Genomic DNA, 86,802 nt, shown 5'->3' on the forward strand with positions numbered 1-86,802 from the left:
TGCGCCGCAAGCTGGGCGCCGAGCACCGCCGGGTGATCCAGACGGTGCGGCGGGTGGGCTACAAGTACGTGCCGCCGGGGGCCCGCTGACCGTGCCGGCCGCGGGCCCGGTGGCGCGCCGCGGGCGGCCGGGCCGGGGGTGGTGCCGGATACACCCCGGGCGGGGGGCCGGAACCCAGTGACCGCCGCGTGGGCCTCGGCAACACTGGGGCCATGGACACACCAAGCAGCCCGGGCCCGGGCCGGGGCGCCGGGCGGAGCGGTCCGGGCGCCGGTACCACGGCAGCCGCCGCCTTCGCGGCCCGGCGGAACACCCCGCGCGGCGCGGGCCGCGACGGGCGGCGGGCGGGGCTCGCGGTACGGGCCGGGGACGCCGGCCTCGCCGCGGTACGCGGACTCGTGCTGGCGCTGTCCTCGCTCGCCGGCTCGCTCATGTTGTCCGTGCTCGTGGTCCTCTCCCTCGTGATGATCCCGGTCGGCGGCGTGGGCCTGCTCACCACACCGGCCGTGCTGCGCCTGGTGCGGCTGCACGCCGATCGGCGGCGGCGGCTGGCGGCCGCCTGGGCCGGGATACGCGTCGAGGCGCCGTACGAGCCCCTTCCCGACGGGGTGCCGCCCGGTGTCGCGGGCCGGGTGCGGCGCTGCCTGCTGCTGCTGCGCTCCCCCGCGACCTGGCGCGACCTGGCGTGGCTGCTGGCCGACATGACGGGCGGGGCGCTGCTCGCGGTCCTCGCCCCCGGCCTGGTGGCGGAGGGCGGCTTCGGGATCCTGCTGGCGCTCGGGCTCTGGCAGCCAGTCGTGTCCGCCGCCGGGGGCTGGTGGTACGCGTTCGTCCCGGTCACCGGCTGGTTCACGGCCTTCCTCGCCGGACTGCTCGGCTGCGTGTGGCTGCTGGTCGCGCTGTTCGCCGGCCCGCTGCTGGTGGACGGGCACTTCCGGCTCGGCCGGGTGCTGCTGGACCGCGGCCGGGCGGCCGCGCTCGCCCGGCGCGTCGACCGGCTCACCGCCACCCGCCACGACGCCGTCGACACCTCCGCCGCGGAACTGCGCCGCATCGAACGCGACCTGCACGACGGCGCGCAGGCCCGGCTGGTCGCCATGGGCATGGACCTGGGCGTGGCCGAGGCGATGATCGACGAGGACCCGGTGAAGGCCCGGGAGTTGCTGGGACAGGCCCGCAGGTCGTCCGCGCAGGCGCTGACCGAACTGCGCGACCTGGTGCGCGGCATCCATCCGCCGGTGCTCGCCGAGCGCGGCCTCGGGGACGCGGTGCGCGCGCTGGCCCTGCGGCTGCCGCTCCCGGTCGACGTGGACGTGGAACTGCCCGGCCGCCTCGCGGAACCGGTGGAGGCAGCGGCGTACTTCGCCGTCAGCGAGGTGCTCACCAACGCCGTCAAGCACGCTCGGGCGGAGCGGATACGGGTGGACGTGCACCACGCGGGCGGCGCCCTGCGGATCGCGGTCGCCGACGACGGCACCGGCGGCGCGGTCGTCGGCGCCGGCTCAGGGCTGGCCGGGGTGGAGCGCAGGCTCGGTACATTCGACGGCGTCCTCGCCGTCAGCAGCCCTGCGGGCGGCCCCACCGTGGTCACCATGGAGATCCCTTGCGCGTCGTCATAGCCGAAGACCTCTTCCTGCTGCGCGACGGCCTGGTGCGCATGCTCCGCGCGTACGGCTTCGAGGTGGCCGCGGCGGTCGAGAGCGGCCCCGAACTCGGCCGGGCCCTGGCCGAGCTGCGGCCGGACGTGGCCGTGGTCGACGTCCGGCTGCCGCCGTCGCACACCGACGAGGGCCTGCAGTGCGCCCTCGCCGCCCGCCGGGACCGCCCGGGCATGCCGGTGCTCGTCCTCTCGCAGCACGTGGAGCAGTTGTACGCGCGCGAGCTGCTGGCGGACGGCGACGGCGGTGTCGGCTATCTGCTGAAGGACCGGGTCCTCGACGCCGAGCAGTTCGTCGACGCCGTCCACCGGGTGGCCGCGGGCGGCACGGCGATGGACCCCCAGGTGATCTCGCAGCTACTGGCCCGGCGCTCCGTGGAGCGGCCGCTCGCCGCGCTGACACCGCGCGAGCTGGAGGTGCTGGAGCTGATGGCCGAGGGCCGGTCCAAAACGGCGATCGCCGCGCAGCTCGTCGTCACGGAGCGGGCGATCGCGAAGCACACCTCGAACATCTTCGCCAAGCTGGGCCTCGAGGTGTCGGACGACGACAACCGGCGCGTGCTCGCGGTGCTCGCCTATCTGGACCGGGAGCGCTGACCGGACCCGGGAACGCCCGAGGGACACGGACGGCATGGCCCCTGCGGGGGACACGGGAGGGACGGCCCCCTGACGGGGACTCGGGCGGCACGGGCGCCGCGGTGCACCGGCCTGCCCGGGCGGCGGGGGCTGCCGGGGCCCGCCGGGGGCTGTCGGGGTGACAGTCACGGCGCGTCGGGCTCCGGCGCGGCGCCCGCGTGTCGCACCGCACATCCCTTGTGGCGAAAGGGGACCCCCGCCCCCCAAGGCCCCGTTGCCACCGCCCGGCCCGGTCATTACGGTGCGCTCAGCATCACATGCTGTCACCGGATCATCACAGTGGGGGCTCACTCATGGCCGCTTGCTCGGGTTCGCCGCTGCCGCCGGACGCACGGGCCGCCTCGGTCCCTCCGGTGCCGCCCGGCGCACCGCCGGCGCCGGACGCGCCGCTGCCGTCGCGGCGTGCGCTGCTGTCGGCCGCCGGCGCGCTCGGCACCGGCGCCGCGCTCGTCCCCCTGCCGAGTGCGGCGGCCACCGGGGCGCCCGCCGCCCCCGGCGGCACCCCGGCCCCCTTCGCCACCGCGCCCGCCTCCGACGCCCTGCACCGCCTGCTGCCCGCGCACGCCGACCAGTTCCAGTTGCGCGCCGTCCCGGCGGCACACGGCACCGAGCGCTTCCGCGTCACCGGCACCCGGGGCCGCGTCAGGGTCGAGGGCACCAGCGCGGCCGTCCAGCTCACCGGCGTGCACTGGTACCTGAAGTACGTCTGCGGGGCGCACCTGACCTGGAACGGCAGCCAACTCGACCTGCCCGCCCTGCTGCCCGCGCCCGCCCGGCCGCTGGAGCGCACCACCTCCCTGCCGCACCGCTTCGTGCTCAACGACACCAACGACGGCTACACCGCCCCGGGCGCCGACTGGCCGTACTGGGAGCGCATGATCGACGTCCTGGCGCTGCACGGCTGCAACGAGGTCATGGTCGTCGCGGGCACCGAGGCCGTCTACCACCGCACCCTGCTGGACTTCGGCTACCGCGACGCGGAGGCCCGCGCCTGGCTGCCCGCGCCGTCGCACCAGCCGTGGTGGCTGCTGCAGAACCTGTCCGGATACGGCGGCCCGCTGTCCGCCGAACTGCTCGCGGCGCGGGCCCTGCTGGGGCGCCGGATCGCGGACCGGCTGCGGGAGCTGGGCATGGCCCCGGTACTGCCCGGCTACTACGGGCACGTGCCCGGCGGCTTCGTCGAGCGCAACGGCGGCGACGCGCACGTCGTCCCGCAGGGCACCTGGCACGGCTTCGACCGGCCCGACTGGCTCGACCCGCGCACCGACGCCTTCGCCCGGGTCGCCGCCGCCTTCTACCGGCACCAGCAGGACGTGTTCGGCCCGGCCCGGCACTTCAAGATGGACCTGCTGCACGAGGGCGGCACCGCAGGGGACGTGCCCGTGCCCGACGCGGCGCGCGGGGTCGAGCGCGCGCTGCGGGCCGCGCACCCGGACGCGACCTGGGTGATCCTCGGCTGGGAGGCGAATCCGCTGCCCGCGCTGCTCGACGCCGTCGACAGGGAGCGGATGCTGATCGTGGACGGCGTCTCGGACCGCTACACCGGCGTCACCGACCGCGAGAAGGACTGGGGCGGCACGCCGTACGCGTTCGGCACCATCCCCAACTTCGGCGGGCGCACCACCCTCGGCGCCCGGACGCACATCTGGGCGCGGAAGTACTTCGCCTGGCGCGACAAGCCGGACAGCGCGCTCGCCGGTACGGCCTACCTCCCGGAGGCCACCGACCGCGACCCTGCGGCCTTCGAACTCTTCTCCGAGCTGGCCTGGACGGACACCGGACCGGACGAGGAGGCGCGCGCCGCCTGGTTCGCCGGGTACGCCGACTTCCGTTACGGGGCGCGCGACGAGGGCGCACGCGCCGCCTGGCGGGCGCTGTACGACACCGCCTACCAGCAGCGGGCCGTGCAGCGCAGCGACCCGCACGACTCGCTGTTCGCCGCCCGCCCCGACCTCGCGGCCACGCGGGCCTCCGTGTACGCGCCGAGCGCCCTCACCTACGACCCGGGCAGGTTCGACGCGGCGCTCAGCGGTCTGCTGGCGGTCGGCGAGCCGCTGCGCCACAGCGCCGCCTACGGCCACGACCTGGCCGACGTGGCCCGCCAGGCGCTCGAACACCGCGGCCGCCAGTACCTGCCGCTGCTGAAGGCCGCCTACGACCGCGGTGACCGGACCGCCTTCCGGACGCTCGGCTCGCTCTGGCTGACGCTGATGCGGCTCGTGGACGACGTGGCGGGCAGCCACCGGGCGTTCCTGCTCGGCCCGTGGCTGCGCGACGCACGGCGGCTCGGGACGAACGACGCGGAGCGCGCCGAGTTCGAACGCACCGCGAGGGTGCTGCTCACCGTCTGGGGCGGCCGTGCCACCTCCGACCCGGGCGTGCTGCACGACTACGCCAACCGCACCTGGCACGGCCTGGTCGCCGACTTCTACCTGCCGCGCTGGCGCAGGTGGCTGGACGAGCTGGAGGACGCGCTCGCACAGGACCGCGCCCCCGCGGCCGTGGACTGGTTCGCGTTCGAGGAGCCCTGGACCCGGGAGCGCAAGGACTACCCGCTGCGGCCGGTCGCCGACCCGTACCGCACGGCCCGCCGGGTCCACGACGTCCTCGCCGCCGCCCCCCACCAGGGCACCCTCACGCTGACCGCCGAGCCGCCGGCGCTGCCGCCGGGCGGGCGCGGGCGCCTGACGGCCCTGTTCACCAACGTCAACGGGCTGCGGGCCACCGGGCAGGTCGACTTCGCGCTGGACGGCGTCGACGCCGTGCCGGAGTCCGGCACCTCGCTGCACGGCGTGCCGCCCGCGGGCAGCGGCACGCTCTCCTGGCGCGCCGCCGCACCCGCCGCGCCGCTCGACCGCCCGCTGCGGCCGCTGCCGTACACGCTCGCGGTCACCTACGGGCCCGAGGGCGCGGACCGGGTGACCGACACCCACCGGGGCACGCTCCACGAGGCGGGGCCGCTCGGCACCGGGTGGCGCACGGTGAGCACCAACGCCGCGGTGTTCGGGCAGCTCGGCGAACGGTACGCGATCGAGGGAGCGGGCGCCGACCTGTGGAAGGGCACCGGCGAGTTCGGCGCGCTCTACCGCGAAGGCGTCCTGGCGGACGGCGTCTCGCTGGTGCTCGCGGTGGACTCCCAGGCGGCCACGGGCCCCTGGGCACGGGCCGGCATCATCGTCCGCAACTCCCTGGCGACCGCCGGCTCGGCCGGCTTCCTCAACCTCGCCGTCACCCCCGCAGGCGGCGTCGTCCTCTCCTACGACTCCACCGGCGACGGCACCCTGGACGCCTACCGCCGCCTCACCGGCGTCGTGGCCCCGGTCGTGCTGCGCCTCACCCGCACCGGCGCCTCCTGCACCGGCGCCTGCTCCGCGGACGGGGGCGCCACCTGGCGCACCCTCGCCACCGTCACACCGCCGGGCGCTGGAGCGGCCCAGGACGCGGGCATCTTCATGACCGCGGCGAACGGCGGGAACGGGGCGCGGGGACTGGTGGAGTTCAGCGGCTGGCGCACCGCGTAGGACGGCCGCGCCCCGGTCTCGGCCGCGGCCCGGGTGACCAACGGGGGCCCCGGCTCGTTCTGCTGGACGTGCACCCACCGGACGCCGCCCCCCGCCCCGACGCGGAGCAGGCCGACCACGCGCTCATGGAGCACTACCCGCGGCTGGCCCGGCTGGCCTACCTGCTGCTGCCTCCGGCGCTCGGGGACGTCCGCAGAACCCGCGCCGCCCATGCGCTCGTCCAGCAGGCCCTGCCCCGCACCCCCGCCCCGGACGACCTGCCGCCGCTGCCTGCCCAGCGCCCGGCTGCCGGGCAGGAGGTCTGCGGCCCGGCTGCCGGGCAGGAGCCCTGCGGCGGCGCCGCGGACCACGCGGGCTACGCCGGCGTCCGGCTCCGGCTGGTGCGCGCCGCGCTGCGCACCGGTCCCGGGCGCGGGTTCGCGCCGCGTCCGGCCTGGGTACCGCTGCTGCCGCTGCTCTGGGGGCTGCGCCTGGCCCCGCGCCGTGGCGAGGGTGCCGAACTCGCCCTCGACGAACGGCTCTCCCGAGCCCCGGCAGCGGCCCGCGCCGTCTGTGTCCTGCGCGCCCTGGAACGCCTGACGGAGCAGGAGGCGGGCGCCGTCCTGGCCGCCGCCGGGGTCGGGGACCCGCAGGGCGCCCTCGCCGCGGCGGCCGAGCTGCCCGGCCCCGACGAGCCGGCCGCCGCACTGCTGCGCTCCCCCGCCTTCGACCCCTGCACCCTGCGCGCGCGGCCCACGGACCTGCCCCGGCGCAGGCAGCACCTCAAGGCGGTGCTGGTCGCGACCGCCGCCGCACTGGTCTGCTGCGCCCTGCTCGGGCCCCCGGGGCGGGGCCCGGGCCCGGACGGCGCGGCCGCTCCCCCGTACGCGGCGAACCCCGCCGCCCGGGCCGCCCTGGACCCCGCTCTGCTGACCCGGGCGGCCCCGGGGGCCTGGCGGGCGTCCCTGCGGACCGACTACTCGGCGTGGCCCGCGCGCGGGGCCCTCACCGGCGACCGGAGGCTGCTGCGCCGGGCGCTCGCGGTGTGGGCGCGGCCCGGGCCCCGGGTGCGGGTGTCGGCCACGCCCGGCACCCCCGCCGGTGCCCCGCCCGGCCCGGCCCAACTGCTCTACGCGGGCGTGGTGAACGCCTCCCGTGTGGTGCTGCTGCACGACGGGCTGCGGATCGCCCGGTACGCCGAGCCCGCCGGGGGTGGGGACGGCGCCGTGCTGGAGTTGGCCCGGGTGGACGGGGCGCGCGGCGCGGAGGCGGCGGCGCTGGTGGTCGACCGGGTGGACGGCAACGTCCGCTATCTGACGGCGCCGTGGGTGCGCGGGGCCGCCGTGCGCGACCTGCTGCGGCCGGCCCTCGAAGCGGCCGCGCTGCGCCGCTCGGGCGACGGTGTCACGGAACCGGTGCCCGGGCCCGACGGCAGTGTCGCCTGCCGGTCCTGGGGGGCCCTTCAGGTGCGCACGGCCGGTGCCACCCGGCTGCTCGCCGACCTCGGCGAGCTCGCCCCCGCACACCTGACCGCGGGACGCCCCGGCGCACCGCACGAGGCGACGGGTCCCGCCGCGCTGGCGGACTGGGCGCACGCGGGCTGCTCGCTCAGCGCACTGCGCGCGCGGGGCGTACGGTCCGTGAACTCCTGGCGGTACGCCGGGCAGCCGCTGCCGGAGGCGGCAGGCACCGCCGCCTGGCTGTGCACCAGGGCGGAGACCTGGCGGGGGGCGGGCAGCCGCGTGCAGGCGCGGTTCTGGGCACCGGGCCGGGCGGCGGGCACCCCGGTGGCGCAGGCGCAGGACTCGCCGGCCTGCGGGGCCGCACGACCGCGGCTGCTCGCCGGGGTGCTGTGGCGCTCGCCGTCGGGCGGCTGGTACGTACTGGCCGCGGGCAGCCGCGAGCTGGCCTCCGTCACCGCCTCGGGCCCGGTGCGCGGCAGCGGCAGCGGGCCCCTGCTCGCGCTGCCCGCCGCCAGGGGCGCGCGCCCGGAGTTGAGGGGGCGGCTGGCGGACGGGACGCCGGTCGCGCCGCTGGGTTGAGTACCGGTACGCCATCGGACCCGATGGCCGGGACCGATCGGCCGAATATGCTCGGTAAGGTGTTCGTATGACGACCGGGGTGCGACGCAGGATGGGAGTCGAGGAACGCCGGCGGCAGTTGATCGGGGTGGCCCTCGACCTGTTCTGCCGCCGTTCGCCCGAGGACGTCTCCATCGACGAGATAGCGGCCGCCGCGGGCATCTCGCGCCCGCTGGTGTACCACTACTTCCCGGGCAAACTGAGCCTGTACGAGGCGGCGTTGCAGCGTGCCGCGGACGATCTCGCCGAGCGGTTCGCGGAGCCCTGCCAAGGACCGCTGGGTGCGCGGCTGCTACGGATGACGGGGCGCTTCTTCGACTTCGTCGACGAGCACGGCCCCGGCTTCACCGCACTGATGCGGGGTGGTCCCGCCGGCTCCCCGGCGACCGGCGCACTGGCCGAATCTGTGCGGCAGGCGGCGTACGAGCAGATCCTGGCGCACCTGGGCACCGCCCAGCCGTCCGCGCGGCTGGAGCTCGTGGTGCGGTCCTGGGTCTCGCTGGCCGAGTCGACGGCCCTGCTGTGGCTGGACGGACGGCGCATCCCGCGGGGTGATCTGGAGCGGCAGCTCGTGCACGGCTTCGGGGCGCTGGTGGCGGTGGGCGCCGCCTACGACAAGGGGGACGAGGGGATGGCGGAGCTGTTCCACCGGCTGCTCACGGACGAGCCGGCGGACGGGCCGTTCGGCCAGGTGGCGGGCCGGCTGACGGCGCTGGTGCCGTCGGTGCCGTGAGTACGCCCGCACCCGCCCGCGGCGGCCCCGGGCGGGTGCGGGGAACGCGGGCTCAGCAGGACCGGGCCCCGGTGTGCACTGCGAGGGCCGTGTTGGCGGACAGCGTCGCCGTGAGGCGGCCCGAGGAGTCGACCGTCACCGGGCTGCCGTTCTGGACGTTGCAGTAGCCGCCGGCGGGCAGGGACGTCTGGAACGTACGGGTCAGCGGCGCCGACTCGTGGTTGATCGCCACGAAGCCCCTGCCGCCCCGGCCGAACGCGATCGCGTTGTTGCCGTTGTCCCACCAGTTGGTGACCGGCTCGTCCCCCACGGTGTTGCGGAAGGCGACCATGCTCTGGACCTCCGGCCAGTGGTGCTGGCACTTCCAGCCGTCCGCGTAGCAGGCGCGCACCGTGCCGCCGTTCGGCGGTCCCGCGTCGTTGTCACTGAACTCGTAGCCGGAGTGCACGTCGGGTGCCCCGTAGGGCCAGGCGAGCATGAAGACGTTCGCCAGGGTGTAGTTCGCGCCGTCCTTGTAGGTGAGCGTGGAGCCGTTCCGCTCGGTGTCCCAGTTGTCGACGAAGACGCCGGCCCGGCCACTGGGCAGATAGCCCCAGCCCTCCCCGAAGTTGTTCAGGTACGCCAGTTTCTCGCCGGTGAAGACGCGCTTGAGGTCGCGGCCGTAGCGGAACTCCTGGACGTCCCCGTTGGGCAGGTACTCGCCCGGCTGGACCGCCTCCCCGTCGCCGTAGATCACTTCCTGCTTGATGTAGACGTTCGGGTTGCTCAGCCGGGACTTGATGGCCCCGATGTCCTCGGTGGGGATGTGCTTGGCCCCGTCGATGCGGAAGCCGTCGACACCGAGCGAGAGGAGGTCGTCGAGGTACTGCGCCAGCCGGTCGCGCACATAGGGCTCGCCGGTGTCCAGGTCGGCCAGGCCCACCAGTTCGCAGTGCTGGACGTTGAAGCGGTCGGCGTAGTCGTCGACCGGGGACGTGCAGTCGTCCATGTCCTGGGGCTGGTAGATCCCCGGGTAGGTGTACTTGGTGTACGAGGAGCCGCCGGTGCCGGTGCCGGAGCCCGCGGACATGTGGTTCACCACGGCGTCCGCGACGACCTTCACACCCGCCGCGTGGCAGGTGTCGATCATGTTCTTGAAGGCGGTCCTGTCGCCCAGCCGCCCCGCGATCCGGTAGCTGACCGGCTGGTACGAGGTCCACCACTGGTTGCCCTGGATGTGCTCGGTGGCCGGGGACACCTCCACGTATCCGTAGCCGGCCGGGCCGAGGGTGCGGGTGCACTCCCCGGCGACCGAGGCGTACGTCCATTCGAAGAGCTCGGCGGTGACGTCCTTGGCCCCCGGCGGGGCCGCGTCGGCGGCGCCGGGCGGGACGAGGACCGCGGCCGCCGCGCCCGCCACGACGGCGAGCGCGGCTGCCAGGGATCTGCGGGCCATGGTTCCTCCTGCACGTGGGTGCGCGGACCGCACGGGATGCGTGCGGGTGAGGTGCGGGTGTGGGTGGGGCCAGACCGCAGGGACAACGCGCCATGCCCGTAAGGCCACTGAAGATTCTTGCAGCAAGCCGTCAACCGGCTGCCGCACCCGAGACCGTACGATCGTCGTACGGGCCGGTCAACCCTTGCGGCAAAGGGAGTTGAGGGGAAGTCGACTCGCTGCAAGGTCTTTCGCAACTGCTTTCAGCAGTGCTAACTTCTCCGCACTCCGATCCGGTCGGCCGGTGGTCCTGACTGCCCCACGGCAGGGCCTCACGCGCCCGGCCGGCCGGACCGGTGACGGGCCCGCGGACACGGCGCACGGACGCCCCGCGTCCGCGCGCCGCCGCCCTCAGGCGCCGGGCGCCGCCCCCGGTGCCGCTCGGCGGTGCCGCTCGTCAGTCGGTGGTCCACCAGGCCGTGGTGTCGCCGGGCAGCAGCGCCGTGCCGTCCTCGTACACGGTGATCCGGTCCGTCGAGCTGGACAGCATCAGGCGTCCGTGGGCGGGCACGCGGACCGGCGTAGCGGTGGTGTTCGCGGTGCACACGAAGCCCTGCCCGCCGCTTCGCCCGGGGGGTGTCCTGCGGTAGACGAGCGTGCCCCGCGGCCCTTGCAGCCACTCGACCGCGTCACCGGCGCCCAGCGCCGGATGCGCACGGCGGGCGGCGAGCGCGGCACGGTACAGCTCCAGCGTGGAGCCGGGCACCCCGGTCTGGGCCTGCACGCTGAGCTCACCCCAGCCGGACGGCTGCGGCAGCCAGGAACCGCCCTCGCCGAAGCCGTGCGAGGGCCCGTCCACGGCCCACGGGATCGGCACCCGGCAGCCGTCGCGGAAGCCGTCCTGGCCCGCCGCGCGGAAGAACGACGGGTCCTGCCGCACCTCGTCGGGCAGGTCCACGACGTCCGGAAGGCCCAGTTCCTCGCCCTGGTAGAGGTAGGCGGAGCCGGGCAGGGCGAGCATCAGCAGCGTCGCGGCGCGCGCCCTGCGCAGCCCGAGCGCCGGATCACCGGGGGTGCGAAGCTGGGTGCCGAGGCCGGGCGGGTTGGCGTAGCGGGTGGTGTGCCGGGTGACGTCGTGGTTGGAGAGCACCCAGGTCGCCGGTGCGCCGACGGGGCGCATGGCGTCCAGCGAGCGGTCGATGATCTCGCGCAGGTCCGCCGCGTCCCAGTAGGCGCTCAGGTACTGGAAGTTGAAGGCCTGGTGGAGTTCGTCGGGGCGTACGTAGTTGGCGGTGCGCTCGACGGTCGGCGTCCATGCCTCGGCGACGAAGACCTTCGCGCCCGTGCTCAGCCGCCGCCCCCGCGGGGAGGCCCCTTCCGGGCTCCGCTCCGCGTACTCGTCCAGGATGCGCCGCCAGGCGCGGTAGATCTCGTGGACGCCGTCCTGGTCGAAGAACGGCACGGTGTCGTTGCCGAGCAGCCTGAGCTGGTCGTGGGCGCCGAGGTCGGGCAGCCCGTCGGCCTTCACCAGGCCGTGGGCCACGTCGACGCGGAAGCCGTCCACGCCCATGTCCAGCCAGAACCGCAGGATGGAGCGGAACTCGTCGTGCACCGCCGGGTGGTCCCAGTTGAGGTCGGGCTGCTCGGGCGCGAAGAGGTGGAGGTACCACTCGCCGGGCGCCCCGTCCGGCTCGGTGACCCGGGTCCAGGCGGGACCGCCGAAGATGGACTCCCAGTCGTTCGGCGGCTGCTCGCCGTCCGCGCCCTTGCCCGGCCGGAAGTGGTAGCGCTCGCGCAGCGGCGATCCGGGGCCCTGGGCGAGGGCGCGCCTGAACCACTCGTGCCGGTCGGAGGAGTGGTTGGGCACGAGGTCGACGATGATGCGCAGGCCGAGGTCGTGGGCGTCGCGGATCACCGCGTCGGCGTCGAGCAGGGTGCCGAACATGGGGTCCACCGCGCGGTAGTCGGCGACGTCGTAGCCGGCGTCGGCCTGCGGCGAGGCGTAGAAGGGACTGAGCCACACCGCGTCGACGCCCAGCTCGCGCAGGTACGGGAGCCGGGAGCGTACCCCTTCGAGGTCGCCCATTCCGTCGGCGTTGCTGTCGGCGAAGCTGCGGGGGTAGACCTGGTAGATCACCGCGTCGCGCCACCAGTCGCGGTGCGTCGCGGCGGCGGGTGCGGTGGCGGCGGTGTGCGGCTGGTCGGCAGTGTGCTGCGGGTCGGCGGTGTGCTGACTCATGGCTTCCTTGGCGTCCGGTGGTGCTGCGTCGGATGGTCGGGTACGTACGTGCGGGACGGACGGTGGCGCACGGGCGCTGGGGGGCGTCAAAGGGGGCGGCGGGCCGGTGCTCAGCCCTTGGTGCCGCCCGCGGTGAGGCCGGTCACCAGGTTCTTCTGCACCAGGTAGAAGACGACGGAGACCGGGACGGCGATCAGGACCGCGGTGGCCGCCATGTAGTTCCACTGGGCGTCGTGCTCGCTGATGAAGCTCTGCAGGCCCACGGCGAGCGTGTACTTCTGGTCGTCCAGCATGAACGTCGACGCGAAGGCCACCTCGCCCCAGGCGGTGATGCAGGTGTAGAAGGCGGCGACGGCGAGGCCGGGCCTGGCCAGCGGCAGGATCAGCCGCCAGAAGGTGCCGAAGGGCGTCAGACCGTCGACGCGTCCCGCCTCGTCGATCTCGACGGGGATGGTGTCGAAGTAGCCCTTCAGCAGCCAGGCGCTGTAGGGCACGGCGGTGGAGCAGTAGACGAGGATCAGGGCACCGTAGGTGTCGATGAGCCCCAGGTCGGCGAGGATCACGTACATCGGCACCATCAGGACGGCGACCGGGAACATCTGGGTGACCAGCAGGACCCACATCAGCTTGCGGTGGCCCGGGAAGCGCATGCGCGAGACCGCGTAGCCGGTGGTGGCCGCGCAGAGCACGCCGACGACCGTGGTGCCGAGCGACACGACGAGGGTGCTCCGGAGCCAGTGGAAGAAGTCGGTGTGCGCCAGTACGAACGTGTAGTTGGAGAGCGCCGCCTTGCCGGGGATGCCGCCGGGGTGCAGGTAGTCGTTCTTGTCGGGGCCCAGGGACAGGAAGACCAGCCAGCCGATCGGGAACACCGCGATCACGCTGCCCACGGCCAGCACCCCGTGCGAGAGCACGGACGCACCGCGGCCGCGCTCGCCGCGCCGCCGGTTGCGCACCCGGCCGGCCCGCGCCGGGGCGGACGGGGCGGGCGCCCCGGGCGCGGGAGCGGGCGCGTGCCGGGCGCGGGTCGTCGGGGCGGGGGCCGGTGGCGTGCCTGGCGTACTCATCGGTCGGGCTCCTGCGTCAGACGGCGGGTTGTGCATTGCGGGCCAGCCAGCGGCGGTAGACGGAGGTGAAGACGATCAGGATCGACAGCAGCAGCACCCCGTACGCGGCGGACTGCGCGTAGTCGCGCGGCTGCTGGCCGAAGCCGAGCTGGTAGGCCCAGGTGACGAGGATCTGGGCGTCCGGCGCGCCGTGCACGCCGAACAGCAGGTAGATGATGGTGAACTGGTTGAAGGTCCAGATGACGCCGAGCAGCACCACGGTGGAGCCGACCGAGCTGAGCCCGGGCAGCGTCACGTGCCTGAAGCGCTGCCAGGCGCTCGCGCCGTCCATCTCGGCCGCCTCGTACAGCATCGGGTCGATCGCCTGGAGGCCGCCGAGCAGCGAGACCATCATGAACGGCACACCGCACCAGGTGTTGACGAGCACCGCGGCGGCGCGCTGGAAGAAGGTGCTCTCCAGCCACTGCGGCTGCGGCAGGTGCAGCGAACCGAGCACCGTGTTGACGAGCCCGGAGTCGGCGAGCAGGATCCGCCAGGAGAAGACGGTGACGAAGGTCGGCACGGCCCACGGCAGGATCAGCAGCATCCGGTAGACGGTGCGGCCGCGGAGCTTCTGGTTGAGCAGCAGCGCGAGCCCGAGCCCGATCAGGTAGTGCAGGGCCACGCAGAGCGCCGTCCACACGACGGTCCACACGAAGTGGGACCAGAAGCGGTCCCAGGCGGTCGGCCCCCACAGGATGTCGGCGTAGTTGTCTAGGCCGACGAAGCGGTAGGTGGCGTCGATGTGGTTGACGCCGATGGTGCGGGCCGAGTTGAGGCTGTTGGCGTCGGTGAGGGTCAGATAGAGGCCGCGCGCCAGCGGGTAGCCCACCAGCACGCCGAGCACGACGACGACCGGCGCGACCATCGCGTACGCGTACCAGTGGGTGCGGTACCCGTGTTTCAGGCGCGTCAGGAGGCCGGGGCGCGGCGGGCGGCCGGCGCCGCGGCCGGTGTCCGCTGCCGCGCGCTGGACGGCGACTGTCATGGCGTTGCACCTTCTGGGAGTCGGCCCCGGGTCCCGGCCCGGGCGGGGAAGCCGGGACCGCCGGGCCCGCCCGCCCCCGTGCGGCGGGCGGACCCGGCGGTCCGGCTGGTCACTTGCTGAAGCCGGGCAGCAGCTTGGCCATCGCGAGCTCGGCGTTGCCGAGGCCCGCCTTCAGGGACTCCTTGCCGCCCGCGACCTTCGGCAGCTCGCTGTCGAGCGGGGTCCACAGGGAGCTGTACTCGGGCAGCGCGGGGCGCGGGCGCGCGACGGGCAGGACTTTCTGGAACCCTGCGATGCCCGGGTCGGTCCTGACCCGGCCGGTGTAGGCGTCCCCGCGGGTCGGCAGGGTGGAGTTCCTCAGCGCGATCTGCTCCTGCGACGCCTTCGAGGTCATGAACCTCACGAACGTCAGCGCGGCCTTCTGGTGCGCCGCGTCGGACCCGGCGTAGACGGAGAGGTTGTGGCCGCCGGTCGGCGCGCCGGGCTTGCCGGCCGAGCCGGCGGGAACGGGGGCGATGCCGAGGTCGGCCCTGTCCTTGAACGCCGTGCCCTTGTAGAAGTTGGTGATCTCCCACGGGCCCTGGACGATCGCGGCGACCTTGCCGCTCTCGAAGGCGTCCTGCTGGTGGGCGTAGGCGTCGGCGGTGGTGTCGGCCGCGTGCAGGCCCTTGCCGTCGAAGAGGCCCTGCCAGGTCGTGAAGGCCCTGACCGCGGGGGCGCTCCCGACGGTGATCTTCTTGGCGCCGGCGTCGACGGTGTCGGTGCCCTCGCCGTAGAGGAAGGGCTGGGCGTAGTAGCCGGCGGTGGAGCCCCAGTAGCCGTCGGCGCCGGTCCTGTCCTTGATCCTGGCGGCGTCCGCCTTGAGGTGGGTCCAGTCGGCGGGCGGCCGGTCGATGCCCGCCTTGCGGAAGAGGTCCTTGTTGTAGACGAGCGCGAGCGTGTCGGTGACGAGGGGAACCCCGTACGTCTTCCCCTGGAACCGCGCCTGCTTGATCAGGTTCGGCTCGAAGTCGCCCTGTTCGGCGAGGGCGTCGGTGCCGTCCAGCGGCAGCAGGTAGCCCTGCTTGGCGAAGGCGGGGGTCCAGCCGACCTCGGCACGCAGCACGTCCGGGGCGCCCTTGCTGCCCGCCGCCGTGTCGAACTTGTTCTGCGCCTGGTCGAAGGGGACGTTGACGTACTTGACCTTGATGTCCGGGTGGGCCTTCTCGAACTTCTCGACCAGGGCCTGGTAGGTGGGTGCCTCGTTGGTGGCGTTGGACGTGTCCCACCAGGTGATGGTGGTCGGTCCCGAACTGCCGCTGCCGCCGTCGCTTCCGCCGCACGCCGTCGCCGCGAGGGCGAGGGACGCCACCAGTGCGGTGGCCGCTGTGCCACGCCGCATGAGATCTCCTTGAAGGGTCAGAAGCCCGTGGGCCCGGGGACCGCCCGTCCGCTCCCCTGCCGCCGGCTGCCGTGCCTGTGGTGCGTGTCGTACGTGCCGGGGTGCCCCGGCACGCACTGCCGGCGCCGGGCGACGTGAACGTAACAGCGCCGCATTCGTTGCGAAAGACCTTGCAGCAAAAAAATGAAAGGAGGCCCGATGGTTACCGCCCCGTGATCCGGCCTCGGGCCCGAACTGGCGTCGTGTGCCTGGCGGGAGGCGCCGAGGAGGGGCGCAGACGGAGCCTGATCGGCTTCTGCAAGAGTCTGCAAGCTCTTGCCACAATGCCGTCACACAGGGATCATCGACCCCTTGACCCTTGCAAGAGCGGCCTCCGCACCCGGCACCCCCGAAGAGGCAGCGGCCGCCGCACGGGAACGACCGCACACCACTCCCGCACGACCACCCACCGCACCACCGCACCACCGCACCACCGCACCACCCAGTGAGCAACCACCCAGTGAGCAACCACGACGGCGCCCGGCCAGGCAGGCGAAGGCGGCGCCGGCTCAGGCGCAAAGGCAGGCGCGATGACGCAGCAGCCCACCGCGGGGCGCACAACGACCCGCACTCGACGACCGGTTGGTGGGCAGACCGGACCCCGCCCGGTAAGGTCCACCCCTGTGACCGTACGGCTCGCCGACATCGCAGCCCAGGCGGGGGTCAGCGAGGCGACCGTCAGCCGGGTGCTGAACGGCAGGCCCGGGGTCGCCGCGACCACCCGCCAGTCCGTGCTGGCCGCCCTGGACGTGCTCGGATACGAGCGCCCGGTACGGCTGCGCCGGCGCAGCGAGGGCCTGGTCGGCCTGATCACGCCCGAGCTGGAGAACCCGATCTTCCCGGCGCTCGCGCAGGTCATCGGCCAGGCGCTGACCCGGCAGGGCTACACGCCCGTGCTGGCCACCCAGACGCCGGGCGGCTCCACCGAGGACGAGCTGACCGAGATGCTGGTGGACCGCGGCGTGGCCGGGATCATCTTCGTCTCCGGCCTGCACGCGGACACCACCGCGGACACCCAGCGCTACGACCAGCTACGTGCCCAGGGCGTGCCGTTCGTACTGGTCGACGGCTTCTCGCCGAAGGTGCAGGCGCCGTTCATCTCTCCGGACGACCGGGCCGCGACGCATCTCGCGGTGACCCATCTGGTCTCACTCGGGCACACCGGGATCGGGCTGGCCCTCGGGCCGAAGCGGTTCGTCCCGGTGCAGCGGAAGATCGAGGGCTTCGTGCGGGCCGTGCAGGACCAGCTCGGCCTGACCGCCGAGGACATCCACGCCCGTCTGGTCCAGCACTCCCTCTACACGCTGGAGGGCGGTCAGGCGGCGGCCGCCGCGCTGATGGACCGGGGCTGCACGGCGATCGTGTGCGCCAGCGACATGATGGCGCTGGGCGCGATCCGGGCGGCACGGCAGCGCGGCCTGGAGGTGCCCGGCGACGTCTCGGTGGTCGGCTTCGACGACTCCCCGCTGATCGCCTTCACCGACCCGCCGCTGACCACGGTCCGTAAGCCGGTGCCCGCGATGGGTCAGGCCGCGGTGCGCACCCTGCTGGAGGAGATCGGCGGGACTCCCGCACCGCACAGCGAGTTCGTCTTCATGCCCGAGCTGGTGGTGCGCGGATCCACGGCGTCCGTCCCGCCGACCGGTTCGAGCGGTCCCACCGGTACCAGAACACCTGGACCAGGTGACCGAAAAAACCGTAAAGCCTAGATGATGCATTCCTGGCCCAGTGCGGGGGATCCTCGGTAGGAGAACCGCTTTCTGGCAGAATCTCCGCCTATGGGTGACTCAACCGTGACCGCTGTGGAAGATCCACACAAGAACTTCGTCTCACCCATGCTGGACCGTCCACGGGGCGTCCGGGGCGCGCGTCGGGCACTCGGGAGCTGGCGCGCGGACCCGGCGGGCACCACCCGGACGGTCCTGCTGCGGGCGCGCACGCCCCGCAGGCCGCACCTGTGGTTCGAGGTGCTGCTGATCGCCGCGAGTTACTGGGTCTACTCGATGATCCGCAGCGTCGTGCCGGAGCAGCGCGGCCAGGCGATGCGGAACGCCGACTGGCTGTGGGAGCTGGAGCGCCGCCTCGGGATCGCCGTGGAGAGCGCCGTCAACAAGGGCGTGGACTCGGTCAACTGGCTGATCGTGGGGATGAACTACTACTACGCCACGCTGCACTTCGTGGTCACCATCGGCGTGCTGGCCTGGCTGTACCGACGGCATCCCGGCCGTTACTCCGCGACGCGCCTGGTCCTGCTGGTGACCACCGGATCGGCCCTGGTCGGCTACTACCTGTATCCGCTCGCACCGCCGCGGTTGATAAGCCGCAGCATGTTCGTGGACACGGTGGTGACCCACCGGACGTGGGGCTCGCTCGGCTCGGACAGCCTGAAGGACGTCTCGAACCAGTACGCGGCGATGCCGTCCATGCACGTGGGGTGGGCGCTGTGGTGCGGTCTCACCGTCTTCGCGCTGTCGAAGGTGCCCTGGGTGCGGGTGCTCGCGCTGGTCTACCCGGCGATCACGGTCGTCGTGATCGTGGCCACCGCCAACCACTTCTGGCTGGACGCGGTGGGCGGGATCATCTGCCTGGCCTGCGGATACCTGGTGGCGCGCTGGTGGTACGGCGCCTGGCCCTACGCCCTGCCCCGCCGCGTCCCGCGGCCCGGCCCGTCCAGAAGGGCCGCCGCCTCCGTCCCGGTCACCGCGGGTTCGCCGCGCGTGCGCCCCACCGGCTGTACCAACCTGGAGACGGTCGAACTCGTCCGGCGCGCCGCACGCCGGACCAGAGGCTGAGCCGCGGCCGCCGGGGCGCCGAGCCCGCTGCCGGCCACCGCGCCGGGGCGCCCGCCCCGGACCACCCCCGCCCGGCCCCCGCCCGGCGGGTGGCGCGGGCGCCCGGCGGGTGGCGCGGGTGTGACCGGCTCAGGCGGTGGCCTCGTCGAGGAGTTCCAGGACGTGCCGGTAGGGGCGGCCGGTCGCCCGGCTCATCCCCATCTCGCAGGTGCGGTTGCAGGAGGCGTACGCGTCGTAGGTGCGCGCGGTGACCTCGGCGGCCTGGGCTGCGGTCGCCGCCGCGGTGACCTCGGGGTGCAGCAGGCCCCGGTCGCCGGCGAACGCGCAGCAGCCCCAGCTCTCGGGCACGGTGACGTCCTCGCTGAGGGCCCCGGCCACGGTGCGCAGCGCGCCGTCGATGCCGAGGTGGACGGTGGAGCACGTGGGGTGCAGGGCGAGGCTGCCGAGCCGGCGGGGCTCGGGCAGCGCGGGCAGCAGGTGCTCGGCGGTGAAGGCCACGCTGTCGACGAAGCGCAGGGCACCGAAGCGGGACCCCTCGGACGCCGGCAGGGCGCCGAGTAGCTGCTCCAGGCCGTGGGTGCAGGAGGACGCGTCGCAGACCACGGGCAGCCGGCCGTTCTCCGATGCCTCCAGGAGCACCTCCAGCGTGCGCTCGGCCATGGTGCGGTGACCGGCGGTGTAGCCCTTGGACTGCCAGGGGGTGCCGCAGCACAGATCGGCCAGGCCGGCCGGCACGGTCACCGGAACCCCGGCACGCTCGCACAGCCTGAGGAAGGCGGCCGCGGAGCCCGCCGCGTGCGCCGCGGCGGCGCCGCCCCGCTCGGGGGCGAAGACGCTGCCGATGCAGGCCGCGAAGAACACCGCCCGCGCGCCGGTGGGCCGCCGGGCCGCGGGCCTGGCCGGGCCGCCGCGCGGGATGTCGTCCGACCAGGCGGGCACGAGGTCGGTGGCGCCCAGGGAGCGGACCGCCTTGGTGGCGGCGCGCGCGACGGGCGCGGGAATGGCGCCCGCGGTGTTCAACGCGGCCCGCACGCCCTTGACCGCACTCCCCCAGTGCCGGGCCGCGGCGGCACCGGCGCGCTGGGCCCCGGCCCCGTGGCGTTCGGCTCGCAGCCGCTTCATCACCGCGCCGGTGTCGATGGCCACCGGGCAGGAGACCACGCACAGGCTGTCGGCGGCGCAACTGTCGACGGCCGCGTAGGCGTAGTCGGCCTCCAGGGTGCGGCGCCGCTCGTCGTCCCCGGCGGCCGTCGCGAGCGCGATCTCCCGGCTGAGCGCGATGCGCTGGCGGGGGGTCGTCGTCGCGTCCGCGGTGGGGCAGACGGGCTCGCAGTAGCCGCACTCGACGCAGGCGTCCACGGCGGGGTCGACCTCGGGAACGCTCTTGAGGCTGCGCAGGTGGACGGCGGGGTCGTCCGCCAGGAGCACCCCGGGGTTGAGCACCGCGTGCGGGTCGCACAGGCGCTTGAGCTCCCGCATGACCTCGTACAGCTCGTCGCCGTACTGGCGGCGCACGAAGGGCGCCATGGCGCGGCCGGTGCCGTGTTCCGCCTTGAGGGTGCCGCCTGCGTCCAGGACGAGGTCGACCATGTCGTCGGTGAACCGGGCGTACCGCTCGGTCTGCGCGGTGGAGTCGAAACTCTGCGTGAGCATGAAGTGGAGGTTGCCGTCCCGGGCGTGGCCGAAGATCACCGCGTCCTGGTAGCCGTGCCGGTCGAACAGGCCGATGAGCCCCTCGCAGGTGCCGGTCAGCCGGTCCAGGGGCACCGCGATGTCCTCCAGCAGGGCGGTGGTGCCGGGGCGGCGCGCCCCGGCGACCGCGGTGTACAGGCCCTTGCGCAGGTGCCAGAGCGCGGCCCTGGCAGCCGGGTCGCGGGTGAGGGCGGTGCCGGTGACCGCGGGCAGGCGGTCCAGCACGGGCCGTGCCGCGGCGACCGTCGCGTCGAGCGCCCGGGCGTCGTCCTCGGCGAACTCGACAAGCAGCGCGGCGTGCCGCTCCACCCGCAGCCCGCGCAGGTCGGCCACCGGGTCCGGGGCACGCTGCGCCACCCGCAGGGAGGCCGCGTCCAGCAGTTCGGCGGTGCGGGCGCCGGCGGCCAGCAGGGCGGGCAGGGCGTCGGTGGCCTCGGCCAGGCCCGGCAGCACCAGCAGGCCGGTGGCGGTGTGCGGCAGGACGGGGACGGTGCGGAAGACGGCCTCGCCGACGAAGCCCAGCGTGCCCTCGCTGCCGATCATGAGGTGGGTGAGGATGTCGACCGGGTCCGTGTGGTCGAGGAACGAGTTGAGCCCGTAGCCCATGGTGTTCTTCATCGCGAACAGCCGCTCGACGGCGGCGCGGGAGGCGGCCGAGGCACGGATCCGCTCGCGCAGCCGGAGCAGTCCCGCGTGCAGCTCGGGCTCGGCGGCCCGCAGGGCCCCGTCCGCGTCCGGTGCCGCGGAGTCGACCACCGTGCCCGAGGGCAGCACGAACTGGAGGGACTCCATGGTCCGGTAGGCGTTGTCCTGCGTACCGCAGTTCATACCGCTGGAGTTGTTGGCCACCAGGCCGCCGATGGTGCAGGCGGCCTCGCTCGCCGGGTCGGGGCCGAGGCGGCGGCCGTGCGGGGCGAGGCGGGCGTTGGCCTGGCGTACGGTCAGGCCCGGTTGCAGCCGGATGCGCCGGCCCCCGTCGAGGACCTCGGCGGCGCGCCAGTGGCTGCGCACGTCCACCAGGATGCCCTCGCCGCCGGCCTGCCCGGACAGGCTGGTGCCGCCGGAGCGCAGTGTCAGCGGCAGTCCCGCCGCGCGCGCCCCGGCCATCAGCGCGCCCACCTCGGCGGCCGACGCGGCGCGCACCACGGCCTGCGGGGTGAACAGGTACGGCGAGGCGTCGTGGGCGGCGGCGGCCGTGCGGGGTAGGTCGGTCGTCACCCGTGCCGGGTCGCTCACGCACGAGGCCAGCAGGCCGGCCAGGCCGGCTGCCCGGCGGACCGCGGCGGATGGGGCGTCGGAGGGGCTCATGGGTCCTCGGGTGGTGGGTGCGGGCGGGGGACGGGGCGGCGGTCGGCGGGGCGGTCCGCCGGAGCCGGTGGGCGATCAGCCGGATCCGGTGATCCGCATCAGGCGCGGGGGCCGGGCGGCGGGTTCGGGCAGCCGCAGCGGGTGCCGGCCCGGTGTGATGCTGCCCAGCACGGTGGCCCGGCGGGCGCCGGTGCCGGAAGGCAGGGTACCGGGCAGGCCGTGGACCGTGAGGAACCCGAGGACGGCGAAGGCCAGCGCCTCCTTGGCGTCGGAGGGCAGGCCGAGATCGCCGCTGGGGCGGATGGCCACGCCCGGCAGTTCCTCGGCGATCATGCGCATCAGCACCGGGTTGTGTGCGCCGCCGCCGGAGACCACGAGCTGGGTGACCCGGTGGGCGCGGCACGCGTCGGCCACGGTGACGGCGGTCAGCCTGGCCAGGGTGGCCAGGACGTCGTCGGGGCGGGGCGTGGGCACCGCGGTCAGGGCCCGCAGGAGGTACGGCAGGTGGAAGTGCTCCTTGCCGGTGCTCTTCGGGGCCGGCCTGCGGTAGTAGGGGTCGTCGAGGAGCAGTTCCAGCAGCTCGGTGCTGACCTGCCCGGCGGCTGCCCCGCGGCCCTGTGCGTCGTACTCGGCGGCGCCGTCGGTGAAGTGCCGTACGGCGGCGTCCAGCAGGGCGTTGGCGGGACCGGTGTCGAAGGCCAGCGGGTCGGCGCCGGGCGCGACGACGGTGACGTTCGCGATGCCGCCCAGGTTCAGCGCGGCGGGGGTGCCGGGCAGGGCGGCGAGGAGCAGGGTGTCGGTCATGCCGACCAGCGGTGCCCCCTGGCCGCCGGCGGCGACGTCCCGGGAGCGCAGGTCGGAGACCACCGGCAGGCCGGTGGCCTCCGCGATCCAGGCCGGCTCGCCGAGTTGCAGCGTGCCGCGTACGGCGCCGTCCTCGACCCAGTGGTACATCGTCTGGCCGTGCGAGACCACCAGGTCGGCGGCGCCGGCGCACAGCTCCCGCTGGGCGCGCCCCGCGGCATCGGCGAACGCCTGGCCGATGCCGGTGTCCAGTGCGCAGACGTCGTGCGCGCTGGTGGCCGACGGCGGCAGGGTGGCGCCGATGAGGGCGCGCAGGTCGTCCGGGTACGGCACCGAGAGATGGCCGAGGGGCCGCATCACGAGGGTGTCGCCGTCCAGGGCCAGGTCGGCGGCGGCCGCCTCGATCGCGTCGTAGGAGGTGCCCGACATCAGGCCGATCACACGCACGGCGCCTCCTGGATGCGGTGCGCGGCGGTGGGGGCGGGGGCGCACGGCGGAGCCGGGCGGGGCTGCTGCATGGTCTCTCCGGTGCGGTGCGGATGGGGCGGGCACGCGGGCCTGCGCGCCCCGGGTCCTGCCCCGGGGCGCGCGGGCCGTGTCACTCGCGGCCGGCCGGCGCGGCGAGGCGGTCGGGCCCTTCGCCGGCCCCGGCGGCCGGCACCGCGGCGGCGCGCTCCTGCGGTGCGCGGTGGAACAGGCTCATCAGGCCGCCGACCGCGAGGGTGACCAGCACGCCGATCGGCACCAGCCACTGGGCCGCGATCGCCGTCGGGACGGTGGCCCCGGCCACGGTGACGTCGATCTTCACCCAGCGCACGATGTAGGTCATGACGGCCACCGTGACCAGGAAGGCCACGATGGAGTCCACCTCGTTGGCGCGCCGGATCAGCCGGCCGAGCAGGAACGCGCCGAGCAGCGCCCCGTAGGTGTAGCCCGCGATGGCCAGGCCCGTCAGGTAGACGTTGCCGGTGCTGGTGCTGAAGGCGCAGGCGAAGACGGCCATCAGCGCCGCCCACACCAGCGTCATCACCCGGGCGAGCTTCAGCAGGGCCGCGTCGGAGGGCGTCCTGCGGAAGAAGCTGTGGATGATGTCGGCGACCGTCGAGTTCGACATGGAGTTCAGCGCCGCGGACAGCGAGCCCATGGCGGCGCCGAGGATGCCGGCCACCAGCAGGCCGGAGATCACCACGGGCAGGCCGTGCAGGATGAAGTTCGGGTAGAGGTTGTCGGAGCTGGCCAGCCCGAGGTCCTTGAAGCTCCTGCCCTTGTTGTAGGACCACAGCAGCGCGCCGACCAGGGAGAAGGCCGCGAACTGGATGGTGACGAAGACACCCGAGGCGATCATGGCCTTCTGGCCGTCGCGGAGCGTCCTGGTGGTCAGGATCCGCTGGACCATGAGCTGGTCGGAGCCGTGGCTGGCCATGGCGAAGATGGCGCCGCCGATGATGGCCGTCGGCAGGGCGAAGGAGCTGGTGAGGATGTGGGCGGGCGTGAAGTCGGTGTCGAAGAGCCTGAACTGCCCGGCGTGCAGGGCGTCGGAGAAGCCCGCGCCGCCGACATGGCCGGAGAGCACGGCGATGGCGAGGATCGCGCCGCCGAAGTAGAGGAACATCTGGATGGCGTCGGTCCAGATGACCGCCTTGATGCCGCCGAGGTAGGTGTAGACGACGGTGATCACGGTGAGCACGACGATGATGAGCCGGTAGCCGGCGTGCACGCCGAACTCGTCGAGCAGCAGCTTGATCGGGATCGCGGAGGCGAACAGCCGCACGCCCTCGGCGAGCAGGCGGGTGAAGACGAAGGTGACCGAGGCGAGCCCCTGGAGCTTCAGCCCGAACCTGTCCCCCAGGTACTGGTAGGCGCTGACGAACCCGCCGCGCTTGTAGAGCGGGATGAGGACGCCGGCCACGACGACGCGGCCGACGACGTAGCCCAGCGCGAGCTCGACGTTGCCGAACGCCTGGCCGCTGTAGGCGCCGCCGGGGACGCTGATCACGGTCAGCACGCTGGTCTCGGTGGCCACCACGGAGAACGCGACGGTCCACCACGGCATATGGCCCTCGCCGATGAAATAGCTCTTGGCCGTTCTCTGCCGGCCGGCCAGGCGCAGCCCGATCACGGCGATCGCGATCAGATAGACGATGACCACCACGAGGTCGAGTTGGCGCACGCTCACTCCTAAACAACGGCCGGTGGTGCCACCGGTGGGGACGAGGGGGTGGAAGGCGGCGCGGTTCGCCGCCGCAGGCGGGTGACATGGGGCTCGTGCGGAGCTGAGGAGGTGAGGGCCAGCAGGCGCGCGCCGTCCAGCGGGCCGCCGAGCGGTGGCCTCGGGTGCAGCCGTCCGGAGGCGGTGACGGCGGCGGTGAGCGGCTCCATCAGCACGTCGCCGAGTGCCGTCAGGCCGCCCGTGACGGCGACGGGCAGGCCCTCGTCGCCGCCGCCGATCCGGTGGGCGGCCGCGACCACGGCCGCGCCGAGTGCCGTGGCGGCGTCCAGGACGACGGCGCGGGCGGCCTCGTCGCCCTCGGCGGCGGCACGGGCCACCACGGGCGCGAAGGAGGCGGCGGTCCTGGCCGGACTGCCGTCCTCGTGCAGGGCGAGCGGCAGCCGGTCGGGGCTGCCGAACCGGTCGACGGCGGCGGCCAGCAGCGTGGTGGCCGGCCCGCGCCCGTCGTGCGCGCGCAGCGCGGCCCGCAGCCCGGCGGCCCCGATCCACGCGCCGCCGCCTTCGTCGCCGAGCCAGGGGCCCCAGCCGTCGACGCGTGCGTACGTGCCGTCGTCCCCGATGCCGACCGCGACGGAACCGGTGCCCGCGGCCAGCACCACCCCGGGGCCGCCGCCGAGCGCACCGGCGTGCGCGGTGACCGCGTCACTGGTGACGGCCGTCTCGTCCGCGGACAGGTCGTCGAGCAGCAGAGCGGCCAGGGCACGCGCCGCGGCGGGCGCGGACGCGGCACCGGCGGCGCCCACGCAGACCGTGCCCGGCCGCACGCCGTGCTCCCGCTCGATGAGCGGGAGCACGGCGGCGAGCACGGCGGCGCGGGCGCTCTGCACACCGTCGCCGGTGGCCAGGCCGGGAGCGCCCGGCACCTCGTTGACGTCCGAGGGAGCACCGGTGCCGGTCCACAGCACGGCCCGGCAACCGGTCTTCCCCAGGTCCACCGCCACAGCAGCAGTCATACGGCACGCCCTCTTGCTCGTCCGACGGGGATCCGGCGCGTCGGGCAGTCAGGGACCGGACGGCTCGGCGCGGATCGCGGTGCAGCGAGTATCGGAAGGCCGAGCTGCGTATGTCAATAAGTAACTTCCCGTAATGAAGCACGTAATTTTTTGACGCACCCCCTCGCCGTCGCTAGTCTGTCGCCCTCCACCCAGGAGGGATCCATGGCCCAGCAGGTCTCACCCCGCACCCCGGCGCACCCGGCGGACAACGCGACGCCCGCCGACACCCTGGCCCGCATCCGCGCCGCGCGGCCGTCACTGGCTCCCTCGGAACGCCGGGTGGCCGACGCCGTCCTGGCCGATCCCGCCCAGGCCGCTGAGCTGTCCATCGGCGCGCTCGGCAAGCGGGCGAACACCTCGGCGGCCACCGTGATGCGGTTCTGCCGGACCATCGGCCTCGGCAACTATCCGCAGCTTCGCCTGGCGCTGGCGGCCGCCGCCGCCCGCGAGCACGCCCTCGGCGGTGAGCGGCCGCCGGCGGGCACCGACATAAGCGCCACCGACACGCTGGACCAGATCGTCAGCAAGATCATCTACAACGAGGTCCGCGCCCTGGAGGAGTCCGGCGCCGAACTGGACGTCGTTGCGCTCGGCCACGCGGTCGACGCCGTGGCGGGCGCCCGGCGGGTCGACATCTTCGGCGTCGGCGCCAGCGCGTTCGTCGGGCAGGACCTGCACCAGAAGCTCCACCGCATCGGCCGCATGGCCTTCATCTGGACCGACATGCACGCGGCCCTCACCGCCGTCGCCCTGCTCGGCCCCGGCGACGTCGCGCTGGCCATCTCGCACTCCGGTGAGACCGAGGACACCGTCGAGCCCCTCCAGGCCGCCGCGGAGCGCGGCGCCACCACGATCGCCCTCACCAACTACCCGCACTCCCCGCTCGCGGAGAGCGCCGACTTCGCACTGACCACCTGCGCCCGCGAGACCCCGTTCCGCTCCGGCGCGACCGTCAGCCGCATCGCCCAGCTCGCCGTCATCGACTGCCTGTTCGTCGGTGTGGCACAGCGCTCCTTCGAGGCCACCACCGCCGCGCTGGAGAAGACCTACGGAGCCGTCCAGCGCCGCGGGCGCCGCCACCAGCCGGCGCGGCGCGCACCCGCCGGCGACTGACGGCAACGCGAAGAGAACCACCCGGAAAGGACGATCGCGCCGTGGACCTCAGCACACTCGGCACCGAGAGCCGCAACGAGCGGACCGCGGAACTGGACCGTATGCCGGTCGCCGAACTGCTCTCCGTCATGAACGCCGAGGACCTCACCGTCGCCGCCGCGGTCCGCGACGCGCTCCCGCGGATCGGCGCCGCCGTCGAGGCGATCACCGCATCCCTGCGGCAGGGCGGCCGGCTGGTGTACCTGGGGGCCGGCACCAGCGGCCGGATCGGATTGCTCGACGCCGTGGAGTGCCCGCCGACCTTCGGCACGGCGCCCGAGCAGGTGGTGGGCCTGCTGTCCGGTGGGCCGGGCGCGTTCGCCAGGGCGGTCGAGGGCGCCGAGGACGACGCAGGCGCCGCGGCCGCCGATCTCGACGGGATCGGGGTCGGCAGCCGGGACACCGTCGTCGGTCTCGCGGCCAGCGGCCGCACTCCCTATGTGGTGGGCGGCCTGCGGCACGCCCGCGCCGCCGGTGCCCGCACGGTGTCCGTGGCGTGCAACCGCGACGCCGTCATCAGCCGGCACGCGGACATCGCCATCGAGGTGCCGACCGGCCCCGAGGTGCTGACCGGGTCGACGCGGCTGAAGGCCGGGACCGCCCAGAAGCTGGTCTGCAACATGCTCTCCACCGCCTCCATGGTCCGCGTGGGCAAGGTGTACGGGAACCTGATGGTCGACGTCAGGGCCAGCAACGACAAGCTCGTCGACCGGGCCCGCCGCATGGTGGCCGAGGCCGCGGGGACCGACCCGGACACCGCGGCCCGCGCCCTGGCCGCCGCCGGGGGCCACGCCAAGACCGCCATCGTGATGCTGCTGGGGCGCTGCACGCCCGAGGAGGGCGCCCGGCGGCTGGAGCGCGCGGACGGCGACGTCCGGGCCGCCGTCGACCGCTCCTGACGACCCGGCGAGGTGGTCCGGGGCAGGTCCGAGACCACCGCAGCCCCGGACCACGCGCCGCACGCACTGCACGCTGCCCCGGGCCGGGCGCCCCGGGCACCAAGGTCCCCGTGGACGCGGCCGGGACCCGCAGCCGCCGGCGCGGCTAGGACTCGTAGAAGCGCGACTCCACCACGGCGCGCGCCCGGCGCGTGGTGCGCCGGTAGTCCTCCAGCATGTCCCCGGCGTGCCCGGGCCCGTACCCGAGGTACCGCGCCACCGCGGCCAGCTCCCTGACCTCCGTCGGGAACGTGTCGCCCGCCCGCCCCCGCACCAGCATCACCGCGTTGCGCACCCGGGTCGCCAGCACCCAGGCCTCGTCCAGTGTCGACGCGTCCCGCTCGGTCAGCAGTCCCGCCCCGCGCGCCGCGGCGAGCGCCTGCCGGGTCCTCGGGGTCCTGAGCGACGGCTCGTGGCCGCCGTGCCGCAGTTGCAGCAGTTGCACCGTCCACTCGACGTCGGAGAGGCCGCCCCGGCCGAGCTTGGTGTGCAGCGCCGGATCGGCGCCGCGCGGCAGCCGCTCCGACTCCATGCGCGCCTTGAGCCGCCGGATCTCCCGCACCGCGTCCTCACCGAGCCCGGCGGCGGGGTAGCGCAGCCGGTCGGCCAGGCGCAGGAAGCGCCGCGCCAGGTCCTCGTCGCCCGCGACGTACTGCGCCCGCAGCAGCGCCTGCGACTCCCACACCAGCGACCAGCGGCGGTAGTACGCCTCGTACGACTTCAGCGTGCGCACCAGCGGCCCCGACTTGCCCTCCGGCCGCAGCCCCGTGTCGATCAGCAGCGGCGGGTCGGCGCTCGGCAGTTGCAGCAGCCTGCGCATCTCCTCGACGACGGTGTGCGCGGCACGGCCCGCCTCCTGCTCGTCGACGCCCTCGCGCGGCTCGTGCACGAAGACGACGTCCGCGTCGGAGCCGTAGCCCAGCTCGTGGCCGCCGAAGCGGCCCATGCCGATCACGGCGAACCGGGTCGGCAGCTCGTCGCCCCAGCGGTCGCGGACCACGGCCCGCAGCGTTCCCGCCAGGGTCGCCGCCGTCAGGTCGGAGACGGCGCCGCCGACCAGGTCCACCAGCGTCCCCGGATCGCCTCCCGCGGGCCTCTCCTCGGTGCCGTAGGAGCCGATGAGGTCCGCGGCCGCGGTACGGAACAGCTCACGGCGGCGGACCGCCCGGGCCGCGGTGACACCCTGCGCGGCACCCTCGGCGCGGCCCACCGCGGACAGGATCTCCTGCTCGAGCTGGGCCCGCTCGCGCGGTTCGAGGCCGCCCGGGCCGCCGAGCAGGGCGACCGCCTCGGGGGCGCGCATCAGCAGGTCGGGGGCGAGCCGGCCGGCGGAGAGCACCCGGGCGAGGTTCTCGGCCGCCGCGCCCTCGTCGCGCAGCAGCCTGAGGTACCAGGGCGTCTTGCCGAGCGCGTCGGAGACCTTGCGGAAGTTCAGCAGCCCGGCGTCCGGATCGGCGGAGTCCGCGAACCAGCCGAGCAGCACCGGCAGCAGGGTGCGCTGGATGGCCGCCTTGCGGGTCACGCCGGAGGCCAGCGCCTCCAGGTGCCGCAGCGCCGTGCCCGGGTCGGCGTACCCGAGCGCGACCATCCGCTCCCGGGCCGCACCGGTGCTCAGCCTGGTCTCGCCGGGCGCGAGCTGGGCGACCGCGTCCAGCAGCGGGCGGTAGAAGAGCTTCTCGTGCAGCCGTCGGACGACGGAGGTGTGGCGCCGCCACGCCCGGCCGAGGTCGGTGATGGGCTCGGTGCGCATGCCGAGCGAGCGGCCGATGCGCCGCAGGTCGGCCTCGTCCTCCGGCACCAGATGGGTCCTGCGCAGCCGGTGGAGCTGGATGCGGTGCTCCATCGAGCGCAGGAAGCGGTAGGCGTCGTCGAGCTGCACGGCGTCCACCCGGCCGACGTAGCCGCCCGCGGCGAGCGCCTTGAGCGCGTTCAGGGTGGTGCCGCTGCGCAGGGTGGTGTCGGCGCGGCCGTGCACGAGCTGGAGAAGCTGGACGGCGAACTCGACGTCCCTGAGGCCGCCGGGGCCGAGCTTCAGCTCCCGCTCGACCTCCCCCGCCGGGATGTTCTCCACGATCCGGCGGCGCATCTTCTGCACGTCGGCGACGAAGTTCTCGCGCTCCGCGGCCTGCCAGACGAGGGGGGAGACCGCCGCCATGTACGCGGCACCCAGCTCGGCGTCGCCGGCGACCGGGCGGGCCTTGAGCAGCGCCTGGAACTCCCAGGTCTTCGCCCAGCGCTGGTAGTAGGCGAGATGGCTGGCGAGGGTGCGCACCAGCGGGCCGTTGCGGCCCTCCGGGCGCAGGTTGGCGTCCACCGGCCAGATCGAGCCCTCCACCGTCGTCTCGGAGCAGATCCGCATCAGCAGCGAGGCCAGCCGGATCGCGGCCTGGACCGCCTTGTCCTCGTCGGCGCCCTCGACCGGGTCCGCCACGAAGACCACGTCGACGTCGGAGACGTAGTTGAGCTCGTGGCCGCCGCACTTGCCGAGCGCGATCACGGAGAGCCGGCACAGGGCGGCGTCCTCGGGGATCCGCTCCGCTGCGAGGGCGAGCGCGGCACGCAGCGTGGCGGTGGCGAGGTCGGCGAGCTCCGCCGCGGTCTCGGCGACGTCGGTGGTGCCGCAGACGTCGCGGGCCGCGATGGACAGCAGGCAGCGCCGGTAGGCGACGCGCAGCGTGACGGGGTCGTCGGCCCCGGCGAGGCCCCGTTCGAACTCCGCCACGCCCGGGTGCAGGTCCTCCTGCTCGTAGGTGACCAGGGCCTGCCAGTCGCCGGGGTGCCTGGCCAGGTGGTCGCCCAGCGCCTCGGAGGCGCCGAGCACCCCGATCAGCCGGTCGCGCAGCGGCTTGGCGGCGACCAGGGTGTCCAGCAGCGCCCGGCGCCCTGTGGCGTCCGGCTGGGCCTCCACCAGGCGGCCGAGGCCGCGCAGCGCGAGGTCGGGATCGGCGGCGCCGCCGAGCGCGTCCAGCAGGACGGGATCGGTGCGCACGGCGGCGAGCGGGCCGGACGCCAGCAGCCGCTCGGCGGCGGACGGGTCGGTGAAGCCGAGCCGCAGCAGCCGTGTGAAGGTACTGCTCCTGCGCCCTTGCGGCACCGTCATGTTCGCCGGCCTCCTGTTCCGATCAAGGTCGATGGTCCCTGAGCCTACGACGGGAGCAAGCCGTTCCGCCCCGCGCGGGTGCCGCCTTTACCAGGCACAAACCATGTTTTCCGGGCACTATCGAAGAGGTGCCCGAACGGCCCGTGCCACAACCGGGCGACCGGGGCCGACGATTCCCGGCCCCCCGTGCAGTCTGCCCCTCGACCGTCCCGAGCGTCAGGAGGACCGGACATGCCGCACCCCGCACCGCACCCCGCCCCCGGCGGGGCCGCCTTCCCCATGGCCACCGCGCCCGCCGGCGAGCTGGACGCCCGCTACAGCAGCCCGGAGGCCGTCCCCGTCCCCTGGCCGGAGGCCCTGCGCAGGCTGGAGCGGGCCGAGCTGTTCTGGATCTCGACGGTACGCCCCGACGGCCGCCCGCACGTCACCCCGCTGCTGGCCGTCTGGGACGCCGGGGCGCTGCACTTCTCCACCGGAGCCCGCGAGCGCAAGGCCAGGAACCTGGCCGAGAACCCTCAGGTGGTCCTGACCACGGGCACCGGCACCTGGGCCGAAGGCTACGACCTCACCGTCGAGGGCGAGGCGGTCAGGATCACGGACGACGCCCGGCTGCGGGCCCTCGCGGACGCCTGGGAACGCAAGTACGGCGCGGTGTGGCGCTTCGAGGTGCGCGACGGCGCCTTCGTGAGCCGGGAGGGCCCGGCCCTGGTCTTCGCGGTCGCCCCGCGCACCGCGTTCGGCTTCGGCAAGGGGGACACGTTCAGCCAGACCCGCTGGCGCTTCTCCTGAGCCGCCCCGAGACCCCCGGGACGCGAAGCCCCGCGGCCCCGCGGGCAGGCGCCGCGAGCGGCCCCGCGGGCAGGCGCCGCGCACCGCGCCCCGGACGTTCACCCTTTCTTCATGCCCGCTGGGGAGTGGCGTACGGCAGGGGCATCTTGGCGTGAGCATGCTCTGCAGGCCCTTTCCGACTCTCCCCACCGGAGGTCCATCGTGTCCGGCAGAAACGCCTTCCGCCGCGGTCGTTACGCCCTCGTCTCCGCCCTCGCCCTCACCGCGGGTGCCCTGGGGCTGTGGAGCGGGGTCGGCGGATCGTCGACGGCGCAGGCCGCCGCCGGGGTGCCCACCCCCGACCACGTGGTCGTAGCGGTCTTCGAGAACCATGCGTACGGCCAGGTCATCGGGTCGTCCAGCGCCCCGTACATCAACTCGCTGGCGAAGGGCGGTGCCAACCTCACGCAGGCGCACGCCGAGACCCACCCGAGCCAGCCCAACTACATGGCGCTGTTCTCCGGCTCCACCCAGGGCATCACGGACGACAGTTGCTACACGCCCGGCTTCAGCAGCGCGCCCAACCTGGCCTCCCAGCTCATCGCCGCGGGCAGGAGCTGGGGCAGCTACAACGAGTCGCTGCCCAGCCAGGGCTCCACGACCTGCAACAGCGGCGACTACGCACGCAAGCACAACCCGTGGTTCGGCTTCAGCAACGTCCCGACCTCGTCGGCGAAGACGTTCGCGCAGTTCCCGAGCGACTTCACGCAGCTCCCGCAGGTGTCCTTCGTGGTGCCGAACCTCTGCAGCGACATGCACGACTGCTCCGTGTCCACCGGTGACACCTGGCTGAAGAACCACCTGGGCGCCTACGCGACCTGGGCGAAGACCCACAACAGCCTGCTGGTGGTCACCTTCGACGAGGACAACTCGCTCAGCGGCAACCGCATCCCCACCGTGCTCTACGGGCAGCAGGTGACGCCCGGGGCCAGCTCGACGACCACGTACAACCACTACGACCTGCTGCGCACGCTGGAGGACATGCACGGCCTGGGTCACGCCGGCAACGCCGCCTCGGGCAAGGACATCACCGGCGTCTGGACGTCCTGACCGTGTACGTCGCGGACAGCCGCGCCTCCGGCGCGCCGTCCGCGGACGGCACCGCCCGGGCCCCCGACCGGCCCGGGCGGCGCCGTGCCGCGGTCGCCCCCACCGTGCTGGCGCTCGGCACGGTCAGTCTGATCACCGATGTCTCCTCGGAGATGGTCAGCGCCGTCCTGCCGCTGTACCTGGTGGCGGGCCTCGGACTCTCCCCGCTCGGCTTCGGCCTGCTCGACGGCGTCTACAACGGCGTCTCGGCGCTGGTCCGGCTGGTCGGCGGGCACCTCGCCGACCGCGGCAGGGGCCGCCACAAGGCGGTCGCGGCCCTCGGCTACGGCCTGTCGGCGGTGTGCAAGCCGCTGCTGCTCGTCGTCCACGGCCTGCCGCTGATCGGTGCCGTGCTCGCCGCCGACCGCACCGGCAAGGGCCTGCGCACCGCGCCGCGCGACGCGCTGATCTCGCTGTCCAGTGCGCCCGGCGCCCAGGGCCGCGCCTTCGGTGTGCACCGCGCCATGGACACCACGGGCGCCCTGCTCGGCCCGCTCGCCGCCTTCCTGGTGCTGCGTGCGACGACCGACGGGTACGACGCGGTGTTCACGGTGAGCTTCTGCGTGGCCGCCGTGGGCGTCCTGGTGCTGGTGCTGTTCGTCCCCGGCCCCGCGCGGCCGCCCGCGGCACCCGCACGGGGCCGGGGGCCCGCACCCGCGGCGGCGCGGCCCACCCTGCGCGCCGCGCTGGCGCTGCTGCGCCGCCCCGAGATCCGGCGGATCGCGCTGTGCGCGCTGCTGCTCGGGCTCGCGACCGTCAGCGACTCGTTCGTCTACCTGCTGCTGCAACGCAGGCTGGGGGTGCCCGAGGGGTGGTTCGCGCTGCTGCCGCTCGGCACCGCGGCCGCCTTCCTGCTGCTCGCCGTGCCGCTCGGGCGGCTCGCGGACCGCGTGGGGCGGCGCACGGTGTTCCTCGGGGGGCACGTCGCCCTGCTCGGCGCCTACGGGCTGCTGCTCACGGCCGGGCCCGGCGGCGTCCTGCCGTTCGCCGGGCTGCCGTACGCGGTCCTGCTGCTGCACGGCACCTTCTACGCCGCCACCGACGGGGTCCTGATGGCCGCCGCGTCCCAGAGCGTGCCGGCCGCCCTGCGCTCGTCCGGCCTCGCCCTGGTGCAGACGGGCCAGTCCTTCGCCCGCTTCGTGTGCTCGCTCGCCTTCGGCGCCGCCTGGACGGCCTGGGGCGACCGCACCGCGCTGGGCGCCTTCACCGTCCTGCTCGCCTGCTGCCTGCTGGCCGTCGGCCGGGCACCGCGCGGGACGCCCACCACCGCCCCGCCCGCCACGGGCACCACCTCCGAGGAGGCCCCCGCATGACCACCCGGGCCCGTGTGCTCGTCCTCGTCTGCACGATCGTCCTGCTCGCGGCCGTCGCCACCGCCTCCGTGCTGCACGCGGCGGCCCGCTCCGAGCGCAAGGACCGCGCCCGGCCGGGCGGCCCCGGCGTCAGCGCGGGCCGGGTCGCCCTGGTGGGCGGGGGCGGCGGCCGGATCGTCTTCAGGAACATGGCCTGGGGACCGCACCGCGACGAGCTGAGCAGTGTGCCGGCGGACCGGCCCGGCGCTGGGCGCACCGCCTCCGGCGTGCGCTGCCTGCGCTTCCACGCCGCCGCGGGCACCGGCATCTGCCTCCAGGCGGTGCACGGCGCCGTCCAGGACAGCTACCGTGCGGTGGTCCTCGACTCCCGGCTGCACGTGAGGGCGCACTACGCCGTGGGCGGCGTCCCGTCCCGCGCCCGTGTCTCGCCGAGCGGCCGACTGGCCACCTGGACGGTCTTCGTGGACGGCGACTCCTACGCGAACAGCACCTTCTCGACCCGTGCCACCGTCCTCGACACCCGCACCGGAAAGTTGATCCCGTCCCTGGAGGAGTTCCGGGTGGTCAGGGACGGCCGTCCCTACCACGCCGCCGACGTCAACTTCTGGGGCGTCACCTTCGCCGCCGACGACCGCCACTTCTACGCCACACTGGCCACGCAGGGCAGGACCTACCTGGTCCGCGGCGACCTGGCCACCCGGACGGTGACGACGGTGCACGACAACGTCGAGTGCCCGTCCCTGTCCCCCGACGGAACCCGCATCGCCTTCAAGAAGCGCGTCAAGGGCCTGCCCGCGGACGCGCCCTGGCGGCTGTACGTCCTCGACCTGCGCACCGGCCGCGAGACCGCGCTCGCCGAGACCCGCAACGTCGACGACCAGGCGCTGTGGCGCGACGACAGCACCCTCGCGTACGCGCTGCCCGGCGACTACGGCGCCGACCTCTACACCGTGCCCGCCGACGGCAGCGGCGCCCCGCGCCTGCTGATGAAGGCGGCACTGGCACCGGTGTACCTCGGCACAGGCTGAACCCGCCGCCCCGGGGCGGGGCAGCGGGCCGGGGCCGGCTTCCGCGGGCCCCGGCGGGGAGGCCGGGGGCGGCAGGCGCGGTGACGGGAGGCCGGGGCCGCCCGGCCCCGCCCGGAGGGGCAGGGCCGGGGACGGGCCTTCGGGCTGCCGCTACAGCACCGGCAGGCTCTTGCGCAGCTCGAACGCGGTGACCTCGGAGCGGTACTCCTCCCACTCCTGCTTCTTGTTGCGCAGGAAGAAGCCGAAGACGTGCTCGCCGAGGGTCTCCGCGACCAGCTCGCTGTGCTCCATCAGGGAGATCGCCTCGCCGAGGTTCTGCGGCAGCGGCTCGATGCCCATGGCGCGGCGCTCGGCGTCGGTGAGGGCCCAGACGTCGTCGTCGGCGCCGGGGCCGAGCTCGTAGTTCTCCTCGATGCCCTTCAGACCCGCGGCGAGCAGCAGGGCGTAGGAGAGGTAGGGGTTGCAGCCGCTGTCCAGCGAGCGGACCTCGACCCGGGCCGAGCCGGTCTTGCCGGGCTTGTACATCGGGACCCGGATGAGGGCCGAGCGGTTGTTGTGGCCCCAGCAGATGTACGAGGGGGCCTCGCCCCCGGCGCCCGCCGGGCGCTCGGCCCCGCCCCAGATGCGCTTGTAGGAGTTCACCCACTGGTTGGTGACCGCGGAGACCTCCGCGGCGTGCCGCAGCAGGCCCGCGATGAAGGACCGGCCGACCTTGGAGAGCTGGTACTCGGCGCCCGACTCGTAGAAGGCGTTGCGGTCGCCCTCGAAGAGGGAGAGGTGGGTGTGCATGCCGGAGCCCGGGTACTCCGAGAACGGCTTCGGCATGAAGGTGGCCTGCACCCCCTGCTCCAGCGCCACCTGCTTCATGATCAGACGGAACGTCATGATGTTGTCGGCGGTGGAGAGCGCGTCGGCGTACCGCAGGTCGATCTCCTGCTGGCCGGGGGCGCCCTCGTGGTGGGAGAACTCCACCGAGATGCCCATGGACTCCAGCATGGTGATCGCCTGGCGGCGGAAGTCCATGCCGACGTTCTGCGGGGTGTGGTCGAAGTAGCCGGAGGAGTCGGCCGGGGTGGGGCGGGAGCCGTCCACCGGCTTGTCCTTCAGCAGGAAGAACTCGATCTCGGGGTGGGTGTAGAAGGTGAAGCCGAGGTCGGAGGTCTTGGCGAGGGCGCGCTTGAGGACGTAGCGCGGGTCGGCGAAGGACGGGGAGCGGTCCGGCATGAGGATGTCGCAGAACATCCGGGCGGTGCCCGGGGCCTCCGCGCGCCAGGGCAGGACCTGGAACGTCGCGGGATCCGGCTTGGCGATCATGTCGGACTCGTAGACCCGGGCGAACCCCTCGATCGCCGAGCCGTCGAACCCGATGCCCTCGTCGAAGGCCTGCTCCAGCTCGGCGGGAGCGACCGCGACGGACTTGAGGAAGCCGAGAACATCCGTGAACCACAGGCGTACGAACCGGATGTCGCGCTCCTCCAAGGTCCGGAGCACGAATTCCTGTTGCTTATCCATAGTCGACTTCCACCCATCCTTGCTGGTCAGGCTCGCGTGCAACGACGCCATGGGGAACATCGATGCGTATGAGCATCCCACCACGCCATTTCGGGCACATTGCAGGCGATCACCTGAACGTGCTGTGTCTGCTTCCTATCCGGTTCTCTTCGGCCCGGCTCTCGTCCGCTCCCGCCGGTCTCCCGCCCGGCTCGTGTGGTGGCCCATGCCCTCATTGTGGGGCACTCCGGCGCTCTTGATCGAGCCGGGATTCGCGCGGGTCGCCGGGCCCGGCACCGCACCGTGCCGCGATCGGCGGGAGAGGGCCCGCGGCGGCCCGCACGGGGCCCCGCGACGGTCCCACTACCATCAGCAGGCCCGCTCCTTTCTCCTTACATATGAAGGACACACCACGCCATGGGTTCCGCCAAGAGCAGTGGCACCACCGCGTCGCGCACCGCGCCGACAGCCGACGGCCCCCGCGAAGGGGACGTGCGCGGCGGCGGCCGGCGCCGCGCCCCGATCCTGCGCCGGGGCACGCCGGTCGGGGCCGCCGGCACCGTCAGCACCGTCCTGTGCGGGATGCTGGTCCTCGCGGCCTGCTCACCGGACGCGGGCTCCGGGGACGCGAAGGGCTCCGGTGCCGGGCGGGCGGAGGCGTCGGCGGCGCCGTCCGCGACCGCTGCCGGGGGCCCGGGAGGGCGGCAGGGCGGCAAGGGGGGCGCGCCCGCGTTCACGGTGGGTCCGGACGGTGTGACGTCCTGGAACCCCGGCGGCCTCGGCCGGGAGCACGTCACCAAGCCCGTGCACTACCCGATGATCCCGCCGGTGGGCGGCGACCACGCCCCCGTCTGGATGAACTGCAACGGCGACGTCTACACCGAGGCCGTGCCCGACGTGAACGCCGTGCACTCGCTGGAGCACGGTGCCGTCTGGGTCACCTACACCGGCAGGGCGGACCCCGCGGACGTGCGGAAGCTGGCGGCGCTGGTGGCCAGGACGCCGTACTCGCTGATGAGTCCGTACCCCGCTCAGAAGGCGCCGATCATGCTCACCGCCTGGGGCAGGCAGCGCACGGTCGGCGGGGCGGACGACCCGGCCGTGGGGGCGTTCTTCGCCGACTTCGTGCAGGGCCCGCAGACGCCCGAGCCGGGCGCGCCCTGCACCGGGGGCCTGGCGCGGTGAGGCGGCGCGGAGCCGCCCGTGCCGCCGCCGTCGCCGCGGTGCTCCTCGCGGCGGCCGGCGGCTTCGCGCTGGGCGACGCGCACGGCTCGGGCGGCGCCGCGCCCGGGCGGGGCGCCGCGGCCGGGGGCGCCCCGGCGGCCCGCGGCGGGCAAACGGTGCCGGCGGCCGACTCCCCGGACGCCGGCTTCGCCCGCGACATGGCGGTCCACCACCAGCAGGCCGTGGAGCTGTCGTACGTGGTGCGCGACCGCACCCGCGACGAGGAGGTCAGGCGCCCCGCGTACGACATCGCGCAGACCCAGGCGAACCAGCGCGGCATGCTGCTGGGCTGGCTGGACCTGTGGGGGCTGCCGAAGGTGTCGGCCGACCCGCCGATGGCCTGGATGGGCATGGGCGCCGCGGAGCCCGGCCGCGACGGTGCCCTGATGCCGGGCATGGCGACGACGGCCCAGCTCGACCGGCTGCGCACGGCGAGCGGCAGGCAGGCCGAGATCCTGTACCTGCGGCTGATGACGGCCCATCACCGCGGCGGCGTCCACATGGCGGGGGCCTGCGCCGCCGCCTGCGCCACCCCGGCCGCGAAGCGCCTGGCGCAGGGCATCGTGACGGCGCAGCAGTCGGAGATCGGCGCGATGGCGGAGCTGTTGCGCGAGCGGGGCGCGGAGCCGCCCGCCTGAGCGCTCCGGCGCCCGATCCGCCCTCCCCGCCGCGCCACCACGCCCCCGCACACCGCTACGCCCTCGCGCGCCACCACACCCCCGGCCGCACGCCACCGCACCCCCGGCCGGCACGCGGTCCGCCGGCTCCCCCACCGCGCACCGCCCACCCGCCGGGCACCTGCCGTGCGCCGCGTGTGCAGGCACCCGGTGCGACGGAACCGCAACCTGCGCGAAACCGGCAGGCACCGCCAAATCGGCCCCGGTCAACCGTTCCTTGGGCTCTTCTTGGTTCTCCCGTTCCCCTGACGTGAACCGTTCATGGCAAGAGTGATCTCTTGCGTGTGCGCTCCTGCGTCACACGAAACGAACTGCACCGCAGGGGGTTCCATGAGATCCAACCGCGCCGCCGTGCGCACCAGTGTGAGTCTGGCGGCGGCACTGCCGCTGCTCACCGGTGCCCTGGCGCTCGGCATACCCGCGGCCCACGCGGACCAGAACCCGGGCGCCCGCGACACGCTCAGGGGCAGCACCAGGCCGCTCTGGGCCACCGGCACGTCCGACCGGGGCGCCACGGCGAACGGCAGCAGGGTCGAGGCCCGGGTCTACCTGGCCGGACGCGACGCGCAGGGCCTGGCCGCGTACGCACGTGCCGTGTCCGACCCCGACTCGGCGTCGTACGGCAGGTTCCTCTCCGCCGCACAGGCGCAGGAACGCTTCGGCGCCACGGACGAGCAGGTGGGTGCCGTCACGTCCTGGCTCAAGGGCGCCGGGTTCACCGTCACCGCCACCACCCGGCACTACATCGCGGTGTCGGGTGACGTGAGCGCCGCCGAGAAGGCGTTCGGCACCCAGTTGCACAACTACCGCAAGGGCAGCAGGACCTACCGCGCGCCGCAGCACGCCGCCACCGTGCCGGCCTCCCTGAACGGCGCCGTCCTCACCGTCACCGGCCTGGACACCGCGCCCCACAAGGCCGACCACAAGGACGAGCTGCCGCCGCCGGACGCGGTCTTCCGCAACGCCGGCCCCTTCTCGTCCTCCTACGGCTCGAACACCGCCACCACCCTGCCCGAGGCGTACGGATCCAAGGTCCCCTACGCGACCAAGGGCTACACCGGCGAGCAGCTCCGCGCCGCGTACGGGGCGGGCAAGCGGACCGGCAAGGGCGTCACCGTGGCCATCACCGACGCCTACGCCTCGCCCACCATCGAGCAGGACGCCGCCCAGTACGCCAAGCGCAACGGCGACGCGCGCTACCAGGGCGGCCAGCTCACCCAGGCGCTGCCGGGCGAGTACACCCACACGGGAGCCGACGACTGCGACGCGGCCGGCTGGTACGGCGAGGAGTCGCTGGACGTGGAGGCGGTGCACGCTCTCGCGCCCGCCTCGAACATCGTCTACGTCGGCGCCGCGTCCTGCTACGACGACGACCTGCTCGACTCGCTCAGCAAGGTCGTCGACAGCCACCTCGCCGACATCGTCTCCAACTCGTGGGGCGACATCGAGGAGAACCAGACCCCGGACGTCGCCGCGGCCTACGACCAGGTCTTCCAGCTCGGCGCCATCGAGGGCATCGGCTTCTACTTCTCCTCCGGCGACAACGGCGACGAGGTCGACCACACCGGGACGAAACAGGTCGACGTGCCGGCCAGCTCGGCCTGGGTGACCTCGGTGGGCGGCACGGCGCTCGCCGTGGGCCGGGGCGACACCTACGAGTGGGAGACGGGCTGGGGCACCGACAAGGCCGCGCTGTCCGAGGACGGCAAGAGCTGGAACGGCCTCCCCGGCACGTTCAACGGCGGCGCGGGCGGCGGCACCAGCAAGCACGTGGCGCAGCCCTTCTACCAGAAGGGCGTCGTCCCGGACTCGCTCGCCAAGGCCAACGGTGCCACGCCGATGCGCACGGTGCCGGACATCGCGGCGATAGCGGACCCCAACACCGGGTTCCTGGTCGGCCAGACCCAGACGTTCCCCGACGGGTCCCAGCAGTACAGCGAGTACCGCATCGGCGGCACCTCGCTGGCGGCGCCGACGGTCGCGGGCATCCAGGCGCTGGCCCAGCAGGCGCACGGCGGGCGGCCGCTCGGGTTCGCCAACCCGGCGATCTACGACCGCTACGGTTCGAAGCTGTACCACGACGTCACGGACCACCCGGTGAAGGGCGCGGAGGGCCTCGCCGTGGCCCGGGTGGACTACGCGAACAGCTACGACGACTCCGAGGGCCTGCTCACGTCGCTGCGCACCCTCGGCAAGGACACCTCGCTGTCCGCGGTGAACGGCTATGACGACGTCACCGGCGTCGGCTCGCCCGCCCCCGGCTACGTCGAGTCGTACGGCACGCGGCCGGAGCACGGTCACGGCCACTGAGGTGGCCCTGCACGGCGGGTGACGGCCCGCACGTCGGCGCCGTGCCGCGGGGCCCGGGCGTGGGCCGCACCACACCCGGGCCACATCGCGTCGCTCTGACGATTACACTGGCGGGGTGCCTCAACTTCGCCTCGCCCTGAATCAGATCGACTCGACCGTCGGCGATCTCACCCAGAACGCCGAGGCGGTCGTCCGCTGGACCCGGCACTCCGCCGAGCAGGGAGCCCACCTGGTGGCGTTCCCCGAGCTCGCGCTGACCGGCTACCCCGTGGAGGACCTGGCCCTGCGCTCGTCCTTCGTCGAGGCGTCCCGCGACGCGCTGCACGCGCTCGCCGGGAGACTGGTCGACGAGGGCCTCGGGGAGCTGCCGGTGGTCGTCGGCTACCTCGACCGCAGCGAGTCGGCCCAGCCCCGGTACGGGCAGCCGGCCGGCTCTCCGCAGAACGCGGCGGCCGTGCTGCACCGCGGACGGGTCGTTCTCACCTTCGCCAAGCACCACCTGCCCAACTACGGCGTCTTCGACGAGTTCCGCTACTTCGTGCCCGGCGACACACTGCCCGTCGTGCGGGTGCACGGCATCGACGTCGCGCTCGCGATCTGCGAGGACCTGTGGCAGGACGGCGGCCGGGTCCCGGCCACCCGGAGCGCGGGCGCCGGCCTGCTGCTCTCCATCAACGCCTCCCCGTACGAGGCGAAGAAGGACGACACCCGTCTCGAACTGGTCCGCAAGCGGGCGCAGGAGGCGGGCTGCACGACCGCGTACCTGGCCATGATCGGCGGGCAGGACGAGCTGGTCTTCGACGGCGACTCGATCGTCGTGGACCGCGACGGCGCGGTGGTCGCACGGGCGCCGCAGTTCTCGGAGGGCTGCGTGGTGCTGGACCTGGACCTGCCCGCCGCCGCGCCCGAGCCGCCCTCGGGTGTCGTCGACGACGGCCTGCGCATCGACCACGTGACGCTGTCCGCGGAGCCGCTCCCGCCGTACCCGGCCGAGCTGGCCGGCGGGTACGCCGAACGGCTCGACGACGACGAGGAGGTGTACTCGGCGCTGGTGGTGGGGCTGCGCGCGTACGTCGCGAAGAACGGCTTCCGCTCGGTGCTGATCGGGCTCTCCGGCGGCATCGACTCCGCGCTGACCGCCGCCATCGCCTGCGACGCGCTCGGCGCCCAGCACGTCTACGGCGTGTCGATGCCGTCCAAGTACTCCTCGCAGCACTCCAGGGACGACGCGGCGGAGCTGGCGCGGCGCACCGGGCTCAACTTCCGCACCGTGCCGATCGAACCTATGTTCGATGCGTATATGGCGTCGATGGAGCTGTCCGGCCTGGCCGAGGAGAACCTCCAGGCGCGGCTGCGCGGCACGCTCCTGATGTCGATCTCCAACCAGGAGGGCCAGATCGTGCTGGCCCCCGGCAACAAGTCCGAGCTCGCCGTCGGCTACTCGACGCTGTACGGCGACGCGGTCGGGGCGTACGGGCCGATCAAGGACGTCTACAAGACCGCGGTCTTCCGGCTGGCCGAGTGGCGCAACCGCGCCGCGCGGGACCGGGGGCAGACGCCGCCGATCCCGGAGAACTCGATCAGCAAGCCGCCGAGCGCGGAGCTGCGGCCGGGGCAGGTCGACACGGACTCGCTGCCCGACTACCCGGTGCTCGACGCGATCCTGGACCGCTACGTGGACCACGACCAGGGCGCGGACGTGATCGTGGCCGCCGGGTTCGACCCGGAGCTCGTGGCCCGGACGCTGCGGATGGTGGACCGGGCGGAGTACAAGCGGCGGCAGTACCCGCCGGGGACGAAGATCTCCGCGAAGGGGTTCGGGAAGGACCGGCGTCTTCCGATCACAAACCACTGGCGCGAGAGCGCCTGACGCCCGCCCGCGCCCGCCTCGCGCCTGCCCAGGCCCCGGCCGCCGCGCGCGTGCTCGGCGCCGGCGCCTCCCCGCGGGACCTGCCCCGCGCCCGCGGAGGAGGGCGTCGGCGCGGCGCCCTGCTGCCCGGCGCGGGGGCGATGCGCGGGGCCCCGCGGCCGGTGCGGGCGGGCTCCGGCACGGTCGCCGGGGCTCCGGCGCGGTCAGAGCTTCAGGGTGGCGGCCAGCGGCAGGTGGTCGCTGGGGGTGCGGGGCAGGGTCCACGAGCGGACCGGAGTGATCCCCCTGACCATGATCTGGTCGATCCGCGCCATCGGGAACGACGCGGGCCAACTGAAGCCGAAGCCGTCCCCGGCCGCCCCCTGCGTCGACCGCATCTGCGCCGTCACCCCGTTCAGGGCCCGGTCGTTCATCGTGCCGTTGAGGTCGCCGAGCAGCACCACGCGCTCAAGCGGCTCCCGGGCGATCGCCTCACCGAGGGCGTCCGCGCTCTCGTCCCGCTGGCTGGCCGTGAATCCGGCGTCCACCTTGACCCGCACCGACGGCAGGTGCGCCACGTAGACGGCCACGCGCCCGGCCGGCGAGCCGACCGAGGTGCGCAGGGCCCGCGTCCAGCCCAGTTTGATGTCCACCGGCTCGGTGCCGCTCAGCGGGTACTTGCTCCACAGGCCCACGGTGCCCTGCACCACGTGGTAGCGGTAGGTGCCGGCCAGCGCCTTCTCGTACACCGGGAGCGCCGTCGCCGTCAGCTCCTCAAGCGCCACCAGGTCCGCCCCTGCCGCGGCCACGTCCCTGGCGGTGCCGGACGGGTCGGGGTTGTCCGCGTTGACGTTGTGCGTGGCGACGGTCAGATCACCGCCGGTGCCGGTCCGGTCCACGACCAGCCCGCCGAACAGGTTCAGCCACACGGCCACCGGCAGCACCAGCGCGAGGAGCGCACTCACGGACCTGCGCGCCAGCGCCGCGACGAGCAGCAGCGGCACCAGGACGCCGAACCAGGGCAGGAAGGTCTCCGAGAGGCTGCCCAGGTTGCCCACGGTGTTCGGGATCTGCGCGTGCAGGAGCATCACCAGCGCGAGGGCCACCGCCAGCGCCGCCACGACCAGGCCGCGGCGCCACATTCCCGCCCTGCCGCCGCGCCGCCAGCCGCCGAACACGCGCCCGAAGCGGGACCCGCGGCGTCCGTCCCCCGTGTCGCTGCCCGTCTCCGTCACGTACGCCTGCGCCATTCCCCATGCCTCACTGCCTGCCGTGCACGCCATCCCCACCCCAGACCCTAGGCGATCAACACGACCGCCCCTGCCGTGCGGTGGAGTCCTTCGTGGCCGTCCCCACCCCCCGTCATATCGCACCGTCGGGGGCCATATCGCCAGGCAGGGCGGGAACAGCCGTACGAACAGGAGGACGAGGCGGCCCGGAACCCGGGTTCCGGGCCGAGGTGTTGTCGGACGCTCTGTGACAGAACAGACACACTTGCTCCACCGGATCCCGTCCTCGCGGGCCGTGCCGGCGGTCTGCCGGGCGGAATCCGGCCGGCGGGGCCCTGGGCCGGCTGCCCGGCGCCTGCGCGCGGTGCTTTCCGTGCGGCGGGTGCGGGTGTGACGCGGGTCCCCCGGGGCCCTAGCCCCCCGTCGGCACGTGGTGCCACCATGGGGGTGGTCCGGAGACGCCGTGAGGGCGCTTCGAGATGACAGAAGGAGCCGTTGCGATGACGCAGATTCCGGCTGCCCAGAAGCCAGCCCCGATCGGCGGGCAGAAGTCCGACAGCAGCAGGGCGCTGTACGGCGGCAAGGGCACGCGCCGCATCACCGTACGCGACATCACCACCGCCAAGGAGCGCGGCGAGAAGTGGCCGATGCTCACCGCCTACGACGCGATGACCGCGTCCGTCTTCGACGAGGCCGGGATCCCCGTGATGCTCGTCGGCGACTCGATGGGCAACTGCCACCTGGGCTACGAGACGACCGTGCCCGTCACCCTCGACGAGATGGCCATGCTCTGCGCCGCCGTGGTCCGCGGCACCAGCCGCGCGCTGATCGTCGGCGACCTGCCCTTCGGGACCTACCAGGAGGGGCCGGCGCAGGCCCTGCGCAGCGCCCTGCGCCTGGTGAAGGACGCCGGCGTGGGGGCCGTGAAGCTGGAGGGCGGCGAGCGCTCCCACCGCCAGATCGAGCTGCTGGTCGAGTCCGGCATCCCGGTCATGGCGCACATCGGGCTGACCCCGCAATCCGTGAACACGATGGGCTACCGCGTCCAGGGCCGCGGCGAGGAGGCGGCGCAGCAGTTGCTGCGGGACGCCAAGGCGGTGCAGGACGCGGGTGCGTTCGCCGTCGTGCTGGAGCTGGTGCCGGCCGAGCTCGCGGCCGAGGTGACCCGGGTGCTGCACATCCCCACGGTGGGCATCGGGGCCGGCGCCCAGTGCGATGCCCAGGTCCTGGTCTGGACCGACATGATGGGACTGACGGCCGGGAAGATGCCGAGGTTCGTGAAGCAGTACGCGGATGTGCGGCGCGTCATGTCGAATGCGGCCCAGGCGTTCGCGGAGGATGTGGTGGGCGGCGCCTTCCCCGCGGAGGAGCACGCCGTCCACTGACGGAGCCCCCCGCTCCGACCGAGCCACTGCGGCACCACGGCAGCCCGTCGATCTTCCCCCGTCGACGGGCTGCTGCCGTTCGGGCCCGCTGTACCCGCGGGCACGGGCGCACCGCGGGTACCGGGACGCCGGTGCGAGGACGGCCGGCGCGCGCGGCCGCCCGCGCCCCGTGCCCGGCACGTCCGGGCCCTGCCCGACGGGGTGTCCGCGGCTCGTCGGCGGGCTGTCGGCGGACTGTCGGCGGGTTGTCGGTGCCGCCTGGCACCTTGGCGGCATGACACGCAACGACAAGAGCCCCGGCGGCCGTGGTGCCACCGTCATCACCGTGCGGGGGCTGGTCAAGCACTACGGCGGGACCAGGGCGCTGGACGGCGTCGACCTGGAGGTCGGCGAGGGCACCGTGCTCGGCGTGCTCGGCCCGAACGGCGCCGGCAAGACCACCCTCGTACGCATCCTGTCCACCCTGATCGTGCCCGACTCGGGCACCGCCACCGTCGCCGGCTACGACGCCGTGCGCCAGCCCCGGCAGCTCCGCCGCGTGATCGGCCTCACCGGTCAGTACGCCTCGGTCGACGAGAAGCTCTCGGGCCGCGAGAACCTCTACCTCATCGGCCGCCTGCTCGACCTGTCCGGCAGGACGGCACGACGGCGCGCGGACGAGCTGCTGGAGCGGTTCTCCCTCACCGAGGCCGCCAGGCGCCCCGCGCACACCTACTCCGGCGGTATGCGCCGCCGCCTCGACCTGGCCGCCTCCATGATCGGTCAGCCCGCCGTGCTCTACCTGGACGAGCCCACCACCGGACTCGACCCGCGCACCCGCAACGAGGTCTGGAGCGAGGTCAGGCGGATGGTCGGCGACGGCGTCACCGTGCTGCTCACCACCCAGTACATGGAGGAGGCCGAGCAACTGGCCGGCGAGCTCACCGTCATGGACCGCGGCAGGATCATCGCCGGCGGCCGGATCGACGAGCTCAAGGCCCGCGTCGGCGGGCGCACCCTGCGGATCAGGCCCTCCGACCCGCTCCAGCTCCGCCCGACGGCGGCCGCACTCGACGAATTCGGCCTGACCGGGCACGGCCGGGCCGGTGTGGACACCGAGTCCGGCACCGTGCTCGTGCCGATCCTCAGCGACGACCAACTGACCGCCGTGGTCGGCGCGCTCTCCGCGCGCGGCGTCGCGCTCTCCTCCATCAGCACCGAACTCCCCAGCCTCGACGAGGTCTTCCTGTCCCTCACCGGACACAGGGCCGGCGTGGCCGAGGACCCCGCACCCGCTCTCGAAGAGGTCGCCGTATGACTACCGCACTGCTCACCCGGTCCGCCGCGGCCGAGGGCCGGATCGGCCTGCGCGCCCACGCGCGCCACACCGGGGCCCTGGTCCGCCGCAACCTGCTGTGGATCAGGCAGGACCCGGAGTCGATGTTCGACGCGGTGCTGATGCCCATCGTCTTCACGCTGCTGTTCGTGTTCGTCTTCGGCGGCGCGATCGCGGGCAAGGGCAACCAGGACGCGTACGTCGGGTACGTGGTGCCCGGCCTGATGGCCATGATGGGCATGAACCTCGCCATGGGCGTGGGCACCGGCTTCAACCAGGACTTCCAGAGCGGGGTGATGGACCGCTTCCGGTCGCTGCCGATCGCCCGCTCCTCGGTCCTGATCGCCAAGATCGTGGTCGAGATAGGCAGGATGCTGGTGGCCACGGCGATCCTGCTGGCGGTGGGCTTCCTGCTCGGCCTGTCGGTGGCGAGCGTGCCGGGCCTGTTCGCGGCGATCGGCCTCGCGCTGGTCTTCGGCTCGTCGATCATGTGGATCTTCCTGACCATGGGCGTCACGATGAAGAACGCCCAGGCCATCCAGGGAATGGGGTTCCTCGTCCTGATGCCGCTTCAGTTCGGTTCCTCGATCTTCGCTCCGACGTCGTCCATGCCGGGCTGGCTGCAGGCGTTCACCGACTACAACCCGCTGTCGTCGCTGGCCGACGCCGCCCGGGGCCTGATGAACGGCGGCGCGCCCATCGCCCACGACGTACTGGTCACGCTGGTCTGGTCGGTCGTCATCACCCTGGTGATGGCACCGGTCGCCATCCACAAGTTCCGCACCAAGAGCTGACCCCCGCGGTGTCCCGCGGACCGCACGGCCGGGCCGTGACCGCTTTGCCGGCACCTGCGGGGGCTCACAGCAGGGCGGTGGCTTCTTCCAGGCGGAGGCCGCCGCCCTCGGCGTACGCGGCCGCGTACTCCTCGTCGCCGAGCACGGCCCGGCTGGCCGCCTCGACCTGTTCGGTGATCTGCCTCTCCAGCACGGAGGCCCGGTGCCCGGGCGGCAACTGACGGCGGGCTGCGCCCAGCAGCCGGGCGGCGTCCCGCGCCCGCGCCCCGCCGTCCAGCGCGGTGAGCGCGATGGCGCCGTTGGTCAGGAAGACCGCCGGCAGTTGCGGCGCGACCACCCGGGCCAGCGGGTCCAGGGAGCGGTCGATGGTCTCCCGCGTGGTGCGCAGGCCCCGCCCGTACTCCCCGTCCACCATGTCGATCCACGCCTGGATGCCCGCCATGATCCCGTCGAAGACCACGAACCCGGTGGTGCCGAAGCCCTCGCGCAGCAGCCGCAGGTGCTCGCGCGCCTCCGCGGCGCGGCCGGTGCGGCTCAGCAGCATGGCGAGGAAGAGCCGCGCGGCGGGCGTCGCCTCGTGGCCGACGTGCCGGCCGGCGGCGATCACGGCGCGCGTCATCTCCTCACCGCGCTCCTCCTCGCCCATCTCCACCAGCGCGGCCGCCATCCGCACGGTGAGCACCGCGCCCTGCGCACGGGCGCCCAGTTCCCCGGTGTGCGCACGCGCCGCTCGGTAGTCCTCCAGGGCACCGGATGGCCCTGCGCAGCCGTCCCACGAGCGCCTGGAGCGCTCCGCCCGCATCGGCCGGCGGCCGGTCCCCCCACACCTCGGCCACCAGGACGGACGCGGGGACGGTACGGCCCGGCCGGAGCGCGAGCACGGTGAGCAGGGCACGCAGGCGGGCCCCGCCGACCGGGAGGGGCGTACCGTCGGCGCGCAGGGCCCGGGTGGTGCCGAGAATGCGGTAGCGCACGGCCCCATTGTCCCCGGTCCGCGCTGTGGCCTTGGTCACTGTCCTCCCCCTGCCCGGGCCGGCGGCGCATCGCCGCGGCCCCTCCCCGTCTCCACGGGCCCCGGCCGACTCTCCCCGGCGCAGCCCGGCCCTTCCCGCCCCCGGGGCCCCGCCCGGGCCCCGCCCGGGAACCACCCTCGTACCCCGGCACGTTCCGGTTGCGTCCCGTGCCCGTTGCCGGGGCCGCGGCCGGTACAGGTAGCTTCGGACATCCGTATCGCCACCGCACCCCCGCCCCCAGGAGCCCCGCCTCATGACCACCGCCACCACCCGCCGCCCGGGCGAGCGGAGGATCAGCCCCGTCTTCCTCGGCATCGTGGCCGTCATGGCCGCCGCGGGCTGGGCCGCCTGGACCGGCGCCACCAGCGGCGACGGCACGGGCCTGGCCGTCTTCGTGTTCGTCACCGCCGCCTGGGTCGTCTCACTCTGCCTGCACGAGTACGCGCACGCCCGTACCGCGCTGCACAGCGGCGACATCTCCGTCGGCGCCAAGGGCTACCTCACGCTCAACCCCGTGAAGTACACCCATGCGGTGCTCAGCATCGTCCTCCCCGTGCTCTTCGTCATCATGGGCGGCATCGGGCTGCCCGGCGGTGCCGTCTTCATCGAGCGCGGCCGTATCCGGGGCCGCTGGCGGCACAGCCTGATCTCGGCCGCGGGACCGCTGACGAACGTGCTCTTCGCCGTCGTCTGCACCGCCCCGTTCTGGCTGGGCCTGCTGGACGGCGTACCGGCCCCGTTCCGCTACGCCCTCGGCTTCCTCGCCCTCCTCCAGGTGACGGCCGCGATCCTGAACTTCCTGCCGGTGCCGGGGCTCGACGGGTACGGGGTACTGGAACCCTGGCTGTCGCACGGGGTGCGCCGCCAGGTGGAGCCCTTCGCGCCGTTCGGGCTGCTCGCCGTCTTCGCCGTGCTGTGGATCCCGTCGGTGAACGGCGTCTTCTTCGACGTCATCGACGCGGTGCTGCGCGCGCTCGGCGTGCACGAGTGGGACACCTACTGGGGCCAGCAGCTCTACCGCTTCTGGCAGGGCACGCCGTTCGTTCCGCCGCTGAACGGATAGGGACGGGCGGGCCCAGGGCCCACGGCGCCCGGCTCCCGGCCCACGGCTCCCGCGCGCCGCAGCGGCCGGCTCTGCTGCGGGGTGCCGTACCGGCTCGTACGGGACATGACCGCCGACACAGGCCCCGCACGGTGGCGGAGCCCCGGTGTGCCCGCGCGTTCCCCGCACTTGCCGATCGTTTCAGAGCGGGGTTCGTAGGCGGCGGACGCATACGAGGCTTCAGGCCGGTTCGAGCAGGCCCTGGTGGATGTCGGCGCGTCGCTCGTAGCGCATGCGGACTCGCTCGAACCGGTGCAGCCAGGCCAAGGCTCGCTCGACCACCCGGCGGACCTCGCCCGGTCCGGAACCGTGGGCGGCGCCGCGTCGGTCGATCATGGGCTTGATGCCACGTTTCCACGGCAGGCGGCGGTACTCGTCGACGTCGTGGCCCCGGTCGGCGTACAGCCGCCGGGGCCGGCGGCGAGGGCGACCCCGCAGACCCCGGATCGGCGGCACCGCGTCCAGCAGTGGCGGGAGCTGGGTGGCATCGTGCCGGGTGCCCCCGGTGAGCGTGACGGCGAGCGGCGTTCCGTGACGGCGGTGATCAACCGCCCGGTGAGGGGCGCCGGGACCCGCGGCCCCGGCGCCCCCGCGGTGCGCGTCGGCTACCGCACCGTCAGCCGTACGCTGCCCGAGACGCCGCCGCTGGTCACCGAGACCGTGACGGTGCCCGGACGGCGGGCGGTGAGTCGGCCGGTGATCCGGTCCACCGCGGCCACCCGGCTGTCGCTGGAGGACCAGACGTGTGAGGCCGGGTCGGCGATCGGCATGGTGAGCTCCGGCAGGTTGTCGCCGCCGGTCTGGGTGCCCGTCGCCGTCAGTGTCACCTTCTCGCCGGCGGCCGGCGTGGTCGTCGGCGCCGTGACCTCGATCGACGCGAGCGCCGGCTCCACCGAGAACTGGATCCGGCCGTCCGAGGAGGCGTGCACCAGACCGAAGTGGTAGAAGCCGCCCTCGTTCGAGGGCGCGTAGGCCGGCATGCCGAGGTCGGCGAACGTGAGCTGCGGAATGCCGCCCTCGGCCGTGCTGACGCTCCGGCCCTCGGGGTCGAGGATCTGCTCGGAGAATCCCCGTGCATGGCCGTACAGCATGATCACATGCTGCCGCGGGTGCGTCTGCTGGTACCGCTGCACCAGACGCAGGTACATCCGGGCCTCCCAGCGGTCGGTGAACTGGCTGTTCTTCGCCGCGTGCGGGTCGTACGCCGGCATGTGCGTGGTCACCAGCACGTCCTCGGCGGTGGTGGCGGTCAGTTGCTGCACCAGCCACGCGTACTGCGCGGCCTCGGGCTGCTGGAACGGGTCCGAGGACTGCAGGCTGCCGTGCGAGTTGTCCGTGACGATCACCCGGGCCGGGCCCTCGGTGTAGGCGTAGTGGGTGTCGCCGAACGTCTGCCCGTAGTTGCCGTTCTCGGCGTCGGCGCCCTGCGTGATCTCGTGGTTGCCCACGATGTCCCGGGCCGGGATGCCGAGCGCGTCCATCTTCGACTTGGCGAACTGCAGGTCGGGCAGCTTCCCGTCGTCGGACATGTCACCCAGGAACTGGGCCGCGTCCGGCCGGGCCCGGGGGCTCAGGGACGGCAGCCGTTTCGCGATCGAGTCCATGACGCGGCTGCTCACCGAGCCCGGGTCGGACGCCAGCAGATGTGCGTCGTCGCCGGTCAGGAAGGTGCTGCCGGTCTTCGTGAACGCGGCGGAGTCCTCCTCGAACGTCAGCCATGACGGGTTCTCCGGGATCGCCCGGTACGCCGGCGCGGTCACCGGCCGGGGCGAGTACAGCGCCTGCAGCCCGGCCACGTTCAGGGCACCGCTGCTCGTCACGCTCGGGTTGATCGCGAGGAAGTCGACGAAGGAGATCGTCAGCGGGAACTGCAGGCCCGCGGGCAGCTCTGCCACGGCGAGCTGCCAGCCGTGCCAGGTGACATAGGTCGGGTACAGGGTGGTCTTCACGCCGTCCACGCCGATGTACGCCTCGGCGAGCTCGATGCCGGAGCCGTCGCCCTTGATCCACACCCCGATGCCGGTGGGGTTCTGCCCGTCGTCGCTCGTCGTCGTCTTCAGCGTCTTGGCGGACGACAGGACGAGCTGCTTGACGCCGGAGCCCGCGGGCATCGTGTAGTCCAGCCTCAGCGACCCGGACTCCGTGGAGCCGGGCGGCACATCGCCGGGCGCGGCGCTCAGGGCGGCCGGCTTCCCGGTGGTGTTGTTGCTGATGCGCCAGACGTCGGTGCTCGTCATCGGGTCGATGGTCTTGCTGACACTGCCGACCGCGATGGACGCCGTGGCGGTCGCCCCGCCGGCCGACGCGGTGACCTTGGCCAGTCCGCTCGCGGTGCGGTCGGCCGTGAAGAGGCCCTGGGCGTCGACGGTGCCGAGCGAGGCCGGCTCGACCGTCCAGTGCACGGCCTCGGCGGGGATCCGGACGGCCCCGCCGTGCCCCGCGGTGCCCGAGACGGTGAGCTGCTGGGTGGCGCCGTTCGCGAGGTCGGGGGCGTCCGGGGAGACGGTGAGGGTGTCGAGCCGGTCGACCACGGTCAGCTTCCGTGAGGTCTTCGCCCTGCCGTCGTCCGCGACGATCCGCCCGCTGCCGGCCCGGTGCGCGGTCAGCTTCCCGTCGGAGACGGTGGCGAGCGAGGCGGGCCGGACCCTCACGTGCACGGCACCCGCGGCCGGGTTCCCCGCGGAGTCGGTGGCGTAGGCCGGGAGCGGCACGGTGCCGCCCGGGACCGTCGTGAGGTCCTCGCCGCCGTTCACGACGACCTTCGTCGCGGGCCCCGGCCGGTCGGCGGTCGAGTAGAAGAAGATGCCGTTGGCGACCGGGCGCTCGGTGTTGCCGGGCAGGTCGGACGGCGTGTTGGCCACGGTGGCCTGGTGAGCGCCGGGGACCCGGGTCGCCATCGTGGTGGAGCCGCCGCCGTCGAACAGCAGGGCGGTCCAGGCGCCGTGCGCGGCCATGTAGCCGGCGGCCTGCTCCGGGGTGACGCCGAAGGCCGTGCCGGTGCCGCCGTGCCCGTCGATGGTCACGACGATGGCGTGCCTGCCGTCCTTGGTGAGGCCGACGGCGGTCTCCGGGTTGGCGCCGCTGGGCGGGGTGCCCGTCGGGTCCTTGTAGACGTTGCCGTCCTTCACCAGCGTCGTCACCCCGCTGACCAACTGCCGCAGGTCGTTGTCGGGGGAGATGCGGGTGGTCAGGGCGACCTGGTCGCCGGGGTGCAGGGTGTCGGCGAGCCACTGCCCGCCCGTCCCGCCGCCCAGCAGGCCGATCTGTCCCGCCGTCAGCCTGTCCACCGACGTCACACCGGTCCGTACGGTGTCGACGGTGAAGGAGCCGCCCGGGGCTGCGTGCCCGAGGACGAGGGTGCCCGCGCTCAGCCCCGGCGTGTCGCCCAGGTCGGGGGTGACCTCGGTGATGCCGTTCGACGCGATGTCGTCCACCGTGTTGACGGAGGTGAGCGGGTGCGAGGCGGAACCGTCCGTGATGGTGCCGCTGAAGGTCTCGGGGCCCATCACCATGCTGCCGTCCCGCCGGATGCCGAGCTGGGAGGCGAATCCGGTCCTCGGCGTCTTCAGCAACCGCCCGTCGGAGATCACCCCGCCCAGCGGGCGCCCACTGGCGTGGATGTCGAAGTAGTCGCCGTTCACACCGGCGACGGCGCCAGTCCGGTTGGCCATCGACGACACCGTCTCGTCGGCGGGGTTCGTCAGGGTGTCCCCGGCCTCCACCACACCGACCCGCAGGTTGGGGTCGGTGAGGTCGGCCGTCAGCACCTGGGTGTGCTGACGGCCGCCGACGGTGTCGTACGTCTCCGCGTAGTGCCGCAGGCCGCGGGTCACCGTGTCGGTGGGCGTCCTGCTGACGTCCACCACCTGCGGCCAGTTCTCCGGCGTCGGCGGCAGCCACGCGCCACCGGTGGCCCGGCCCGCCGGCTCCCCGCCGGCCGGCTGGTCCGCCGAGGCCGCGCCGGCGGCCACGGCCCCGCCGGCCACCAGTACGGACAGTGCCGCGGCCACGGCCGTGTGGCGCGCGGCGGCCCGTATGCGTCTTCTGGGTCTTCCGCGTCTTCCGCGAAGGTTCATCGTCATCGTTCCTCGGATCACTTGCCGAAAATCTTCGGCAATGGCTCAGAGGACACCATGTCGGTTACTTCGGGATGGAGTAAGAGAGGACGACAGGACACCTTCGGGTCGCACCGAGTTCACCCGGACCCCGCAGTGGCGTGGGGAACCGCCCGAGAAGCCGGAGCGATGCCGCAGGGCCGCCCCCGGCCCCACGGAACCGGCTCTGTCGCCGGGCCCACCGCCAGGTGGGAAACCAGTCACCGCACCGGCTCGTCCCGGAGCCCGAACCGCGAGACGTACCCGGCGAACGCGGCCCGCCGCTCCTCCGCGTCCAGCCCCCACGTCCGAGAGCCGGTAGCCGACACGCAGGTTCCCGAGCCGCTCCGCCCAGTACTTGCCGACCGCGGCGGCCGGGTCCGGACGGAAGGACGCGTTCCGACCAGCGGCAGGTGGAGTCACGGTGACCGGCCCGATGACCGGCCCCGCGGGGCCGAAGCGCCCGCTGCACCTGCGGACGTGGACCCGAGAACGCCGACCGCCGCGGCGGAGCAGGCCGTTGCCATGGCCTCCGGGCCATGGCCCAGGTACGTGGAGGTACCGGCCCTGATCAGCGAGCTACGCGAATGCGTCGCGCTCATGGTCGCCGAGAGCGCCCCACGCGTCCCCGCACTGCCCTCGGCGTCTGAACGGTCCGCCGCCACGGGCACGTTGACGGAGGCTCGCCCCCGTAGGGGGCTCGACGCCGGCGAGAGCTTGCAGTCGTCCGCGGACCAGGCCCGTTCACCGGCCGTGATCCTGCGAGAGGTGCCCGCGCTGCACACGCGCCGCCATGAGCGAAAAGGGCTCCTGCCCCCGTCACGGTCCGCGACGTCCCCCGTCCGGCGGTCCCGCGCGGGGCGGCGGCAGCGGTAAGCAGGACGACAGCAGTGAGCAGTGAGCAGTGAGCAGTGAGCAGTGAGCAGGGCGAACGAAGGACGCCCCGACGCGCAGCGGGGAGCAGGGGCGTACACGGCCGACCGGGAAAGAGGTACACATGGCTGCCGCGACGATGGAGCGCCGTGCGGAAGTGCACGGCGAACTGAACCACTCCTGCACCTCCCAGTGCCCGAACCCGTGCCCCGCCGCGCGCAACCAAACCGGCCGGCCGCCGACCGCCTTTCCGCCGCCCCCAACGGTGTTCCGTGTCGCGACCCGCCCCCTGGCAGGGTAGGAAGGCGGCGGGGGGGAACCGGCCGCCTTGCCGTATGTGGGGAGCATCCATCGTGACGCAGGACGAAGACACCGAGACGATCATCCAGTGGATCCTGTCCTACCCCGTGCTGGCGCAGCACCTCCGGGAGATCGCCGCGGACGGCATGCTCGGGTCCAACGAGGACCCGGACCAGGAGCTGGTGTGCACGGTGGCCGATCTGCTGAGACCGTCGCGCAGTCCCCTCTGGGCGGACGTCCTGCGGGCCACCGGGGTACCGGCCGCACGCGCGGACGCCCTCTGGTACGGGCTGGGCGGGGAGGCCAGCGGACGGATCTACGCCGTCCAGTGGCCGCTGGTCCGGCTGGCGCTCTCCGGGCGGCGCGCCCTCCTCGGCTGATCCGCTCGGGCGTCCCGCGCCCGGCCGCCGAGCCCGCGGGGCGGGCTCAGGCCGCCCGCGCGCTCCCGCGATCGGCCTTCGCACGGCGCGCGTAGTACCAGGTCATATTGGACGTGACCCCGGCCAGCAGCACCCAGACGACACCGAGCCAACTGCCCCGGACGAAGCAGACCACGGCCGCGGCGACGGCGAGGACGCAGAGGGCGAGGGCGTAGCGGGCGAGGCGGGGCATGGGGGGCGGCTCCTGTCCGGTACGGCGAGCTGGCGGGGCGTTCTGCGGGGCGCGGCCAGAGGCGCAGCCCGTGGACCAGTGTCCCCCATGCCCGCGGCGGACGCCCGCCCGGTCCCCGGTCGGCGTGCCCGCGCCTACACGTCGGTCAGCCGCAGCCCCGCATGGGCCTTGTACCGGCGGTTGACGGAGATCAGGTTGGCGACCAGGGACTCGACCTGGTGGGCGTTGCGCAGCCGCCCGGCGAAGACCCCCCGCATACCGGGGATCCGGGCGGCGAGCGCCTGTACGAGGTCGGTGTCGGCGCGCGACTCGCCGAGCACCATCACATCGGTGTCGATCCGTTCGACGGACGGGTCCTGGAGCAGCACCGCGGAGAGGTGGTGGAAGGCGGCCGTGACGCGGGACTCCGGCAGCAGGGCGGCGGCCTGCTCGGCGGCGCTGCCCTCCTCGGGCACAATCGCGTAGGCGCCCTTCTTGTCGAAGCCGAGCGGGTTGACGCAGTCCACCACCAGCTTGCCCGCCAGGTCCTCGCGGAGCGCTTCGAGGGTCGCCGCGTGGCCGTCCCAGGGGACCGCCACGATGACGACGTCGCTGCGCCGCGCGCACTCGGCGTTCTCCGCGCCCTGCACACCGGAGCCCAGTTCGTCGGCGGCGGCCCTGGCGCGGTCGGCGGACCGCGATCCGATGAGCACGTGCTGGCCGGCCCTGGCCAGCCGGTAGGCGAGCCCGCGTCCCTGGTCTCCCGTGCCGCCGAGAACCCCGACCACCAGGCCGGACACATCGGGAAGGTCCCAGGGGTCCTTGGCGGGGGGCTTGGCCGCAGGGGTGCCGGATGCGGGTGCGGAGGCGTCAGGAGAAGTCATGGCCAGAGCCTATGCGCTGATCGCACGCCCGGCACCGGGGGCCCTGGGCAGCCCGTCCCGGGCGATTCGGCCCCGGGTGCGAGGGGGCCCACCTTCGGGCGACGCGCAGGGGAAACGTCCGCCGGGCCCCGGTCGGCCGCGGCAGCATACGGGCCCATGGATGCCGTACGGGTCGCGCTGCTGCGCGAGATGCTGGCCGGGTCCGAGTGGCTCGGCGCCACCCGCCGGTTCGCTGGCGCGCTGCGCGGCTCGGTCGTGCCGCGCGGCGGCGGGCTGCTGCTGGTGGGCACCGAGGAGTACGAGCCGTGGCACCTGGCCGCGCACCTGCTGGACGAGGCCGCGTGGTCGGGCACGCCCGAGCTGTCCCCGACGCTCGTCCGGCACCGGGTCGGGCCGGGTGCCCCGGCCCATCTGGCCGTGGGCCTCGGCCGTATCGAGGCTGCACGGCGCGGCGAGACCCTATTGGTGGTGGCACCGCAGGAGCCGGCCGCCGGGCTGCTCGAGCGCCTGCACGACGCCCGCAGGGCCGGCACGACGCTGCTGGCCCTCACGGGCGACACGGACCCGGACGCGGCGGACGGGCACCCGGGCCGCGCCGAGCTCCAGGCGCTGGCCCACGAGGCACTGGCGGTGCCGCGGGACGCCGGGCTCGACCTGGAGACCGTGCAGCACCTGGTCAGCGCGGCGGCCGGCGAGAACGCCCTGCCCACGCCGCGCGGCCTGCGCCGCCTACGCGCCCACCTCTCGCACGTCGCCGACCATCTGACCGCCCCGCCGCCGGGAGCGTGGTGACACCGGGGCGGGAACGTGCCGGCCCACCGGGCCCGCCCCGCGCCCGCGGCGCCCCGGCGGCGGCGCGGGCGCCGCGCTCCGGCCAGGACCTGCGCCGCCGATCACCGGCCCGTCACCCGCCGTGCGATCCGCCGCCCGGCGCCCCCGGGGAGTCCTGCGGGTCCTCGTCCCCCCACCGCGGGTCGGTGTCCCACTCACGATTGCGCTCGGAGACCGTCTCCAGGGCGTGTTCCGCCTCCGCACGGGTCGCGTAGGGACCCAGGCGGTTCTTGGCGGGGCACTCGGGGCCCTCCTCGGCCTTGTGGTGCTTGAGGCAGTAGTACCACTCGCCCGGTTTCCCGACCGTCCGCTTCTTGAATGCCATCACGGGCTCCTCATCGCCGGTCCTCGACGCGGTGTCACATCCGGCTGCCATGGTGCCCCGGAACCGCTGGATACACTCGCTGATATGTCTGGCCAGTCACTGCTCGTACCAGGGGAGCTCTCTCCCACCCGTTCCGTACCGGGAAACATCCGGCGTCCCGAGTACGTGGGCAAGCCCGCGCCCACGCCGTACACCGGGCCCGAGGTCCAGGACGGCGAGACGATCGAGCGCATGCGCACGGCGGGCCGGATCGCCGCGCGTGCCATGGCCGAGGCGGCGGCGGCGATCGCTCCCGGCGTCACCACCGACGAGCTGGACCGGATCGCCCACACGTATATGTGCGACCACGGCGCCTACCCGTCCACACTCGGCTACCGCGGCTTCCCGAAGTCCCTGTGCACCTCCGTCAACGAGGTCATCTGCCACGGCATTCCGGACTCGACGGTGCTGGAGGACGGCGACATCGTCAACCTCGACGTCACGGCGTACGTCGGCGGGGTGCACGGCGACACCAACGCCACCTACCTCGTCGGTGCCGTCGACGAGCGTTCGGCGCTGCTGGTGGAGCGCACCCGCGAGGCCCTGGACCGTGCGATCAGGGCGGTGAAGCCGGGCCGGCAGATCAATGTGATCGGCCGCGTCATCGAGTCGTACGCCAAGCGCTTCGGATACGGAGTGGTGCGGGACTTCACCGGGCACGGCATCAACACCTCGTTCCACTCCGGGCTGATCATCCCGCACTACGACCATCCCGGGGCGACCACCGTGATGCAGCCGGGCATGACGTTCACCATCGAGCCGATGCTCACGCTGGGCACCTACGAGTACGAGACGTGGGACGACGGCTGGACGGTCGTCACCAAGGACCGCGAGCGCACGGCCCAGTTCGAGCACACGCTCGTCGTCACGGCGAGCGGTGCGGAGGTCCTGACACTGCCCTGAGCGGCGCGGCCCGCCCGGAGCGCCGCGCTCCTGCGCGCAGCACCGCCCACGCCTGCGCGCAGCACCGCCCACGGTTCTGCGGGGCGCCCGCGGGAGCAGGTCCGGCGGGCGCCCCGCCCCGGGCTAGGTGATCCTCACCGGATCGGTACCGGTGGCGCTGTGCCGCTGCGCCCACGCCTGCAGCGCGGTCCGGCAGGCGTGGTCCAGGTGGTGCAGGCCCGACAGGTCCAGCTCGACGGGCCGGTCCTGCGGCAGCGCCTCAAGGCTCTCCAGGAGCTTCGGCAGCCGGAGGAACGTCGCGTTGCCCAGCAGCCGCACCTGGACAGGCCCGGCACCCTTGTCGGTGACCTCCAGACGGACCTGCGACGCCTCCCAGGCCGCCTTGGCGACGGCCAGGCCCAGCCCGATGAGCACGCCCTCGAACATGCTCACCATCACGATGGACACCGCCGTGACCGCGAGGATCAGCACCTCGCCACGGCGCTCCCGCCACAGCCCCAGCACCTGCCGCGCCGGAATCAGTTTGAACCCGGCGTGGACCAGCACCGCAGCCAGTGCAGGAAGCGGGATCAGCGTGAGCGCGGACGGCAGCAGCGCCGCGAACAGCAGCAGCCAGACGCCGTGCAGCACCCGCGAGAGCTTGGTGCGCGCGCCCGCCCGCACATTTGCGGAGCTGCGCACGATCACCGCGGTCATCGGCAGGGCGCCGAGCAGCCCGCAGACCGTGTTGCCGGCCCCCTGGGCCATCAGTTCGCGGTTGTAGTGGGTCCGCGGCCCGTGGTGCATCCGGTCCACGGCGGCCGCGCTGAACAGGCTCTCCGCCGAGGCGATCAGGGTGAAGGCCAGCACGGTGCCGATCACGCCCGGCTCGACGAGCCGGCCGAGATCGGCGAGTGCGGGTGGCTGCACGGCCGCGAGCAGACCGTCCACCCGCACCTCGGCCACGGGCAGGCCGAGGGCCAGCGAGACGAGGGTGGCCATCGCCACGGCGGCGAGCGGACCGGGCACCGCACGCACCCGGGCCGGCAGCCGCTGCCAGAGCACCAGCACCGCGATGGTGGCCGCGCCGAGCAGCAGCGAGGCCCGCGCGGAGGTGGAGACCACCGCGTCGGCGAGCATCCCCGGCAGGCCGATGATCTTGTCGGGTCCTGAGTCGGGGGCCTTGGCCCCGGCCATCGAGTAGAGCTGTCCCGCGATCAGGACGAGCCCGATCCCGGTGAGCATGCCCTCGACCACCGACACCGAGATCGCCCGGAACCAGCGCCCCCAGCCCAGGGCGCCGAGCAGGAGCTGGAACAGGCCGGTGGCCAGCACCACCGCGCCGAGCACCGACAGGCCGTGGTCGCGGGTTGCCTCGAAGACCAGGACGGTCAGTCCCGCCGCGGGCCCCGACACCTGGAGGCTGCTGCCCGGCAGCAACCCGGTGACCAGGCCGCCGACGATGCCGGTGATCAGGCCGAGTTCCGCGGGCACCCCGGAGGCGACGGCGATGCCGACGCACAGCGGCAGGGCCACCAGGAAGACGACCCAGGACGCTGCGAAGTCCTGCCGCCAGTGGGCGGCGTGCACCCGGGTCCTCACGGCGACCCGAGCGAGTCGGTGCCCGGCCGGAGGGCGGGCACGGTACCGATGGGGCAGGCCGCCGCGGCGGGCGCGGCGGAGTCGGGGCGGACGGGTGTCCCGGGGCCGGCGGGGCCGCGGGAGCGGCGCCGCCTGCGTATGTGTGCGTGCTCGGTCAGTGACTGCAATGTGGTGTGCCTCCAGCGCGCTCCGCCGCACGGCGGGCGCCTCGTCTGGGAAGGGGTGTCGCGGAAGGCGGGCGGGCACGCGCGCACGGCGGACCGGTGCGTCGTCGGACCGGTCCGGGCGGCGGGCACGCCGACCCGGGGGCGGGCACGGCCGTCAGCGGGGACGCCGGGCCGCCGGGCCGTCAGTGGCGGAAGACCTGGAGCAGGGTGAGGCGCTGGGCCGCGGGTGCGCTCCGGGACGGCGTGCCGCCGCCCTCGGGCCGGGGGTGCCGGGCACCCGGGTGCTGCGCGGTGCCGCGCACCCGGTGGCCGTGCCCGGGGGCGTGGAGGGTGCCGGTGCCGTCGCGGCGGCGTGCCTGGCCGCCGGTGCGGACGACCTCGTCCTTGACCAGCTCGCCCTCGCCGCCGGAGCGGCTGGTGCCGCCGCCGCTCCCGCCGCCCGCGCCGTTCGCCGGCCCCTGGGTGGTGGTGGCGGTGGCGGCCTGTGCCGTGGCCGCGGCGGTGACGCAGCCGGCCACCAGGAGCAGCAGCACGCTCGCCATCGCGACGAGGACGCGGACACCAGCGCTCCTGGCCATGCCCTCATCCCCCCGGTGTGCATGCCGACGACGTCCGGTGACGGCACGGGTCCGCGCACCCGCAGACGCCGGCCGGTCGTCCGGCCGCTGCCGCTGCGCACACCTTGCATGACATCAAGCCATGACAACCAGAGGCGGCATCGCAAACGCGCCATGCCCCGCAGGGCCCGGAGAGTGCCAGGTCAGGGGGTGTGAGGGGGCGCGCTCAAGGGGCGCTCAAGGATCACTCGCCCGCCCAGCTCGATCTGTCCGCCGGGGCCGGGCGCCGTGAGGATCTGGGATCCGCGGCCCTGGCGGATGTTGAGGGCACGGCCGAGTTCCGCGGTGAGCAGCAGGGCCCCGGCACCGGTCGGCCCCGTCGCCCCGGTCGCCCCGGTCGCCCCGTCGTCGGCCGGGCCGTCGGCGCGGCCGGGGAGGGCACGTGCCCTGACGCGGCCCGCCCGTTCGTCCTCCCAGGCCCAGGCGTACTCCCCGCGCCCGGCCGCGGGGGCCGAGGCGGCCGGCGGCGGGGCTGGCAGCGCGTCGACCTCCGCGGCCGACGCGTACCGCCGCAGGGTGCCCTGCCGGTGCCCCGGGGGCACGGCGGGCGTCGGCGCGGCCCACTCCGGGTGGGCCTCGATCCAGGTGAACTCGCCGTCGCAGCGGGCGCCCACCACGCCCGCGGGGGTGATGAGTTCGGGCAGGTCGAGCAGCCAGGCGGCACCGACGCAGCAGTGCCCGGCGAACGCCGCGCGGAGCGTGGGCGTGTAGAGGTCGATCGCGCCGCGTTCGGGGTCGTCGACGAAGACGGTGCAGTTGCGGCCGAGTCGGGCCGCGAGCGCCTGACGGCCGGCGGTGCCGGGCACGGCCGAGCCGTCCCTGACGACCCCGAGGCCCTCGCCACCGCGGCCGTCGGGCCCGCAGAACACCCGAAGGACGTCAAGGGTGCCGAGGGCGCCGGGTCCACCGAGGCCGTCGAGTCCGCCGAACGCGGCGCGGGCGCCCGCGCCGCGTTCGGCGCGCGGCCGATCGGGTTCGCTCACCGGGGAATTGAAACACCCGTACGGCCGGGGCGGCAGCCGCTCCCCGCCGATCGGTGGAACGCGTCTCTCCGGGCGGTGGTCGAGCGCCGGGATTCTTGACCGGATAACGATCCCTTGACCTCGACATGACCGCGCCTTGGCAAACCTGTTACCACTTTGTGTCCACGGCGTATGCACGGGTTCCCATGAGAGACGAATCACTGCACATACGGGTGTTACTGAGGTAAGCCTCAGATAACTTAGGCGTGCCTCACTATCCGTCCGGATTCCGTCCATCGCCGAGCGGTCCCCCGGTGGCCGCCCACCTGACCCGCACTGGAGCCCCGTATGCGAGCCGCCAGACTCTCCGCAGTCACCGCCGCCACCGCCGCCACGGCACTGGCCTGCGTCACCGGGTGCACGCAGAAGAGCGGTGCCGACAGCGGCGACGCCATCAAGGTCACCGCGGCGGACACCCGTTGCGACACGTCGGCCGAGCGGACGCCGGCCGGGCAGGTCACGCTCTCGATCGAGAACAAGGGCTCCCAGGCGACCGAGGTGGAGATCCTCTTCCCGGACGACCGGATCGTCTCCGAGAAGGAGAACATAGGCCCCGGCACCCACTACACCCTGACCGCGGAGATCAAGGCCGGCTCGTACGAGATCGCCTGCCGGCCGGGCATGAAGGGGCACGGCGTACGGCAGAAGCTCACCGTGACGGGCGGGGGCGGGAGCACCGCCCGGGACCCCGGGGCGGACCGGGCGGTGGCCGCGTACCGGACCTACGTGCAGGAGCAGGCCGACCAGACCCTGCCGAAGGTGAAGGTCTTCGCGGACGCCGTCGAGAAGGGCGACCTGGAAGCCGCGAAGAAGGCGTACGCGCCGTCGCGGATCGGCTGGGAGCGCACCGAGCCGGTCGCCGAGTCGTTCGGCGACATCGACCCCGAGGTCGACACCCGCGCGGACGGCCTGGAGGCCGGGCAGAAGTGGACCGGCTGGCACCGCCTGGAGAAGGCCCTCTGGCAGGACGGGAGGATCGGCCCGGCGGAGAAGCAGCTCGCCGGTCAGCTCGTGAAGAACCTGACCGACTGGCAGGCCCGGGTCGGCAAGGCCGTGATCACCCCGAGCTCGATGGCCAACGGCGCCAAGGAACTCCTCGACGAGGTCGCCACCGGCAAGGTCACCGGCGAGGAGGACCGCTACTCGCACACGGACCTGGTCGACTTCAAGGCCAACGTGGAGGGCGCGCAGAAGGCGTACGAGCTACTGAAGCCGGTGGCCGCACGGCACGACGCGGCGCTGACCAAGGAGCTCGACAAGCAGTTCACGGCCCTGAACAGGCTGCTCGACACGTTTTCCAAGGGTGCCCCGGGTTCGTACACGTTCACGTCGTACGACAAGGTGGACAAGGCGGACCGCAAGGAGCTGTCGGACGCGGTCAACGCGCTGGCGGAGCCGCTGTCCAAGCTCGCCGCCGCGGTGGTCGCCCGGTAGCCGGGCGGCGCCGCGGGCCACGGCGTGCCCCGGCGCCCTCGTTCGGTCCGCACACCGAGCAGTTCACCGAGTCGATCAGGCAGGAGCCATGGCGGAAGAGGTCGCAGCAGGCGCCGGGCAGCAGGGCGCCCAGGAGACCCCCGGGGCGGCAGGGCCCGAGCGGGGGGACACCGCGGCGGGCCCGCGGGACCAGGGGATTGCGTCGGACGGCCCCGCGGCGGGCGGGTCCGCGGCGGGCGGGTCCGCGGCGGGCGGGTCCGCCACGAGCGGCGCCGACGGTGGCCGCCCGCGGACCCCCTCGCGGCGCGCCCTGCTCGGCTGGGGCGGTGCCGGCCTCGCGCTGGGCGCCGCGGCGGCGGGCGGTGCCACGGCCGCGGTGGAGTCGGGCGGCGGGGGGCCCGGCGCGGCGGACGCCGCCGCCGTGCCGTTCCACGGTCCGCACCAGGCCGGCATCGCCACCGCCGTCCAGGACCGGCTGCACTTCGCGGCGTTCGACGTGAAGACCACCGACCGCGCCGAGTTCGTCCGACTGCTCAAGGACTGGACGGCCGCGGCGGCCCGGATGACCGGCGGGCACACGGTGGGCCACGGTGCCTTCGGCGAGCTGCCGGAGGCACCGCCGGACGACACCGGCGAGGCCCTCGGCCTCCCGCCGTCCCGGCTCACCCTGACCCTGGGCTTCGGCCCGTCCCTCTTCACGAAGTTCGGCCTGGCCGACCGGCGTCCCGACGCGCTGGTCGACCTGCCGAAGTTCCCCGGCGACAACCTGGACCCGGCACGCAGCGGCGGCGACCTGTGCATCCAGGCCTGCGCGGACGACCCGCAGGTGGCGGTGCACGCGATCCGCAACCTGGCCAGGATCGGCTTCGGCACGGTGGCGATCCGCTGGTCCCAGCTCGGCTTCGGCAAGACCTCCTCGACCACGCCCGACGCGCAGACACCGCGCAATCTGATGGGCTTCAAGGACGGCACCCGCAACATCGCGGGCACCGACACCAAGCGCCTGGACACCCACGTCTGGGTCGGCGCGCAGGACGGTCCGCACTGGATGACCGGCGGCTCCTACCTGGTGGCGCGCCGGATCCGGATGAACATCGAGACCTGGGACCGCACCTCGTTGCAGGAGCAGGAGGACGTCTTCGGCCGGGACAAGGGCGAGGGGGCGCCGGTCGGCAAGGCCAAGGAGCACGACGAGCCGTTCCTGAAGGCCATGAAGCCCACCGCGCACGTACGGCTCGCGCACCCGGACTCCAACCAGGGCGCGACCATCCTGCGCCGCGGCTACTCCTTCACGGACGGCACCGACGGCCTGGGCCGCCTGGAGGCGGGCCTGTTCTTCCTCGCCTACCAGCGGGACGTGCGCAAGGGCTTCATACCGGTGCAGCGGCACCTGGCGCGCCAGGACGCGCTGAACGAGTACATCCAGCACGTCGGCTCCGCCGTCTTCGCGATCCCCCCGGGTGTGCGGGACGGCCGGGACTGGTGGGGCAGCACGCTGTTCGGCAAGAGCGACGACTGAGAGGACGGGCCGTGTTCGGCAACTATCTGATCGGGCTGCGCGAGGGCCTGGAGGCGAGCCTCGTCGTCTGCATCCTCATCGCCTATCTGGTGAAGACCGGGCGGCGGGACGCCCTGCGGCCCGTCTGGACGGGTGTGGCGGTGGCCATCGTGCTGGCGCTGGCCTTCGGCTGCGCGCTGACGTTCGGCTCGCAGGAGCTGACGTTCGAGGCGCAGGAGGGCCTGGGCGGCTCGCTGTCGGTCATCGCGGTCGGCCTGGTGACCTGGATGGTCTTCTGGATGCGCCGCACCGCCCGGCACCTGCGCGCCGAACTGCACGGGAAGCTGGACAGCGCGCTGCGGATGGGCACCGGGGCCCTGGTCGTCACGGCCTTCCTCGCGGTCGGCCGGGAGGGCCTGGAGACCGCGCTGTTCGTGTGGGCGTCGGTGCGCGCGTCCAGCGACGGCACGCACGGACCGCTCATCGGAGTGGTGCTCGGACTGCTGACCGCGGTGCTGCTCGGCTGGCTCTTCTACCGGGGTGCGATCCGTATCAACCTGGCGAAGTTCTTCACCTGGACCGGGGGCATGCTGGTGGTCGTGGCGGCCGGTGTGCTCGCCTACGGCTTCCACGACCTTCAGGAGGCGGACCTCCTCGGCGGCCTGAACCACCTGGCCTTCGACATCAGCGGCACCATCCCGCCGGACAGTTGGTACGGCACGCTCCTCAAGGGCGTGTTCAACTTCCAGCCGGATCCCACGGTGCTCCAGGCCTGGGTCTGGCTGGTGTACCTGGTCCCGACGCTCGCGCTGTTCCTCCTGCCGGTAGGGTTCGGGCCCGGGAAGGGCGAGGTGAAGGGTTCCGATGCACACTCTGCGGGCGCCGGGCAGGCGCGGGTTCCGGCTGGTGGGGCGACCGGCGATGACGGCGGCACTGGTGACGGCGCTGTGGGCGACGGCCGGGTGCGTGACGGTGCACGGGGAGCGGGAGGTCATCCCGTCCGCGACCAGAACTGACGCGGGCGGCGCCCTGAAGGCGTTCGTCACCGCCTACAACAAGGCCGACAAGGCGTACGACCCGGCGCTGGACGCGAACCGCGTCACCGGCGCCCTGAGCGCCATCAACCAGTCCGGGCTGAAGGCCAAGCACGCCAACAACCCGCGGGGCAACCCGGACCACACCGACCTCGAACTGACGAACCCGCACTACACCATTCCCAAGATGGCGGGGTGGCCGAAGTTCTTCGTCGTGGAGGCGGACACCGACCGCGACCGGGACGACGACCCCCGGCTGGACAACAGTTGGCTGCTGGTGTTCACCCGCGGCGGCTCCCACCAGCCGTGGCAGGCGTCGTACCTGACCGTCCTCTCCCCCGCGGACCTGCCCCGGTTCGCCGTGGGCGAGGACGGCCTCGCCGAGCCCGTGCGAGGCGGCGAGCCGGGCCTCGCCGTGGCGCCGGAACAGCTCAGCAGCGCCTACACGACGTACCTGGACAAGGGCGGGGAGAAGTTCGCGCCCGGTGCGCAGACCTCCGGGTGGCGCGAGCAGCGCGAGAAGAACGCCACCCGCCCCGGCCTGTCCACCCAGTACATCGACGAGCCCGTGACGGACGGCGCCTACGCGCCCGTGGGCCTGCGCACCGAGGACGGCGGCGCGCTGGTCTTCTTCACCAGCCGCCACTTCGAGAAGACGACCGCGGCCAAGGGCGTCAACCTGAACGTCAGCCCCGATGTGAAGGCGCTCACCACCGGCGACGTCAAGCAGTCCATCACCCTGGAGCGGATCTCCAACCAGGTGGTGCTCGACCCGCCGAGGACCGCGCGGAACGCCCGGGTGCGGATCCTGAGCCGGATCCAGGGGCTGACGGGGGCCAAGGGCGAGTGACGGGCCCGGCGCCCTCGTCGGGCGCCGCCCACCGGCCGCGCGGCTCAGCCCCGCAGCGGCCAGCTCACGGACAGCGGGTCGCCGGAGAAGCGCGCCGCCGCGTCGGTCAGCACCTCCAGCAGGGACAGCGGGTCGGGCAGCGGGTGCTCGGGGCCGCGCACCCAGCAGACGCGGTGGCCGTCGGGCAGCCGGGCCGGCGGCAGGAGGACGTACGACCCCCGGCAGTGCCACCGCAGGCCGGGGTGCTCGTCCATGGTCTCCGGGTGGCAGTCGAGCTCGCACGGCCACCACTCGTCCTCGTCCTCGGGCGTGCCGCGGGTCAGGGTGAAGAACAGCATCCGCCCGTCGCCCGACTCCGCGACGGGGCCGACCTCGATGCCGGAGGCGAGCAGCCGGTCCAGGGCCTGGCGCCCGGCCTGGACCGGTACGTCGAGCACATCGTGGACCCGGCCGGTCGCGGTGATGAAGTTGGCCTCCGGCTGGCTCTCGATCCACCGCTCGACCTGCGCGCGGTCGGTCGTGGACTGGGTCTGCCAGGCGAACGAGACCGGGTGGCGGGCGGGCGTGGGGCAGCCGACGCGGTCGCACGAGCACCGGTAGCCGTGGGGGTGGGCGGCGGGCGCGAGCGGCAGTCCCGCCCCGGCGGCGGCGAGCAGCAGGGCCGCGCGTCCGCCGTCGTCCCCGGTCTCCTTGGGGCGGCGCCGCAGCCACTGGGAAATCCTGCCCTGCCCTCCGGCCCACCGGCCGAACTCAGCGCCCATGTATCCCCTCGCTCACCCTCGTGCCGGCCGTCGCCCGCTGCCCGGGTGTGCACGGAAACGCCGGCAGGTTCCCTTCATCGTCCCATCATCCTGCGCCCCGTGTGGCCCGAGCCCGCATCCGGGGTGCGGTGCGGCGGGTGCGGGACGGCTCAGCGGGGGACCAGGCCGTACAGTGCGTAGTCGACCAGGGTGTCGGCGTAGTCGTGGCTGAGCGGTCCCGTGCGCTGCAGCCAGCGCTGGGCGAGGGGTGCGACGAACAGCTCCAGGGCGATGCGCGGGTCCAGGTCGGCGCGTACGTCACCGGTCTCACGGGCGGCCCGCAGCCGTGCCACGTAGAGCTGGAGCTGGGGTTCGAGCAGTTTGGCGACGAAGGTCCGGCCGAGCCGTTCGTTGACGACGCCCTCGGCGGCCAGGGCGCGCGCGGGCGGCTCGAAGCGGGGGTCGAGGAGTTCGTCGACGGTGGCCCTGAGGACGAATCTGAGGTCGGCCGCGAGGTCCCCGGTGTCCGGGAACACGAAGGGCCTCTCCCCCGCCTCCTCGGCGGCCTGCTCGCCGAGGTCGAGGAACGCCTCCAGAAGCACCTCGGCCTTCGACGACCACCACCGGTAGATGGTCTGCTTGCCGACTCCGGCACGGGCGGCGATGCCCTCGACGGTGGTCCTGGGGTAGCCGACCTCGGCGACGAGCGAGAGCGCGGCGGCGTAGATGGCACGCCGGGACCGCTCGCTGCGGCGCGCGGTGTCGGGGACGGGGGCGGACCTGCGGGTGGGCGGTTGTTTCCGGGACACGGGGGACATACGGCGAATGTAACAGCGGCGAGTCGAGACGGTCCGTCTCCATGGGGCCCCGGTGCCCCCGTACCGGCGCCGCGCCGGCCCCGGCCGCCCCGGGCCTGCGCGGCGGGCCGGCTCGGTCACGCCGGCCGGCCAGGGGCGGTGCGGCGGGCGCCGAGCGCCCCGCGGGCGGCGCGGAGCAGGGCCGCGGCCCGGGGCAGTCCCGTGAGCCGCGCCCCGAGCAGGTCCAGGGCGGCGGGCACGAAGCCGGCCGGTGCGCCGCGCGCGGCGAGGACGTCCGCCAGCCACTCGGCGAAGCCGGTGAACACGGCTCCGTCGTCGGTGTAGACGGCGGCGGCCAGGAACTCGACGGTGCGCGCGAGGTCCTCCGCGGTCTGCTGGAGCCGCCGGTCACCGTGGTCCCTGACGGCCGGGAAGCGCTCCTGGAGGCCGTCGAGGGCCTCCCGCACCAGGCGGGGGCTGTCAGGGACGAGCCGGACGTACTCGCGGCGGGCCGCGGCGGGCAGGTCGTCGACGGGCGGGTGCGCGCCGGGCGGGCGCGGCCTGGGCGGCCCCTGGGCCAGCAGGTCCGCGGCCGTGCGGGCGTCGGGCGCCCAGGCGTCGGCGCCGAGCAGCCGGGCGAAGCGGCCGTCGGCACCGAAGGCGGCGCCGCCGGCCAGCACCGGGACACCGGCGGCCTGGCAGGCGGTGACGGTGAGGTGCGCGGTGGGCAGCCGGACCGGCAGCGAGGAGGAGAGGGCGACGGCGTCGGGGCCGGTGTGGTGCAGATGCTCGACGAGGTGGGGGACGGGGACCTGGCTGCCCAGGTAGTCGACGTGCCAGCCGCGCAGCCGCAGGACCTCGGCAAGCAGCCTGGCCGGCAGCGCGTGCCACTCGCCGTCGATGCAGGCCACGGCGATCCGGCCGCGTCCCGCGGTGCCGGCGGCCGCCGGGTGCGCCGCAACCGCGCTGACGACGTGGTCGTTGATCGCGGTGGCGGCGTGCTCCTGGGCGACGGTCATGCGGTTGGCGGCCCATTCGGCACCGACCGTGCGCTGGACCGCCGCCACCAGGTCCAGCAGGACGTCCTCCGCGGGCATGCCGTCCTCCAGCGCGGCCAGGGCGATGCCGCGCGCGGCCTGCTCGTCGCCGCGCCGCAGGGCGTCCCACAGCACCGCGCGGGCCGCCGCGGGCCCCGCTGCACGGCCGCCGCCCGGCGTGCTCACGGCACGCCCCCGTCCTGTGGCCGCTGCGGCGCGCAGGCGCCGGAGGCGAGCGGGGGCGAGGTGACGGCGACGACGGCCATGTCGTCGTGCGGGTGCTCGCCGACCCACTGGGCGGCCAGCATCTGGACGTGTTCGACGACGGCCTCCGCGGGCATTCCTGCGCAGGCGCGCAGCGCGGCCGCCAGCCGCTCGACGCCGAACATGGCGCCGCCCAGCGGACCGCCCCTGGCCTCGGTGATGCCGTCGCTGAAGAGCAGGCAGGTCTCGCCGGGCGCGAGCTCGACCTCGGCGGACTCGGTCTCGATCTCGTCGAGCACCCCGACCAGGGTGCCCCGGGTGCGGGTCTCCTGCACCGTGCCGTCCGCCCGCACGACCAGCGGCGGCGGATGGCCGGCGCTGGTCAGCCGCAGGTGCGCACGGCGCCCGCGGCGGACCACGGAGGCCAGCACGAGCGTGGCGAAGGAGGTGTCCGGGCCGTCGAGCAGGACGCCGTTCAGCAGTCGGAGCACGCGCGCGTGGTCACCGGCCATCGGCAGCAGCGCCTGGAGGGTGGTACGGATCTTGCCGGTGAGGACGGCGGCCTCCAGGCCCTTGCCGCAGACGTCGCCGAGCACGGCGAGCGTCTCGCCGCCCGCCGCGTTGCCGGGGTGCACGTCGTAGAAGTCGCCCCCGACGCGTTCGGTGCGGCGCCCGGCGCGGTAGCCGCCCGCGAAGTCCACTCCCCGCACCGGGCGCAGCCGCGGCGGCAGCATCTCGCGCATCAGGGTGGCCGAGACGGCGGCCTGCTCCGCATAGGCCCGCGCTGCCGCGAGCGCCGCACCGGCACGGGCCGCGAACAGCCGCACGAGCACCTCGTCGTCCTCGGTGAGGGGCGCCCGGTCCGCGCTGCGCAGCAGGATCAGGGCTCCCGAGCAGAGGCCGTGGCCGGGCAGCGGGGTGATCAGGGCCTCACCGGCGGGCCCCGCGAAGCCGGGGGGTACGGCCCAGCAGGGCAGGGCCGCGGAGTCGACGCGGCGGCTGGGGCCCGGCGGGAAACCGGACAGGGCCTCGCTCAGGCCGGGTACCTGGCGCGGGTCGCCGTCGGCCCTGCCGTGCCCGGCGTCCCGGCCTGCGGCATGGGCCACCCGGTGGTCACGGCCGCCGGTGGCGGCGATCACCACGGCCCCGTCGGCCAGGTGGTCCGCGGCCAGCCGGGCGATGAGCTCCGTGCACCGTTCGGCGTTCAGGACCGTCGCCAGGGCCTCGGACGTCCTGGCGAGGAACGCGGTGCGCTCACGCTGGTCGCCCAGGTCGGCCCGGGCGCGCTCCAGCGCCGTCTCGGAGCGCTCCAGTTCCGCTTCGGCGCGCTCCAGCGCCTCCACGGCGCGCCGGCGGGCGGTGTCGTCGGACAGCCACCACAGGATGCGCCCGTCACCGGTGCGGGCGGGCCGGGCCTCGAAGCTGCGCCCGGCCACCGCCCCGCGGGGCGGGCCCGCGCCGGGGCCGTCCCGCGGATCCGCGAGGCGCCGATGGGCCGCGGCGAGCCAGGCGGGCGCGACGGCGTCGAGCCTGGCACCCGGGGCGGCGGCCGGCAGGAGGCGGGCCGCGGCGGCGTTCAGCCCGGTGAGAGTGCCTGACGGCGAGACGACCAGGGCGGGGAGCCGACTCCCACACGCAGTGCGGCCGCCCGTCGGCCCTGCCGTTCGCGCGCGGGTTCGCAGGAGATCCCATGGAGGTGTCCCCACTGACCGGGGCGCCGACGACGATGCGCAAGACCCTCGCCACGCGGTGTCCGTGAAAGGCGTCTTTCTTCGAACATACCTCCTCACCAGGGCGGAAGAGGCGATCAGGGACATCCCTTTCACCGGTTCTGTTCTCTCACCTGCGCAACGGCCCTCCGCGCCTCACCATGGTCCTCATCCGTTCCTGCGGTAGTGAGGAGCTCTCGTTGAGCCGACCGCCACGCCACGCCACACCCCGGCGTTATCTGATGTGCCCACCGGCACACTTCAAGGTCACCTACTCCATCAACCCCTGGATGGACCCGTCGAAACCGGTCGACGTCCCCCTGGCGCTGGCCCAGTGGGAAGACCTGCGCGACCGCTACCGCGCCCTCGGCCACACCGTGGAGCTGCTGGATCCGATCCCGGGCCTGCCCGACATGGTCTTCGCGGCGAACGGCGCGACCGTCGTCGACGGCCGGGTGCTCGGCGCCCGCTTCGCCTTCCAGCAGCGCGGTCTGGAGGCCGCGGCGCACCTGGCGTGGTTCCGGGCGCACGGCTACCGGGAGGTCCGCGAGCCCGAGCACATCAACGAGGGCGAGGGCGACTTCGCCGTCACCGCCTCGTACGTCCTGGCCGGACGCGGCTTCAGGGCCAGTCCGCTCTCGCACGGCGAAGCCCAGGAGTTCTTCGGGCGCCCGGTGATCGGCCTCGACCTCGTCGACCCGCGCTACTACCACCTGGACACGGCGCTCGCCGTGCTCGACGACGCGGCCGACGAGGTCATGTACTACCCGGGGGCCTTCTCGCCGGGCAGCCGCGCGGTGCTCGCCCGGCTGTTCCCCGGCGCGGTGCTGGCGACGGAGGCGGACGCGGCGGCCCTGGGCCTGAACGCCGTCTCCGACGGCCTGCACGTGCTGCTGCCGGCGGCCGCGGTGGGGCTCGCCGGGGCGCTGCGGGAGCGCGGCTACGAGCCGGTGGGGGTGGACCTGAGCGAGCTGCTGAAGGGCGGAGGCAGCGTGAAGTGCTGCACGCTCGAACTGCGCGGGAGCTGACCCGCGGGGCCGCCGGACACCGCTATGCGGGGTCGGCGGGCGGCCACGCGTCACCCCAGGCGGCGTCACGGGCGGCGCGGTACGCGAAGCCGTGCCGCTTGGTGACGGTGGCCCGGGTCAGCGTGCCGTCCGCCGCGCACAGGTCGAGCAGCACATGGCCCTTGCGGATCCCCGGCCTGCGCAGCACCCGGGCCGGCGGCGCCGAGACCGGCAGCGGGGCCCGCACGGCCGCGACGAAGCTGAACTTCTCGTCCTCGTAGGGCAGCGAGCCCCCCTTCACCTGCCGGTGCAGGGCGGACCTGCTGACCCGCGCCGAGAAGTGGCACCAGTCCGCGCCGGGCACGATGGGGCACGCTCCGCCGTGCGGGCAGGGGGCGGCGACGCGCAGGCCGGCCCCGGTCAGCCGCTCGCGGGCGGCGAGCACGCGCGCGTAGCCGTCCGGGGTGCCGGGCTCCACCACCACCACGGCCTGCCCGGCCGCGGCCGCGGCGTCCACCGCGGCGGCCCGGTCCTGCTCGGTCAGTTCCCCGAGGACGTACGAGAGCGTGACGAGGCCGGCGCTGTGCGGGCCCGGCGCGTCGACGCGGGCGCGCCGCCACTCGGCCGACGCGAGCTGCGGATGGGAGGCGGCGAGCTCGCGGCCCAGGGCAAGGGCGGGCTCGGCCCAGTCGAGCACGGTCACGGGCCGCTCGCCGGCCCAGGTGTCGCTGACCGCCCAGACGGCGGCACCGGTGCCGCCGCCCAGGTCCAGATGGCTCGCCGGCGCCCAGTCGGGCGGCAGCACCGCCGCGAGCGCGCCGAGTGCGGCACGGGCCGCCTCGAACGTGGCGGGCATGCGGTAGGCGGCGTAGGCGACGGCGTCCGCGCGGTCCCGGAGCACCGGGGCGCCGGTGGGGGTGGTGCCGCGGTACTGCGTGATCAGCCGTGCCACCGCTCCCGCCGCGCTGCGCGGGGCGAGACCGTCGAGTGCGCCGTCCAGCGCGGCCCGCAGCCCTTCGGCGACCGGATACGCGTTCATCCGCCGCATTCTACGGGCGGGCGCCGATGCGTTGCGCAGCCGGTACGGGCCTGCGGCGCGGGCCCGCGGGGGCGTCCCGCGGGCGGGCGGCCGCCCGCGGGGCGTTCGTGGCCCCGTGCCGGTCAGCCTGCGGCCACCGCGCGCGCGAGCCAGGTCGCGACCGCGGCGCGCGGGGCGCTGTCCGGCGGACGCCGCCGCGGGTGGACGGTGTTGGCCAGGAGGATTACATAGGTGTCGGTGGCGCGGTCCAGGACCAGGGACGTCCCGGTGAACCCGGTGTGGCCCGCCGCCCCGCGCCCCGCGAGCTCGCCCATGAACCACGGCTGGTCGACGACGAACCCGAGCCCGGGCGGCGTCAGCAGCAGCTCGGCGAAGTCCGGCCGCAGGATCCGCGCCGTCCCGTAGGAGCCGCCGGCCAGCAGCGCACGGCAGAACACGGCGAGGTCGCGCGCGGTGGAGAACAGCCCGGCGTGCCCCGCGACGCCGCCCAGCGCCCAGGCGTTCTCGTCGTGCACCTCTCCCCGCAGCATCCCCCGGTCCGCCTTGGCCCACGGCCTTCGCTGGTCCTCGGTCGCCGCGGCCCCCGGGCGGGGCCCGAAGCCGGTGGCCGCCATGCCCAGCGGCCGGGTGATGCCGTCCCGTACCAGCACGTCCAGCGGGCGGCCGGTGATCCGCTCCAGGAGGTGCTGCAAGAGCAGCAGGTTGAGGTCGGAGTAGCGGTACCGGCCCGGCTCGCCCACCGGGCCCTGGGCGCGCAGCGCGGCGAGCCGGGACGCGTTGTCCGGCAGGTCGTACAGCGGCAGTTCCGGCGGCAGCCCCGAGGTGTGCCGCAGCAGTTGCCGCACGGTGGTGCCGTGCTCGGCGGCGGCCCGGAACTCCGGCAGGTACCCCCCGATGCGCGCGTCGATGGCGAGCGTGCCGCGCTCCAGTTGCTGGACCGCGGCGACCGCGGTGAACAGCTTGGTCAGCGACGCCAGGTCGAACGGCGTGTCGGTGCGCATCGGCTCCCACTGCCCGGCGGGCAGCTCGACGCCCGCGTCGGCCCGCGGGTCGTACGCCGCGTGGCGCACCGCCCAACCGCACGCCTCCTCGACGGCGATCACCGGCCCGCGGCCGGCCAGGACCACGGCGCCCGCGGCCCACGGGCGGACGCCGGTGGTGAGGTCCCGCACCTCGTCCACCATGCGGCGCAGCGCCCAGGGGTCGAGTCCCGCGCGTTCGGGTGTGCCGATGCGCAGCCTCGGGGTGCTCAGCGCTCCACCTCCCCGGGGGCGGCGGCTGCGGACGGGGTCTCCCGGGCCGGGCACGGTTCCTTGACGGCGGGGGTGCCCAGCGGCCGGAACCACGGCGAGCGGCGCACGGGGCGGGCGCTGCGCGGCGGGGCGGACCGGGCCGCCGCCGCGGGGTGCCGCCAGGGACGGCCCAGTCCCAGGAAGCAGCCGACGGCGACCAGGGCGGCGGTCACCTGGACGACGGCCATCGGGACGGCGGTGTGCTCGCCGGCCACCCCGACCAGCGGCGAGGCCACCGCGCCGATCAGGAACTGCGAGGTGCCGAGCAGCGCCGAGGCGGAGCCGGCGCTGCCCGGGGTGCGCATCAGGGCGAGGGCGTTGGTGTTCGGCATGGCCAGGCCCATCGCGGACATCAGCACGAACAGCGCGGCGGCGACGGGCGCGAGCCCCACCCGGCCGAAGAGGCCCGTGGTCATCAGCAGCAGCGCGGTGGCGGCGAGGGTGACCAGGCCGAGCCCGACGGCCAGCACCTTGTCCAGGCTGACCCGGCCGATGAGCACCTTGCCGTTGAGCTGGCCGACCGCCACCAGGCCGACGGAGTTGAGGCCGAACAGCAGCGAGTACGTCTGCGGCGAGGCGCCGTAGATCTCCTGAACGACGAACGGCGAGGCGCTGATGTAGGCGAAGAGCGCGGCGAAGGCGAAGCCGCCGGCGAGCATGTAGCCGCTGAAGGCCCGGTCGGCGAGGAGTCCGCGCATGGTGCGCAGCGCCTCCCCGACTCCGCCGCCGTGGCGCCGGGAGGTGTCCAGGGTGTCGGGGAGCCTGGCCCACACGACGGCCGTGAGCAGGGTCCCGACCACGGTGAGGATGTAGAAGACGCCCCGCCAGTCGGTCAGTCGCAGCACCTGGCCACCGATGAGCGGTGCGGCGACCGGAGCGACCCCGGAGATCAGCATCAGGGTGGAGAAGAACCGCGCCATCTCCACGCCGTCGTACAGGTCGCGGACCACGGCCCTGGCGATGACGATGCCGGCCGCGCCTGCCAGGCCCTGCGCGAGCCGGAAGGCGACGAGCAGTTCGACGTCGGGTGCGAAGGCGCAGGCCGCGGTGGCGGCGACGTAGACGAGCAGGCCGACCAGCAGCGGCCGTCTGCGGCCCCACCGGTCGCTCATCGGTCCCACCACCAGTTGGCCCAGGGCCATTCCCGCGAGGCAGGTGGTGAGCGTGAGCTGCACGGTGGCGGCGGGCGCGTGCAGGGAGTCCGTGACCTCCGGCAGCGAGGGGAGGTACATGTCCATGGACAGGGCGGGCACGGCGGTCAGGCCGCCGAGGATCAGGGTGAGCAGCAGGCCGGTGCGGCGCAGGGCGGCCGGTGCCGGGACGCCGTGGGTGCCCGCCGGGCGGGCGGGCGCCGGGTGCGGGGGCGCGTCCGGTGCGGTGGGTATGTGGCCTTGCGGCCCCTCCTCGTCCCGCGTGGTGCGGCCACGCTCGGACATGTGTCCTCCCCTTCGGCGGAATTCGGTCGATCGGATCCTCATGTTCTCAGTCCGAGCATGCGGGTTGAGAACGGGGTCTTCGCGCCGGGACGGCTCTCACAGGGCCATTGAGGGGTGGGTGGAGGGGACTGGACTGCGGTGGTGGAGGGGGCTGGACTGCGTGGGTGGAGGGCGCTGGACGGCGGGGGTGGAGGGCGCTGGACGGCGGGGTGGAGGGCGCTGGACTGCGTGGGTGGAGGGCGCTGGACGGCGGGGGCGGAGGGCGCCCGAGGGGGCTGGCGGCGGGGCCCCGAGGGGGCGGACGTAGGCTCCTGGCGGCCGGGGCGAGCCGACCCCGGCGCCGGTGAGGTCGGGAGGGGCAAGGGCTGTGGAACCTGTGCGGTGGGGTGTGCTGGCGACCGGCGGTATCGCGGCGTCGTTCGCGAGGGACCTGGTGGCGATGGAGGACGCGGAGCTGGTCGCGGTGGGCTCAAGGAGCGAGGCGGCGGCCCGGGCGTTCGCCGAGCGGTTCGGCGTTCCGCGGGCGTACGGCGACTGGGCCTCGCTCGCGAAGGACGCCGAGGTGGACGTGGTCTACGTGGCCACCCCGCACACGGCGCACCGGGCCGCGGCGGGGCTCTGCCTGGAGGCGGGGCGCGCGGTGCTGTGCGAGAAGCCGTTCACGATGAACGTGCGGGAGGCGACCGAGCTGGTCTCGCTGGCCCGGGAGCGCGGCACCTTCCTGATGGAGGCGATGTGGACGTACTGCCATCCGATGGTGCGCCGGATCAAGGCCCTCGTCGACGACGGCGCGATCGGCGAGGTCCGTGCGGTGCACGCCGACTTCGGCATCACCGGCGACTTCGCGCCCTCGCACCGGTTGCGGGATCCCGCTCTGGGCGGCGGCGCGCTGCTCGACCTGGGCGTCTATCCGGTGTCGTTCGCGCAGTTGCTGCTGGGTGAGCCGGCGGAGCTGGTGGCGAGTGCGGTGCTCTCCGAGGAGGGCATCGATCTCCAGACCGGAGCAGTGCTCTCCTGGGAGAGCGGTGCCCAGGCCGTGGTGCACTGCGCACTGGACGCCGCCACGCCCGTGACCGCCACCGTGGCCGGCACCCGCGGCCGGATCGAGGTACCGCACGGCTTCTTCCACCCCGACCGCTTCGTGCTGTACCGCGACGGCCACGACCCGCAGGAGTACGCCCCCGACCCGGCGGACGGCCACCGCTCCTCGTACCGGCACGAGGCCGCCGAGGTGATGCGCTGCCTGCGCGCCGGGGCGACCGAGTCGTCGCTGGTCCCGCTGGAGGGCACCCTCGCGGTGATGCGCACCCTCGACGCGATACGGGAGCGCACCGGAGTGCGCTATCCGGGTGAGGCGGCCTGACCGCGGGCGCCGCGGGATGGGGCGCCGCCCGCTCCCCGTCGGGACCCGGGCTCCGCGCGGGGGTCGGCTCTGCGCGGGGGCTCGGCTTCGCGCGGGGGCCCGCAGGGCGCGAAGTCGCCGTCCGACCTGCTGGGCCCCTGGCTGCCGGCCTCTCGGTCACGAGGGAGGCGGCCGTGCTGAGCGTCCCGCCGGGCGTGGTGCCGGCGCCGGCCCTCTTGAAACCGGTGCGCGCCTGCCGGACGTCGAGCCGGACCGTCACCTGGCCGCGCCGTCCGTCGTGGAACTTCAGTGCGGCCGATGACGGCCGGGTGAGCGCTCCGTGCCGGCCGGCCGCGTAGCCTGCGGAGCCATGGAGGACAGGCGGAGGAAGACCGCGGTGGTCACCGGCGCGGGTTCCGGCATCGGCCGGGCCGTGGCACTGGAGCTGATGGGCGCGGGCTGGTCGGTGGCGCTCGCGGGACGCCGCGTGGAGAGCCTGGCCGGGACGGCGCGGCTCGCGGGCCGGCGCCCCGAACGGCCGCACGGACCGGCCGCGGACGGCGGGCCCGACGGGGCCGACGAGGCCCGCGCGGCCGACGGGACCGGCGCGGGCGCGGCGGGCACAGACGGCGCGGCGGGCACGGACGGCGCGGCGGGCACGGACGGGGCGGCGGGCACGGACGGGGCGGCGGCCCTGTGCGTCCCGACGGACGTGACGAGGCCGGGCGACGTGGCGGCGCTCTTCGCCGCGGTGCGCGACCGGTTCGGTGGGCTGGACCTGCTCTTCAACAACGCGGGCACCTTCGGCCCCGGCGGCGTCCCGCTGGAGGAACTGTCCTACGACGCCTGGCGGCAGGTCGTCGACACCAACCTGAACGGCGCGTTCCTGTGCGCCCAGGCCGCCTTCCGGCAGATGAAGGAGCAGCGCCCCCAGGGCGGGCGGATCATCAACAACGGCTCCGTCTCTGCGCACGTCCCGCGTCCGCGGTCCATCGCGTACACGGCCACCAAGCACGCGCTGACCGGCCTGACCAAGTCGCTGTCCCTGGACGGCCGGCCCTATCGGATCGCCTGCGGCCAGATCGACATCGGCAACGCCGCCACCGAGATGACCGACCGGATGCAGCGGGGGGTGCTCCAGGCGAACGGGCAGGTGGCGGCCGAGCCGGTGATGGACGTGCGCGATGTGGCACGCACCGTCCTGCACATGGCGGAGCTGCCGCCGGAGGCCAATGTGCAGTTCGCGACGGTGCTTGCGACGGCGATGCCCTACGTGGGCCGGGGCTGAGGCGCGGGCCGGGGTCCTGTGCGGCCCCGGGCGGGCCGCCGGCCGTCGCCACCCGTACGGCGGCGCGGGCCGGGTACCCGGCCCCCGTGCGTGCCACGGTGGGAGGGCACGCACCAGACGCATCCGGCGCACGGCGGCGCATCGGTGCCGCCATGAGGAGGTACCACCAGCGATGTGTGTCGACCGACATGACCTGGGCCTGCTGCTGCTCCGCACCGGTACAGGCGGTGTGCTCATGGCCCACGGCGCGCAGAAGCTCTTCGGCTGGTTCGGAGGCGCGGGCGTCGAGGGCACGGCGGCCTTCATGGAGTCGGTGAGCTACGTGCCGGGCCGGGCCAGCGCGGTGGCGTCGGGGGTCGCCGAGGCGGGCGGCGGTGCGCTGCTCGCGCTGGGGCTGGCCACACCGGCGGCCGGTGCGGCCGCGGCGGGCGGCATGGCCGGCGCCGCCGCGGTGCACGCGCCCAACGGCTTCTTCAACCAGACGGGCGGCCTCGAACTCCCCGTCACGGTCGGCCTGGTCGCCACCAGCCTCGCCGTGATGGGCCCCGGCCGCCTCTCCCTGGACCACGTCCTCGGGCACACCCTCAACCGCGGCTGGATGGTCCCCGCCGCCCTCGCCTGCGTCTCGGCCGCGACGGCGGTGGTGGTGGGCGCACGCCAGCGCCGTCTGAACGCGTCGAAGACGGCGGAGGCCACCGCGGACGACACGGGGGAGGCACCGGGCGACGAGTGATCCGCGCGCCTGCCGGGGCGCGCCCCGGCGGGGAGCGCGGGGGCCGCGCGGCCGATGGGGTGCCGGAGGTGTCAGTGCCGCCCCGGCTCGACCAGTTCGCCGGCGAGCATGTCCATCAGCAGCCCGTCGCGCACCGAGCCGTCGCGGCGGCGTTCGTACTCGCGCATCACACCCACCGGGCGGAAGCCCAGTTTGCGGTAGAGGCTGATGGCGGGTTCGTTGTCGGCCGCCGGGTCGATCGTCAGACGGTGGTGGCCGTCCACCTCGAAGAGGTAGTGGGCGAGGACGTACAGGGCGGCGCCGCCGATGCCCTTGCGGTGCCAGTCCGGATGGACGGCGATGTCCATGCCCGCGTGCCGGAAGTCGCGCGTGGGCTCCTCCCATGCCTGGACGATCCCCACGACGAGGGGGGCGGCACCGTCCGCGCCGGGTGAGCCGGTGCCGTCCGCCGCGCCGGGTGAGCCGGTGCCGTCGGCGCCGGCCTCCGGCCGCAGTTCGATGGCGCAGCTACGCACGCCGTCGGGCGGTGCGCATGCCTCCTCGGTCTCCTCCTCGGGATCGCCCCACCAGCGGGCGACCTCCGGGCAGCCCAGGATCTCCCGGAAACGCTCCCGGTCGCCCGGCCCGGCCGGGCGCAGCCGAACGCCCAGCCCCTCGATCAACTGCATCGTGCCGCCCTCCGCCTGTCCGATGCGCTGATCCTAATGTCCCCCCGATCCCCCACCGGGGGCGCACTGGTGGCGGCCCGTCAGCCCGCCTCCGAGGAGCCTTCCGGCACGAGCGACGCGACTTGGGCGACGCGACACGACCGACCACGACGGCCACGACGGCCACGACGGGCCAGGACGGGACAGGGGCCCGCACCTGCGCGCGGGCCAAGGGGAGCACCGGCACCCGCATGCGGATCGGGACCGCTGGTCCCGGGCGCACGCGGCTACCAGCCGTGGACGGAGAACGGCTCGCCCTTCAGGTAGTGGGCGATGCCGAGCGCGTTGTAGGGCACGGTGTGCCCGGGCAGTTGGTCCGCACGGTGCCAGGACAGGCCCGCGCACTTGTGCGGCTCGGCGTTGAAGGGCTCGCCGCCGGCCCACTGCGGGGTGGCGAAGAACCAGCCGACGCGGACGCGCCCCGACGGGTTGCGGTGCTGCATCACGTGGACGAGTCGCAGGGACGGCTCCTCGATGCGGATCCCGATCTCCTCGCGGGCCTCGCGCACGGCGGCCTCGATCACGCTCTCGCCGGGTTCGACCTTTCCGCTGGGAAGGTTCAGCATGCCGTCGGCGTAGCCCGTGCCGGAGCGTTCGGCGAGCAGGATGCTGCCGTCGCTCCGCTCCAGAATGATCATGACATCGATGACCGTATGCGGCGCCATCAGGTCCCTCCGGCGAGTGCGGTGCGATAGGGACCCTAGCGCCGGCAGCGGCCCGGTGCCGCGCGGAGGTGGCCCTGGAGTCTTCGCACCGCGTACCCGTCCGATGGCTCACCGTGCAGAAACCGGTGCCGGTGGCGTGCCGGGCGGTCCCGCCGGGGCCCGGCCGGGGCGGCCCGCGTCAGGTGGGCGTTAAGGGTCGGACCTCGCCCGTATAGGACGCATCAAGGGCTCTTAACCCGGAGGGCGGGAGGAGGTTTGCTCTTCTCGGCCAAGACGGCCGGTTTCCATGCATCTCATCCGTTCCGCCCTCTCCCCCTCCCCGTTTCATCTCATCTCCAGGAGCTCACGATGGCCGATCTGGCCTTCGTGGTCACCACGATCGCGATCTTCGCTCTGGTGGCCCTCGTCGCCAAGGCGGTGACGAAGCTGTGACCGTCGAGAACATCGTCGGCCTGATCGTCGCCGTCGCCCTGCTGGGTTATCTCGTGGTGGCCCTCGTCCACCCGGAGAGGTTCTGAGGCACGGTCATGGGTCCGTTGTCCGCTGGCGTGCTCCAGCTCCTTGCATTGGTCGTCGCCCTGGGGCTGGCCTACCGGCCACTGGGTGACTACATGGCCCGGGTGTACTCCTCCGACCGCCATCTGCGCGTCGAGAAGTGGATCTACAAGGCGACCGGGGCCGACCCGGACACCCAGATGCGCTGGCCCGCCTACGTGCGTGCGGTGCTCGCCTTCTCGCTGGTCGGTGTGCTCTTCCTCTATCTGCTGCAGCGCGTGCAGGGCCATCTGCCCGGCTCGCTCGGCTTCGCCTCGATCGACCCGGACCAGGCGTTCAACACCGCCGCCTCGTTCGTGGCCAACACCAACTGGCAGTCGTACTACGGCGAGCAGGCCATGGGCCACGTCGTGCAGACCGGCGGCCTCGCGGTGCAGAACTTCGTCTCCGCGGCGGTGGGCATGGCGGTGGCGGTCGCGCTGGTGCGCGGCTTCGCCCGGTCCCGCACCGGTGAGCTGGGCAACTTCTGGTCCGACCTGGTGCGCGGCACGGTCCGCATCCTGCTGCCGATCTCCGTGCTGGGCGCCCTGGTCCTGGTCGCCTGCGGCGCCATCCAGAACTTCGCCGGCATCCACGAGGTGGGCCAGTTCCTCGGCGGCCCGCAGCAGTGGAACGGCGGTGCGGTCGCCTCGCAGGAAGTCATCAAGGAGCTGGGCACCAACGGCGGCGGCTACTTCAACGCCAACTCGGCCCACCCCTTCGAGAACCCCACCCCGTTCACCAACCTGTTCGAGATCTTCCTGATCCTGGTGATCCCGTTCGCCCTGACGCGCACGTTCGGGCGGATGGTGGGCTCGCTGAAGCAGGGCTACGCGATCCTGGGTGCGATGGCCACGATCTGGGTGGGCTTCATCGCGCTGATGTGGTGGACCGAGTTCGCCCACCACGGGCCCGCCTTCCAGATCGCGGGCGGTGCCCTGGAGGGCAAGGAGACCCGCTTCGGCGTCGGCGCCTCCTCGATCTTCGCGGTGTCCACCACGCTGACGTCGACGGGCGCGGTGGACTCCTTCCACTCGTCCTTCACCGGACTGGGCGGCGGGATCACCATCCTGGGGATGCAGCTCGGCGAGATCGCCCCCGGTGGTGTGGGCTCGGGCCTCTACGGCATGCTGATCATGGCCGTGATCGCGGTGTTCATCGCCGGCCTCATGGTCGGCCGCACCCCCGAGTACCTCGGCAAGAAGATAGGCACCCGCGAGATCAAGCTGGCCGCCTGCTACATCCTCATCACGCCGGCCCTGGTGCTCGTCTTCACCGCCTTCGCGATGGCGCTGCCCACCCCGCCGCACTCCATGACGAACTCGGGAGCGCACGGCTTCTCGGAGATCCTGTACGCCTACACCTCCGGGGCGAACAACAACGGCTCGGCCTTCGCCGGGCTGAACGCGGACACCCAGTGGTTCAACACCACCATCGGGCTGGCCATGCTGCTGGGCCGCTTCCTCCCCATCGTGTTCGTGCTCGCCCTGGCCGGCTCGCTCGCCCAGCAGCGCCCCGTCCCGGTCACCGCCGGCACCCTGCGCACGGAGAAGCCGCTGTTCACGGGCATGTTGATCGGCACCCTGCTGATCGTTTCCGCGCTGACCTACTTCCCCGCCCTGGCCCTTGGCCCCCTCGCGGAAGGACTCGCGTGATGGCCGCCCGACCACCAGGCACCCGAAACGAGCACACCGAACAGAGGAAACAAGAGGACGCCATGTCCACCGCGACTGAGACCCGCGCACCGCACCAGGACCTGCCCGGCGGGCAGCCGGGCGGGCGTGTGGGGGGCGGTCTGTTCGACCCGCGGCAGCTTCTCACCTCGCTGCCGGAGGCCCTGCGCAAGCTCGACCCGCGGGTGATGGTCAAGTCACCCGTGATGTTCGTCGTGCTGGTCGGCTCGGTGGTCACCACCGCGCTGGCGATCGCCCACCCCGGCGACTGGTTCGGCTGGGCCATCACCGCCTGGCTGTGGCTGACGGTGGTCTTCGCCAACCTCGCCGAGGCCGTCGCCGAGGGCCGCGGCAAGGCCCAGGCCGACACCCTGCGCCGGGCCAAGACCGACACCGTGGCCCGCCGGCTCGCGCAGGGCGCCGAGGAGCGGATACCCGGCACCGACCTGCGCGTCGGCGACCTCGTCGTCTGCGAAGCCGGCGACACCGTCCCCGGAGACGGTGACGTCGTCGAAGGCGTCGCCTCCGTCGACGAATCCGCCATCACCGGCGAGTCGGCTCCCGTCATCCGGGAGTCGGGCGGCGACCGGTCCGCCGTCACCGGCGGCACCAAGGTCCTCTCCGACCGGATCGTCATCAGGATCACCACACGGCCCGGCGAGACCTTCATCGACCGCATGATCAGCCTCGTCGAGGGCGCCGCCCGCCAGAAGACCCCCAACGAGATCGCCCTCAACATCCTCCTGGCCTCGCTGACCATCGTCTTCGTGCTGGCGGTCGTCACCCTGAAGCCGTTCGCGATCTACGCGGGAGCCGACCGGCAGACCTCGATGGTCGTGCTCACCGCCCTGCTCGTGTGCCTGATCCCCACCACCATCGGCGCGCTGCTGTCGGCGATCGGCATCGCCGGCATGGACCGCCTCGTCCAGCGCAACGTGCTCGCCATGTCCGGCCGGGCGGTCGAGGCCGCCGGCGACGTGTCCACCCTGCTCCTCGACAAGACGGGCACCATCACGCTCGGCAACCGCCAGGCCGCCGAGTTCCTGCCGGTGCAGGGCACCACGGCGGCCGAGGTCGCCGACGCCGCCCAGCTCTCCTCGCTCGCCGACGAGACCCCGGAGGGACGCTCCGTCGTCGTCCTCGCGAAGGAGGAGTACGGGCTGCGCGAGCGGCACCAGGGCGAGCTGTCCGGCGCCGAGTGGATCGCCTTCACCGCCCAGACCCGGATGTCCGGCGTGGACGTCGACGGGCGCAGGGTCCGCAAGGGCGCGGCGGGCTCGGTCATGGCCTGGGTCCGCGAACAGGGCGGCCGCGTCCCGCAGGACGCCGACACCCTGGCCGCAAGGATCTCCGAGGCGGGCGGCACGCCGCTGCTCGTCGCCGTGCAGGACGGCGGCGGGGCACGGGTGCTGGGCGTCGTCCACCTCAAGGACGTCGTCAAGGAGGGCATGCGGGAGCGCTTCGCCGAGCTGCGCCGGATGGGCATCAGGACCGTCATGATCACGGGTGACAACCCGCTCACGGCCAGGGCGATCGCGGACGAGGCCGGCGTGGACGACTTCCTCGCCGAGGCCACGCCCGAGGACAAGATGGCCCTCATCAAGCGGGAGCAGGCCGGGGGGAAGCTCGTCGCGATGACCGGCGACGGCACCAACGACGCACCCGCGCTCGCCCAGGCGGACGTCGGCGTGGCCATGAACACCGGCACGTCGGCCGCCAAGGAGGCCGGCAACATGGTCGACCTCGACTCCAACCCCACCAAGCTCATCGAGATCGTCGAGATCGGCAAACAGCTCCTCATCACCCGCGGCGCCCTGACCACCTTCTCCATCGCCAACGACGTCGCCAAGTACTTCGCCATCATCCCGGCGATGTTCGCCGCGGCCTATCCGAGCCTGGACAAGCTGAACATCATGGCGTTGTCCTCGCCCGAGTCCGCGATCCTCTCGGCGGTCGTCTTCAACGCCCTGATCATCGTGGCCCTGGTGCCGCTCGCGCTGCGCGGCGTGCGCTACCGGCCGTCGAGCGCGGACTCCATGCTCCGCCGCAACCTCGGCATCTACGGCCTGGGCGGTCTGATCGCCCCGTTCATCGGCATCAAGATCATCGACCTGCTCATCTCCCTCATCCCCGGAATCGGTTGATCACCATGGCCACCTCCGCATCGGGCACCGCCCGTCTCCTCGGCGCCGGCCTGCGCGCCCTGCTCGTCCTCACCGTCATCTGCGGCGTCCTCTACCCGCTGGTGGTCACCGGGATCGCCCAGGGCCTCCTCCCCCACCAGGCGAACGGCTCCGAGATCAGCAGCGGCGGCCGGGTCGTCGGCTCGTCCCTCATCGGCCAGCGCTACGACCTGCCGCTGAAGAAGGGCCAGGACACCCCGGCCCCCGCCCTGAAGTGGTTCCAGCCCCGGCCCTCCAACGGCCTCGGGGAGAACTCCGTCAACACCCAGTACCACCTGCTGCTGTCCGGCGCCACCAACCGCGCGGGCGACAACAAGGACCTGATCGCCTGGGTGACCGACGCCAAGAAGGCGGTGGTCAGGGACAACTCCACCGCCACCTACCAGGTCAGGCCCTCGGACGTGCCCGCCGACGCGGTGACCTCCTCCGGCTCGGGCCTCGACCCGGACATCTCCCCGCAGTACGCCCAACTCCAGGTGCACCGGATCGCCGAACGCAACCACCTTCCCGTCGCGCGGGTCGAGAAGCTGGTGGCGGACCACACCGAGGGCCGCCAGCTCGGCTTCATGGGCGAGCCCCGCGTCAACGTCCTGGAACTCAACATCGCGCTCCAGGACCTGGCGAAGGGCTGACCGCGGTGTCCCAACGCACCGAACCGGTTCCCGGCCCGGGACCGCGCCCGGCCGGCACCGGCCCGCACCCGACCGGGGCGCCGCCCCGCGCCCGGGCCGGCGGCGCCCCCGTCCCCCGCTCGCGGCAGCCCTCAGCCCCCGCCCTGTACCCGCGGCTCCCGGGCGCCCCCGTCCCCCGTCCACGACCCCGCAGCGCCGCCGCCCTGTACCCGCGGCGCACGAGCGGCCCCCTCCCGTATCCCCCAGGAAGGAAAGGCGGCACGGCGATGCCCCGGGTGCTGGTGGTGGAGGACGATCCACAGCTCGTGCGCGCGCTGCGGATCAACCTCCAGGTACGTACGTTCGAGGTCGAGGAGGCCACCGACGGACGCACCGCCCTGCGGCTGGCCGCGGCCCGCGAACCGGACGTGATCGTCCTCGACCTGGGGCTGCCGGACATGGACGGCGTCGACGTGATCAGGAGCATCCGGCGCGCGCAGAGCCAGGTGCCCATCCTGGTGCTCTCCGCCCGTCACACCTCGGAGGACAAGGTCAGGGCGCTGGACGCGGGCGCGGACGACTACGTGACCAAGCCGTTCAGCATGGACGAGCTGCTGGCCAGGCTGCGCGCCGCCACCCGGCGGCGCAGGCCGCAGGCCGACAGCGAGGGGCCCGTCACGGTCAGCACGGACGAGTTCACGATCGACCTGGCCGCGAAGAAGGTGCACCGCGGCGGGAACAGCGTACGGCTGACGCCCACCGAGTGGCACCTGCTGGAGATCCTGGTCGACAACCCGGGCCGCCTGGTCACCCAGCGCCGGCTGCTCCAGGAGGTGTGGGGCCCGACCTATGCCGCGCACAGCAACTACCTGCGCGTCTACATGGCCCAGTTGCGGCGCAAGCTGGAGCGCGACCCGGCCCGCCCCCGGTACCTGATCACCGAGCCGGGCATGGGATACCGCTTCGAGCCCTGACCGCGCTTCGAGCACCGACCACACACACCCGGCACACCTACGGACAGGGGAGAACGGGAGGCGGCACCATGGCACGCGGCAAGCTGCGCATCTACCTCGGCGCGGCACCGGGCGTCGGCAAGACCTGCGCCATGCTCGCGGAGGCGCACCGCAGGCGCGAGCGCGGCACCGATGTCGTCGTCGGCCTCGTGGAGCACCACGGCCGGCCGCGCACCGAGGTCATGCTGCACGGCCTCGAAACGGTCCCGCGCCGGGTGCTGGAGTACCGCGGCAGCACCTTCACGGAGTTGGACGTGGATGCGGTGCTGGTGCGTGGGCCCGCGGTGGTGTTGGTGGACGAGTTGGCGCATTCGAAT

The 86,802-nt window shown here is 74.0% G+C and carries 68 protein-coding genes and 3 pseudogenes (1 of these 71 cut by a window edge); 40 read left to right on the forward strand and 31 right to left on the reverse strand.

The genetic code is table 11. The features are described from left to right. The 6 genes from IE313_RS07765 to IE313_RS07790 all read left to right on the forward strand — a co-directional run. Positions 1-89: the final stretch of a winged helix-turn-helix domain-containing protein gene (locus IE313_RS07765; RefSeq protein ID WP_189930190.1), read on the forward strand. Its footprint begins 517 nt before the window's first position; the window shows 89 of its 606 coding nt (coding positions 518-606); the start codon falls outside the window, past its left edge; the stop codon is at positions 87-89. A 123-nt stretch (positions 90-212) separates the two neighbouring features. Continuing rightward, a complete protein-coding gene (locus tag IE313_RS07770) occupies positions 213-1,619 on the forward strand; it encodes a sensor histidine kinase (RefSeq protein WP_189930191.1) in 1,407 nt (468 codons plus the stop codon). Beyond that, a complete protein-coding gene (locus tag IE313_RS07775; protein ID WP_189930192.1) occupies positions 1,604-2,254 on the forward strand; it encodes a response regulator transcription factor in 651 nt (216 codons plus the stop codon). Before IE313_RS07770 ends, IE313_RS07775 begins: the two co-directional genes overlap by 16 nt. Positions 2,255-2,586: 332 nt before the next feature. Further along, entirely contained in the window at positions 2,587-5,814 is a 3,228-nt protein-coding gene (locus tag IE313_RS07780; RefSeq protein ID WP_189930193.1) for an alpha-N-acetylglucosaminidase, read from the forward strand. A 68-nt stretch (positions 5,815-5,882) separates the two neighbouring features. Next, complete coding sequence (locus IE313_RS07785) at positions 5,883-7,835, forward strand: hypothetical protein (RefSeq protein ID WP_308439148.1); 1,953 nt, start codon at positions 5,883-5,885, stop codon at positions 7,833-7,835. A 67-nt stretch (positions 7,836-7,902) separates the two neighbouring features. Next, complete coding sequence (locus IE313_RS07790; RefSeq protein WP_189930194.1) at positions 7,903-8,607, forward strand: TetR/AcrR family transcriptional regulator; 705 nt, start codon at positions 7,903-7,905, stop codon at positions 8,605-8,607. A 52-nt stretch (positions 8,608-8,659) separates the two neighbouring features. On the opposite strand, the gene IE313_RS07795 is transcribed toward IE313_RS07790, so the two are convergent. From IE313_RS07795 to IE313_RS07815, 5 genes are all read right to left on the reverse strand, one after another. Continuing rightward, positions 8,660-10,042 carry an alpha-amylase gene (locus IE313_RS07795; RefSeq protein WP_189930195.1) on the reverse strand — a complete coding sequence of 461 codons (1,383 nt, stop codon included), beginning with the start codon at positions 10,040-10,042 and terminating at the stop codon, positions 8,660-8,662. A 436-nt stretch (positions 10,043-10,478) separates the two neighbouring features. After that, on the reverse strand, positions 10,479-12,260 hold the full coding sequence (locus IE313_RS07800) for a glycoside hydrolase family 13 protein (RefSeq protein ID WP_189930196.1): 1,782 nt from the start codon (positions 12,258-12,260) through the stop codon (positions 10,479-10,481). 110 nt (positions 12,261-12,370) lie between these two features. Next, positions 12,371-13,327, reverse strand: a complete 957-nt coding sequence (locus IE313_RS07805) for a sugar ABC transporter permease (RefSeq protein ID WP_189930197.1) — start codon at positions 13,325-13,327, stop codon at positions 12,371-12,373. Between the two features lie 16 nt (positions 13,328-13,343). After that, positions 13,344-14,354 (reverse strand): carbohydrate ABC transporter permease, encoded by a 1,011-nt coding sequence (locus IE313_RS07810; RefSeq protein WP_189930198.1) that lies wholly within the window; start codon positions 14,352-14,354, stop codon positions 13,344-13,346. 109 nt (positions 14,355-14,463) lie between these two features. Beyond that, the gene (locus tag IE313_RS07815) at positions 14,464-15,735 is read right to left on the reverse strand and encodes an extracellular solute-binding protein (RefSeq protein ID WP_189930199.1); all 1,272 of its coding nucleotides are present in this window, start codon (positions 15,733-15,735) and stop codon (positions 14,464-14,466) included. A gap of 662 nt (positions 15,736-16,397) precedes the next feature. On the opposite strand from IE313_RS07815, the gene IE313_RS07820 reads away from it, so the two are divergent. Then, positions 16,398-17,483 carry a LacI family DNA-binding transcriptional regulator gene (locus tag IE313_RS07820; RefSeq protein ID WP_268256689.1) on the forward strand — a complete coding sequence of 362 codons (1,086 nt, stop codon included), beginning with the start codon at positions 16,398-16,400 and terminating at the stop codon, positions 17,481-17,483. A 69-nt stretch (positions 17,484-17,552) separates the two neighbouring features. Next, the gene (locus tag IE313_RS07825) at positions 17,553-18,566 is read left to right on the forward strand and encodes a phosphatase PAP2 family protein (protein ID WP_189930200.1); all 1,014 of its coding nucleotides are present in this window, start codon (positions 17,553-17,555) and stop codon (positions 18,564-18,566) included. 129 nt (positions 18,567-18,695) lie between these two features. Here IE313_RS07825 and IE313_RS07830 read toward each other — a convergent pair whose 3' ends face one another. The 4 genes from IE313_RS07830 to IE313_RS07845 form a co-directional block, all read right to left on the reverse strand. Next, positions 18,696-21,566, reverse strand: coding sequence for an FAD-binding and (Fe-S)-binding domain-containing protein (locus IE313_RS07830; protein ID WP_189930201.1), 2,871 nt, complete (start codon positions 21,564-21,566; stop codon positions 18,696-18,698). Positions 21,567-21,641: 75 nt separating this feature from the next. Next, positions 21,642-22,817 carry an anhydro-N-acetylmuramic acid kinase gene (locus IE313_RS07835; RefSeq protein ID WP_189930202.1) on the reverse strand — a complete coding sequence of 392 codons (1,176 nt, stop codon included), beginning with the start codon at positions 22,815-22,817 and terminating at the stop codon, positions 21,642-21,644. A 151-nt stretch (positions 22,818-22,968) separates the two neighbouring features. Then, positions 22,969-24,540: a sodium:solute symporter gene (locus tag IE313_RS07840; RefSeq protein ID WP_189930203.1), complete on the reverse strand. Its 1,572-nt coding sequence runs from the start codon at positions 24,538-24,540 to the stop codon at positions 22,969-22,971. Between the two features lie 8 nt (positions 24,541-24,548). Beyond that, positions 24,549-25,553, reverse strand: coding sequence for a BadF/BadG/BcrA/BcrD ATPase family protein (locus tag IE313_RS07845; RefSeq protein WP_189930204.1), 1,005 nt, complete (start codon positions 25,551-25,553; stop codon positions 24,549-24,551). Positions 25,554-25,757: 204 nt separating this feature from the next. On the opposite strand from IE313_RS07845, the gene IE313_RS07850 reads away from it, so the two are divergent. Beyond that, positions 25,758-26,708, forward strand: coding sequence for a MurR/RpiR family transcriptional regulator (locus IE313_RS07850; protein ID WP_189930205.1), 951 nt, complete (start codon positions 25,758-25,760; stop codon positions 26,706-26,708). Positions 26,709-26,749: 41 nt separating this feature from the next. Then, complete coding sequence (murQ, locus tag IE313_RS07855) at positions 26,750-27,646, forward strand: N-acetylmuramic acid 6-phosphate etherase (protein ID WP_189930206.1); 897 nt, start codon at positions 26,750-26,752, stop codon at positions 27,644-27,646. Between the two features lie 145 nt (positions 27,647-27,791). Here the strand turns inward: murQ and IE313_RS07860 are convergent, their stop codons facing one another. Then, complete coding sequence (locus tag IE313_RS07860; RefSeq protein WP_189930207.1) at positions 27,792-30,785, reverse strand: bifunctional [glutamine synthetase] adenylyltransferase/[glutamine synthetase]-adenylyl-L-tyrosine phosphorylase; 2,994 nt, start codon at positions 30,783-30,785, stop codon at positions 27,792-27,794. Between the two features lie 231 nt (positions 30,786-31,016). Here IE313_RS07860 and IE313_RS07865 point away from each other — a divergent pair, with 231 nt between their 5' ends. The 4 genes from IE313_RS07865 to IE313_RS07880 all read left to right on the forward strand — a co-directional run bounded on the left by IE313_RS07865 (position 31,017) and on the right by IE313_RS07880 (position 35,043). After that, positions 31,017-31,574, forward strand: coding sequence for a pyridoxamine 5'-phosphate oxidase family protein (locus tag IE313_RS07865; RefSeq protein WP_373316938.1), 558 nt, complete (start codon positions 31,017-31,019; stop codon positions 31,572-31,574). 201 nt (positions 31,575-31,775) lie between these two features. Beyond that, the gene (locus IE313_RS07870; RefSeq protein ID WP_229924450.1) at positions 31,776-32,663 is read left to right on the forward strand and encodes an alkaline phosphatase family protein; all 888 of its coding nucleotides are present in this window, start codon (positions 31,776-31,778) and stop codon (positions 32,661-32,663) included. Between the two features lie 2 nt (positions 32,664-32,665). Beyond that, positions 32,666-34,015, forward strand: coding sequence for an MFS transporter (locus IE313_RS07875; protein WP_189930209.1), 1,350 nt, complete (start codon positions 32,666-32,668; stop codon positions 34,013-34,015). Further along, positions 34,012-35,043, forward strand: coding sequence for a TolB family protein (locus IE313_RS07880; protein WP_189930210.1), 1,032 nt, complete (start codon positions 34,012-34,014; stop codon positions 35,041-35,043). The genes IE313_RS07875 and IE313_RS07880 overlap by 4 nt, the downstream gene beginning before the upstream one ends. A 150-nt stretch (positions 35,044-35,193) precedes the next feature. Here IE313_RS07880 and glnA2 read toward each other — a convergent pair whose 3' ends face one another. Then, positions 35,194-36,555 (reverse strand): gamma-glutamylpolyamine synthetase GlnA2, encoded by a 1,362-nt coding sequence (gene glnA2 / locus IE313_RS07885; protein ID WP_189930211.1) that lies wholly within the window; start codon positions 36,553-36,555, stop codon positions 35,194-35,196. 396 nt (positions 36,556-36,951) lie between these two features. On the opposite strand from glnA2, the gene IE313_RS07890 reads away from it, so the two are divergent. The 4 genes from IE313_RS07890 to IE313_RS07905 all read left to right on the forward strand — a co-directional run bounded on the left by IE313_RS07890 (position 36,952) and on the right by IE313_RS07905 (position 42,615). Next, entirely contained in the window at positions 36,952-37,719 is a 768-nt protein-coding gene (locus tag IE313_RS07890; RefSeq protein WP_189930212.1) for a thioredoxin-like domain-containing protein, read from the forward strand. Then, positions 37,716-38,396 (forward strand): DUF305 domain-containing protein, encoded by a 681-nt coding sequence (locus IE313_RS07895; protein WP_189930213.1) that lies wholly within the window; start codon positions 37,716-37,718, stop codon positions 38,394-38,396. The genes IE313_RS07890 and IE313_RS07895 overlap by 4 nt, the downstream gene beginning before the upstream one ends. A gap of 369 nt (positions 38,397-38,765) precedes the next feature. Further along, positions 38,766-40,745, forward strand: coding sequence for a S53 family peptidase (locus IE313_RS07900; RefSeq protein ID WP_189930214.1), 1,980 nt, complete (start codon positions 38,766-38,768; stop codon positions 40,743-40,745). Between the two features lie 115 nt (positions 40,746-40,860). Next, entirely contained in the window at positions 40,861-42,615 is a 1,755-nt protein-coding gene (locus tag IE313_RS07905; RefSeq protein WP_189930215.1) for an NAD+ synthase, read from the forward strand. A gap of 203 nt (positions 42,616-42,818) precedes the next feature. Here the strand turns inward: IE313_RS07905 and IE313_RS07910 are convergent, their stop codons facing one another. Beyond that, positions 42,819-43,736 carry an endonuclease/exonuclease/phosphatase family protein gene (locus IE313_RS07910; protein WP_373316947.1) on the reverse strand — a complete coding sequence of 306 codons (918 nt, stop codon included), beginning with the start codon at positions 43,734-43,736 and terminating at the stop codon, positions 42,819-42,821. Positions 43,737-44,323: 587 nt separating this feature from the next. On the opposite strand from IE313_RS07910, the gene panB reads away from it, so the two are divergent. From panB to IE313_RS07925, 3 genes are all read left to right on the forward strand, one after another. Beyond that, on the forward strand, positions 44,324-45,208 hold the full coding sequence (gene panB / locus IE313_RS07915) for a 3-methyl-2-oxobutanoate hydroxymethyltransferase (RefSeq protein ID WP_189930217.1): 885 nt from the start codon (positions 44,324-44,326) through the stop codon (positions 45,206-45,208). Between the two features lie 274 nt (positions 45,209-45,482). Further along, the gene (locus IE313_RS07920; protein WP_189930218.1) at positions 45,483-46,505 is read left to right on the forward strand and encodes an ATP-binding cassette domain-containing protein; all 1,023 of its coding nucleotides are present in this window, start codon (positions 45,483-45,485) and stop codon (positions 46,503-46,505) included. Further along, entirely contained in the window at positions 46,502-47,317 is an 816-nt protein-coding gene (locus tag IE313_RS07925) for an ABC transporter permease (RefSeq protein ID WP_189930219.1), read from the forward strand. The genes IE313_RS07920 and IE313_RS07925 overlap by 4 nt, the downstream gene beginning before the upstream one ends. Positions 47,318-47,381: 64 nt before the next feature. Here the strand turns inward: IE313_RS07925 and IE313_RS07930 are convergent, their stop codons facing one another. Continuing rightward, positions 47,382-48,119, reverse strand: coding sequence for a tetratricopeptide repeat protein (locus IE313_RS07930; protein ID WP_189930220.1), 738 nt, complete (start codon positions 48,117-48,119; stop codon positions 47,382-47,384). Then, positions 48,070-48,291, reverse strand: a pseudogene (locus tag IE313_RS36335) (AfsR/SARP family transcriptional regulator); the annotation flags it as partial. The gene IE313_RS07930 and the pseudogene IE313_RS36335, both read right to left, overlap by 50 nt. A gap of 292 nt (positions 48,292-48,583) precedes the next feature. Here IE313_RS36335 and IE313_RS07940 point away from each other — a divergent pair. Then, positions 48,584-49,393, forward strand: a complete 810-nt coding sequence (locus IE313_RS07940) for a site-2 protease family protein (RefSeq protein ID WP_189930221.1) — start codon at positions 48,584-48,586, stop codon at positions 49,391-49,393. 219 nt (positions 49,394-49,612) lie between these two features. Here IE313_RS07940 and IE313_RS07945 read toward each other — a convergent pair. Then, positions 49,613-50,002 (reverse strand): annotated as a pseudogene (locus IE313_RS07945) (transposase); the annotation flags it as partial. Between the two features lie 35 nt (positions 50,003-50,037). Continuing rightward, on the reverse strand, positions 50,038-53,442 hold the full coding sequence (locus tag IE313_RS07950; RefSeq protein WP_229924451.1) for a phosphodiester glycosidase family protein: 3,405 nt from the start codon (positions 53,440-53,442) through the stop codon (positions 50,038-50,040). Positions 53,443-54,752: 1,310 nt separating this feature from the next. Between IE313_RS07950 and IE313_RS07955 the strand changes: the two genes are divergently transcribed. Beyond that, positions 54,753-55,079, forward strand: a complete 327-nt coding sequence (locus IE313_RS07955) for a hypothetical protein (RefSeq protein WP_189930223.1) — start codon at positions 54,753-54,755, stop codon at positions 55,077-55,079. Positions 55,080-55,125: 46 nt separating this feature from the next. Here IE313_RS07955 and IE313_RS07960 read toward each other — a convergent pair whose 3' ends face one another. Together IE313_RS07960 and npdG are read right to left on the reverse strand one after the other, a co-directional pair. Then, positions 55,126-55,311, reverse strand: coding sequence for a hypothetical protein (locus tag IE313_RS07960; protein ID WP_189930224.1), 186 nt, complete (start codon positions 55,309-55,311; stop codon positions 55,126-55,128). A 134-nt stretch (positions 55,312-55,445) separates the two neighbouring features. Further along, positions 55,446-56,174, reverse strand: a complete 729-nt coding sequence (npdG, locus tag IE313_RS07965; RefSeq protein WP_189930225.1) for an NADPH-dependent F420 reductase — start codon at positions 56,172-56,174, stop codon at positions 55,446-55,448. 156 nt (positions 56,175-56,330) lie between these two features. Here npdG and IE313_RS07970 point away from each other — a divergent pair, with 156 nt between their 5' ends. After that, entirely contained in the window at positions 56,331-56,966 is a 636-nt protein-coding gene (locus IE313_RS07970) for a hypothetical protein (RefSeq protein ID WP_189930226.1), read from the forward strand. A gap of 112 nt (positions 56,967-57,078) precedes the next feature. Here the strand turns inward: IE313_RS07970 and IE313_RS07975 are convergent, their stop codons facing one another. Next, the gene (locus IE313_RS07975) at positions 57,079-57,333 is read right to left on the reverse strand and encodes a hypothetical protein (protein ID WP_189930227.1); all 255 of its coding nucleotides are present in this window, start codon (positions 57,331-57,333) and stop codon (positions 57,079-57,081) included. Between the two features lie 81 nt (positions 57,334-57,414). Here IE313_RS07975 and map point away from each other — a divergent pair, with 81 nt between their 5' ends. Then, positions 57,415-58,272: a type I methionyl aminopeptidase gene (map, locus tag IE313_RS07980; RefSeq protein WP_189930228.1), complete on the forward strand. Its 858-nt coding sequence runs from the start codon at positions 57,415-57,417 to the stop codon at positions 58,270-58,272. Positions 58,273-58,395: 123 nt separating this feature from the next. Here the strand turns inward: map and IE313_RS07985 are convergent, their stop codons facing one another. The 3 genes from IE313_RS07985 to IE313_RS07995 form a co-directional block, all read right to left on the reverse strand. Then, complete coding sequence (locus IE313_RS07985; RefSeq protein WP_229924452.1) at positions 58,396-59,841, reverse strand: SulP family inorganic anion transporter; 1,446 nt, start codon at positions 59,839-59,841, stop codon at positions 58,396-58,398. 361 nt (positions 59,842-60,202) lie between these two features. Further along, positions 60,203-60,598 (reverse strand): hypothetical protein, encoded by a 396-nt coding sequence (locus IE313_RS07990; protein WP_189930230.1) that lies wholly within the window; start codon positions 60,596-60,598, stop codon positions 60,203-60,205. 182 nt (positions 60,599-60,780) lie between these two features. Next, positions 60,781-61,506: a PhzF family phenazine biosynthesis protein gene (locus IE313_RS07995; RefSeq protein ID WP_189930291.1), complete on the reverse strand. Its 726-nt coding sequence runs from the start codon at positions 61,504-61,506 to the stop codon at positions 60,781-60,783. 441 nt (positions 61,507-61,947) lie between these two features. On the opposite strand from IE313_RS07995, the gene efeO reads away from it, so the two are divergent. The 4 genes from efeO (at position 61,948) to IE313_RS08015 (ending at position 66,475) form a co-directional block, all read left to right on the forward strand. Further along, entirely contained in the window at positions 61,948-63,093 is a 1,146-nt protein-coding gene (gene efeO, locus IE313_RS08000; RefSeq protein WP_189930231.1) for an iron uptake system protein EfeO, read from the forward strand. Positions 63,094-63,181: 88 nt separating this feature from the next. Continuing rightward, positions 63,182-64,612, forward strand: a complete 1,431-nt coding sequence (efeB, locus tag IE313_RS08005) for an iron uptake transporter deferrochelatase/peroxidase subunit (protein ID WP_229924453.1) — start codon at positions 63,182-63,184, stop codon at positions 64,610-64,612. Positions 64,613-64,623: 11 nt separating this feature from the next. Continuing rightward, positions 64,624-65,607, forward strand: coding sequence for an iron uptake transporter permease EfeU (gene efeU, locus IE313_RS08010; RefSeq protein ID WP_189930232.1), 984 nt, complete (start codon positions 64,624-64,626; stop codon positions 65,605-65,607). Next, on the forward strand, positions 65,513-66,475 hold the full coding sequence (locus IE313_RS08015) for an SCO2278 family lipoprotein (protein ID WP_189930293.1): 963 nt from the start codon (positions 65,513-65,515) through the stop codon (positions 66,473-66,475). The genes efeU and IE313_RS08015 overlap by 95 nt, the downstream gene beginning before the upstream one ends. A gap of 44 nt (positions 66,476-66,519) precedes the next feature. Here IE313_RS08015 and IE313_RS08020 read toward each other — a convergent pair whose 3' ends face one another. From IE313_RS08020 to IE313_RS08035, 4 genes are all read right to left on the reverse strand, one after another. Beyond that, the gene (locus tag IE313_RS08020; protein WP_189930233.1) at positions 66,520-67,236 is read right to left on the reverse strand and encodes a bifunctional DNA primase/polymerase; all 717 of its coding nucleotides are present in this window, start codon (positions 67,234-67,236) and stop codon (positions 66,520-66,522) included. Between the two features lie 149 nt (positions 67,237-67,385). After that, a complete protein-coding gene (locus IE313_RS08025) occupies positions 67,386-68,033 on the reverse strand; it encodes a TetR/AcrR family transcriptional regulator (protein ID WP_189930234.1) in 648 nt (215 codons plus the stop codon). Positions 68,034-68,149: 116 nt separating this feature from the next. Further along, on the reverse strand, positions 68,150-69,235 hold the full coding sequence (locus IE313_RS08030) for a cobalamin B12-binding domain-containing protein (protein WP_229924454.1): 1,086 nt from the start codon (positions 69,233-69,235) through the stop codon (positions 68,150-68,152). Beyond that, entirely contained in the window at positions 69,232-70,689 is a 1,458-nt protein-coding gene (locus IE313_RS08035; protein WP_373316939.1) for a PP2C family protein-serine/threonine phosphatase, read from the reverse strand. Before IE313_RS08035 ends, IE313_RS08030 begins: the two co-directional genes overlap by 4 nt. Before the next feature lie 473 nt (positions 70,690-71,162). Here IE313_RS08035 and ddaH point away from each other — a divergent pair, with 473 nt between their 5' ends. Continuing rightward, complete coding sequence (gene ddaH / locus IE313_RS08040) at positions 71,163-71,990, forward strand: dimethylargininase (protein WP_373316940.1); 828 nt, start codon at positions 71,163-71,165, stop codon at positions 71,988-71,990. 22 nt (positions 71,991-72,012) lie between these two features. On the opposite strand, the gene IE313_RS08045 is transcribed toward ddaH, so the two are convergent. From IE313_RS08045 to IE313_RS08055, 3 genes are all read right to left on the reverse strand, one after another. Further along, the gene (locus tag IE313_RS08045) at positions 72,013-73,008 is read right to left on the reverse strand and encodes a small ribosomal subunit Rsm22 family protein (protein WP_189930236.1); all 996 of its coding nucleotides are present in this window, start codon (positions 73,006-73,008) and stop codon (positions 72,013-72,015) included. 122 nt (positions 73,009-73,130) lie between these two features. Continuing rightward, entirely contained in the window at positions 73,131-74,315 is a 1,185-nt protein-coding gene (locus IE313_RS08050; protein WP_189930237.1) for a serine hydrolase domain-containing protein, read from the reverse strand. After that, positions 74,258-75,736 (reverse strand): multidrug effflux MFS transporter, encoded by a 1,479-nt coding sequence (locus IE313_RS08055; protein ID WP_189930238.1) that lies wholly within the window; start codon positions 75,734-75,736, stop codon positions 74,258-74,260. Before IE313_RS08055 ends, IE313_RS08050 begins: the two co-directional genes overlap by 58 nt. Positions 75,737-76,112: 376 nt before the next feature. Between IE313_RS08055 and IE313_RS08060 the strand changes: the two genes are divergently transcribed. The 3 genes from IE313_RS08060 to IE313_RS08070 all read left to right on the forward strand — a co-directional run bounded on the left by IE313_RS08060 (position 76,113) and on the right by IE313_RS08070 (position 79,099). Next, on the forward strand, positions 76,113-77,099 hold the full coding sequence (locus IE313_RS08060; RefSeq protein ID WP_189930295.1) for a Gfo/Idh/MocA family protein: 987 nt from the start codon (positions 76,113-76,115) through the stop codon (positions 77,097-77,099). A gap of 349 nt (positions 77,100-77,448) precedes the next feature. Then, on the forward strand, positions 77,449-78,366 hold the full coding sequence (locus tag IE313_RS08065) for an SDR family oxidoreductase (RefSeq protein ID WP_189930239.1): 918 nt from the start codon (positions 77,449-77,451) through the stop codon (positions 78,364-78,366). Positions 78,367-78,538: 172 nt separating this feature from the next. Further along, positions 78,539-79,099, forward strand: coding sequence for a DoxX family protein (locus IE313_RS08070; RefSeq protein WP_189930240.1), 561 nt, complete (start codon positions 78,539-78,541; stop codon positions 79,097-79,099). A gap of 71 nt (positions 79,100-79,170) precedes the next feature. On the opposite strand, the gene IE313_RS08075 is transcribed toward IE313_RS08070, so the two are convergent. Both IE313_RS08075 and IE313_RS08080 read right to left on the reverse strand, forming a co-directional pair. Continuing rightward, positions 79,171-79,767, reverse strand: coding sequence for a GNAT family N-acetyltransferase (locus IE313_RS08075; RefSeq protein ID WP_189930241.1), 597 nt, complete (start codon positions 79,765-79,767; stop codon positions 79,171-79,173). A gap of 266 nt (positions 79,768-80,033) precedes the next feature. Next, entirely contained in the window at positions 80,034-80,471 is a 438-nt protein-coding gene (locus tag IE313_RS08080; protein ID WP_189930242.1) for an NUDIX hydrolase, read from the reverse strand. Positions 80,472-80,726: 255 nt separating this feature from the next. Here IE313_RS08080 and IE313_RS08085 point away from each other — a divergent pair, with 255 nt between their 5' ends. The 7 genes and pseudogenes from IE313_RS08085 to IE313_RS08115 all read left to right on the forward strand — a co-directional run. After that, entirely contained in the window at positions 80,727-80,903 is a 177-nt protein-coding gene (locus IE313_RS08085) for a hypothetical protein (protein WP_189930243.1), read from the forward strand. Continuing rightward, positions 80,900-80,989 carry a K(+)-transporting ATPase subunit F gene (kdpF, locus tag IE313_RS08090; protein ID WP_189930244.1) on the forward strand — a complete coding sequence of 30 codons (90 nt, stop codon included), beginning with the start codon at positions 80,900-80,902 and terminating at the stop codon, positions 80,987-80,989. Before IE313_RS08085 ends, kdpF begins: the two co-directional genes overlap by 4 nt. A 9-nt stretch (positions 80,990-80,998) precedes the next feature. Continuing rightward, positions 80,999-82,660, forward strand: a complete 1,662-nt coding sequence (gene kdpA, locus IE313_RS08095) for a potassium-transporting ATPase subunit KdpA (protein WP_189930245.1) — start codon at positions 80,999-81,001, stop codon at positions 82,658-82,660. A gap of 62 nt (positions 82,661-82,722) precedes the next feature. Further along, entirely contained in the window at positions 82,723-84,822 is a 2,100-nt protein-coding gene (kdpB, locus tag IE313_RS08100) for a potassium-transporting ATPase subunit KdpB (RefSeq protein WP_189930246.1), read from the forward strand. Between the two features lie 5 nt (positions 84,823-84,827). Continuing rightward, entirely contained in the window at positions 84,828-85,493 is a 666-nt protein-coding gene (locus tag IE313_RS08105) for a potassium-transporting ATPase subunit C (RefSeq protein WP_189930247.1), read from the forward strand. Between the two features lie 266 nt (positions 85,494-85,759). Further along, complete coding sequence (locus IE313_RS08110) at positions 85,760-86,446, forward strand: response regulator (RefSeq protein ID WP_189930248.1); 687 nt, start codon at positions 85,760-85,762, stop codon at positions 86,444-86,446. A 68-nt stretch (positions 86,447-86,514) separates the two neighbouring features. Then, positions 86,515-86,802, forward strand: a pseudogene (locus tag IE313_RS08115) (histidine kinase); the annotation flags it as partial.

Source organism: Streptomyces sulfonofaciens (assembly GCF_014656295.1).
In the GTDB taxonomy this organism is placed as follows: Bacteria; Actinomycetota; Actinomycetes; order Streptomycetales; family Streptomycetaceae; genus Streptomyces; species Streptomyces sulfonofaciens.

Bases quoted from the DNA above. Each gene is read 5' to 3' on its own strand.
- IE313_RS07770 (WP_189930191.1), top strand. From the start codon at position 213: ATGGACACACCAAGCAGCCCGGGCCCGGGCCGGGGCGCCGGGCGGAGC.
- efeO (WP_189930231.1), top strand. From the start codon at position 61,948: ATGCGAGCCGCCAGACTCTCCGCAGTCACCGCCGCCACCGCCGCCACG.
- IE313_RS07805 (WP_189930197.1), bottom strand. From the start codon at position 13,327: ATGAGTACGCCAGGCACGCCACCGGCCCCCGCCCCGACGACCCGCGCC.
- IE313_RS07795 (WP_189930195.1), bottom strand. From the start codon at position 10,042: ATGGCCCGCAGATCCCTGGCAGCCGCGCTCGCCGTCGTGGCGGGCGCG.
- IE313_RS08075 (WP_189930241.1), bottom strand. From the start codon at position 79,767: ATGCAGTTGATCGAGGGGCTGGGCGTTCGGCTGCGCCCGGCCGGGCCG.
- efeB (WP_229924453.1), top strand. From the start codon at position 63,182: ATGGCGGAAGAGGTCGCAGCAGGCGCCGGGCAGCAGGGCGCCCAGGAG.
- IE313_RS07880 (WP_189930210.1), top strand. From the start codon at position 34,012: ATGACCACCCGGGCCCGTGTGCTCGTCCTCGTCTGCACGATCGTCCTG.
- glnA2 (WP_189930211.1), bottom strand. From the start codon at position 36,555: ATGGATAAGCAACAGGAATTCGTGCTCCGGACCTTGGAGGAGCGCGAC.
- IE313_RS07940 (WP_189930221.1), top strand. From the start codon at position 48,584: ATGACCACCGCCACCACCCGCCGCCCGGGCGAGCGGAGGATCAGCCCC.
- IE313_RS07825 (WP_189930200.1), top strand. From the start codon at position 17,553: ATGGGTGACTCAACCGTGACCGCTGTGGAAGATCCACACAAGAACTTC.
- IE313_RS07865 (WP_373316938.1), top strand. From the start codon at position 31,017: ATGCCGCACCCCGCACCGCACCCCGCCCCCGGCGGGGCCGCCTTCCCC.
- IE313_RS07890 (WP_189930212.1), top strand. From the start codon at position 36,952: ATGGGTTCCGCCAAGAGCAGTGGCACCACCGCGTCGCGCACCGCGCCG.
- IE313_RS07780 (WP_189930193.1), top strand. From the start codon at position 2,587: ATGGCCGCTTGCTCGGGTTCGCCGCTGCCGCCGGACGCACGGGCCGCC.
- IE313_RS07800 (WP_189930196.1), bottom strand. From the start codon at position 12,260: ATGAGTCAGCACACCGCCGACCCGCAGCACACTGCCGACCAGCCGCAC.
- IE313_RS08105 (WP_189930247.1), top strand. From the start codon at position 84,828: ATGGCCACCTCCGCATCGGGCACCGCCCGTCTCCTCGGCGCCGGCCTG.
- IE313_RS07920 (WP_189930218.1), top strand. From the start codon at position 45,483: ATGACACGCAACGACAAGAGCCCCGGCGGCCGTGGTGCCACCGTCATC.
- IE313_RS07815 (WP_189930199.1), bottom strand. From the start codon at position 15,735: ATGCGGCGTGGCACAGCGGCCACCGCACTGGTGGCGTCCCTCGCCCTC.
- IE313_RS07790 (WP_189930194.1), top strand. From the start codon at position 7,903: ATGACGACCGGGGTGCGACGCAGGATGGGAGTCGAGGAACGCCGGCGG.
- IE313_RS07930 (WP_189930220.1), bottom strand. From the start codon at position 48,119: ATGCGGGCGGAGCGCTCCAGGCGCTCGTGGGACGGCTGCGCAGGGCCA.
- kdpB (WP_189930246.1), top strand. From the start codon at position 82,723: ATGTCCACCGCGACTGAGACCCGCGCACCGCACCAGGACCTGCCCGGC.
- IE313_RS07960 (WP_189930224.1), bottom strand. From the start codon at position 55,311: ATGCCCCGCCTCGCCCGCTACGCCCTCGCCCTCTGCGTCCTCGCCGTC.
- IE313_RS08110 (WP_189930248.1), top strand. From the start codon at position 85,760: ATGCCCCGGGTGCTGGTGGTGGAGGACGATCCACAGCTCGTGCGCGCG.
- IE313_RS07970 (WP_189930226.1), top strand. From the start codon at position 56,331: ATGGATGCCGTACGGGTCGCGCTGCTGCGCGAGATGCTGGCCGGGTCC.
- IE313_RS08020 (WP_189930233.1), bottom strand. From the start codon at position 67,236: ATGGGCGCTGAGTTCGGCCGGTGGGCCGGAGGGCAGGGCAGGATTTCC.
- IE313_RS08045 (WP_189930236.1), bottom strand. From the start codon at position 73,008: ATGAACGCGTATCCGGTCGCCGAAGGGCTGCGGGCCGCGCTGGACGGC.
- IE313_RS08055 (WP_189930238.1), bottom strand. From the start codon at position 75,736: ATGTCCGAGCGTGGCCGCACCACGCGGGACGAGGAGGGGCCGCAAGGC.
- IE313_RS08015 (WP_189930293.1), top strand. From the start codon at position 65,513: ATGACGGCGGCACTGGTGACGGCGCTGTGGGCGACGGCCGGGTGCGTG.
- npdG (WP_189930225.1), bottom strand. From the start codon at position 56,174: ATGACTTCTCCTGACGCCTCCGCACCCGCATCCGGCACCCCTGCGGCC.
- IE313_RS07900 (WP_189930214.1), top strand. From the start codon at position 38,766: ATGAGATCCAACCGCGCCGCCGTGCGCACCAGTGTGAGTCTGGCGGCG.
- panB (WP_189930217.1), top strand. From the start codon at position 44,324: ATGACGCAGATTCCGGCTGCCCAGAAGCCAGCCCCGATCGGCGGGCAG.
- IE313_RS07830 (WP_189930201.1), bottom strand. From the start codon at position 21,566: ATGAGCCCCTCCGACGCCCCATCCGCCGCGGTCCGCCGGGCAGCCGGC.
- IE313_RS07925 (WP_189930219.1), top strand. From the start codon at position 46,502: ATGACTACCGCACTGCTCACCCGGTCCGCCGCGGCCGAGGGCCGGATC.
- kdpA (WP_189930245.1), top strand. From the start codon at position 80,999: ATGGGTCCGTTGTCCGCTGGCGTGCTCCAGCTCCTTGCATTGGTCGTC.
- IE313_RS07910 (WP_373316947.1), bottom strand. From the start codon at position 43,736: ATGTGGCGCCGCGGCCTGGTCGTGGCGGCGCTGGCGGTGGCCCTCGCG.
- IE313_RS07860 (WP_189930207.1), bottom strand. From the start codon at position 30,785: ATGACGGTGCCGCAAGGGCGCAGGAGCAGTACCTTCACACGGCTGCTG.
- IE313_RS08025 (WP_189930234.1), bottom strand. From the start codon at position 68,033: ATGTCCCCCGTGTCCCGGAAACAACCGCCCACCCGCAGGTCCGCCCCC.
- IE313_RS07990 (WP_189930230.1), bottom strand. From the start codon at position 60,598: ATGGCCAGGAGCGCTGGTGTCCGCGTCCTCGTCGCGATGGCGAGCGTG.
- IE313_RS07845 (WP_189930204.1), bottom strand. From the start codon at position 25,553: ATGACTGCTGCTGTGGCGGTGGACCTGGGGAAGACCGGTTGCCGGGCC.
- IE313_RS08070 (WP_189930240.1), top strand. From the start codon at position 78,539: ATGTGTGTCGACCGACATGACCTGGGCCTGCTGCTGCTCCGCACCGGT.
- IE313_RS07850 (WP_189930205.1), top strand. From the start codon at position 25,758: ATGGCCCAGCAGGTCTCACCCCGCACCCCGGCGCACCCGGCGGACAAC.
- IE313_RS07810 (WP_189930198.1), bottom strand. From the start codon at position 14,354: ATGACAGTCGCCGTCCAGCGCGCGGCAGCGGACACCGGCCGCGGCGCC.
- IE313_RS08080 (WP_189930242.1), bottom strand. From the start codon at position 80,471: ATGGCGCCGCATACGGTCATCGATGTCATGATCATTCTGGAGCGGAGC.
- IE313_RS08065 (WP_189930239.1), top strand. From the start codon at position 77,449: ATGGAGGACAGGCGGAGGAAGACCGCGGTGGTCACCGGCGCGGGTTCC.
- map (WP_189930228.1), top strand. From the start codon at position 57,415: ATGTCTGGCCAGTCACTGCTCGTACCAGGGGAGCTCTCTCCCACCCGT.